A 112,225-nucleotide genomic window follows, 5' to 3' on the forward strand; every position below is an offset into this window, starting at 1 on the left:
ACCCGGCGGCCAGCGTCGCGGTGGCCGTCGCGCCGGCCGCCGGGGGAGCGGCCCGAACGGCGGCGGCCCGGACGGAGGGGCGGGCGCCTGAGCGCCGGCCTTTGCGGCCGGGGGCGTCGTGCGCGGCAAGGGCGTTGTCCTGCGGGTACGAGTCGGGCTATAATGTTTGACTTGATGAAAACCGCCTGACCGGCGGATCGGCGGCGAGCGCAATCGTCGGGCCGGCAGGCGTTTTCGGCTTGCCCGATGTCCGGGGCGCCGAGTCCGGAGCCGGTAGACGGATCCGGGATCGCGGATCGGTCGGCGTGCTCAAAGAAAAATGGGCTCCAGCAGCCCATTTTTTTTTACCGCGCGAGTTCGTTCCGGGTTGCCGGAGTCCGGGGTTCCAGGGCGGAACGCGCCTGCGGGCGCGGTGTGTGTGTGCGCCGGATGGCGCTGGAGTTGGCGCGAAAAGTGTCGGGTCGTCTTTCCACAGTGCAGGCAATCGTCGAACGGGCCGTGGCCGGAATGGGCTACGAGCCGGTCGATGTCGAGCAGGCGCAGCAGGGGCTGCTGCGCGTGTACATCGACGCGCCTGCCGGGATCACGATCGACGATTGCGAAAAGGTCAGCCGGCAACTGTCGCACCTGCTCACCGTCGAGAACGTCGACTATGCCCGTCTCGAGGTCTCCTCGCCCGGGCTCGACCGGCCGCTGAAGAAGCCCGCCGACTTCGAGCGATTCGCCGGCGAACGGGCCACCATCAGGCTGCGCCTGCCCTTCCAGGGCCGGCGCAACTTCGAGGGCCTGATCACCGTCGAGCCCGAGGGCCGGTTCGGGCTCGAGCTGGTCGAGCCCGAGCCCGCAACCAGGGGCACGGCGGGCAGGCGGGGCGGAAAGGCCGGAGGCAAGGGTGGCAGGAAGTCGAACGCGAAGTCGTCGGGCAAGGTCCCGGCGGATGTGGCCGACCAGGGCGGGAATGTCGCCGAACAGGTAGCGCCGGAGGCGCGCGAGGAAACCGCGCCGCTTCCGGCAAGAAAACTCGTCTTTTCGCTCGACGAGATCGAGCGGGCACGGCTGGTGCCGGATTACAGGTTCTAGGAGAGGCTGAATGAGCCGCGAAGTATTGTTGCTGGTCGACGCGCTGGCGCGCGAGAAGAACGTGGGCCGCGAGGTCGTGTTCGGCGCGCTCGAGAGCGCCCTGGCCTCGGCCACGAAGAAGCGCTTCAAGGAAGACAGCGACGTGCGCGTCTCGATCGACCGGATGACCGGCGACTACGAGGCCTTCCGGCGCTGGCTGGTCGTCCCCGACGGCGAGCTCGAGGATCACGACATCCAGATCATCCTGACCGAAGCGCGCAAACAGGTGTCCGACGCGCAGGTGGGCGACTACATCGAGGAAGAGCTCGAGCCGGTCGAGCTGGGCCGAATCGGCGCCCAGGCCGCCAAGCAGGTCATCCTGCAGAAGATCCGCGACGCCGAGCGCGAGCAGATCATCGACGACTTCCTGGCGCGGGGCGAGCCGATCCTCTCCGGCACGGTCAAGCGCGTCGATCGCGAAGGCGCGATCATCGAGTCCGGCAAGGTCGAGGCGCGGCTGCCTCGCGACCAGATGATCCCGAAGGAGAACCTGCGGGTCAGCGACCGCGTCCGTGCCTACGTGGACCGCGTCAACCGCGAGGGCCGGGGGCCGCAGCTGTTCCTGTCGCGCACCTCGCCCGAGTTCATCAAGCACCTGTTCGCCAACGAGGTTCCCGAGATCGAGCAGGGCCTGCTCGAGATCAAGGCGGCGGCCCGCGACCCCGGCGTGCGCGCCAAGATCGCGGTGCACTCCAACGACCGTCGCGTCGACCCGATCGGCACCTGCGTGGGCGTTCGCGGCTCGCGCGTGCAGGCGGTCACCGGCGAGCTGGGCGGCGAGCGCGTCGACATCGTGCTGTGGTCCGAGGACCCTGCGCAGTTCGTGATCGGCGCGCTGGCGCCGGCCAACGTGTCCTCCATCGTCGTCGACGAGGACAAGCACAGCATGGACGTGGTCGTCGACGAGGACAACCTCGCGCTGGCGATCGGCACCGGCGGACGCAACGTGCGGCTGGCTTCCGAGCTTACCGGCTGGCAGATCAACATCATGTCGGCCGAGGAGTCGCAGGCGAAGTCCGAGGCCGAGCAGCAGATGATCCGCGAGCTGTTCATGCACAAGCTCGACGTGGACCAGGACGTGGCCGACATCCTGATCGAAGAAGGCTTCACCACGGTCGAGGAAGTCGCCTACGTGCCGATCAACGAAATGCTCGAGATCGAGGCCTTCGACGAGGACACGGTGAACGAGCTGCGCGATCGCGCCCGCAACGTGCTGCTCACCGAGGCGATCGCGACCGAGGAGAAGATCGGCACCACGTCCGAGGACCTGCTGAGCCTCGAGGGCATGGACCGGGACCTCGCCGCCAGGCTGGCGGATGCCGGCGTGCACACGCGCGACGAGCTGGCCGAGCTGGCGGTGGACGAGCTGACCGAAGCGACCGGCATCGACGAAGAGCGCGCGAAGGACCTGATCATGAAGGCCCGGGCGCACTGGTTCGAGGACGAGCAGCAGCAGGCCTGAGCGGGCGCGGCGATTCGAGGCGAAGGTCGAGGTTAATGCGGGCCCGAGGGCGCGCAGACAAGCCAGAGCAGTCTGGAAAGGAAGAGCATGGCGAGTACTAACGTGGCGAAGTTTGCGGCGGAGCTGAAGATGCCGGCCGATGCGTTGCTCGAGCAACTGAAGGCGGCTGGCGTGCACAAGCGTTCGCCCGAGGATGCGCTGACCGAGGCCGACAAGGAACAGCTGCTGGTCGCGCTGCGGCGCGCGCACGGCGCCGACGACGCGCCCAAGCGCAAGATCACGCTCACGCGCAAGCAGACCTCGGAGATCAAGCAGGCCGATGCCACCGGCAAGGCGCGCACGATCCAGGTCGAGGTGCGCAAGAAGCGCGTGTTCGTCAAGCGCGACGCCGCCGATGCCGGCGCCGTCGAGGTCGCGCCGGTCGAGGAGCAGGCGCAGCCGGCCGCGGTCGTCGACGAGCAGCAGCTGCTGCAGCGCGAGGCCGAGGAGCAGCGCCAGCGCGAACTGCTGGAGCGCCAGGCCGCCGAGCTGCGCGAGAAGCAGGAGCGGCTCGAGCGCGAGGCGCAGGTCGCCGAGGCGCGGCGCCGCGAGGAAGAGGCGCGCCGCGAAGCCGAGCGCGCCGCCGCCGCCCAGGCCGAGAAGGGCGCGGGCGCCGAGGGTGCGGCCGCGACCGAAGGCGCCGCCGAGGCCGAAGCCCAGGCGAAGGCTCGCCGGGAGCGCGCCGATGCCGAGGCTCGCGCGGCCGAGGAAGCGGCCCGCAAGGCGGCCGAAGAGGCCGAGCGCGCCCGTCGCGCGGTCGAGGCCGAAGTGGCCGAGATCAATCGCCTGATGGCCGCCCAGCGTCGCCCGTTGCCCAAGGCGGCCGAGCCCGCCCCGGCGCCGCAGGCACCCGCGGCCGCTGCCGCGCCCGCCGGCGCGGCTGGCGCCAAGGCCGGCGTGAGCGGCACGCTGCACCGGCCGGCAGGCGCCCCCGCCAAGCCCGCCGGCGCCGCGCCGGCGCCAGGCGAAGCGCCGAAGAAGCACGTCAAATCCGAGAAACTGTCCTCGACCTGGTCCGACGACGCCGCCAAGCGCCGCGGCCTCAAGACCCGCGGCAGCGGCCCCGAGAGCGGCTGGCGCGGCGGTCGCGCGGGCGGCCGTGGCGGCCGCGATCGCCGTGGCCACGAGGCCCAGCAGAGCCAGCCGATGGTCACCGAGGCCATCGTGCGCGACGTCCACGTGCCCGAGACCATCACCGTCGGCGACCTCGCCCACAAGATGGCGGTCAAGGCCGCCGAGGTCATCAAGGTGTTGATGAAGCTCGGCCAGATGGTCACGATCAACCAGGTCCTGGACCAGGACACCGCGATGATCGTGGTCGAGGAAATGGGACACAAGGCCTTCGCCGCGAAGCTCGACGACCCCGAGGCCTTCCTCGAGGAAAGCGAGGCGCACGCCGACGTGCAGAAGCTGCCGCGTCCGCCGGTGGTCACGGTGATGGGCCACGTCGACCACGGCAAGACCTCGCTGCTCGACTACATCCGCCGCGCCAAGGTCGCGGCCGGCGAGGCGGGCGGCATCACGCAGCACATCGGCGCCTACCACGTGGAAACGCCGCGCGGCGTGGTCACCTTCCTCGACACGCCGGGTCACGAGGCCTTCACGGCCATGCGTGCGCGCGGCGCCAAGGCGACCGACATCGTGATCCTGGTGGTCGCCGCCGACGACGGCGTCATGCCGCAGACGATCGAGGCGATCAACCATGCCAAGGCCGCCGGCGTGCCACTGGTCGTGGCCATGAACAAGATCGACAAGCCCGAGGCGAATCCCGATCGGGTCAAGCAGGAGCTGATCGCCCACGAGGTGGTCCCCGAAGAGTACGGCGGCGAGGTCCCGGTGGTCCCGGTGTCGGCCAAGACGGGCGCGGGCATCGACGATCTGCTCGAGAACGTGCTGCTGCAGGCCGAGGTCCTCGAGCTGACGGCGCCTCGCGAAGGCGCGGCGAAGGGCCTGGTCATCGAGGCCCGCCTCGACAAGGGCCGCGGCCCGGTCGCCTCGGTGCTGGTGCAGTCCGGCATGCTCAAGCGCGGCGACGTGGTGCTCGCCGGCTCGGCCTTCGGCCGGGTCCGCGCGATGCTCGACGAGAACGGCAAGCAGGTCGCCGAGGCCGGCCCGTCGATCCCGGTCGAGATCCAGGGCCTGCAGGAAGTCCCGGCGGCCGGCGAAGAGGTGCTGGTGCTCGGCGACGAGCGCAAGGCGCGCGAGATCGCGCTGTTCCGCCAGGGCAAGTTCCGCGACGTCAAGCTGGCCAAGCAGCAGGCGGCCAAGCTCGAGAACATGTTCGAGCAGATGGCCGAGGGCGAGGTCCAGACCCTGCCGCTGATCGTCAAGGCCGACGTGCAGGGCTCGGCCGAGGCGCTGGCGCAGTCCCTGGTCAAGCTGTCGACCAGCGAGGTCAAGGTGCAGATCGTGCACCAGGCGGTGGGCGGCATCAGCGAGAGCGACGTGAACCTGGCCACCGCCTCGAAGGCGGTCGTCATCGGCTTCAACGTGCGCGCCGACCAGCAGGCCAAGCGGCTGGCCGAGACCAACGGCATCGACATCCGCTACTACAACATCATCTACGACGCGGTCGACGAGGTGAAGGCCGCCATGTCCGGCATGCTCGCCCCCGAGCAGCGGGAGGAAGTCATCGGCCAGGTCGAGATCCGGCAGATCTTCCGCGTGCCCAAGATCGGCAACGTGGCAGGCTGCATGGTCACCGACGGAGTGGTGCGGCGCGGCGCCCGGGTCCGCCTGCTGCGCGAGAACACGGTCATCTGGACCGGCGACCTCGACACGCTCAAGCGCTTCAAGGACGATGTCCGCGAGGTGCGCGAGGGCTTCGAGTGCGGCCTCTCGCTCAGGAACTACGACGACATCCGCGAGGGCGACCAGCTCGAGGTCTTCGAGATCCGGGAGGTCGCGCGCACGCTCTGAGCGTTGCGGGCATCGTCATGAGCAGGCATCAGCCAGGCGGAAGCGGTCGCTCGGTCAGGGTGGCGGAACAGGTCCACCACGAACTGGCCGAGCTCATCCGCGCCGAGGTCAAGGACCCGCGGGTCGGGATGGTCACGCTGACTGGCGTCGAACTCACGCCGGACTACGCGTACGCCACCGTCTACTTCACCGTCCTGCCCGACGATCCGGCCACGGTGGCCAGCACCAGGGCCGGGCTCGAGCGGGCGGCTGGCTTCCTGCGCGGCCAGCTGGGCCGGCGGGTGCGCATCCACACCACCCCGGAGTTGCGCTTCGTGCACGACCAGTCGACGGCCCATGGCATGGAAATGTCGAAGCTGATCGACGAGGCGGTGAGGCGGCAGGCGGACGACTGAAGCAGGCGGGAAGGTGAACCAGGCAAGACGGCCGCCTCGCGAGCGCGTCGACGGCATCCTGCTGCTCGACAAGCCTCGGGGCCTGAGCTCGAACGACGCGCTGATGCGCGCGCGCAGGCTGCTCAACGCCCTGAAGGCAGGGCACGGCGGCACGCTCGATCCGATGGCGAGCGGCCTGCTGCCGCTCATGTTCGGCGAGGCCACCAAGTTCGCCGGCGACGCCCTGGATGCCGACAAGGCCTACCTGGCCGAGCTCACGCTGGGCATCACCACCGATACCGGCGATGCCGAGGGCCAGGTGCGCGAGCGCCGGCCGGCGGCGGTTTCCGAAGCCGCCTTCCGGTCCGCCTGCGCGGCCTTCGTGGGGCCGATCGACCAGGTGCCGCCGATGCACTCGGCGCTCAAGCGCGAGGGCAAGCCGCTCTACGAGTACGCGCGCGCCGGCATCGAGCTCGAGCGCGAGGCCCGGCGCGTGATCGTCCACCGCATCGACGTCGTCGACTGCGCGCTCGACGCCGAGCCGCCGCGCGCCACCGTCCGGGTGGCCTGCAGCAAGGGCACCTACATCCGGGTGCTGGCCGAGGACATCGGCGAGCGGCTCGGCTGCGGCGCGCACCTGAGCATGCTCAGGCGCGAGCGGGTGGGGGCGCTGTCGCTGGACGCGGCCATCGGCCTCGACGCTCTCGAGGCGCTCGAGCTTGCGCAACGGCGGGCTCGGCTGGCGCCGGTCGACGCGCTGCTCGCCGAGCTGCCCAGGGTCGATCTCGATGCCTCGGCCGCCGCGCGATTCCGCAATGGCCAGCGGCTGCCGGCCGCCGCGCTCGGCGAAGCCGCAGCCAGGGCGCTCGACCGGGCCGCGGGCGCCGCGCCCGATGCCGCTCCGGGGCGCGTGCGCGTCTATGCCGACACCCGGCTGCTCGGGCTCGCCTTGTGGCGCAACCGGGTGCTCGCGCCGTTGCGGCTGGTCGCGATCGAGTCGGGCGCCGAGCCCGTCCCGGACCCGGCCGCGTAGTCGCGCCGCAATGCTCGCCGGGCATCCTCCCGGCATCCCCAGACAGCGGTCGACGGGCGCCCGGCGCCCGATCGGCCATCCCGACGCAGGGCCCCGGCATTTGCCGGGCCCGCCGTTCGATTCCAGTACCAGGACCCAGACATGACCCAGGCCATTCGCAACATCGCGATCATCGCGCACGTCGATCACGGCAAGACCTCGCTGGTCGACCAGCTCCTTCGCCAGTCCGGCACCTTCCGCGCCCACCAGCAGGTCACCGAGCGTGTGATGGACAGCAACGACCTCGAGCGCGAGCGCGGCATCACCATCCTCGCCAAGAACTGCGCGGTCGAGTACGAGGGCACCCGGATCAACGTCGTCGACACCCCGGGTCACGCCGACTTCGGGGGCGAGGTCGAGCGGGCGCTGTCGATGGTCGACGGCGTCCTGCTGCTGGTCGACGCGGTCGAGGGACCGATGCCGCAGACCCGATTCGTGACCCGCAAGGCGCTCGCGCTGGGACTCAAGCCCATCGTGGTCGTCAACAAGATCGACCGGCCGGGCGCGCGTCCTGACTGGGTGGTGAGCCAGACCTTCGACCTGTTCGACAAGCTGGGCGCCACCGAGGAGCAGCTCGACTTCCCGGTCGTCTACGCGTCGGCGATCAACGGCGTGGCCGTCGCCGAGCTGAAGGATCTGCCGGAAGGCGACCTGGCGGCCCTCGGCGCCGCCGGCACCCTGACGATGAAGCCGCTGTTCGAGGCGATCCTGCGGCACGTGCCCAAGCGCGAGGACGACACCGAGGGCCCGCTTCAGTTCCAGATCTCGGCGCTCGACTACTCGAGCTACGTCGGGAAGATCGGCATCGGCCGCGTCGCGCGCGGCCGCGTGCGCACCGGCCAGCAGGTCACCGTCCATTACGGCGACCCGGCCGAGACCGGCGTGGCGCCGATCAACGCGAAGATCAACCAGGTGTTGCGCTTCCGCGGCCTGGAACGCGTGGTGGTCGACGAGGCCGAGGCGGGGGACATCGTCGCGATCACCGGCATCGAACAGCTCGACATCGGCTCCACCGTCTGCGATCCGGCGGTGCCCGACGTGCTGCCGGTGCTCAAGGTCGACGAACCCACGATGACGATGGAGTTCCTGGTGAACACCTCGCCGATGGCCGGCCGCGAAGGCAAGTTCGTGACCAGCCGCCAGATCCGCGAGCGCCTCGAGCGCGAGCTCAAGGCCAACGTGGCGCTGCGTGTGGAGTTCACCGCCGACTCGGACACCTTCATCGTGTCGGGCCGCGGCGAGCTGCACCTGACCATCCTGCTCGAGAACATGCGCCGCGAGGGCTACGAGATGGCGGTCTCGCGGCCCAAGCCGAAGATCCGCACGGTGAACGGCGTGCGCGAGGAGCCCTACGAACTGCTCACGATGGATCTCGAGGAATCGCACCAGGGCTCGGTCATGGAACTGCTCGGCCGTCGCAAGGGCGAGCTGCAGAACATGGAGCCGGACGGCAAGGGCCGGGTGCGCCTCGAGTACCGGGTGCCGGCGCGGGGGCTGATCGGCTTCCACAACGAGTTCCTGAACCTGACCCGCGGCACCGGCATCATGAGCCACGTGTTCGACGCCTACGGTGCCTGGGCCGGCGAGATCGAGGACCGCCGCAACGGCGTGCTGATCTCGCAGGACGACGGCGACGCGGTGGCCTACGCGCTGTGGAAGCTGCAGGAGCGCGGCCGCATGTTCGTCAAGCCGGGCGACCCGCTGTACGAGGGCATGATCATCGGCATCCACACCCGGGACAACGACCTGGTGGTCAACCCGGTCAAGGAGAAGAAGCTGACCAACGTGCGCGCCTCGGGCAAGGACGAGGCGATCGTGCTGACGCCGCCGATCCAGCTGACGCTCGAGAAGGCCGTCGAGTTCATCGGCGACGACGAGCTGGTCGAGCTCACGCCCAAGAGCATCCGCCTGCGCAAGCGCTTCCTCAAGGAGCACGAGCGCAAGCGCGCGTCGCGCGAGGCCGACGCCGCCTGAGCGCGCGCCCGGCGCGCCGGGGGAGCCGCATGTCGGGGCCGGCGCTCGCGCGCCGGCGCCCGTGCGATGATCGGCGCATGGATCCATTGCGCCGGCTCGCCGACCGCTTCGCCCGCCTGCTCTCGGGCAGCGGGCCGCTCGCGGCCGGTCGTGGCTTTGCCAGTGGCGTGCTGGCGCTCGCGCTGGCGGGCCTCGCGCTGCTCGCAGTGCTGGCCTTTCATTTCCCCGAGTACCTGACCACGCCCGAGTTGCGGCGGCGCTACCCGGTCGAACTCCTGCGCCAGTTCCTGCTCGCCGCCCTGGTGCTGGCGGGCAGCGTGTCGCTGGTCAATGCGACGCTGGGGCGCACCCGCTGGCTCAACGCGTCGGCTTTCGCGATCGTGGTGCTGGCGGTGGCGCTCGGCGGGCACCGGGTGCCGGTGGGGGACTTCGCCGACGGCACGCCCTACCTGGGCGTCGACTGGTTCGTGCTGGATCTGCTCGGCTCGGCGCTGGTCTTCGTGCTGCTCGAGAAGCTGTCGCCGCTGCGCCCGGGCCAGCCGGTCTTCCGGGCCGACTGGCAGACCGACCTCGGCTACTTCGCCGTCAACCACCTGGCGGTGGGCCTGCTGCTGCTGGTCACGAACGCGCTGGTCCACGCCTTCTTCGGCTGGGCCTCGTACCCGCCGCTGCAGCAGGCGGTGCGTTCGCTGCCCGGCTGGGTCGAGTTGCCGCTGCTGATGCTGGTCGCCGACCTGGCGCAGTACTGGCTGCATCGCGCCTGGCACCGGGTGCCGGCGCTCTGGCGGATCCATGCGGTGCACCACAGCATCGACACGCTGGACTGGCTGGCCGGCTCGCGGATGCACCTGCTCGACATGCTGGCCACCCGGGTCGCGGTGCTGGGCATGGTATTCGTGCTCGGCTTCTCGCGCTGGGCGATCGACCTGTACATCGTCATCGTGGCCTTCCACGCGGTGCTCAATCATGCGAACGTCCGCCTGCCCTGGGGGCCGCTGCGCCATGTCCTGGTCACGCCGGAGTTCCACCACTGGCACCATGCGTCGGACCGGCAGGCGCTGGACCGCAACTTCGCCGCGCATTTTCCCTTCCTCGACCGGCTGTTCGGCACGCTGCATCGCGCGCCGGGCGAGCTGCCGGCGCGCTACGGGGTGCTCGGCGAGACACTGCCGCGGGGCTTCCTGCGGCAGCAGTGGCATCCGTTCCGGCGTCCTACTCCTTGAACCAGACCACCTGCTGGGTCGTGGCCAGCAGCCTGCCGTCGGGGGTCCAGACCCGGGCCTCCTGGTCGAAGAAGCCGCGATGGATGGTGTTGGTGCGCGCCACGCCCTGCAGCGGCGTCGCGCCGATCGCGGCCAGTTCGTCGGCGGCGGCGTGGAAGTAGACGTTCAGCGTGACCGTGCCGATCGGCGTGCGCCGCGGGCGCCGGGCGAAGATCCAGGGGCGGAAGGCGTCGCACAGCGAGGCGAGGCCGGGGAAGTCGAGCGGCCGGGCCGGAACGTCGGTCAGCCAGCCCCGGGACTCGCCGGCTTCCAGGTCGTCGACGGTCCGGCGCTCGTAGCGTTCCGACCAGGGCGCATGGGTCGAGCTGCGCAGGGCGGCGATCGACTCGCGGGCCGGCAGCGCGGGCTGCCGCGCCTCGGTGTGATCCCAGGTGTCGCGCCGGGTGCCGAAGACCGCGGTCGCGGTCGTCGGGACTTCGCCCTCCGGGCCCTGCCGCATCTCGGCGAGCCAGTGCTGCGTCGAGCGGCTGGTGCGGATCTCGCGGGTCGCGATCTCGAACTCGCCGTCGCTCACCGGACCCGCGTAGTTCACCGTGAGCGCGACCGGATCGCCGAGCCGCTCCGGGCGCTGCAGCAGCGCCTGCAGCATCACCGCGGCGGTGATCCCGCCATAGGGGCCGACCATGTTCCGGTAGGCCTCGGTCGTGCGGCCGGCGAAGCGGCCATCGCCGAGGGCGGCCAGGCGGATCGCGACGTCGAAAGGGTGGATCGTGCCAGGAGGGGCGGTCTCGTGCGGGGCGGAATCGGACATCGTCGGCAGGCCGGAGGGCGGATGGAAGAGGGCGTTGCGCCGGAGCGCTTCGATGGTAGCCGACCCTGCCTTTCGTCGCGGCGGCGCGTGCGCGTGTCGCCACGGCCGGGCGCCAACCGTTCGCGCCGTGATAACGTCGCGCTTCGATGAGCGGATCTGCGGACAGTCCACGACGCAACGGCACCGGCCCGGCGCGCGACAAGGCCCCGGCTGGCGGGGCGCGAGGCCGGAATTCTCACCCGACGGTCAACCTCGGCCTGCAGGGCGGTGGCTCGCACGGCGCTTTCACCTGGGGCGTGCTCGACCGGCTGCTCGAGGACGGCCGGCTCGATTTCGAGGGGCTCTCGGGCGCCAGCGCCGGCGCGATGAACGCGGTCGTGATGGCGCAGGGCTGGATGGACGGCGGGCGCGACGGCGCGCGCGAGGCGCTCGAGCGATTCTGGCGCTCGGTGGGCGGCGGCTCGGGAATCTTCGGCACGGAGATGCTCGGCGCCTGGGCCGACCTGCTGATGCGCACCTTCTCGCCCTATCACCTGAACCCGGCCAACCTGAACCCGCTGCGCGGGATTCTCGACACCCAGGTCGACTTCGAGCGACTGCGCGAGGAAAGTCCGTTCCGGCTGTTCGTGTCGGCGACCAACGTGCGGACCAGCCACGTGAGGGTGTTCGCCACGCAGGAGATGTCGGTCGACGTGCTGCTCGCTTCGTCCTGCCTGCCCACCGTGTTCCACGCGGTGACGATCGACGGCGAGGGCTACTGGGACGGCGGCTACCTGGCCGATCCGCCGCTCTTTCCCTTCTTCTACGAGTGCCGGTCGCGCGACCTGCTGGTGATCATGGTCAATCCGCTGGCGCGCGATCGGGTGCCCCGCAATCCGGGCGAGATCCTGGACCGGCTCAACGAGATCACCTTCAACGCCTCGCTGATCTCGGAGATGCGGGCGATCGCCTTCGTCCAGAAGCTGCTTGGCGAGGGCTGGCTCAAGCCCGAGTTCGAGTCGATGCTGCGCAACGTGCTGGTGCACGCGGTGCGCGCGGAGGGGCTCGCGGGCCTGGGCAGCGAGTCCAAGTTCACCACCGCCACGCCCTTCCTGCTCGACCTGCGCGAGCGAGGGCGCGAAGCGGCCGGCGCCTGGCTCGCGGAGAACTTCCAGCACGTCGGCAAGCGCTCGTCGGTGGACGTCCGGCGCACCTTCCTGTCGCCGACTTGATTCGGAAATACAACAGTCGGCGGGCGTGAGGCTTCTCTCGTCGGTCCGGATGTTGGCGGCGCACCGAAGAAGCGTCATGCTCTGCGACTGTGGAGAAACGGCTCGCAAAGCCTCTCGGGGCGGGCGTTTTCGAAGCGAAGCAGGCTTTCACAATCACTGGAGGATCGAGCATGGCGACTGCCAGCAAGGCTGCGAAGAAACCCGCCGCGAAAGCACCGGCGAAGAAGCCGGCCGCCAAAGCGGCTGCCAAGGCCCCCGCGAAGAAGGCGGCGGCCAAGGCACCGGCGAAGAAACCCGCGGCGAAGGCGCCGGCCAAGAAGGCCGCGGCCAAGGCCCCGGCGAAGAAGGCGGCGGCGAAGGCCCCCGCGAAGAAGGCGGCGCGCAAGCCCAATGCCGCCTTCATGAAGGCGATGACGCCCAGCGCCGACCTGGCCGCGATCGTCGGCAGCAAGCCGCTGCCGCGCACCGAGGTCGTCAAGAAGATGTGGGAGTACATCAAGAAGAACAATCTTCAGGACGCCAAGAACAAGCGGGCGATCAACGCCGACGACAAGCTGAAGAAGGTCTTCGGCAAGCCGCAGGTGACGATGTTCGAGATGACCGGCCTGGTCGGCAAGCACCTGTCGTAAGCCGGAAGCCAGCGGCGCGCGGCCCCCGGGCGGCGCGCCGGTGTGCAGAGAAAGGGGCAGCCTCGGCTGCCCCTTTCGCATGTCCGGGTCCCGGCGCAGGCGGTTCAGCCGCGCCAGTAAGCGGCGTTGCCGTAGGTGTTCTTCAGGTGGTCGATCAGCATCCGCACGCGCAGCGGCAGGTGCCGGCGCTGCGGGAAGACCGCGTGGATGGCGTTGTCGGGCGCGGCGAAGGCGTCGAGCACGGTGACCAGCCTGCCGGCCTTGAGGTCCTCGCCCACCTCCCACATCGACCGCCAGGCCAGGCCGCGCCCGGCGACCGCCCAGTCGCGCAGCACCGCGCCGTCGTTGCAGGCCATGGCGCCCTGCACCCGCATCGACACCAACTGGCCGTCGATGACGAACTGCCAGCCGCGCGCCTGGTTGCCGTAGGTGCCGAAGGTCAGGCAGTCGTGCGCGGCCAGATCTTTCGGCGCGGACGGCGTGCCGCGCCGCGCCACGTAGCCGGGACTGGCGACCACGACCCGGCGATTGTCGGCGAGCTTCAGCCCCACCAGGCTGGAGTCGTCGAGCGCGCCGATCCGGATCGCCAGGTCGATCCCCTCGTTGACGATGTCGGTGAGGCGGTCGGTCAGGTCCAGCGAGACGGTGACATCGGGGTGCGAGTCCAGGAAGGCGGGCAGCAGCGGTGCGACGTGCGCGCGGCCGAAGCCGGCCGGCGCGGTCACGCGCAGGTGGCCGCTGGCCTTGACGCCGCCCAGCGACACCGAGGCCTCGGCGTTCTGGAAGTCGTTCAGGATCCGCTGGCTGTCCTCGAGGAAGGCGCTGCCCTCGAAGGTGAGGGTGATCCTGCGCGTGGTGCGCACCAGCAGCTTCACGCCCAGGCGCTCCTCGAGCGCATCGATGCGCCGGCCGATCACCGCCGGCGCGACGCCCTCGGCTTGCGCGGCGGCCGACAGGCTGCCGCGGGTGGCAACGGCCACGAAAGTCTCCAGTTGCTTGAAGCGGTCCATGCCGCGATTATCGCCTCTGGCGCGAGAGCGGCGAGCTCACTACACTCGGTGCGCGACGCGCCACCCACGGACATTCGGAACGGATGAAGGATTCGCAGCTGGCGCAGACTGCCCCCTCGGTCTGGCGACGCCTGTTCCTGCTGCTCGCCTGCGTGGCGGGCGGGCTCGTCGTCGGATTCGCCGGGCTGCGCGCGACCGGGAGCAGCGCCTGGTTCCTGGCGGTGCCGGCGTTCGTTGCGGCCGGCTGGCTTCGGGTGGCCGATCCGGATCAATGCGCGCCCTGCCGCGGGCCGGAGGCGCGGCGTCGATGAAGCCGCTGCTCGCCTTCTACCGGGGCGCCGGCCGCGATCACCGGGGCCGCATGCTCGACGAGATCCTGCGCCACGACGACGACTGGCTCGAGCACACCCATGACTTCGTGCAGTGGCTCTTCCCGCTGCGCGAGCCGAGCGGCGTGAATCCGTTCGCGCCGCTGGTCGACGACGAGATCCGCGACGCCTTCGACGCCGACGCGGCCCTGCGCGCGAGCCTGCTGGCGAGTCTGGACCGGATGCTGGCCTTCTACGGGCTGGTGCGCAGCGCGGACGGCATCGTGAAATCGCCCGACTGGCCCGAGCGCAAGCGCAACTGGTTCCTCGCCAGCACCCACAACGACCTGCGAATCACCCGCATTCTCAAGAGCCTGTCCCTGCTGGGCCTGCGCGAGTGGGCCGAGCGCCTGCTCGGCTGCCTCGAGACGCTGCGGGTGGCCGAACCCGACTGCGGGATCGGCGCAACCGCCTTCGGCTACTGGCGCGACGCGCTGCGCCGTCCTTCCTGAACGACCATGCCCGAGCTCGTCTTCGTCTACGGCACCCTGAAGCAAGGGTTTCCGAATTTCCACCTCAACCGAGGGCGCCGCGTGCCCGGCGAGTTCGTGACGCGCGAGGCCTACCCGCTTTACGTGGTCGGCGACATCCGGGTGCCCTGGCTGGTCGACCGGCCGGGCTCGGGGCACCGGGTGGCCGGCGAGTTGTACCGGGTGGACGCCGACGCGCTCGCGCTGATGGACGCGCTCGAGCAGGTCGACGAACCCGGGTGGTATCGTCGGGCGGCGATCGAGGTCGAAGGGCGCCCGGCGCCCGGCGGGGAAGCCGTGAAGGCCTTCGTCTACTTCGGCTGCGCGGAGCGGCTGGACCGCATCGTCGTGCACGCGGGGCCGATCGCCGAGTACACCGAGGTCCTCGCCCGCAGTTACCGGGATGGCGACTTCCGGGCGGAAGCCGGACTCGACCGCAACCGGCCCCACCGAGACCCCGCCCACCTGAAGCAAAAAGGGAGCAAGGCATGGCGATCCGGATAGTCAGGCTCGGCGCGCCGCGGGCGCCCGGCGAAGGCCTGCGCATCGGCACCGTGCGCAGGCCGCCGCGCGGCGTCCCCAAGGCCGAGTTCGCGTCGCGCGACTTCTACGACGTCTGGTTCCCGAATCTGTCGCCCAGCGCCGAGCTGGTGGCCGAGGCGCTTCACGCGCGAGACGATCGCCAGTGGGCGGCCTTTCGCCGCAAGTTCCGCGCGGAGATGAACCGGCCGGAGCCGAGCCGTGAACTGGACCTGCTCGCGGCCTTGTCCGGTCAGGCGAACTTCGCGATCGGCTGCTACTGCGAGGACGAGGCCCGCTGCCATCGCTCGGTGCTGCGCGAGCTGCTGGCCGAGCGCGGCGCGCGCATCGAGGACGAACCCGGAGGTGGCGTTGCCGGGCAGGACGAATGATCGCGGCAGCGAGGCGACGAAGGCGGCGGCCCGGCCAGGGTGGCCACAAGGTGAAGGAGACGACGTGAAGAGGCAGAAGGCATGGCGAGACGACTGATCAGCTCCGGGTCGACCTTCGAGCAGGAGATCGGCTATTCGCGCGCGGTCGTCGACGGCGACTGGGTGTTCGTGTCGGGCACCACCGGCTTCGACTACGGCACGATGACCATCTCCGGCGACGTGGTCGAACAGGCCGAGCAGTGCCTGAAGAACATCGAGGCGGCATTGCGCGAGGCGGGCGCCGCGATGCGCGACATCGTGCGGGTCGTCTACGTGCTGCCGCACGCGGCCGACTTCCCGGCCTGCTGGCCGGTGCTCAGGGAACGGTTCGGCGACATCCGGCCGGTCGCGATGATGATCTCGGCCGGACTGGCCGATCCGCGGATGAAGATCGAGATCGAGGTCACCGCCCGCCGGCAGGCAGGCGCCTGAGCCCTACATGCCTACGTAGCGCCCCGGCCGGTGGTTGATCGCCAGGGTGAGGTTCAGCGTGAGGGCTCCCACCAGCGAGATCGCCACGATCGCCGGCGGGATCGCCAGCAGCGAGAGGAGCAGCACCGCGGCATCGAGCCCCAGTTGCGTCCAGCCGGCACGCCAGCCCAGGCGCTCCTGCAGGTAGAGCGCCAGCACGTTGAAACCGCCCAGGCTGCCGCGATGCCGGAACAGGATCAGCAGGCCTACGCCGACCAGCAGTCCGCCCACCGGTGCCGCGTAGCCGGGGCTCGCGCTGCCCAGGTCCAGCAGCGGGCGCTGCAACTCGCTGACCGCCGACAGCAGGGTGACCGCCGCGACCGTCTTCAGCGTGAATCGCCAGCCCATCCGGAAGACCGCGAGCAGGAAGAAGGGCAGGTTCACCAGGAGGAAGGCCGGGCCGAATCCGAGCGAGGTCCGGTAGGACAGCAGCAAGGCCAGCCCGGCGGTGCCGCCGGTCATCAGCCCGGCGTTCTCGAACAGGGCCACGCCGAGCGCGACGAGGACCGTGGCGGAAACGAAGGCGATCGCGTCCTCGATCGCCGTGTGGCGCAGCGAGTCGGGAGCCGGACCCAGGCCGGGACCGGCGGCAGGGGTCGGGGGCGGGGCAGGGCGAGGGGCGGGATTCATCGTTCCGGGCGGGGAGCCTTCCGGATTCTGTCACGGCACGCGTGGCGACGGCCCCTGCCTTTCGCGCGGGCGCTTGATCGTGGTCTATGCTCGACGCATGGCCGGAGCACCGCTCCGAAGCGCGAACCCCTTGCGGGACATTCACGATGGACCAACGACCCAAGGCAGTGCCCACGGTGCAGGTATCGAACGAGCGGGTGCAGGTGACCGAATGGCGCTTCGCGCCCGGCGCCGAGACCGGCTGGCATCGGCACGAGATGGATTACGTGGTCGTGCCGATCACCGACGGCCGGCTGCTGCTCGAGACGCGCGACGGCAACCTGGAGGCCGAACTGACGCTCGGTCGAAGCTACGCCCGCTCGGTCGGCGTGGAGCACAACGTGGTCAACGCCAGCCCGCACGAAGTCGCATTCGTCGAGATCGAGGTCCGCTGACGCGGACGGGGCGCGCGAGCGGGCGTCACTCCGCCGCCGGAGCCGACCTGGGCGTGCCCCTGCGCTGCTTCGTCGTTTCGGATCGTCTTCGCGGGCAGGGGGCCGGTCATGCCTCCGATCGCGACGGCGCTCGCGTTTCTGTGGCGCGAATCGCTGGCCGAGCTGCCATTTCTGCACCTTTGCCGGTCTCGATGCGACTCGCCATCTGTACGAGAAGCACCGTCTCTTCCTCGCCGATCAGCGTCGCAGCGCGCAACAGGAGGGGCGAGGTCTCGGAGCCGGGCTTCGAGCGCGATCTACTGGCCTGGTGACGCCTCGTCCGTCTTCGGCGACAATGCCCCGCCATCCTGCCTGACCCACGCGAGATGAAACGCGCCGCGATCGAAAGGGCACGCACCCTTGCCACCTGGAAGCGTCACCTGAGCCTGCACGCGCCGGCCGGACTCGCCTGCCGCTGCGAACAGCAGCCGGGGCGCTTTCGCAAGGGCGAGCGAGCCGGCGGCTGCGGGCGGCCCCGCTGCCGGCTCTGTCACGGCGACAAGCTGGCCGGTCTTCCGCGCCCCGGACTGCGCAGGGCGCTCGCGGCCGCACGGGAAGGTCTTCGCGAGCTTGCCGAATGACCGGCCGCGGCGAGAGCTGGTCCGGGCGCGTCGGCTTCATCCTGGCCACGATCGGCTCCGCGGTCGGCATCGGCAGCGTCTGGAAGTTCCCCTACGAAGTCGGCGCCAACGGCGGCAGCGCCTTCCTGCTGTTCTACCTGATCGGCCTGGTGGCGATCGTCGTGCCGCTGATGCTCGCCGAGTTCGCGATCGGCCGGCGCGGGCGCGGCGATTCCTCGGTCAGCATCGCCCTGGTGGCGCGCCAGGCCGGGGCAGGGCGCGCATGGACCTTGGTCGGGGTGTTCGGCGTGCTCACCGGTTTCCTGATCCTGAGCTTCTACTCGGTGATCGGGGGCTGGACGCTCGGCTACGCGATCCAGATGGCGCACGACGGTCTGCCCGGCGCCGATCCGGCGGCGGTGGCCGGGCGATTCGAGCGCTTCCTGTCCTCGCCCGGCAGGCTGGCCTTCCTGCACGCGCTGTTCATGGGGGCCACCCTCTTCGTGGTGGCGCGCGGCATCAGCGGCGGCATCGAGTGCGCGGCAAAGGTGCTGATGCCGCTGCTCGCCGTCCTGATGCTGGGGTTGGCCGGCTGGGCGATGCTGCAGGGCGACGTCCGCGCCACCATCGAGTTCCTGTTCCGGCTCGACACCTCGTACCTGAACGCCGGCACCGCGCTCGAGGCGCTCGGGCTCGGCTTCTTCTCGATCGGCGTGGGCCTCGGGCTGATGATCACCTACGCGGCGTACAGCGGCGCGGAGATCAGCCTGACCGAGGTGACGGTCGTTTCGGTCGCGGCCGACACGGCGATTTCCTTTCTCGCCGGCTTCGCGGTCTTCCCGATCGTGTTCGCCTACGGGCTGGATCCGGCCAGCGGCCCCGGCCTGGTCTTCGTGACGCTGCCGCTGGCCTTCGCCCAGATGCCCTTCGGCACGCTGGCGGCCTGGACCTTCTTCGTGCTGCTCTTCGTGGCGGCGCTGGCTTCGGCGATCTCGCTGCTCGAGCTGGTGGTGGCGCTGCTGGTGCGGCGCGCCGGCATGCGCCGACCGGCGGCCGCGCTGCTTGCCGCCGGCGCCTGCTACCTGATGGGCTTGGCCACCGTGTTCTCCTTCAATCTGTGGGCGCAGTGGCGTCCGCTGGCGGGCGTGGCGGGTCTCGCCGATGCGAGCTTCTTCGACCTGCTGGACCAGCTGACCTCCAAGCTGATGCTGCCGATCGGCGGGATGCTGATCTCGATCTTCGCCGGCTGGGTGATGCCGCGCGAGCTGCTGGCCGCGGAGCTGGGGCTCGGCCCGCGCGCCGGCGCGGCGCTGGCACTCCTGCTGAGATTCGTCGTGCCCGCGGGAATCGGCGCGGCCACCCTGTTCGCGCTGCGGGGCTGAAACCATGGGCTGGCTCGCGACCAAGTACCTGCTGACCGCCGCGGTTGTCGTCGCGGTGTCCGAGCTGGCGCGACGCAGCGACCGGATCGGGGCGCTGGTGGCTTCGCTGCCGCTGGTCACCCTGCTCGCCCTGGTCTGGCTTCACGTCGAGCGCCAGCCCGACGAGAAACTCGCGAATCACGCCTGGTATACGTTCTGGTACGTGATCCCCACGCTGCCGATGTTCCTCGTCTTCCCGCTGCTGCTGCCACGCATCGGCTTCTGGCCCACACTGCTGGCCTGTGTGGCGCTCACGATCGGCTGCTTCGCCGCCTTCGGCCTGCTGGTCCGCCGTTTCGGGATCGAACTGTTTTGAGGAGACTTTTCTGATGAAGATTCGCGAGCTCGCATCCGGCCTCCTGTTTCCCGAAGGGCCGGTGGCCATGGACGACGGTTCGGTGCTGCTGGTGGAGATCGGGCGCGGCACGCTCACCCGCGTGAGCGCGGGCGGCAAGGTGTCGGTGGCGGCCGATCTGGGCGGAGGCCCCAACGGCGCGGCGATCGGTCCCGACGGCGCGGTCTACGTCTGCAACAACGGCGGCTTCCGTTTCCACACCGAGGCCGACGGCTGCTTCAGGCCGGTCGCGCAGGCCGACGATTACTCCGGCGGCCGGATCGAGCGGGTGAACCTGGCCACCGGCCGCGCCGAGCGGGTGCTCGACGCGGTGGACGGCGTGCCCTTGCGCGGTCCGAACGATCTGGTCTTCGACGCGCAGGGCGGGCTCTGGTTCACCGACCTCGGCAAGGTCCGCGAGCGCGAGATGGACCGCGGCGGGGTCTTCTTCACCCGCCCCGAGGGCAGCGGCGCGGTGGCCGTCGCGCGCCCCGCGATGACGCCCAACGGCATCGCGTTGTCGCCGGACGGCAAGACCGTCTACTACGCCGAGACCGAGGGGGCCCGGCTGTGGGCCTTCGACATCACCGGGCCGGGCCAGGTGCGGCGCGACCCCTGGCCGTCGCCGCACGGCGGCCGCCTGGTCGCGGCGGCGCCTGGCGGGCACTACCAGCGCTTCGATTCGATGGCGGTCGACGCCTTCGGCAACGTCTGCGTGGCCACGCTGCTGCACGGCGGGATCACGGTGATCTCGCCCGACGGCAGCCTGGCCACCCACGTGCCGCTGCCCGACCGCTATACGACCAACCTGTGCTTCGGCGGCAGGGACATGCGCACCGTTTACGTGACCCTGTCCGGCGTCGGCAAGCTGATCGCGATCGACGACTGGCCGGTGCCGGGGTTGCGACTGAACTTCAACGCCTGAGCCGCGCCAGCGGCGACTGTCCATCAGCCGCGGCAAGCGGCCATCCGCCCGAGGAGGTGCCTTCGATGATCAGGGTATCGGTGCTGTATCCGCGCACGGAAGGCGCGGGCTTCGACATGGACTACTACCGCAACAGCCACATGCCGATGGTGCTGCGGCGGGTGGGCGACGCCTGCAAGGGCGCCGCCATCGACGAGGGGCTCGCCGGCGGCATGCCGGGCGAGCCCGCCCCCTTTGTGGCGGTCGCGCACATGATGTTCGACTCGGTCGAGGCCTTCGCCGCGGCCTTCACGCCGCATGCGCGGGAGATCATGGCCGACGTGGCGAACTACACCGCGATCCGGCCGATGGTGCAGATCGCCACGGTTCGCACGCTGACGCCCTGAGCCGGTCGTCGGCGTCCGGTCCGCCGGGTCAGGCCGCCGGGCGCGTGTCGCTGGCCAGCAGGTCGATCAGCTCGGGCACCGCGGCGCCGCCCAGGCCGGCGGCGACCGCGCCTTCCAGCGTCTGGCGGATGCCTTGCGCGGTGGCCATGCTCGCGCCCATCTCGCCGGCCATCGTCGTGTAGTAGCCGATGTCCTTCAGGGCGTTGGAAATGGAGAAGCGGAAGGCCGCGATCTCCTTCGACTCGATGTAGGGCCGCAGGCGCTCCAGCACCACGCCGCCGCCGCCGCCCTTGGCCAGGACCTCCATGAACACGTGCGGATCCACGTCCGCGCGCTGCGCGCAGGCAGCCGCCTCGGCCAGCACCGCCGAGAAGCCCAGCGACACGTAGTTGTGCAGCAGCTTCATCCGGTGGCCTGCGCCGACCGGCCCCGCGTGCACGATGTTCTCGGCGAAGCAGGCCAACAGCGGGCGGATCTCGGCGAACAGCGCCGCCTCGCCGCCCACCAGCACGTTCAGCCGGCCTTCCGCGGCTTCCTTCGGGGTGCGGGTCATCGGCGCGTCGATGAAGCGGCCGCCGGCCTTCGCGACCGCGTCGGCGATCTTCAGCGTGGAGGAGGGGATCGCGGTCGAGCAGTCCACGATGAGGGTGCCCGGCCGCAGCGACGCGAGCAGGCCGCCGGCCTTGAACAGGACGCTCTCGACCTCGGGCGAGCCGGTCACGCACAGGATCACCACGTCGGACTCGGCGGCGAGCGCGGCGATCGCGGGCATGGGCCGCGCGCCCGCCGCGACCAGCGCATCGACCGGCTGGTTGCCCGGATGCTCGAGGAAAGCCAACGGATGGCCGTGCTTCACGATGTTGCTGGCGATGCCGTGGCCCATCATCCCGATGCCGATCATGCCGATCCGCCTGGTGGCTGCGTTCATTTCCGGGTCTCTCCCTTGGCGCTGTCGTGTTGGGCGCGCCGGCGGCCGGCGCCGCGCGCGAAGTCCGCACTTTAACGCCGCTGGAACGGCCGCACCGGCCACGCACCCGCTTCGCGCGATAATCCGGGCTCGTCCCCGCCTGCGTGCCCCGATGCCCGTCGAGACCCTGTCCGCCTTCTTCGCCGCCTCCGTTCTGCTCGGCCTGTCGCCGGGACCGGACAACCTCTTCGTGATGATGCAATCGGCCATGCACGGGCGGGCGGCCGGCCTGCGCGTGGTGCTGGGCCTGTGCACCGGCCTGCTCGTGCACACGGCGGCGGTCGCGGCTGGGCTCGCGGCGGTGTTCGCGGCCTCGGAGATCGCCTTCCAGGCCCTGAAGGCGGCGGGCGCGCTCTACCTGCTCTGGCTCGCCTGGCAGGCCTTCCGCGCTCCGGTCGATGCGCCCGCCGACGGCCGCGCGCCGCGGCTCGCCGGCTGGGCGCTCTACCGGCGCGGCGTGCTGATGAACCTGACCAATCCCAAGGTCTCGATCTTCTTCCTGGCCTTCCTGCCGCAGTTCGCCGATCCGGCGCGCGGGCCGCTGGCCGCGCAGATCGTGCTGCTCGGCGCGGTCTTCATCTTGGCCACGCTGCTCGTGTTCGGCGCCATCGCCTGGTTCGCCGGCTCGCTGGGCGGCTGGTTCGGGCGCTCGCGGGCCGCGCGCCGGGCCTTGAACCTGGCCGCCGGCACCGTGTTCGCCGCGCTCGCGGCCAGGCTTGCCTTCGTGCAGCGCTGAGTCTGGCGTGACCCTCGATCCCCAGCCCGACGGAGGCCCGCTTGTCCGCCGAAGCCCCCCGCATGGCGCCGATCGCCAGCCGGCAGCGCGTCTACGAAGTGCTCACCGGCGAGGACCAGGGGCGCGTGTGCAAGGACATTCCGGATTCGGCCTGTCGCGAGCAGCCGCGCAATTTCCTCACCCATGTGCTGAGCCTTGCGGCCACCAAGACCGCCGACGGGCTGGCCGACCCCAAGCTGGTGCTCGCCTGGCTGCTCGGCGCGACCGGCGCGCCCGCCTTCATGACCGGCCTGCTGGTGCCGATCCGCGAAGCGGGCGCCTTGCTGCCGCAGCTCGTGATCGCCGCGTCGATCCGCTCGCTGCCGGTGCGCAAGTGGGTCTGGGCGATCGGAAGCATCGTGCAGGGCGCGGCGGCGATCGGCGTGGGCCTGGCCGCCTTGCTGCTCCAGGGCGCCGCGGCCGGCTGGACGATCCTGGGCCTCCTGCTGATGCTGGCGCTGGCGCGAAGCGGCTGCTCGATCGCGCACAAGGACGTGCTGGGCAAGACGGTGTCGAAGTCCACGCGGGGCACGGTGACCGGCACGGCGGGCACCGCCTCCGCGATCGTGCTGCTGGGCTTCGGGATGCTGCTGGGCACCGGGCTGCTCGAGCGCTCGGTCGGCGTGATCGCGATCGCGCTGGGCGTGGCCGGCCTGCTCTGGATCGGTGCGGGGCTGCTGTTCGCTTCGCTGGCCGAAGCGCCGGGCGCGACCGAGGGGGGCGGCAACCCGCTCGCGGTGGCCGTCGCGCAGTTCGGGCTGCTGCGCCGCGATCCGCAACTCGCGCGATTCGTCGCGGTCCGCGGCCTGCTGCTCGCCACGACTTTGGCGCCGCCCTTCCTGGTGGCCATGGAGGGGCGCCGCGCCGGGATGCAGGCGGTGGGGCTGGGCGCCTTCGTGATCGCCTCCGCCCTCGCGGCGATCTCCAGCAGCTACGTGTGGGGCCGCCTGTCCGACGTGTCGAGCCGGCGGGTCATCATCATCGCGGGGCTGATCGGCGCCGCCGCGCTGCTGGCCGCGGCGGCGGTCGGCTCGGGGCTGGGCGAGCCGGTCGGGCTGAGCGTGGCGTCGCCGTTCGCGCTGCCGGTGCTGGTGTTCGCGCTGTCGATCGCCGAGCAGGGCATCCGCCTGGGTCGCACCACCCATGTCGTCGACATGGCCGACCCGGCGCGGCGCGGGGCCTACACGGCGTTGTCGAACACCATCACAGGCCTGCTGACGCTCGGTGCTGGCGCGTTCGGCCTGCTCGCGCACCGGACGGGGGAAGTGCCGCTGCTGCTGCTGTTCGCCGCGCTGGCGATTCTCGCGGTCTGGCTTGCGCACGGTCTCGAGGAAGTCCAGCAGGATTGAACCGGTCGCCCCGGCGGGTTCGACCCCCCGGGCGGATCGGCCTTGCGCGGGTGGACCGGTTTCGCCTGGGTGCCTCGGCCTCGGCTAGGCGGGCCGGTCTCGGCCAGCCGGCACGGGTGCGCCCGGGGCAGCGTGGCCGAGCTGCCCGGCGCGGGTGCGCAGCGACTCGGCCAGCAGCGCGGCGGCTGGCGTGGGGCGCGACCGGCGCCGGGTCACCAGCCCCAGCGTGCCGGCGTCGTCGCCCAGACGGAAGGGGAGCAAGCGAACGAAGCCCGCGCCCGCGTAATGGCGTGCCACGTCGCGCGACAGCGCGGCGAGCATGTCGGTCTCACGGGCAACGGTCACGGCCAGCAGCGTCGAGGCCGATTCCACGACGCGGACCGGCACGTCCAGCCCGGCCGAACGAAAGGCGGCGTCGATCCTGATGCGCAGCGGGCTGGCCGGCGGCGGCAGGATCCAGGCGAGCTCGGCCAGGCGCCGAAGGGTGAGTCGCCGCGCTGCGCCGAGCGGGTGATCGGGGCGGACGACGACATCGATCGGCTCGGGGCCCAGTGGCTCGAAGGCGAGCAGGTCGGTGTCGCTTCCCGAGGGGATCTGCCCGACCACGAAGTCGAGCTCGCCCCGGGCCAGCATGGGCACGAGGGTGGCGCTCGTTTCGGCGAGCACCGAGATCGCGACGCGCGGGTGGCGGCGCAGCAGATCGGCGACCGCGGGCGCGGTCAGGCGGGGAATCGATCCGACCACCGCGCCGATCGCGACCTTCCCTTGCACGCCGAGGGCCGAGAGGGCGAGCGACTCGCGAGCGGCCGAGATCTCGCCCAGCGCGGCCTGGGCGTGGCGGATCATGATCCGGCCGTATTCGGTCGGGCGCAGCCCGCGCGCGCCGCGCTCGAACAGTTCCAGCCCGAGCAGGGCCTCGAGTTGGGCGAGCAGCTTGGTGGTGGCCGGCTGGGTGACGGACAGGGCCTCGGCGGCCCGCCGAAGGCTGCCGTGCTCCTCGAGCGCTTGCAGCAGCAGGAGGTGGCTCATCCGGAGCTGACGGCGCAGCTTCCACTCGGGGGGCAACTGGGGGAGGCTCACCTGGGCATTCCCTTGAGTGATAGGTCTATCAGAACATATCAGTGGAGGTTATACAAAGCCTGTCCTAGGATCCGATTCGTGCCGCCCGCCCGCGACCTGCCGGGCGATGCCGAATCCGATGACCGACAGGAGACCTCGATGAGCCTGAATCCGCTTCGCCGGCAACTGGTCCGCACATCGACTGCGGCCGCCGCCCTGGTCACCCTGTGCGCCTTGGGCGCGGTGGCCGTTCCCGTCGCGTCGGCGCAGGATTGGCCCGCCCGGCCCGTCAGGATCATGGTCGGCGCCTCGGCCGGCGGCGGCACCGACGTGATCGCCCGGCTCTTCGCCGAGAAGCTCTCCGAGTCGACCCGGCAGAGCTTCGTGGTCGAGAACCGGCCCGGCGCGTCCAACACGATCGCCGCCGACCTCACGGCCAAGGCGCCCGCCGACGGCCACACGCTGCTGGTCGCCACGAACACCGGCCAGGCGATCGCGCCGCACCTGCTCAAGCTCGCCTATGACCCCCTGGCCAGCCTGGAGCCGATCGGCCTGATCGTCGTGGTGCCCAACGTGCTGCTGGTCAACCCGGCGGTTCCTGCAAGCGACGTCCGCAACCTGGTCGCGCTGATGAAGGCGTCGCCAGGCGGCTTCCGCTACGCGTCCTCCGGGGTCGGCAGCACGCAGCACCTGGCCGGAGAGGCCTTCGATCTCGCCGCGGGCACGCGCGCCACGCACGTGCCCTACAAGGGCAGCAGCCAGGCGCACGTGGACCTGATCGGCGGGCAGGTGCAGATGATGTTCGACACCACCTCGTCGTCCATGCCGCACATCAAGTCGGGCAAGCTGAGGGCGCTGGCAGTGATGTCGCCGCAGCGCTCGCCCGAGCTGCCCGACGTGCCGACGCTGGCCGAGGCCGGCCTGCCCGGCGTCGAGATGACGACCTGGTACGGAATGTTCGCCACCGGTGGCACGCCGCCGGCCGTGCTCGCGAAGCTGCGCGCCGAGTTCGAGCGTGCCATGGCCCTGCCCGAGGTGGCCGCCAGGCTGCGCTCGCTGGGCGGCGAGCCCGGCACGCTCGACGTCGAAGGCTTCGCGGCCTTCAATCGCGCCGAGTTCGAGCGCTTCGGCAAGCTGATCCGCGACGCGGGCGTGAAGGTGGAGAAATGAACGCTGCCTGGCGCGCCAGGATAGGCGTGCTCACCGGCGATCCGGCCGGCATCGGCCCCGAGTTGCTCGCGAAGCTGCTCGCCGATCCGGCGTCGACCGCATCGGCCGACCTCGTCCTGCTGGGCGATCCCCGGGTGCTGGCGCAGGGCGGCGCCGTGACGGGCGTTACGCTGCCCGAGATCCCGGTTCTCGCGCCGATCGAGATGCCTGGCGAGGGCTGGCAGCCCGGCGCGATGAGCCGCGCCTGCGGCGATTACGTGCTCGCCTGCCTGCGCGCCGCGGCCGACGCGGTGCGCGCCGGGCAGATCGACGGCGTGCTGTTCGCGCCGCTGAACAAGGGCGCGATGCGACTGGCGGGACTCGAGCACGAGGACGAGATGCGGCTGCTGCAGGCGCTGCTCGGCGTGGAGGGCTTCGTCTGCGAGTTCAACGTCACGGGCAGCCTCTGGACCTCGCGGGTGACCTCGCACATGCCCCTGAAGGACGTCGCCGCGTCGATCACCGCCGACGGCGTTCGCGACGCCGTGCGGATCATCGACCGCAGCCTGCGCGACGCTGGCCTGGGGAGGCCCCGTATCGGCATTGCGGCGCTCAACCCGCACGCCGGCGACGGCGGCACCATGGGGCGAGAGGAAATCGACATCATCGGACCCGCGGTCGAGTCGGTGCGGAGCGAGGGCATCGACGCCCGCGGCCCGATGCCGGCCGACACGATCTTCGTGGGCGCGCGCCGCGGCGACTACGACGCGGTGGTATCGATGTACCACGACCAGGGCCAGATCGCGATGAAGCTGATGGGCTTCGAGTCCGGCGTGACCGTGCTCGGCGGCCTGCCGGTGCCGTTCACGACCTGCGCGAGCGGGACGGCCTTCGACATCGTCGGCAAGGGGGTCGCCAACGCGGAGGGCCTGAGGCAGGCGCTCGCAATCAACGTGCGGATGGCGAGCGCGAAGCGGGCGGCGCCGGCGCGCGGCTGAGCGGGGCTCGGCGCGCCGCCGTGGCGGGCGAGGCGACCTCGGTTACCATCGCAATCGAATCGCGGGCCTCGGGCCCGCGATCCTTTTTGCATGGCGCCCCGCGTCGACCCCGAATCCCGCCCGTGAGCCCCTTCGCATCCGTGAATCACCCGAGAAGCTTCTGGCGCGACCTGTCGATGCCGGCGATCGTGGCCGGCTTCGTCACCGTGCTGGTCGGCTTCACCAGCTCGGCGGTGATCGTGTTCGAGGCGGCGCGCGCGCTGGGCGCCAACGAGGCGCAGATCGCCTCGTGGATGTGGGCGCTGGGCCTCGGGATGGGGCTGACCTGCATCGTGCCGTCGCTGCGCTGGCGGGTGCCGGTGGTCACGGCCTGGTCCACGCCGGGCGCCGCGATGCTGATCACCGGCGCGGCCGGTGTGCCGCTGGATCAGGCGATCGGCGCCTTCATCGTGTCGGCGGTACTGATCGCAGTGAGCGGATTCTCGGGCTGGTTCGAGCGGGCGATGAACCGGATCCCGATCGCCCTGGCCTCGGCGATGCTGGCCGGCGTCCTGCTTCGCTTCGGGATCGAGGCCTTCGCGTCGATGCAGACCCGTTTCGGGCTGGTGTTCGCGATGTTCGCGGCCTGGCTGCTGGGCCGCAGGCTCTGGCCGCGCTACGCGGTGGTGCTCGCGCTGGCGGTCGGCGTGGCGATCGCGGCGCTGGGCGGCGACCTGCGCACCGGCGCGCTGCGCCTGGAAATGGCGGCGCCGGTCTGGACCACGCCTTCGCTGTCGCTGGCGGCGATCGTCGGCATCGCGCTGCCGCTCTATGTCGTCACGATGGCCTCGCAGAACATGCCGGGCGTGGCGGTGATCCGCGCGTCGGGCTACACGGTGCCGATCTCGCCGGTGATCGGCTGGACTGGCGTGGCCACGTTGCTGCTGGCGCCCTTCGGCGGCTACGCGCTGAACCTGGCGGCGATCACCGCCGCGATCTGCATGGGGCCGGAAGCCCACGAGGATCGCTCGCGCCGCTACGTGGCCTCGGTCGCAGCCGGCTGCTTCTACCTGCTGATCGGGCTGTTCGGCGCCACCGTGACCGCGGTGTTCGCCGCTTTCCCCAGGGAACTGATCATGGCCATCGCCGGCCTGGCGCTGCTCGGGACGATCGGCAACGGGCTGGCCGCGGCGGTCGCCGACGAGCGCCAGCGCGAGCCGGCCCTCGTCACCTTCCTGGTCACCGCCTCGGGCCTCACGCTGGCCGGGATCGGCTCGGCCTTCTGGGGGCTGGTGGCCGGCCTGCTCACGCTGCTGGTGCTGACGCTGCGCAGGCGCGGCGCGTGAGCGCCGCAGAGCCCGACTTCAACAGGATTCCGCCATGACCGCCACGCAACACGTCAATCCTGCGCCCGCCCTGCTGGCGCCCGAACTGCTGCCGGCCGAGTCGCCCGAGGCGCTCGGCCTGTCGTCGCGCGCGCTGGCCCGCGCGGGCGACGCGCTGCGCGCCGAGATCGCGCGCGGGCGCCTGCCTGGCGCGGTCGCGCTGATCGCCCGTCATGGTCGCGTCGGCTGGTTCGAGGCCTTCGGGCGGCTCGGGCCCGACGCCGACACGCCGATGACGCGCGACGCGATCTTCCGCATCTACTCGATGACCAAGCCGCTCGTGTCGCTGGCGGCGATGATGCTGGTGGAGGAGGGCAGGCTGATGCTCGACGACCCGCTCGAGCGCCACCTGCCCGAGTTCGCCGCGCAGATGGTGGGCCGCCCCGACGCGGCGGCGCCCGACGGCCTGCGGCGCGAGCCGCTGCCGCGGCCGATCACGCTGCAGGATCTGCTGCGCCACACCTCGGGGATGACCTACGAGTTCCTGGGCGACGATGCGGTGCACCGGGCCTATCAGCAGGCGAAGCTGAGCGACCCGCGCCGCACGAATGCGCAGCTCTGCGCCGTGCTGGCAGGCCTGCCGCTGCTGCACGCACCGGGCGAGCGCTGGGGGTATGGCCGCTCCACCGACGTGCTGGGGCGAGTGATCGAGGTCGTCTCGGGCGTCCCGCTCGGCGAATTCCTGCGCGAGCGGATCCTGGGCCCGCTGGGGATGGTGGACACTGCCTTCCACGTCGCGCCCGGCCAGCATCACCGGATCGCCGAGCCGTACCCGGTGGACCCGGACACCGGCGAAGCGGTTCGCCTGCTCGACCCGCGGAGCCGGCCCGCGCTCGAGATGGGCGGCGGCGGACTGATGTCCACCGCGGCCGACTACCTGCGCTTCCTGCAGATGATGCTCGACGGCGGACGGTCCGGCGATCGCCGCCTGGTGAGCCGCAAGACGGTCGAGCTGATGACCGCTGACCACCTTGGCGGCATCGCGGCCGACTCGCCGCTGCTCCCGGCCGGCCACGGCTTCGGGCTCGGCTTCGCGGTGCGCAAGCAGGCGGGGCTGGCGACGGCGCCTGGTTCGGTCGGCCAGTATTTCTGGGGCGGCATCGCGGCCACGACCTTCTGGGTGGACCCGAAGGAAGGCATGGCCGCGATCCTTCTCGCGCAGGCGCCCGGTCGCCGGGACTATCTCCGGCAACTGTTCCGGGCGCTGGCCTACGCGGCGATCGACGATTAGGAGTCGGCGCGAAAGCCGATCGACTTGACGATGGGGCCCCATCGGTCGTGGTCGGCGCGCAGCATCGCACCGAGCTCCTCGGGCGTCGAGGAAGCGGCCTCGAGCCCCATCACGGCCAGGCCATCGATGACCGGCTTGGTGGCCAGCGCCGCGCGCAGCGCCGTGTTCGTGCGATCGACGATGTTCTTCGGTGTCTTGCCGGGCGCGAAGAAGCCGAACCACTCCCGGAACTGCAGGTCGGTGAGACCCTGCTCGGCATAGGTCGGCACCTCGGGCGCGAAGCGCGAGCGATTGGGCGCGGACGTGGCGAGCAGGCGGCACTTGCCGGCCGCGACGTGCTGCGTGAACTCGCCGACCGGGCCCGAGACCGCCGCGATCTGGCCGCCGATCATGTCGAGGATCGCCGGCTGCGTGCCGCGGAAGGCCACATGACGCAGGTCGATGCCGCCAGCGCGACCGACCAGCACGCCGAGGAAATGCGGCACCGAGCCCGAAGCCGGCGAGCCGAAGTTCGCCTTGGCAGGATTCGCCTTGCACCAGGCGAAGAAGTCCTGCATCGACCTGACCGAGTCGGGCACCATCGGGCCGACCGCGAAGCCGAACTCGAAGGTGCAGGCCAGGCTGATCGGGGTGACGTCGGTGAACGGGTCGTAGGGCAGCTTGCTGTAGATGTGCGGATAGATCATCAGCATCGACGCGGGCGTCTGCACGATGGTCGAGCCGTCGGCAGGCGCGCTGCGCATCAGGTCGATCGCGATCTGACCGCCCGCGCCGGCCTTGTTCTCGACCACGGCCGAACGTGCATGGCTGCCGTTCAGGGCCTCGGCGACGCGCCGGCACAGCGTGTCGGAGGTGCCGCCGGGGGTGAAGCCGGTGACGATGCGCAGCGTGTCGACCGCGTATTGTTGCGACAGCGCGATCGAGGGCAGGGCGGCGAGTGCGGAGCCGGCCGCGGCGGTCTCCAGGAAACGGCGGCGATCGAAACGGGACATTCGGGTTCTCCTCGTGGGTCTTCGTGGGGTTGCGTGAGCAATCGGGCGCCCGCGATCTGCGCGCGGGTCGCCGGGGCAAGCTTGCGGTCGGCCTCGGGGGCGGAGGCCGACCGCAATCCGGGTCGTCAGAGCGCCGAGAGCCTTTCGAGCGCGAGCTTCAGCGTCTCTTCCTTCTTGGCGAAGCAGAAGCGCACCACGCCGTTCTCGACCGGTTGCTCGTAGAAGGCCGACAGCGGGATCGCCGCCACGCCGATCTCGGTGGTCAGCCACTTGGCGAAGTCGGCCTCGGGCATGTCGGAGATCGCGCTGTAGTCGACCAGCTGGAAGAAGGTGCCCTCGGACGGCAGCAGGCGGAAGCGGGTGTTCGCCAGGCCCTCGCGGAACAGGTCGCGCTTGCGCTGGTAGAAGGCCGGCAGCTGAAGGTAGCGCGAAGGCTCGCGCATGTACTCGGCCAGGCCGTGCTGCACCGGCGTGCTGACGGTGAACACGTTGAACTGGTGGACTTTTCGGAACTCGGCGGTCAGCGGGGCCGGGGCCGCGCAGTAGGCGACCTTCCAGCCGGTCACGTGGAAGGTCTTGCCGAAGGACGAGATCACGAAGCTGCGCGAGGCCAGCGCCGGATAGCGGCAAGCCGACTGGTGCGGCTCGCCGTCGTAGACCATGTGCTCGTAGACCTCGTCGGAGATCACGAACAGGTTCGCGTCGACCGCGATGGATTCCAGCTCGCGCATGTCGGCGTCGCGCAGGATCATGCCGCTCGGGTTGTGCGGCGAATTGACCATGATCGCGCGGGTGCGCGGCGTGACCGCCGCGCGCACCCTGTCCCAGGGCACCCGGTACTCGGTGCTCATCGGCACCGCCACCACCTTGCCGCCGATCAGCTCGATGTTGGGGATGTAGCTGTCGTAGACCGGCTCGAGCACGATCACCTCGTCGCCCGGCCGCACGATGGCCAGCAGCGCGGTGAAGATGGCCTGGGTGGCGCCGGCCGTGATCGTGATCTCGTCGTTCCAGTCGTAGCGGGCGCCATAGATCGCCGCGATCTTGTCGGCGACTACCTGGCGCAGCGCGGGGATGCCGGCCATCGGCGGGTACTGGTTGAGGCCCTTGCGCATCGCGTCGGCCACCGCGTCGACCAGCAGCGGGTCGCAGTCGAAATCGGGGAAACCCTGACCGAGGTTGACGGCGCCGCGCTCGGTGGCCAGCGCCGACATCACGGTGAAGATCGTCGTGCCCACCTTGGGCATCCTGGTTTCGATCGACGGGGGCGTGAAGGTCTGCGGTGCGTTCATGATGGTCCTGCTCGGGAGACGCGGGATTATAGGTGGTCGGCGTCGAGCCCTCGCGGCGACGCCCCGCCCGGCGCCCGGGCGAGCGCATCCTGCCAGGAGGGGTCCTCGGGCCGAACGATCGCGAGCCCGTGCCAGCGCCGGGCCCGGCGGGCCAGTTTCAGCAGCGCCTTGTCGCGGGTGACCAGGAAGCCTGCGCCCGCCGCGAGCGCGAGCTCGACGAACTTGCGGTCGTCCGGGTCGCGGCACAGCGGCACTTGCGGTGGCAACGGGCCGGCCTGGCCCGGGCCGACCAGGGTGGCGTGCCGGTCGAAGCGGCTCGCGATCGCGGTCCGCGCCGCCTGGTCCAGCCCGAATCGGGGGCGGGCGATCACCGCCAGCCACTCGGCGCGGGTGGATTCGGTGGCCAGCAGCGCGATCGCGCCCGCCTCGGCTGCACGGCCGAGCTCGCGGGCCGACGGGTCGTCGAAGACCAGCCAGTCCAGCCAGGCATTCGTGTCGAGCACCGCTTTCATGACATCATCCGGCCGCCCGACGACACCCTCGACGCCCGATGCTGATCGTTCTGTCCCCTGCCAAGACCCTCGACTACGACACCCCTGCCACCACGAGCCGGCGCACCCTGCCGGCCTTCCTCGACGACTCGCGCGTGCTCGTCGAGCGGATGCGCGAGTTCGATCCGCCGGCGCTGGCCGAGCTGATGTCGGTCAGCGACACGCTGGCCGCGCTGAACGTGGCGCGCTTCGCGCAGTGGGAGCTGCCGCTCGAGCCGGGCAGGGCGAAGCAGGCGGTGCTGGCTTTCGCCGGCGACGTCTACGACGGGCTGGACGCGAAGTCGCTGGACCGCAAGGCGCTCGACTGGACGCAGAAGCACGTGCGGATCCTGTCGGGCCTGTACGGCCTGTTGCGGCCGTTCGACCTGATGCTGCCCTACCGGCTCGAGATGGGCACGCGCGTGACGAATCCGCGAGGGCGCGACCTGTATGCCTTCTGGGGCGAGCGGCTGGCGCAGGTGCTGTCCCGCGAGCTCGATCGGCATGCGCAACCGGTGCTGGTGAACCTGGCCTCGGACGAGTACTTCAAGGCGGTGGCCCGGAAGGCGCTGCGGCATCCAGTGGTGCAGCCCGTGTTCCAGGAGCGGCGGGGCGGCGCCTGGAAGATCGTCAGCTTCTCGGCCAAGCGGGCGCGCGGCGCGATGACGCGCTTCGCGATCGACGAGCGGGTCGACGATCCCGAGGGCCTGAAGGCCTTCGACCGCGACGGCTATCGTTTCGACGCGGAGGCTTCCGACGAGACGCGCTGGTATTTCCGCCGCGAGGCGGCCTGAGGGCAGGCTCACCGGACGATCGTCGGCTCGGGCTCGAGCTCGACGCCGAAACGCTCGCGCACCGAATCGCGGATGCGCTCGGCCAGCGCCAGCAGCTGCGCGCCGGTGGCGGCGCCGTGATTGACCAGCACCAGCGCGTGCCGGTCGTGGACGCCGGCGTCGCCTTCGCGGAATCCCTTCCAGCCGCAGCGATCGATCAGCCAGCCGGCCGACAGCTTGACGCCCGGCGACCGATCGTCGTCCGCCGGGTAGCGCGGCATGTCGGGGTGGCGCCGCGCCAACGCGTCGGCCTGCGCTGCATCGACGACCGGGTTCCGGAAGAAGCTGCCGGCGTTGCCCAGCACGACCGGGTCGGGCAGCTTGCGCCGGCGAATCGCGATCACCGCCGCGGCCACCGCGCCGGCGTCCCGGGCCCCGGCCAGCTCGGCTCGCAACTCGCCGTAGTCCAACCGGGGTTCGAAGCGGCGCGAGAGCCGGAAGCGAACCGAGAGAACGATCCAGTGCGCCCCTTCCGGGTGCTTGAAGATGCTGTCGCGGTAGCCGAATCGGCAGTCGCCGGCGAGCAGGCGCCGGCGCTCGCCGCTGCGTCGGTCCACCGCCTCGAGCGAGTCGAAGCGTTCGCGCATCTCCACGCCGTAGGCGCCGATGTTCTGGATCGGGCTCGCGCCCACGGTGCCGGGAATCAGGGACAGGTTCTCCAGGCCGCTGAGCCCCTGGTCGAGGCTCCAGCAGACGAAGTCGTGCCAGTTCTCGCCGGCGGCGGCCTCGACGATCGCGGCGTGGCCTTCGTCGAACACGATCCTTCGGCCGCGCAGCGCGATCCGCAGCACGGTGCCCTCGAAGTCGGCGGCCAGGAGCAGGTTGCTGCCTCCGCCCAGGACCAGCGCGCGCGGCGCCCTTGCGATCAGCGCCAGCGCCGCGTCGAGGTCGGCGGGGTCGTCGAGGGTGATCAGACGGGCCGCCCGGGCGGCTACGCCGAAGCTGTTCAGCGCCTTCAGCGACGCCGGCTCGTCGATTCGGAGGGCCATCTGCCGCGCGTCAGCTCGGCAGGTAGGCGAGCCGGACGTAGATCGGGGCAAAGGCCTCGGCCTGCGTGATCTCGATCAGCGATTCGCGCGCCAGCTCCAGCAGCGCGATGAAGGTGACGACCACGACGGCCTGGCCCCGCTCCAGGTCGAAGAGCTCCTCGAACTCGGCGAACCGCCGGTCCTGCAGCTTGCGCAGCACCACGGTCATGTACTCGCGCACCGACAGCTCCTCGCGACTGATCCGGTGATGCTGGACCAGCCGCGCCCGGCGCAGGATGTCGGCCCAGGCGCTCTTCAGGTCCGGCACGGTGACCTCGGGCAGGCGCGCCTCGACCGTGTGGTCGATCCAGACCTGGGCAGGCAGGAAGTCGCGGCCGAGTTGCGGGATCCGGTCCAGTTCCTGCGCGGCGAGCTTGATGCGCTCGTACTCGATCAGGCGGCGCGCCAGTTCGGCGCGCGGATCATCGACCTCTTCGCCGCTGTCGGCCTTGCGCACCGGCAGCAGCATCCGCGACTTGATGTCGATCAGCATCGCGGCCATCAGCAGGTATTCGGCCGCGAGCTCGAGGTTGTGGCTGCGCAGCTCCTCGACGTAGGCGAGGTACTGGCGCGTGACCTCGGCCATCGGGATGTCGAGGATGTTGAAGTTCTGCTTGCGGATCAGGTAGAGCAGGACGTCCAGCGGCCCTTCGAAGGCCTCGAGGAAGATCTCGAGCGCGTCGGGCGGGATGTACAGATCCTGCGGCAGCTTGACCATCGGCTCGCCGTAAAGCCGGGCGACGACCTTGAGCTCGAGCTGCTCGGGGCCGTCGTCGGTGGCGGGGGATTCGATCACGGGGCCGGGAGGCTCAGGTTTCCGGCTGGTAGACGTAGGGCTTCTGCGGCACCCGGGCCTCGCGCGCCTGGCGGGCGACCTCCGGATCCTGCGGGCGGTCCCACAGCAGCGCGCGTCCCTTGCGCTGCGATTCCTCGAGCGCAGGATTGCGTTCCTTCAGCTCGCGCAGGAAGCGGGTGGTGTCGGATTCGTACATGGCAGCCTGGCCTCCGGCTCTGCGGATTGTCGTAGCTCGCCATTTTAGTCGATCGCAGCCGATCGCCCGCCGCAGCCGCTTCGGGCGATACTTCGGCCAGCCGGCCAACCGGCCAACCGGCCAACCGGCCCCGGCCGCCGGGCTGCGCGCAGGCATCGACGACGGAGCAGAGAACGATGAGGAAGTGGCTGATGATCGGCTGGCTGTGCACGATGATGGGCGCGCTGGGCGCCTGCGACTGGATCGCTTCCAAGGAGCTGAAACCCGGTGAATCCACCGTCGACGACGTCCGGCGCCTGATGGGCGCGCCCGACACGATCCGCGAGCAGACAGACGGCGGCAAGCTCTACGAGTATCCGCGCGGGCCGCAGGGTGCCCAGACCTGGATGGTGCGCATCGACGCCAATGGCCGCTACCAGGGCATGAGCGATGCGCTGGCCGAGGCCAACCTGGCGAAGGTCAAGCCCGGAATGACCCGCGACGAGGTGCGGCTGCTGCTGGGTCGGCCCGGCGAGACCGGCCGGATGGCCGGCGCACAGGGGCCGGTCATGACCTGGCGGGTGCAGGCCGGGCACGGCGTGACCGAGATGTTCCACGTCGAGCTCGGGCCCGACGACCGGGTGGTGAAGGTGGACCGCTCGCCGGATCCTCAGACGGTCAACACGCGCTGAGCGCGGAAGTCATCGCGCGCTGAGCGCGGCCAGGGCCTCGTCGAGCGCCTCGAACACCGCATCGGGGCCGAGCTCTTCCAGGAAGCCCGAGCGCCGCAGCAGCGACAGCGGCTGCGGGTTCGGCTCGGCGATCACCAGCCGCCCGCCGCGCCGCACGAGCATCCGGTGCAGGCTCTCGAGCGCGTCCAGCCCGGTGGTGTCCAGGTTGATCACCTTGTCCATCTCGAGCACCACCACCTCGTGCGGGCGGGCCGGGTCGAGCAGTTGCTCGAGCTTGGTCACCGAGCCGAAGAACAGCGAGCCGAACACCCGGTAGGCGACGATGCTGCGGCCGTCGGGCGTGTGCGCGTAGTCGGCCGGCAGCGCGATCTCCTCCACACGGGTCAGCGACGAGATCCGGAAAATGAACATCAGGCTGGCCAGCACGAGGCCGATCTCGACCGCCACCGTGACGTCGAAGATCACGGTCAGCAGGAAGGTGGCCAGCAGCACCGTGCGGTAGTTGTTCGAGAACTGGCGCAACCGGGCGAACTCCTTCCAGTCGCCCATGTTCCAGGCCACGAACAGCAGGATCGCCGCCAGCGAGCCCAGCGGAATGCTGGCCGCCAGAGGCGCCAGCGCCAGCACGATCAGCAGCAGGGTGCCGGCGTGGACGATGCCGGCGATCGGCGTGCGGCCGCCGGAGCGGATGTTGGTCACCGTGCGCGCCACCGTGCCGGTGGCTGCGATGCCGCCGAAGAAGGGCGCCACGAAGTTCGCCACGCCCTGCGCCATCAGCTCCTGGTTGGGATCGTGGCGGTCGCCGGTGATGCTGTCGGCGACCCGCGCGCAGAGCAGCGATTCGATGGCGCCCAGCAGCGCGATCGACAGCGTGGGCATGACCAGGTTCTGGGCGGAGGGCCAGTCGAATGCCGGCAGCTGGAAGCTCGGCAGCCCCTGTGGAATGCCGCCGAAACGCGAGCCGATCGTTTCGACCTGAAGGCCGCCGAGCGCCACGGCCACGGTTCCGAGCGCCAGGACCACGATCGTTCCGGGCACCCGGGCCATCCAGCGTTTCCAGCCCCGTTCGCTGGGCTTGTAGGACTTGGGCCAGAGCACGACGATCAGCAGCGATGCCGCGCCCAGCGCGAGCGCGGTCCAGTTGACCGTGTCGAGCGCCCTCCAGATCGCGCCGACCTGCGAGAAGGAGTTGGCCGGCATCTTGGCGATGTCCAGCCCCAGGAAGTCCTTGACCTGCTGCAGGGCGATGATGACCGCGATGCCGTTCGTGAAGCCGATCACGATCGACACCGGAATGAAGCGGATCAGGTTGCCCAGCCGCAGCGCGCCCATCGCGAACAGCAGGATGCCGGCCATGAAGGTCGAGATCAGCAGGTTCGCCACGCCATAGCGCTCGACGATCGCGTACAGCACCACGACGAAGGCGCCGGCCGGCCCGCCGATCTGCACCCTCGAACCGCCCAGGAGCGAGATCAGGAAGCCCGCGATGATCGCGGTGAAGATTCCCTGCTCGGGCTTGACGCCGCTTGCGATGCCGAAGGCCATGGCCAGCGGCAGGGCGACCACGCCCACCGTGATGCCCGCCGACACATCGGCACGCAGGTCGTCGCGCGTGTAGCCGCGAAGGCTGTCGACGATCCTGGGCCGGAACCGGAGGGCAGGGAGGCTCACTTCACTTTCATGCCCGGTTGCGCGCCTTCGTGGACATCCAGCAGGAACAGCCCCGGGCCTTTCGCCGGATCGTCCCAGCCTGCCGACAACACCATGCCCTCGGACAGGCCGAATTTCATCCTGCGTGGCGCCAGGTTGGCGACCACGACCGTGTAGCGGCCGACCAGTTGCTCGGGCGCATAGGCCGATCGGATGCCCGAGAAGACGTTTCGGGTGCGCTCCTCGCCGACGTCGAGCGTGAGGCGAAGCAGCTTGTCGGAGCCCTCGACGGCTTCGCAGGCGACGATCTTCGCGATCCGCATGTCGACCTTGCCGAAGTCGTCGATCGAGATCGTGCCCTCCGGCACGCTCGCTGCGGCGGCCTTCTTCGCGCCGGCGGAGTCGTTCGCTGCCGCGGCCTTGTCGGCTGCGGCCTTCCCGCCCTTGGCCTTGTCGTTGCCCGCCGGCGCGGCCTCGGGCAGGTCGAACAGCGCATCGAGCTGCTTCGGATCGACCCGGGTCATCAGGTGCTGGTAGGGCTCGATGGCGTGGCCTTCGGGCAGGGGCTTGCCGATCGCCGACCAGTCGGCGGCGGGCAGGCGCAGCATGGTTGCGACCCGCCGTGCCGTGGCCGGCAGGATGGGCGCGAGCAGCAGCGCCAGGTCGGCGAAGGCGCGCAGCGCGGTGGCGCACACCGTGTGCAGCTCGGCGGCGCGGGCCGGATCCTTGGCCAGCTCCCAGGGCTTGCGCGCGTCGACGTACTCGTTGACCCGGTCGGCGTAGGCCATGACCTCGCGGATCGCCTTGCCGTAGTCGCGACCGTCGTACAGCGCTGCGACCGCGTCGGCGCCGGCCCAGCCGGCGGAAAAGGCCGCATGCGCGTCGGCGTCGACCGGCCCGAGCCGGCCGTCGAAGCGCTTGGTGACGAAGCCGGCGCAACGGCTCGCGATGTTGATCAGCTTGCCGACCAGGTCGGCATTGACCCGCGCGACGAAGTCGTCGGGATTGAAGTCGACGTCTTCGACCCGGCTGTTCAGCTTGGCCGCGAGGTAGTAGCGCAGCCACTCGGGATTCATGCCGAGCTCGAGATAACGCAGCGGCGAGATGCCGGTGCCGCGGCTCTTGCTCATCTTCTCGCCGCTCACGGTGATGAAGCCATGCACGTTGACCCGGTCCGGCGCCTTGCGGCCGGCGAAGTGCAGCATGGCCGGCCAGAAGAGCACGTGGAAGTAGATGATGTCCTTGCCGATGAAGTGGACCTGCTCGAGCGAGGGATCGGCCATCAGCGCGTCGAAGTCGGCGCCGGTCTTCGCGCACCAAGCCTTCAGCGACGCCAGGTAGCCGATCGGCGCGTCGAGCCAGACGTAGAAGTACTTGCCGGGCGCATCGGGGATCTCGATGCCGAAGTAGGGTGCATCGCGCGAGATGTCCCAGTCGGCGAGCTTGCCGCCGCCGACCGTCGCGCCGCGGGGCTCGTCGGGCGCGGCGCCTTCGCCCAGCCACTCCTGGGCCTTGGCGAGGACCTCGGGCTGCAGTCGCGGCTGGCCATGCCGGTCGTTCGAGCGGGTCCACTGCTGAAGGAAGGCCACGCAGCGGGGATCGGACAGCCGGAAGAAGTAGTGGTCGGACGAGCGCAGCTCGGGCGTGGCGCCGGTCAGCGCCGAGAACGGGTTCTTCAGGTCGGTGGGCGTGTAGACGGCGCCGCAGGCCTCGCAGGAATCGCCGTACTGCTCCTTCGCGCCGCACTTCGGGCACTCGCCCTTGATGTAGCGGTCGGGCAGGAACATGCCCTTGACCGGGTCGAAGAACTGCTCGACCGAGCGCACGTCGATCAGGCCCTGGTCGCGCAGGCCGCGGTAGATGGACTGGGACAGCTCGGTGTTCTCGGGCGAGTCGGTGCTGTGCCAGTGGTCGAAGGCGATGTGGAAGCCGTCGAGATACTGGCGGCGCCCGGCGGCGATGCCGGCCACGAATTCCTGGGGGGTCTTTCCGGCTTTCTCGGCGGCGATCATGATCGGCGCGCCGTGGGCGTCGTCGGCGCAGACGAAACGCACCGTGGCGCCGCGCATCCGCTGGAACCTCACCCAGATGTCGGCCTGGATGTACTCCATGATGTGGCCGATGTGGAAAGCGCCGTTGGCGTACGGCAGGGCGGTGGTGACGAACAGGTTGCGCGGGTTCATCCGCGAAATCTTAGCAAACGGGACCGAAGGCCCGGCGCCCGCGACGCAGGTTTCATCCAGATCAAGTTTTCGGTTCGCCGGACTGCATCGATCAGGCCGGGGCCGCCATCCGCCGGGGCTAGCCTGCCCTTTTCCAATCGTGCTGGAGGAGGCAAGCGAATGACCACCCTGCGCAAGCCGGACCTCGTCTGCCCGGCGGGCAGCCTGACCGCCCTGAAGGCTGCGGTCGACAATGGCGCGGACGCGGTGTACTGCGGGTTTCGCGATTCGACCAACGCCCGAAACTTCAAGGGGCTGAACTTCGACCGGCCCACGCTCACCGAGGGTCTGCGCTACGCTCGCGCCCGCGACGCCGAGGTCCTGGTCGCGATCAACACCTACGCGCAGGCCGGTCGGATTCCGGAATGGCACGCGGCGGTCGACGCCGCCGCCGAGCTGGGCGTGGATGGGCTGATCGTGGCCGACATCGGGCTGCTCGCCTACGCCCGCGAGCGGCATCCCGGTCTGCGGCTGCACCTGTCGGTGCAGGGCTCGGCCACCAATCACGAGGCGATCGAGTTCTGCCGGCGGGAGTTCGGCATCCAGCGGGCAGTCCTGCCCCGTGTCCTGACCCTGGCGCAGGTGGAGCAGCTGATCCGGCACACCGAGGTCGAGATCGAGGTCTTCGGCTTCGGCAGTCTGTGCGTGATGAACGAGGGTCGATGCTGGCTGTCCTCGCACGCCACCGGCGAGTCGCCGAACACCCACGGCGTGTGCTCGCCCGCGCCCTACGTGCGCTGGGAGGACGGCCCCGACGGCATGTCGGCGCGCCTGAACGGCATCCTGATCGACCGCTACGGGGCCGACGAGAAGGCCGGCTACCCGACGCTGTGCAAGGGCCGCTTCGAAGTGCAGGGCCGTATCGACTACGCGCTCGAGGAACCGACCAGCCTGAACGTGCTGTCGGTGCTCGACGAGCTGCTGCGCATTGGCGTGGCGGCGATCAAGGTCGAGGGCCGCCAGCGCAGCCCGGCCTACGTGGCCCAGGTCACCCGCACGCTGCGCGCGGCGATCGACGCCGCGGCCGCCGATGCGCGCTACCAGGCGAAGCCGCAGTGGCAGGCGGAACTCTCGAAACTGTCCGAGGGCCAGCAGGTGACCCTCGGCGCCTACAGCCGGCCCTGGAGGTGAGCGCGATGCAGGAAACGATGAACCCGCCGGCGCCGGCCGCCCCGGGCGCGCGGCCCGCCGTCAGGCTTTCGCTGGGGCCGCTGCTGTACTACTGGTCCCGCCAGGAGGTGCTCGACTTCTACGCGTCGATCGCCGACTCGCCGGTCGAGATCGTCTACCTGGGCGAGGTCGTCTGCTCGCGTCGGCACCAGATGCGGCTCGACGACTGGATCGGCCTGGCGCGCGACCTGCGCGAAGCTGGCAAGGAAGTCGTGCTGTCGAGCCAGGCCCTGCTCGAGGGCGAGGCCGACCTGCGCCGGCTGCACAACCTGATCGAGCACGGCGACTTCCCGGTCGAGGCCAACGACCTCGGCGCGGTCGCGCTGGTCGCCCGGCGCGTGCCCTTCGTGGCCGGCCCGCACCTGAACGTCTACAACGAGGATGCGCTGCGCTGCTACGCCGGCCTCGGCGCCGTGCGCTGGGTGCCACCGCTCGAGATGTCCGGCAAGGTGATCGCCGCATTGCACGCGAGCCGCCCCGAAGGGATGCAGACTGAACTGTTCGCCTTCGGCCGGATGCCGCTGGCGCTGTCCGCGCGCTGCTTCACCGCGCGCCACTACGGCCTCAGGAAGGACAGCTGCGAGTACCGCTGCCTCGACCACCCGGACGGCATCACGCTGTCCACCCGCGAGGGGCAGGAGTTCCTCGCGATCAACGGCATCCAGACGCAGTCCGCGCAGCGCTTCATGCTTCTCGACGAGATGCCGGCAATCGCGGCTGAGCGGCTCGACGCCGTGCGCATCAGCCCGCAGTCGCGGCATACGCCTGCCGTCGTGGCGGCCTTCGACGCCGCTCGCCGTGGCGAGACCGTGACGGCGGACCCGGCCTGGAGCCCGGAGGGCTTCTGCAATGGCTACTGGCATGGCCGGGCCGGCATCGAGCTGGCCAGGAGGGCGGCATGATCGAGATTCCCGCCTTCTCGCTGCCTTCGCCCTTCGCGTCGCTGGGGCGGCGGCTGCCGCAGTGGCCGCACGGTCTGGCGTTGTCCATCGCACTGAACCAGGCCTTGCGCAAGGGGCTGCTCGCACTCGACGAGATCGACGCGCTCGAGGGGCTGCCGGTGCGGATCCGCGTGATCGACGCCGGCGCGTCGGCCGATGTGGTGCTGCGCGGCGGTCGCTTCCGGGCGGCGCCGGCGCGCGGCGAGGCCGCGCTCACCTTGTCGGCGACCGTATCGGCCTTCCTTCAGATGCTCACGCGACAGGAAGATCCCGACACGCTCTTCTTCCATCGCCGGCTTGCGATCGAGGGCGACACCGAGCTGGGCCTGCTGGTCAAGAACCTGCTCGACCGGATCGAGTTGCCGGCCGCGCTGCTCGGTCGTCAAAGCCCATGAGCGGTTCATGTGAATCGGCGGGCCTGCCGGCAGCCTTGCGCCGAAGGGGCTAAACTCCGCGCGATTCCAGAGGAGTTCCAGTCCATGTCGCTCACCGATGCCGACGTCCGCGCGGCGCTGTCCCAGATCGTCGATCCCAACACCGGCAAGGACCTGGTGGCCGGCAAGTCCGCGCGGAACGTCCGCGTGGACGGCACGGACATCAGCGTCGACGTGGAGCTCGGCTATCCGGCGAAGAGCCAGATCGACCCGATCCGCCGCGAAGTCATCGCGAAGCTGCGTGCGCTGCCCGGTGCGGCCAACGTCAGTGCCAACGTCTACCAGAAGATCGCGGCGCACGCGGTGCAGCGCGGCGTGAAGACGCTGCCCAGCGTGAAGAACATCATCGCGATCGCCTCGGGCAAGGGGGGCGTGGGCAAGAGCACGACCGCGGTCAACCTGGCCCTGGCGCTGGCGGCCGAGGGCGCCAGCGTGGGCATGCTCGACGCCGACATCTACGGCCCGTCGCAGCCGACGATGCTGGGTATCACCGGCCGGCCCGAGTCGCGCGACGGCAAGAGCCTGGAGCCGATGGTGGGCCACGGCATCCAGGCCAGCTCGATCGGTTTCATGATCGATCCCGACACGCCGATGGTGTGGCGAGGCCCGATGGTCACCCAGGCGCTCGAGCAGTTGCTGCGCGACACGAACTGGCGTGACCTGGATTACCTGATCATCGACATGCCGCCGGGCACCGGCGACATCCACCTGACACTCGCGCAGAAGATCCCGGTCACCGGCGCGGTCATCGTGACCACGCCGCAGGACATTGCGCTGCTCGACGCGCGCAAGGGGCTGAAGATGTTCGAGAAGGTCGGGATCCCGATCCTGGGCATCGTCGAGAACATGGCGATCCACGTCTGCTCGAACTGCGGACACGCCGAGCACATCTTCGGTCAGGGCGGCGGCGAGCGGATGGCAAAGGAGTACGACGTCGAGTACCTGGGCGGGCTGCCGCTGGACATCCGGATCCGCGAGCAGGCCGATTCCGGGCGCCCGACCGTGGTGGCCGACCCCGACGGCGAGGTCGCGGCGATCTATCGCCAGATCGCCCGGCGCATCGCGGTCCGGATCGCCGACAAGGCGCGCGACATGAGCCTCAAGTTCCCGTCGATCGTGGTGCAGAACACCTGATCGGCTTGCCGCACGGACGGCCCGCCGCGCAGCAGGGCCGACTTGCACCGCAGCAAAGTTCCGCTTTCCCGCGAACCGCGATCTTTGCCTGCGTTGCGTCCCGCTTTTGTCAGAATTCTCCCGGTTCCGGCGATGTTCAAGTGGCCGCGACCGGCGTAGGATTTCTTCGTAAGGGCCCGCACCCGCGCGGGCCCGCCGAAGCGATAGAGAGCGACTTCATCGGTTGTCTCCGCCTCGCCGGACGAAGGAAGGCTCCCCGCCGACCGACGTCCGGTTTTTTTTGCCCTCCTGCACCACTGGAAGCGGACCCAGCCCCGTCGCAGCGGCGACCGCTGGACGAGACCATGGTCGATCTGTTCGAATGGCTTCATCACCACAGGCCCTCGAACGCTGCCATGCGCGAGCTGCTCGCCTCCGCGCGGATGCGCGATCGATGAGGTACTCCTACCCCGTACTGCTGGCCGGTCTCGCGCTCGCGCTGCTCGTTGCCGGCCTGATCGCGCTCGGAAGCGGCAGCTTCCCCTTGCCCCTGGTCGACGTGCTGCGTCTGCTCGCCGCGCAGCTCGGCGCGCCGCCGCCCGATCTTCCGGCAAGCGCCGAAACCGTGCTCTGGCAGATCCGCGGCCCCAGGGTGCTGGCCGCGCTCGCCGTGGGGGCGGCGCTTGCCGCGTCGGGTACCGCGCTGCAGTCGGTCTTCCGCAACCCGCTTGCCGCACCCGACCTGCTCGGCGTCTCGGCTGGCTCGGCGGTCGGCGCGGTGCTGGGCATCTTCCTGGGCTGGGCGATCTGGGCGATCCAGGCCGCCGCCTTCGTCGGCGGGCTGGCCGCGGTGGCGGTCGTCTACGCGATCGGCACCGCGCTGCCGCTGCGCGATCGCACGCTGAGCCTGGTGCTGGTGGGCATCGCTGTGGGCAGCATGCTCGGCTCCGTGGTGGCCCTGGTGAAGACGCTCGCCGATCCCTACACGCAGTTGCCGGCGATCACCTTCTGGCTGCTGGGCAGCTTCGCCTCGATCGGGCAGGCGGACCTCGCCGGCCTGGCGCTGTGCGCGATCGCGGGCCTGATTCCGCTGCTGCTGATGCGCTGGCGGGCCGACGCGCTGATGCTCTCCGACGACGAGGTTCGTGCGCTGGGGGTCGGGTTGCCGCTCCTGCGCCTGTCGCTGGTGGTGGGCGCGACCTTGCTGACCGCGGCGACGGTGGCGGCGGCCGGGATCATCGGCTGGATCGGCCTGGTGGTGCCCCACGCCGCGCGCCTGCTCGTGGGCGCGTCGTTCCCGCGGCTGCTGCCGGTGGCGATGTTGCTGGGCGCGCTGCTGATGCTGGTGATCGACACCGTGGGCCGCAGCATCGGCCAGGCGGAGCTGCCGCCCGGCGTGCTCACCGCCCTGATCGGCGCGCCGGTGCTTTTCGTCCTGATGCTTCGCCGCCGCGATGACTGAACTGCTGCGAGCCACCGGGCTGCGCTTCGGCTACCGCGGGCGTGCGCTGGCCAGGCCGGTCGATTTCGCGTTGCGCGCCGGCGAGGTGCTGGTCGTGCTGGGACCGAACGGCTCGGGCAAGAGCACCTTGTTCCGCACGCTTGCGGGGGCGGTCCCGCCGATCGAAGGCGAGGTGCGCTGGAGCGTCCGGCCGCTCGGCGCGATGTCCCCGCGCGAGCTGGCCGGCGAGCTGGCGTGGGTCCCGCAGCAGCCGGCCACCGCCTTCGATCTCGACGTCCACCGCTACGTGATGCTCGGACGGCTCGGCCGCCTGCCGCTGGGGGCGGGCCCTGGCGCCGAGGACCGCCAGGCAGTCGACCGCGCGCTGGCCCGCATGGGGTTGGAGCGCTTTCGTGATCGGCCCTTGTCCAGGATGTCGGGCGGCGAGCGGCAGCTGGCCGCGATCGCCCGGGCGCTGGCCCAGCAGGCGCGCACGCTGATCCTCGACGAGCCCGCCGGCAGCCTGGACTTCGGCAACCAGGGCAGGGTGCTCGACATGTTGTCGGCGCTGGCTGCCGAGGGCCTGGGCATCGTCTATTCGACCCACGACCCGAACCACGCCCTGCGCTGCGGCACGCAGGCGCTGCTGTACCTGCCTGCCGGCGAGCTGGCTTTCGGCACGGTCGGCGACATGGTCCGCGCCGACCGTCTCTCCGATGCCTACGGGGTGAAGATCGAGGCCGCGCGCACCGCCGACGGCCGCACCGTGTACACCCTGGCCGGGCCTCAGCCGGCCGCGGGCGAGCGACTGTCTGCCTGAACGGCCTTCTTCTGGGTCGGCGCGACGCCGTTCTTCACCGACACGATTTCGGCGAGGATGGCCACCGCGATCTCGGCCGGCGTGTGGCTGCCGATGTGCAGGCCGATCGGCCCGTGCAGCCGCGCGATCTCGTCCGCGCTCAGGTCGAACATCGCGAGCCGCTCGCGCCGCGCCTCGTTGTTGCGCCGGGAACCCAGGGCGCCGATGTAGAAGGCCGGCGACTTGAGCGCCTCGAGCAGCGCCATGTCGTCGAGCTTCGGGTCGTGGGTGAGCGCCACGATCGCGGTGTTGGCATCCGGTTTGAACTCGACCACCACGTCGTCGGGCATGCCGGGCAGCCAGCAGACGTCGGGAATGGCCAGCGTGGTGTAGTACTCCTCGCGCGGATCGCAGACGTAGACCTGGAAGTCGAGCGCCTTGGCCATCTCGGCCAGCACCCGCGACAGCTGGCCGGCGCCGATCATCAGCAGCCGGTAGCGCGGCCCGAACACCTGGCGCGCCTTCCTGCCGTCGAAGCTGAAGGCCTCGCCGCGCACCGCGGGCTCGAGCGCGGCCTGCCCGGTGTCGAGATCGAGCGTGCGCGCGACGAGCTCCTGCCGCCCGGTGCGCTCGAGGACCTGGCCGATCCAGCCGGCATCGAGGAGCGGTTCCTGCAGCAGGCGCAGCGTGCCGCCGCAGGGCAGGCCGAAGCGCGCGGCCTCTTCCTTGCTCACGCCGTAGACGACCAGCGACGGCCGGTCGACCCGCTCGCCGGTGCGCACGCGGTGGATCAGGTCGTCTTCCACGCAGCCACCGGACACCGAGCCGACCACCAGGCCGTCGTCGCGCAGCGCCAGCAGGGCACCGGGCGGGCGCGGCGCCGAGCCCCAGGTCTCGATGACGGTGACCAGCCACACACCGCGACCGGCGGCGCGCCAGTCGCGCGCGTGTTCGAGGACTTCGCGATCCAGGCTGTCCATGTCGATCTCCTCAGGCGAACAGGTAGGCGAGCACGACGATGACCAGCGCCGCGACGATCGCCCAGACCAGCCACGGCTTGCCAGCGGCGCCGGCCGGCGCCGCTGCCGGTGCCGCGGACTGGGCGGCGGGCGCCTCCGCCTCGGGCGGCGCCAGCCGCTCGGTGAACGCCGAGAAGAAGTCCTCGGCGATCTTGGCGGCGGCGCTGTCGATCAGCCGCGAGCCGACCTGTGCAAGCTTACCCCCGACCTGGGCCTTTGCGGTGTAGGCGAGCAGGGTGCCGGCGCCGTCTGGGCTGAGCTTGACGTCGGCCGTGCCCTTGCCGAAGCCGGCCACGCCGCCCTGGCCTTCGAAGGCGATCGTGTACGAGTCCATCGGCACGATGTTCTGCAGTTCGAGCTTGCCCTTGAACCGGGCGTTCACCGGGCCGATGCGCACCGCCATCGTCGACTGGAACTGGTTGTCGCCGGTGCGCTCGAGCGACTCGCAGCCGGCGATGCACTGCTTGAGCACCTCCGGGTCGTTGAGCGCCGCCCAGGTGGCCTCGACCGAGGCCGGAATGAGTCGTTCTCCCTGAAGGTTCATGTCGGATGTCCTTTGATCGGGTTTCGTTTGGCGGGATCGGCCAGCGCCCGCGCGAGGTCCGAGAGGCTTTCCAGATTGTGCACCGGCAGCATCCGGTCGACGTGCGGCAGGATCGCCCTCACGCCGGCAGCGCGCGGCTCGAAGCCTTCGTAGCGCAGCAGCGGGTTCAGCCAGACCACTTCGCGGGCGAAGCGAGCCAGCCGCGCGGCCTCGTCGCCCAGGGCGCCGTGCTCGTCGCGATCGAGCCCGTCGGTGACCAGCAGCAGCGCCGCGTTGCCGGTCAGCAACCGGCGGGCCCACTGTCGATTGAATGCTGCCAGATTCGTCGCGATCCGGGTGCCCCCGTGCCAGTCCTGCACCAGGGCGTCGGCGCGCTCGATCGCCACGTCGGGGTCGCGGTGGCGCAGGCAGCGGGTGATGTCGGTGAGCCGCGTGCCGAACACCAGCGTGTGGACGCGGTGGTGATGCTGGGTCAGGCCGTAGGCATAGTGCAGGAAGGCCCGCGCATAGCGGTCCATCGAGCCGGAGATGTCGATCAGGATGACCAGCGGCGGCGGCACCAGGCGGGGCGCCGAGCGGGGCAGGGCGATCGTGTCGGGCGTGCGCACCGCGCGGCGCAGGGCGCGGCGCAGGTCCAGGCGCCCGCGCGGCGACGGCGCGCGCCGGCGCGTGCGCACCGGGCGAACCGGCAGCGGCACCGTTTCGGCCAGCCGGCGAGCGATCGCGAACTCGCTGGCCGACATCGATTCGAAGTCGGCGCGCTGCAGCCGCTCGCGATCGGAGAAGCTGACCAGCGCGTCGATCGTCTGCTTGTCCTCGGGCGACGGCCCCTGCGGCGGCGGCGCCTGCGGGGCCTTGGGCGACAGCGCCTCCTCGACCCGGCGCGGGCGCTGCGGCGGCTTGTTGGCGCCGGGGCGGCCGGTGACGCGCGGCAGCAGCAGGTACATCAGCTTCTCGAGCAGCTTCGGATCGCGCCAGAAGGCGTCGAAAGCCGCGTCGAACACGGGCTGCTGCTCGTGCCGGGCCAGCATCACCGCGCTGAGCGCGGCGTGGATGTCGTCGCGGCGATCGAGCCCGACGAGCTCGACCGCCTCGATCGCGGCCAGGATGCGGTCGGGCCCCACCGGCACCCCGGCTGCGCGCAGGACCCGGGCGAAGTGGACGATGTTGTCGGCGACGCGCCCGCCGGCGACCCCGCCGTTCACGACGCCAGTCGATCCAGGATGCCCTCGGCGCGAAGCTCGTCGAGGATCGCCGCCGACGCGCCGCCTTCGAGGCGGGCGACGTCTTCCTGGTACTTGAGCAGCACGCCGAGCGTGTCCGACACCGACTGCGGGTCGAGCGACATGCGATCGAGCGCCACCAGCGCGTTGGCCCAGTCGATCGTCTCTGCCACGCCGGGCGCCTTGAAGAGATCCAGCCTGCGGGCCCGCTGCACGAAGGCGACGACCTGCGTGCCGAGCCGCTCGCCGGCGCCGGCGGCCTTGCGCCGGATGATTTCGAGCTCGCGCGCCGCATCCGGGTAGTCGACCCAGGCGTACAGGCAGCGGCGCTTCAGCGCGTCGTGGATCTCGCGGGTGCGGTTGGAGGTCAGGATGACGATCGGCGGATGCGTGGCGCGGATCGTGCCGATCTCGGGCACGGTGAGCTGCGACTCGGCGAGCACTTCGAGCAGGAAGGCCTCGAAGGGCTCGTCGGCCCGGTCGAGTTCGTCGATGAGCAGCACCGGCGACTTCGGCTGCGTGAGCGCCTGCAGCAGCGGGCGCTCGAGCAGCATCTCGCGGGAATACAGGCCTGCCAGCAGGCGTTCCCGGCCCTTCTGACCCTCGGGGCCCGCCTGGTGGGCGGCCTCGGCGATCCGGATCTCGAGCATCTGCCGGGCCACGTTCCACTCGTAGGCCGCCGACGCGACATCGAGCCCCTCGTAGCACTGCAGGCGGATCAGCGGCGTGGCGAGCGCCCGGGCCAGCACCTTGGCGAGCTCGGTCTTGCCGACGCCTGCCTCTCCTTCGAGCAGCAGCGGCCGCCCGAGCTCGAGCGCGAGGAAGACCGCGGTGGCCAGTTGCCGGCTGGCCAGGTAGTCCTGGCCAGCCAGCATCTCGATGCACTGGTCGACGCTGGCGGGTGCCTGCACCGCGATCAGCCCGCCAGCGCCTTCTCGACGGCCCGGCGTGCCATCACCGTGACCATCGCCGCCCGGTATTCGGCCGAGCCGTGCAGGTCGCTGTTGCATCCGGCCGGGTCGATCCTGGCGCCGGCGATCGCCTCGGGTCGGAAGTCGCGCGCGAGCGCCTGCTCCATCTCGGGCACGCGGAACACGTGCGAACGCACGCCTGTGACCGCCACGCGCACGCCGCCGGCGCCCTGGCTGACCATCACGCCGACCATCGCGAAGCGCGACGCGGGCTGCTTGAACTTCACGTAGGCCGCGCGTTGCGGGACCGTGAAGCTCACCGAGACGATCAGCTCGCCGGGCTCGAGCGCCGTGGTGAACAGGTCGGTGAAGAAGTCGTCGCCCGCGATCGAGCGGCGATCGGTCTTGACCGTGGCGCCCAGCCCGAGCACGGCGGCCGGGTAGCAGGCCGCCGGGTCGGCATTGGCGATCGAGCCGCCGATCGTGCCCATGTTGCGCACCATCTGGTCGCCGATGCCGCCGGCGAGATCCGCCAGCGCCGGGATCGCCTCGCGCACGACCTGCGAGCGCGCGACCTCGGCGTGGCGGGACATGGCGCCGATGACGACCGACGAGCCGCTGCGCTCGATGCCGGTCAGGCCCTTGATGCCCGACAGGTCCACGAGCGTGCTGGCCGAGGCGAGCCGCAGCTTCATCGACTGCACGAGGCTCTGGCCGCCGGCCAGGTAGCGGGCGTCTCCGCCGCCCGCGGCGACGGCCTGTCCGACGTCTGCCGGACGCTGGTATTCGAAATCGTACATGTGCTGTCTCCTGGTCCGGGTTGCTCAGGCCATCTTGTTGGCAATGCGCCAGACGCGTTCGGCGGTGGCCGGCATCGGCACGCTGTCCACGCCCAGTGCGTCGGTGAGCGCGTTGATGAAGGCCGGCGGCGAGCCGATCGCGCCTGCCTCGCCGCAGCCCTTGACGCCCAGCGGGTTGTGCGTGCAGGGCGTGACGTGCGTGTCGATCGTGAAGCTCGGCAGGTCGTCGGCCCGAGGCATCGCGTAGTCCATGTACGAGCCGGTGAGCAACTGACCCGATTCGGCATCGTAGGCGCAGCCTTCGAGCATCGCCTGGCCCAGGCCCTGGGCCAGGCCGCCATGCACCTGGCCCTCGACGATCATCGGGTTGACCACGTTGCCGAAGTCGTCGACCGCGACGAACTGGATGACCTTCGTGCGCCCGGTCTCCGGATCGACCTCGACCTCGCACACGTAGGAGCCGGCCGGATACGTGAAGTTGGTCGGATCGTAGAAGGCGTTCTCGTTCAGGCCGGGCTCGAGCTTGTCGAGCGGGTAGTTGTGCGGGACGTAGGCGGTCAGCGCGACCTGGGCGAACGGTACCTTGCGGTCGGTGCCGGCCACCTTGAACTCGCCGTTCTCGAATTCGATGTCGCTGTCCGAGGCCTCGAGCAGGTGGGCCGCGATCTTGCGCCCCTTGGCGATGACCTTGTCGACCGCCTTGACGATCGCGGTGCCGCCGACCGACAGCGAACGGCTGCCATAGGTGCCCATGCCGAAGGGCACGCGGCCGGTGTCGCCGTGGACGATCTCGACGTTCTCGACCGGGATGCCGAGCTTGCCGGCCACCACCTGCGCGAAGGTGGTCTCGTGACCCTGGCCGTGGCTGTGCGAGCCGGTGAAGACCGTGACCGTGCCGGTCGGGTGCACGCGGACCTCGCCCGCCTCGAACAGGCCGGCACGGGCGCCAAGCGCGCCGGCGATGTTCGACGGCGCCAGGCCGCAGGCCTCGATGTAGCAGGAGTAGCCGAGGCCGCGCAGCTTGCCGCGCTTGGCCGCCTCGGCCTTGCGGGCCGGGAATCCGGCGACGTCGGCGAGCTTCATCGCCTTGTCGAGCGTGGCCGCGTAGTCGCCGGTGTCGTAGGTGAGCCCCACCGGCGTGGCGTAGGGGAACTGGGTGATGAAGTTGCGCCGGCGGATCTCGGTCGGGTCGATCTTCATCTCGCGGGCGCACTGCTCGACCAACCGCTCCACGACGTAGGTGGCTTCGGGCCGCCCGGCGCCGCGGTAGGCGTCGACCGGGGCGGTGTTGGTGAACACCGCCTTGACCTCGGCGTAGATCGCAGGCGTCCGGTACTGGCCGGCCAGCAGCGTGGCATAGAGGATGGTGGGCACCGAGGACGCGAAGGTGGACAGGTAGGCGCCCAGGTTGGCGATCGTCTTGACCCGCATGCCCATGAACTGGCCCTGCGCGTCCATCGCCATTTCGGCGGTGGTCACGTGGTCGCGCCCGTGCGCGTCGGTCAGGAAGGACTCGGAGCGCTCGGCGGTCCACTTGATCGGTCGGCCCACGCGCTTGGAGGCCCAGACCAGCGCGGTTTCCTCGGCGTACAGGAAGATCTTCGAGCCGAAGCCGCCGCCGACGTCGGGGGCGATCACCCGCACCTTCGACTCCGGCAGGCCCAGAACGAAGGCGCTCATCAGCAGGCGCTCGACGTGCGGGTTCTGGTTGGCCACGTACAGCGTGTAGCTGTCGTCGTGGCGGGTGTAGACCGCGTTGGCCGCGCGCGGCTCCATCGCGTTCGGGATCAGCCGGTTGTTGACCAGGTCGATCCGCGTGACGTGGGCGGCCTTGGCGAAGGCGGCGTCGACGGCGGCCTTGTCGCCGTGGCCCCAGTCGTAGCAGACGTTGTCCGGCACGTCGTCGTGGACCGCGGCCGGCGCGCCGTCGGCGCCGGCCGGATCGACCACCGCGGCCAGCGGCTCGTAGTCGACCTCGATCATTTCGGCCGCGTCCTTGGCCTGCAGGGCCGTCTCGGCCACCACCAGCGCGACCTGGTCGCCGACGTGGCGGACCTTGTCCTGGGCCAGCACCGGGTGAGGGGGCTCCTTCATCGGGCTGCCGTCCTTGCTGTGGATCAGCCAGCCGCAGGGCAGGCCGCCGACCTTGGCCTCGGCCAGGTCGGCGCCGGTGAAGATCGCCACGACGCCGGGCGCCTCCCTGGCGTGCGACAGGTCGATCGACTTGATCCGCGCGTGCGCATGGGGCGAGCGCAGGAACACGCCGTAGGTCTGGCCGGGCATCACCACGTCGTCGGTGTACTGCCCGGTACCGGTCAGGAAACGCTGGTCTTCGCGCCGCAGCAGGGACTTGCCGATCGGCGAACTGGACATGTCGGTCATGGTCGTTCTCCTGGCGTCAGGCTTGCCCGGCGGCCTGCTCGACCGCGCGCACGATGTTGTGATAGCCGGTGCAACGGCAGATGTTGCCCTCGAGCCCCTCGCGGATCTGATCCTCGGTGGGCCTGGGATTGTCCTTCAGCAACTGGACTGCGGACATCACCATGCCGGGCGTGCAGAAGCCGCACTGCAGGGCGTGGCACTCGTGGAAGGCCTTCTGCATCGGATGCGAGCCGTCGGCCGATAGGCCCTCGATCGTCGTGATGTCCGCGCCCTGGGCCTGGACGGCCAGCATCGAGCATGCCTTGACCGCGCGGCCGTTCATGTGGATGGTGCAGGCGCCGCACTGCGCCGTGTCGCAGCCGACGTGCGTGCCGGTGAGCTGCAGGTTCTCGCGGATGAACTGCACGAGCAGGGTGCGGGCGTCGATCCTGGCCGACACCTGCTTGCCGTTCACCGTCATCGTTACGGTCTGTTCCATCTGGGTCTCCTCTTCGGATCGTTTTCTCGCCGGCGCGGCCGGCGCAATGCCGGATGAATCATCGCATCTTCGCGCGGGCGCCGAAAGATTTGCCCCCGGCCGACCCGGTAGAATTCCGGTCATGACAATCAAGGCCGACAAGTGGATCCGCCGGATGGCGGCGCAGCACAAGATGATCGAACCCTTCGAGCCGGGCCAGGTGCGCCAGGTCGAGGGACGCAAGATCGTCTCCTATGGCACCTCGAGCTACGGCTACGACGTGCGCTGCGCCGACGAATTCAAGATCTTCACCAACATCAATTCCACGATCGTCGACCCCAAGGCATTCGACGAGAAGTCCTTCGTCGATTTCAAGGGGCCGGTCTGCATCATTCCGCCCAATTCCTTCGCGCTGGCCCGCACGGTGGAGTACTTCCGGATCCCCCGCAGCGTGCTGACCGTGTGCCTGGGCAAGTCCACCTACGCCCGCTGCGGGATCATCGTCAACGTGACGCCGCTCGAGCCGGAATGGGAGGGGCATGTCACGCTGGAGTTTTCCAACACCACCCCGCTGCCCGCCAAGATCTACGCCGGCGAGGGCTGCGCGCAGATGCTGTTCCTCGAGTCGGACGAGGTCTGCGAAACCTCGTACGCCGACCGCGGAGGGAAATACCAGGGGCAGACCGGGGTGACGCTGCCGCGCACCTGAGTCCCGGCGGGTCCTTGGCCGCCGGCGGCGTCTTGCGCGGGGCCTTGTTGCGACACGTTCGCAAAGCCGATATATTGCAGTGCATGGCGACCGTCTCGGCTCCCTTCCTCTCGATGCTTTTCCCGGTTTCCGGCAATCGGAAGCCCGGCAGCCTGCGCGCGCCAGCCGCGCTCGGCCTGCTACTGCGCCTAGCGCGCTGACACCCCCCTTTCCCCCATCCCCCGAGCAGTACCCTGTCTCCCGTCCACGAGGCGGGCGGCGCAGCATAGGAGCATCTTCCATGGCCGACAAACTCATCATTTTCGATACGACCTTGCGCGACGGCGAGCAGAGTCCCGGCGCCTCGATGACCAAGGAAGAGAAGCTGCGCATCGCCAAGCAACTGGAGAAGCTGCGCGTCGACGTGATCGAGGCCGGCTTTGCCGCGTCGTCGAACGGCGACTTCGAGGCGGTCCGGGCGATCGCCGACGCGATCACGGAGTCCACCGTCTGCTCGCTGGCCCGGGCCAACGACCGCGACATCGCACGGGCGGCCGAGGCGCTCAAGGGGGCGAAGTCGGCGCGCATCCACACCTTCATCGCCACCTCGGCGCTCCACATGGAGAAGAAGCTGCGGATGACGCCCGAGCAGGTCCACGAACAGATCCGCCAGGCGGTGCGCTACGCGCGCAACTTCACCGACAACGTCGAGTTCTCGCCCGAAGACGGCAGCCGCTCCGACATGGACTTCCTGTGCCGCGTGCTCGAGACGGCCATCGACGAGGGCGCGCGCACGATCAACATCGCCGACACCGTCGGCTACGGCGTGCCCGAGCTGTTCGGCAATCTGGTGCTCACCCTGCGCAACCGGATCCCGAACTCGGACAAGGCGGTCTGGTCGGTTCACTGCCACAACGACCTGGGCATGGCGGTCGCCAACTCGCTGGCCGGCGTGATGATCGGCGGCGCGCGCCAGGTGGAGTGCACGGTCAACGGGCTGGGCGAGCGGGCCGGCAACACCTCGCTCGAAGAGGTGGTCATGGCCGTCAGGACCCGCCGCGACTACTTCGACCTCGAGGTGGGCGTCGACACCACGCAGATCGTGCCCGCCTCCAAGCTGGTTTCCAGCATCACCGGCTTCCCGGTCCAGCCGAACAAGGCGGTGGTGGGGGCGAACGCCTTTGCGCATGCCTCCGGCATCCACCAGGACGGCGTGCTGAAGAACCGGGACACCTACGAGATCATGCGCGCCGAAGACGTGGGCTGGAGCGCGAACAAGATCGTGCTGGGCAAGCTGTCGGGCCGCAACGCGTTCAAGCAGCGGCTGAAGGAGCTCGGCATCGAGCTCGAGAGCGAGCAGGAAGTCAACGAGGCCTTCCAGCGTTTCAAGGACCTGGCCGACCGCAAGGCCGAAATCTTCGACGAGGACATCCACGCGCTGGTGTCCGAGCAGGCAGCCCACCACGAGGCCGACGAGCGCTACCAGCTGGTGTCGATGGCGCAGTCGTCGGAGACCGGCGAGCGGCCGCACGCGCGGATCACGATGACCGTCGACGGCGGCGAGACCACCTCCGAGGCCGAGGGCAACGGCCCGGTCGACGCGACCTTCAAGGCGATCGAGTCGAAGGTGGCCAGCGGCGCCGAGCTGATGCTCTACTCGGTCAACGCGATCACCACCGGCACCGAGTCGCAGGGCGAGGTCACCGTTCGGCTGGCCAAGGCGGGCCGGATCGTCAACGGCGTGGGCGCCGATCCCGACATCATCGTGGCTTCGGCCAAGGCCTACCTGAGCGCCCTGAACCGCCTGCAGTCGAGCAACGTGCGGGTGGATCCGCAGCGCGGTGGAGTCTGAAGCGGTGCGTGTACCGGAGTCGCGGCGCCCGTCACCCTGGGACCGTCGCCGGCCGCTGAAGGCGGCCGCGCTCTTCGTCGCGGTGCTCGGACTGGGCGTCGGCGCCGGGCAAGCCGGGCGCGCGCTCGCCCAGACGCCGGCGACGCCCATCGCCGCGCCGGCTGGCGAGCCCATCCGTCTTGGCCTGATCGAAGGCTTCTCGGGGCCCTTCGCCAATGCCGGCGACGCCGTCTGGCGCAACATCCTGTTCGCGGTCGAGCGGGTCAATTCGCGCGGCGGCGTGCGGGTCGGCGGGGCGTCGCGGCCGCTCGAACTGGTCCGTCTGGACAGCAAGGGCCAGGCCGAGGAGGCGCTGGTCATGCTGCGCCGGGCGGCCGACCTGGGCATGCCTTTCGTGCTGCAGGGGAACAGCTCCACGGTCGCGGGGGCGCTGGCCGAGGCGCTCGAGCGGCACAACGATCGCGAGCCCGGCAACCGCATGCTGTTCCTGAACTACTCGGCGGTCGATCCGGTGCTCACCGACGAGCGTTGCAGCTTCTGGCATTTCCGCTTCGACGCGCACGCGGGGATGCGGATGCGTGCATTGGCCGACGCGCTCGCCGCCAACCCCCGGGTCAAGCGCGTCTACCTGCTGAACCAGGACTACAGTTTCGGCCGCCAGGTGGCGAAGCTGGCCCGCGAGATGATCGGCGCCCGGCGGCCCGACATCGCGTTCGTGGGCGACGAACTGCACCCGCTTGGGCGGATCAAGGATTTCGTGCCCTACGCGGCCAAGATCCGTGCCGCCGGCGCGGACGCGGTGCTCACCGGAAACTGGGGCAACGACCTGACCCTGCTGGTGCGCGCGGCCCGGGAAGTCGGTCTGGACGCCGACTTCTACACCTTCTACGGAAACGGGCTCGGCGCCCCGGCGGCGATCGGGGAGGCCGGCGTGGACCGGGTGCGCGCGGTGGCCGAATGGCACCCGAATGCCGGGATCGCGCCTGCGCAGCGGATCTACGAGGCTTTCCGCGCGGCGTTGCGCGACCCGCGAGACGACTACTTCAACATGCGTCACGTGGTCATGATCGAGATGCTGGCGGCGGCGATCGAGGCGGCCGGATCGACCGAGGCGGCCGCGGTGGCCAGGGCGCTCGAGGGGCGTACCCATCGGGGCGAGCCCTACGAGGCCACGATGCGGGCCGATGATCACCAGATCCTGACACCGTTGACGGTATCGGTCATGCGTCGGGCCGGCCCCACGGCAGGGAAGGGCGCGCCGACCTTCGACCTGGAGGCCAGCGGCTTCGGTTTCGCGACCGAGCGGCGCTTCGAGGCTGCCGATACCGCAATGCCGCATCGGTGCGCGATGCGCCGGTACTGAGGCGAAAACTGCTATACTCTCAAGGCTTTACCCAAGCAGCACCCAGGCACGGCGTCGCATCCCGGCTTCGCCGCAAGTGATTCATCGATTCAATCAGGGGAAATTCATGGCTGTCGCCAACATCGACAAGGCGAAGATCGTCGCCGACTACCAGCGCAGCACCTCCGACACCGGTTCGCCCGAGGTCCAGGTCGCTCTGCTCACCGCCCGCATCGTCGAGCTGACCGATCACTTCAAGGCGCACGCGAAAGACCACCACTCGCGTCGCGGCCTGCTTCGCATGGTCAGCCGTCGTCGCAAGCTGCTCGACTATCTCAAGCGCACCAACGCCGACAGCTACAAGGCACTAATCGGCCGACTCGGGCTGCGCGGCTGAACCAGGCGCCAGGAAACCCGCAAGGAATCTTGCGGGTTTTTTGTTTGTGGGGTTGCCGAAGAGGCGAACCGCGCCGCCGGCTGATCGCGCGGGCAATGCTCAAAAGGAACGCAAGTGTTCGATATCGCAAGAAAGACATTCAAGTGGGGTGACAACACCGTCACCCTGGAAACGGGCGAGATCGCCCGCCAGGCAAGCGGCGCCGTCCTGGTCACGATGGACGACACCGTCGTGCTGGTCGCCGTCTCGGTCGCCAAGAGCGCCAAGCCGGGACAGGACTTCTTCCCGCTCACCGTCGACTACGTCGAGAAGTTCTACGCAGCCGGCCGGATCCCGGGCGGCTTCTTCAAGCGCGAGGGCCGTCCCACCGAGCGCGAGATCCTGATCGATCGTCTGATCGACCGGCCGATTCGCCCGCTGTTCCCCGAGGGCTTCTACAACGAGGTCCAGGTCATCGCCCAGGTCCTGTCGAGCAACCCGGAAGTCGACAGCGACATCCCGGCCATGATCGGCACCTCGGCGGCCCTGGCGATCTCCGGCGTGCCCTTCGCCGGCCCGATCGGCGCCTGCCGCGTCGGCTACGTCGACGGACAGTACGTGCTGAACCCCAGCGCGACCCAGATGGAATCGTCCAAGCTCGACCTAGTCGTGGCCGGCACCGATGCCGCCGTGCTGATGGTCGAGTCCGAGGCGAACGAGCTTCCCGAAGACGTCATGGTCGGCGCGATCGCCTTCGGTCACGAGCAGATGCAGGTCGCGATCGACGCGATCAACGAGCTGGTCGAGATCGGCGGCAAGCCCGAGATGGAATGGACCCCGCCGGCCAGGAACGAGGCGCTGATCGCCCGCGTGACCGAGCTGGCCGAAGCCGGCTTTGCCGAGGCCTATTCCACCCGCAACAAGCAGCAGCGAGTGGCCCGCATCCGTGAAGTCGAACAGACCACCGTCGAGAGAATCCTCGCGGAAGCCGAGGCCGCAGGCCAGCCGGCGCCCGACAAGAACGAGATCGGCAACGTGCTGTTCGACCTGCAGGCCAAGCTGGTCCGCCACCAGATCCTGTCGGGCCAGCCGCGCATCGACGGCCGCGACACCCGCACCATCCGCCCGATCTCGATCCGCACCGGCCTGCTGCCGCGCGCCCATGGTTCGGCGCTGTTCACCCGCGGCGAGACCCAGGCGGTGGTCGTGGCCACGCTGGGCACCTCGCGCGACGAGCAGATCATCGACGCGATCAACGGCGAGTACCGCGATCGCTTCATGTTCAACTACAACATGCCGCCCTTCGCCACCGGCGAAACCGGCCGTTTCGGCACGCCCAAGCGGCGCGAAGTCGGCCACGGCAACCTGGCCAAGCGGGCGATTCGTCCGCTGCTGCCCACGGTCGAGGAATTCGCCTACTCGCTGCGCGTGGTCTCCGAGATCACCGAGTCGAACGGTTCGTCGTCGATGGCCTCGGTCTGCGGCGGCTGCCTGGCGCTCATGGATGCCGGCGTGCCGGTCAAGGCGCACGTGGCCGGCGTGGCCATGGGCCTGATCAAGGAAGGCAACCGCTTCGCGGTGCTGTCCGACATCCTGGGCGACGAGGATCACCTCGGCGACATGGACTTCAAGGTGGCCGGAACCGCGCAGGGCATCACCGCGCTGCAGATGGACATCAAGATCCAGGGCATCACCAAGGAGATCATGCAGGTCGCGATGGCGCAGGCCCGCGAAGGCCGCATGCACATCCTTGGCTTGATGCAGCAGGCGATCGGCGGTGCGCGCGAGGAGCTGTCGGACTTCGCGCCGCGCATGTACACGATGAAGATCAATCCCGAGCGGATCCGCGACGTGATCGGCAAGGGCGGCGCCACCATCCGCCAGATCACCGAGACCACCGGCACCCAGGTCGACATCAAGGACGACGGCTCGATCACGATCGCGGCCGTCGACAGCGCCGCCGCCAAGCGCGCGCAGAAGATGATCGAGGATCTGACGGCCGAGGTCGAGATCGGCGCGATCTACGAAGGCACGGTGCTGAAGATCCTCGACTTCGGCGCCATCGTCCAGGTGCTGCCGGGCCGCGACGGGCTGCTGCACGTTTCCCAGATCGCCAACGAGCGTGTCAACCAGGTTTCCGACTATGTGAAGGAAGGCCAGGTCGTGCGCGTGAAAGTGATCGAGGCCGACGACAAGGGGCGCCTGCGCCTGTCGATGAAGGCCGCCGCGGCCGACGACGCCGCGCAGCAGCCGGCGGGCTGATCCGGGGTCGGCGCGTCCTGGCGAGGCGCCGGCTCCCTTTGGTTGCTCCGCGCACCCGGGCCGGCGCGAGGCCGCTGCCTCGCCGGGCAGGGTGCTGCCTCCCCGCTGCGCGGGGCTTGCTTCGCCCACCTCGGGCTTCCGCATCCGCCCAGTAAGGGGCTTCGCCCCGACGAGCAGGGGCCGCGGAATTCCTTGCGGTGGCGCTCAGCCGATCAGCTGCCAGTGTTCGCCTTCGAGCTCTGCCAGGCCGTCGTCGCGAAGCTTGAGCAGGTGGGCACTCAGCGACCGCTTGGCCACCGGCCGGATCACGGGATCCACGTCGTCGTAGGCGGTCATCACCAGTTCGTCGACCGTGACCGGCTTTCCAGCCGCGCTCAGCGCGTCGATGACCTTGGCTTCGCGCCCCATTCGATGCGCGATCAGCCGTGCGACCTCCCGCCTGCCTCGCGAGATCACGTGCCCGTGCGCCGGCAGGATGAAGTCGAAGGGTTCGGTGGCCAACCGGTGCAGCTGCGCAACGTAGTCGCGCATGTCGCCGTCGGGCGGCGTGATCACGGTGGTCGAGCCGCTCAGGATGTGGTCGCCCGAGAAGAGCAGGCCGTCTTCTTCGAGCAGCAGGCAGATGTGGTTGGACACGTGCCCCGGCGTGTGCAAGACCCGCAGCGTGGAGTCGCCGACCCGCAGGCACTCGCCGTCTTCCAGCGTGCGCTCGGGCACGAAGGCCCATTGCGGATCGAAGTCCGGCCCCGTCGGGCGGCCGAGGATGGGCGCGCCGGTCAGGGCCTTCAGCGGCGCCGCACCCGGCGCGTGGTCGGGATGCGCGTGAGTGCAGACGATGGCTTTCAGGCCGCCGCCCACGATGGCCGCGATCCGCTCGATGTGGGCGGGCTCGTCGGGCCCGGGGTCGATGACCAGGTAGTCGCCCGGCTCGCCGATGATGTAGGTGTTCGTGCCGGGGCCGGTCATGCGCCCGGGATTCGGGGCGGTGAGCCGCTGCACGTGGCGCAGGAGCGGCACCGCGCGCTCGTGCTGCCAGTCGAGCGCGTGGACGATCTGACCGTCGGGGCTCACCAGTTCGAGCTCGCCGAAGGGCAGTTCGTCCTCGCTGAAGCGGGTCACATCCCCCCGCAGCAGGCCCGCGCGCGGGCACGAGAGCCAGTTGCCGGGATTCTCCTCGCAGTGACGCAGCAGGGCTTCGACGCTCTCGTACCGGGTCAGCGCGCGCAGCGTGCGGATCGTGGGAAAGATCATGTCGAATCCGCCGCGCTCGTGTCGCTCGAGCGCGTTTCGTGGCAACACCCAGGTCGGCTCGAACTGCTCGCCCTCGTCGGCGACCGGGTGTTGCCCCTCGGGCATTCGCGCCACGAAGAACTGCGTGTCGAAGCGCTTGGGCATGTCGCGGTCGGTGACCCAGCGGCTGAGCCAGTACACCTCGTCGATCGCGAGCGCCAGGCCCTCGGCGGCCACGCGATCGTAGAAGCCGCCGTCGTCGTGGCGGGACATCCGGGCCGCGACCTCGGCCAGGTCGACGCCAGTGCGCGCGGGGCGCGCGAGGAGCACGCCGAGTTCCTCGAAGGCCTCGCGCACCGCGGCGGTGGCGAAGTCGAGCAGGTCGGGCGACTGGTCGATGCGCGAGGCGATGACTGCCCGTGCAGCCGGCGAGCCATCGAGCGGATCGACGACACCGCCGGGGAACACGAAGGCGCCCGGCGCGAAGCTCGCCTTCGCGGAACGACGGGTCATCAGCACTTCGGGACCCTGCGGGCCGTCGCGCATCAGCAGGATGGTGGCAGCCGGGCGTGTGGCGACCGGGTCGCGCCAGTCGCGCAGGAACTTCTCGCGGCGAACGCGGCTCTCGGGCGTCATGCTCCTGCTCCTTGCGCGGGCGCCTCGCCCGGCAGCCCGGCGAGGCGGGCCGGGGGAGAGAAGCGCTCGCCGTAGCGCTCGGCGAGTTTGAGCGATCGAGCGGCGAATAGTGATGCGCCGACGCGGTCGGCATAGGCGATCGCGCCACCCGAGGCCTCGGGAAATCCGACGCCGAGGATGGACGACAGGTTGGCGTCGGCCGCCGAGGCGACCACACCTTCCTCGAGGCAGCGCATCGACTCGAGCGCAAGGCGATAGAGCAGGCGATCCCGGACGTCCTCGGCGGGAATGGAGACGCGGCGCCGCTCGAAGACCTTGAGTCCGGACCAGAGCTCGGGCGGTTCGCCTTCCGCGTAGTCGTAGAAGCCTCGCCCGGCCTGGCGCCCCATCCGGTTGAAGCCGTGGGCCATCTTCTCGAGGACGTAGATCGCCTCCTCGGTCATTCCGTGCGGCTGCACAGTGGGCGCGGAATCGTGAACGTGATCGTGCGCGTGGCCGTGCCCGGGGCAGTGCGCATGCCGATGCGCGTGGTCGTGCTCACACGCGTGGTCCTCGCCGTGCCCATGTGCGTGATCGTGTGCATGCGAGTGATCGTGCCCATGTCCATGCCCATGCTGATGTCCATGCTCATGTCCATGATCGGTTTGCGTGCCGTGCAGAAGCCGATCGGCTTCCGCGAGTGACATCGCGTCCATCATGGCGAGCGGGCCCGTCTCCATGCCGGCTTCGATCGCGCTGGATTCGATCAGCGATGCGGGAACACCTTCGCCGAGCAGCGCGAGTCCCTCGTTCGCATAACAGCGTGCAAGTCGCCTCGCATGGCAACCCGCCGTGTCGGCCACCAGGATGGTTCGGACTCTGGCCTGCGCAAGGAGATTGCGCAGCGTTTCGATGTGCGCGGGCGCGCCGCCGCCGACGACCTCCGCCAGGCGCAGCGGCCCGGTTCCTGCGCAGATCGAGAGACCGATCAGCCGTCCGGGTTCGTGAAGCGCCCTGGCGAGCGGCGCAACGGGGTCGTTGCCCGCGATCGCGACCATCGGGACAGACCGGGGCAGGTCGTGTTCGAGGCGGTGAAGGGACTCGGCGCGCCGAGATGCCGGGCAGCCCGATGCTTCGACGAGAATGTCCGCGTCGGCGCGAGCCTCGGCCTTCGATTCGGAGGGGATGCGTTGCACCGTTGCGCCCGCGTCGACCAGGCGATCGAGGAGGCGCGCGGCGACGGGATCGTCCCCGATCGCGACGATCGTCGCAGAGCCGCGGGAAGGCGCGGCCGGTTGCCCAGACGAGGCTGCGCGAGGAGTGTTCATCGTTGGTATCCGGATACGGCGCGGTAGCGCCATGCAATCCGGAATCATAACGCCGCCGGAACGCCCCCCGGCGTGCCCGGCCGTCTTCAGACCGAAAGGATGCTGCGCCGACCGGTGATGCCGTTGCGGCGCCTCGCGGGCGGCGCGTGGTGGCCCAAGACCTCGATCACCTGGGTGTCCTGAACCAGGCTCATCCCGTGCTCGGCATGCAGAAGGCGCTCGCGGTCGACGGGCCGGCACAAACCGAAGCCCTGCGCGTAATCGACGTTCAGGTCCATGAGCGTGCGCACGATCTCGGCGTTCTCGGCCCATTCGGCCACGCAGGCCATGCCGATCTCGTGGGACAGGTCGACGATGGCGCGCGTGATTGCGTGGTTCGCGGGGTTCAGGTTCACATCCCGAATGAAGCTGCCGTCGATCTTCACGAAATCCCCGGGCAATTCCTTCAGGTAGCTGAATGACGTGTAGCCGGCACCGAAGTCGTCGAGCGCCACCCGGGCGCCGAAGGATTTCACCCTGTCGACGAAGCGGCGCGTCGTTTTCAGGTCGTACAGCGCCACGCTCTCGGTGATCTCGAAGCAGACGCGTTGCGTGGCGTCGGGATGATTGCGAATGAGCGCGATCGTGTCCTGCAGGAACTTCTCGTCGTTCAGCGACGCGCCACTGAGGTTGATCGTGCAAAAGCCCAACCGCTCGCGATGGTCCGGATTCTCGTCGAGCCACTCGAGAGTGGAGCGCAGCACCCAGCGATCGATCTGGCTCATCAGGCCGTTGCGCTCGGCGGCGGCGATGAACCGGCCGGGCGGCACCACCGCACCGGCACCATCGCGCATGCGCACCAGCACCTCGTAGGAGAGGCTGGCATACGGGGTCCGCAACGACACGATGGGCTGCAGCTGCGTGAAGAAGTTCTCCACCGGCAGTCGCTCGCGCATGTTCGCCACGAGCTTGATCTCGTCGAGGTAGGTCGTGAGCTCCGAGCTGCGCGAGCCCAGGGCGACCACCGTGGAGCCACCCGCCTTCTTCGCCTCGGCGCAGGCGCGGTCCGAGGCGGTGAGCGCGTCGCGCGGGGTCATCTCGGGCGCAAGCTGGATGACGCCGATGCTCGCCGCGACACTGAATGCCTTGTCCTGATGCTGGTACGGCCGCTCGCTCAGCGCACGCCGGAGCTCCTCGCAAAGCGCTCGGGCGGTCTCCAGGGACATGTCGTTGATGACCACGACGAACTCGTCGCCGCCCACCCGCGCGGCAATGTGCGGCGGGCGGATCACGCTACGCGTGCGCGTCGACATCTGCCGAAGGATCTGGTCTCCCGCCACGTGACCGAACAGGTCGTTAACGAGCTTGAAGCGGTCGAGATCGACGTAAGCGAAGCAGATGCTGCGCTCCCTGGACGCCGCGATCGCACGCTCGAGATGCCCATTGAAGCCGCGACGATTGAGCAGGCCAGTGAGCGAGTCGTGATCTGCAAGGAACTGCAGCCGCCCTTCGGCTTCCTTACGGGCGGTCACATCCTCGATCCAGGTCTCGATACGGCCCTGCTTGCGCAGAGCCCGCATGTGCAGCCAGCGACGCCCACCTTCCCGGGACGAGATCGCGATCTCGGTATCGGTGAGCCGGCTCTCGTCGGCCTGACGGATGAGTGACTCGAGCGCGTGCTGGTTAGCTACCTCGGCCCAGCTCTTGGGCTCCCGGTACTGAGAGGGCGGTGGTAGGTCGAACATGACCCCGAAGGCGGGGTTGTACTCCAGGATCGTTCCGTCGTCCCGCATGGAGAACAAACCGACCGGCATGGTGTTGTAGTTCTCGCGGAAGCGTTGGAGGGCGCTCACTGCTCTGTTCTGCGCTGTGACTCGTGCGGCTCTCTCCTCATTCATTCGCGCAGCGAGGGCAATCGCCATCACTAATGCCGACGCTAGCGCGCTGACCTGGCTGTTAAGCAGTTTCGGAGCCTCATCGGTCACGCCACTCGCATATGCAATTTCGCCAATTAGGCCTGCTGCCGTAATTCCCCAGCCGATTGCGTACCAGTAGGCGATTACATTTGGATGCGTCCGAATGATTTGAGCAACTGAAACGGTGATTAGAATTATCGATGCAAATCCGAAAACCCAAATTACATTCAAAGACTGAGAGGGAAAGAAATGAGAAACTAGAGTCGTAACTATTACTACTGATAGAAGAACGGACCATACATATCGGCGCAGGCCAAGTTTTGTTAGCTCTGTGCGAAAGAGTGCCTCAAATAGTCCGAGAGACAGGACGAAATGTGCAACTAAAGAGAGCCGCAGAACCAAACGCTGCGCGCTATTCCCAAGTTCGAGCCCTATCCAATTTAAGTCCCATCCCCCGTTTTGAGCTGCCACACGAAGGCTAGTGATTAGCCAGGCACCGAAAAGAAGAAATACCATGTCCCGATTGAATGCGGCAATTAGCAGGCTAAACATTGCCAACATCAACAGCGATCCCAGTAGTAGCCCACCTTGTCGCTCAAATCGAAACTGGCCTGCATTCAGAGTCGCCTCGTCTTGGACCAGACGTACCGAGGGGCGATTGAAGGAGTCAGTTGAGAAACGCCCCAGAACCTTGAGAGAGATCCCAGTGTATTTTGGAATCGCGATGGAGACTCCATCGCGAATTGGATTCCACGGCAATTCCGCGACTAAGTCCCACTCGCCGTCCGTCTTGCTCGCGAAAAGCCAGAACTCTCCGCGCTGTAGCCTCAGTGACTCGAGCTTGAGCTGATTGCGGGTCGAAACATCCGCTGGCTCCAAGTCAATCATGAGCCAGTGAGTGCCACCAGTCAGCTTTCCTGCACGAAGTCGAGGGGTGCCACCGCCCTTCGTTGCAGTGAGTTCGTTGAGTGCCTCGCCCGGACCAAGTCCTGGTTGTTCCTCAAGCGCGGTTATGACTTCGAGTTGGAGATCGCGATCCGCGGGCGATTCGGCGCTTACGGTGAAATAAGCGGCCAAGCCGGCCGCAACCACGACCATAATCGCAATGGCAGCCGGTACGTAGGCTAAAGTCGTCGCTAACGCCGAGTGATAAACGGAGCGTCTGAAGGTGGCAAGGGGGTTGAGCAAGGCAGCCGATCCGTCAGGGTGATCTCTGCAGACAGTATAGGCAGCGGTACATGTCACTCGTTGAGAGCCGACGAGTGGAATACTTGGACACCCGGACGGTTATGAGATGGTGCGGGAGGCGTTGCAGACCGTGACTGGCGTCCTACACGACGGGTATGTCGAGTGTCGCCGGCACTTCGGGAATGCGACCCTCGCGCGTTCTCTTCGACCGTGGCATCGCCCACATTCCTCGAACAGATGAGAATATCTCGATGTCCGGGTGGAAGTCCTCGATCATAAATTTATAGAGCGGGTGCTGGGCGTCCCGCCATGTTCGTTCCCCGGCGGGAACATCAAAGACGAAAAGCCGAAGATGCTTCTTTCCTTGACTCGGAAAGCTCAGTAAGGTTGGATGGTCAAATACTTCTCGGAATCCAAGTTTCATGAATTCGCGGTCAACGGGTGTGCGCGCCGCGACAAGCATGTAGTCAATTTGGGTGGCAAGACAAAAGCGATAAAGAGCTTTAAACAAAGCACGTTTCACCAGAGTTCCAGTGGGCCCTGCCTTGACTCCAAGGCGGCCAACTTGGGCAATTGTCTTGTCGCGAAGGAAGTCGGGCAGTCGAACTACAGCTTCGAGTTCAGTCCGAAAATTAAGGTTTGTCTCGATGCGTATTGAGCCCTCGGGCTCGCCGGTGCTCTTTGATTCCGCGAGAAGAACCACGTTCCCACGGGTGCGATCAGCTTCTTCCGGTTGCAGCAATCGGGCGCCGAACTGCGGGGCATGGCGAAGGAAGGCTTGAGCGCGAACTTGAACCGCTTTTAGGAGATGTTCCTCGGTCCGAGCCAGTCGCACAGTGAACGGCAGGTTGATGCCGCGCGCATGGACTGGGATGCCCCGCGAGGAGTGGAGGTCTTCATCGCTGATAGTGAGAACCTGAGATCCGAGAGCCCTCGAACCAGCAACATCGTGGGGGAGAGTCTCCAGTACGTTCACGTCGACATTCATTCTTCTGAGGCTCTCCGGTTGCGCAAAAGTACTTCCCAAGGTCCAGCAGCCTTGGGAGCATCCCCTCAACTAAGACTTTCGGATGATTGCAGATGTGTGTGTTGTATGTCACTAAGGCATCTGGGGCACCTTGCCGGTAACTTGGCCTGGACTTCGGCTTGTTGCAGAAAAACTACATTCGAGCCGATCGCCGGCGGTTGCCAAGGGGTAAGAGACCCTTGTCAGCTCACATGTCTCGTGAGCCCGCTTGGAGTCGTCGTCAATTCTAGTGCGCTCAATGCAGGGGAATCGCTTGTATCCACGAAAGTTTCCCGACGCCGACCAGGAGTCCGCCTTTCTTCAGGAATTTCGACGAAGTGGCGCACGTTTTGCACTTGCCGCGTCACTCGCGGGCGCTCTAATGGCGTTCTCTTTTGTGGTCCTAATGATTGGCGATGAGGCTCGAGATATCAACCAGCATTCCAGGCAACTAGTTCGATTGGGCATTGGTGGGTTATTGTCAACGTCATGCCTAGTCCTTTGGCTTCTGCCGAGATTCTCAGTTCGCAACTATCTATTTGTGGTTGGGGTGCCAGCCACTTTGGCCTGCTTCACGGTTGCGCTTCTAGGATATCTGCCAACCGACGCAGAATTTCCCCGGTCGGGGCGTCTCACTGTCGCGATGTGCTTGACTTGTTTTCTCGTCTACGGATTCACCAGACTCCCGGTTGTACTAATGTTCACAATTTGCTCTGTATCGTCTGCGATCGCGATTGCAGCGGCGATCTCGAATGGCGATGACTATGGTCGGGCTCTGGTTATTTATCTGGCTGCCGCAAACGTCTCGGGGTGCTTGTTGAGCGCGCAGATAGAAAATAGGGAGCGGGAGAGCTTCAATAGGGAAATTGCGCTTGTTGAAGCGAGAGAGAAGCTCGCAGCCAGCGCTCAAGCTAGTAGTGATGCAAGCGCCGCGAAATCGCTCTTGATGGCGGCAGTAAATCATGATCTAAGGCAGCCAGCTGCAAGTGCAACCCTTTACCTTGAACGGCTTACTGCGCATATCGAGGAATGCGCTCCGAGTTGCATGCCCCTGCTGGGAAAAGTCAGAGAGTGCGTTGGAGCTATTACCGATAACCTTTCACGCTTGTCGGTTGTTGCGGATCTAAATGACAAGGAGCGAGTCCTAGTCCCGACACAGGTCGATTTGTGCGCTATTCTAGACCGGCTCGTAGGAGTTTATTCTGGACCTGCGCTTGAGCGAAAAATCAGGTTCGAAGTGGCTTTGCCGCGCCGTGGGAATTTGACACTGATGACGGATGGCGCGCGCTTGGGAGATGTCCTTGCCAATTTAGTTAGCAATGCACTGAAGTTTACGTCAGAGGATGGTCGTGGTTGGGTCGCCGTTCGCGCGATTCGATTCGGCTCTCGGATTCGAATTACTGTTCGAGACAATGGGATCGGGATCGCCAAGCATCATCATCATCGTGTATTTGACGAGTATTTCCAAATCGATAACGCGGAACGTGACCGTGATCGCGGCTATGGTCTCGGCCTTTCGATCGTCCGGGACACGATCGCGCGGCTCCCGGGGCACTCTATTTTCCTAAGATCCGCGTTAGGAGAAGGAACGCGGTTCGATGTATGGGTGCCGCTCGCACCCACAATTGAACGTGCCGTTGGAGAGTCGGCTTGGTCCGGTTTGCACAGTTCGGCTTGTAATTGCGAGGAGACGCTAGCGCGAGGATGCGGCCATGAATTGGAGGAGAAGGAAAGAAACCTTCGAGGCGTGTACGTTTTGCTCGTAGAGGATGATCCGTTGGTAAGGTCGGCACTCATTGAAACGCTAAAAGGATGGGGGATGCTCGTTGATGCGGCGGCGTCCCCTGAAGCCGCGCTAGCACTTGCCAGGCGCGCGGAGCGTTTGTTTGACTTAGTGGTTTCAGACTTCGGGTTTGACGCCGCGCTGGACGGATTGGATTTGATTCGAGAGGTTCGGGGAGAGCAGGGGCGCGTGACCCCGGCAATAATTTTCTCTGGACAGATCCCATCCATTGATGAAAAGAGGCTGAGCGAACTGCAGGTTCGCGCCGTTTCAAAGCCAATACATGCAGAGAGATTGCGGGCGGAATTGGATGCGTGCCTGACGTCCGTGTGAGGCGTTAAGTGCGAACTTCGAGATCGCGCTTGAGAACTCCATCCCGCCCCTTCAACCCACCAGATAAGCCGCAGAGCCGGTGGCGATCAGTGTGCCCGCCTCGTTCTCCAGCGTCATCTGCGCGGACCCGATCCGGCCGCCGAGTCGGGTCACACGCCCGGTGGCAAGAAAGTGCTGGCCGATCCCGGGGCGAAGGAAGTCGGTTCGCAGGTCGATCGTGCCGAACCGGCCGAAGCGGGTCATGACCTGCGCCGCCGATTCATCCCTGTGCTTGTCGGCGATCGCGCACATCAGCGCGAGACCGCCCGTTGCGTCGAGTACGGATGCGATGACGCCGCCGTGGAGGCGGCCAGTGGGGTAGTGCCCGATCAGTTCGGCCCGCATGTCGAACCGGATCGTCGAGCCGTCGGGGTCGAGCGTGCCGACCTTCATGCCGAGCAGCTGGTTGAAGGCGATCATCCGCTCGAACAACTCGCGGTACGTGTCGTCGAGTCGTGCTTGTTCTTCCGCGGAGCGCGGAGGGCGCTGGGTGGTCATCGCTGCTCGGGGGGTCTCGTTGTCCGTCGCGATGATGGCACAGCCGGCCCACGGGGCTCGCGCCGCGAGCGGAACAGCCGGCTCGTGCTGCGCCCGGAATATTTCGCCGCTCTCCGGCGTTTGCCCTCCAAGGCCGTCTCCTGCGGCCTGCTCCATGGGAGGAATGACGATGCTCAGGTTGACAGCTGCCCTTGCAACGACGGCCCTGATGACGGCGTGCGCCGGTTGGGGAACAATGAGCAACGCACCGGCAAGGGTCTCGGACGGCGTGCTCGTGGGCGAGAACGGGATGACCCTGTACACCTTCGACCGGGACCAGGCGGGTTCCGGGCGGAGCGTGTGTAATGGGCAGTGCGCGGTGAATTGGCCTCCGCTCAAGGCGGCCGGCGGGAAGTCGGCCGGCGACTGGACCGTGATCGCCCGCGACGACGGTTCCGCGCAGTGGGCCTACAAGGGCAAGCCCCTGTACTTCTGGGTTCGCGACCAGAAGCCGGGGGATCGCACGGGGGAAGGGTTCAACGGTGTCTGGCGTGTCGCTCGCCCATGAAGAGCTGGTTGCGCTGATTCCGCGCCTGCGCCGTTACGCGCGGGTGCTGTGCCCCGACCCGGCCGCTGCCGACGATCTGGTGCAGGACACGCTGGAGCGTGCCTGCGCAAGGATCTCGCAGTGGCGGCCGGGCTCGGACCTCAGGGCCTGGACGTTCGCGATCATGCATAACGTGTTCGTGAGCGAGACCCGCCGCCCTCGGTATCGCTTCGAGAGCCCGCTCGGCGGGGATCACGATGGCGCTGCCGATTCATGCGCATCGAACGGCGATCCCGCTCTCGACTGGGGTACGACGAGGGACCTGGAACGGGCTCTGCGCTTGCTTCCCGAGGCGCAGTTGCAGGTCCTGCTGCTGGTCGCCTTCGAGGACATGTCCTACGAACAGGTCGCGCAAGCGGTCGGCGTGCCGGTAGGCACGGTGATGTCGCGGCTGTTCAGGGGGCGAGCCCGGTTACGCGAGCTGCTCGAGCCGACGGCGGTCCGGCCCGCGGCAGCCAAGGTGACCGTCTTGAAGTGAGTGGAACTGGTGACGAATCGACCTGACAGGGACGACATTCTGGCGTGGGTGGACGAGCGCGCGACTGGCGAACAGTCCAGCCGGGTGGAGAGCTGGCTTGCGCAGGATGCCGAGGCGCGCGACGAGGCGCTCGCCTGGCGCTCGCAGTCGAGGGCGCTCGCCGGGCTCGGAAAGCAGGTCCTCGAGGAGCCCGTGCCGCAGTGTCTGCTCGATGCGGCGCGGGGTGCTCCCGCGGCCATGAGCGCCGACGGTCGAGAGGCCGGCGGTCGAGAGGCCGACGGTCAAGCGTTCGGTGGTCCAAAGTTAGCCAGGCCCAAGTTCGCCAGTCCAAGGTTCGGCGGTGCCAGGTTCTGGCTGGCTGCGGCGTCGCTCGCCGCGCTCGCCTGGTCGGCCGGCTGGCTGTCGCATGCGTGGCTCGCGCCGCCCGCTTCCCTGACGCTGGCAACGGGTCCGGATGTCGGCTTGCCGGCCGATCGAGGCGCGCCGCCCGGGTTCGTTCGCGACGCGGTGGCCGCGCACGCGGTCTTCGTTCCGGAGGTCCGGCATCCGGTCGAAGTGGCCGCGGCGCAGCAGGAGCACCTGGTTCAATGGTTGTCCAAGCGCCTCGGGGCGCGCCTGACCGTTCCTTCGCTCGATGCCGCCGGCTGGTCGCTGGTGGGCGGGCGCCTGCTCCCGGGAGAGGACGGCGCGCGCGCACAGTTCATGTACGAGGACGCCACCGGCGCGCGGATCACGCTCTACCTTGCGGACGCCGGGTCGGCGTCGCGCGACACCGCGTTTCGATTCGAGACCGAGGGCGGAGTCTCGGCCTTTTACTGGGTGGACGGGCGATTCGGCTATGCGCTCGCGGGGCAGCTCGAGCGCGCGGCGATGCTCGCCCTGGCCGAGGAGGTCTACAGGCAGGTGGCGGGCGGGTTGCCCGAGGCCAGGCCGAACTGACCGGCGCGACGCGCGGTCCGCCTGGTCGAACGGCCCCGCTCAGCGATCGAGGGTTCCTGGCAGCCAGAGGGAGAGGATCGGGAACGCGCACAGCAGCACGAGCCGCACGACGTCGATCGCGATGAAGGGCATCGTGCCGGCGTAGATCCGCCCGAGCGGCACGTCGCGCGCGATCGAGTTGATGACGAACACGTTCATCCCGACCGGCGGGCAGATCATGCCGAAGGTCACAGCCATCACGATGATGACGCCGAACCAGATCGGGTCGAAGCCCAGGTGCATCATCGCCGGGTACACGATCGGCACGGTGAGCAGGATCATCGCCAGCTCGTCCATGACCGCGCCCAGGATCAGGTAGCCGACCATGACCAGCGCCAGCACGCCGTAGGCGCCGATCGGCAGGTTGACCAGCAGGTCCACCGCCTTCTGCGTGAACTGGGTGATGGTCAGGAAGTAGCCGAACAGGTAGGCGCCCACCACGATGAGCATGATGGCGGAGGACACGCGCAGCGCGTCGACCAGAGCGGCCCGTATCTGGGGGCCCCGCAGGCGGCCGCGCAGGATCCCGATCAGCAGCGTGCCGGTGGCGCCCATGCCGGCGGCCTCCTGCACGGTGAAGAAGCCGCCGTAGATGCCGCCGAGCACGAAGGCGAACAGCAGGATCACGGCCCACAGTTGCCGGAGCGTGGCGAAGCGCTCGCCCCAGCTGTGAAGCGCGCCGCGCGGCATGGATTCCGGGCTGCGCCAGCCGATGATCTGGATGACGATGAAATAGCCCAGCACCGCGAGCAGCCCGGGCACCACGCCGGCCGCGAAGAGCTTCGACAAGTCGGTCTCGGTCATGATCCCGTACAGCACGAAGATCACCGAGGGCGGAATCATGATGCCGATGGTGCCCCCGGCGGCGATCACCCCGGCCGACAGGCCCGGCGCGTAGCCGGCCTTGCGCATCTCGGGCAGCGCCACCTGTGTCATCGTGGCCGCGGTGGCCACCGAGGAGCCGTTGATGGCCGAGAAGCCCGCGCAGGCAGCGACCGCCGCCAGGCCCAGCCCGCCGCGCCGATGGCCCAGCCAGGCGAGCCCGGCGTTGAACAGTTCCCGGCTCATGCCCGCGTGCGAGGCGAAGGCGCCCATCAGCACGAACATCGGGATCACGCTCAGGTTGTAGTCGGTGAGCACCGAGAGCGGCACGTTCGACAGCAGGTTCAACGCGGTCTTCGCGCTGGTGAGCGAGGCGAAGCCGGCCACGCCCACGATGCCCATGGCGATGCCGATCGGCACGCGCAGCGCCATCAGCGCGAACATGCCGACGAAGCCGAACAGGGCGACCAGGTCACGATCCATGGCCGGCCTCCGTGCCCGAGGCGGACGCGCGCAGCTCCGACGCGAGGTGTTCATCGTCTTCGGGCGGCCGGCGCCGGGCCAGCGCAAGCAGGCGCGCCGCGGCCAGGATGGCTGCCACCGTGGCGCCGACTGCGCCCACCGCATAGAACCAGGTCAGCGGCAGCCTGAGGTCGGAGGTCGTCTGCCCGCCGGTGCTGCCGACCTTCACCCAGATCATCCAGGCCATCGGTGCGAGGAAGGCGAGCGCGATCGTCGTGGCGACGATGTCCATCAGCCGCCTGCCGGGCGGGCGCAGGTGCTCCCAGACGATGTCCACGCAGATGTGCGAGCCGCGCCAGGTGGCCAGCGCGATCCCCCAGAACAGCGCGATGCCCTGCAACTGCTTGGTGCCGTCGAACCAGTCGGGGATCTGGATGCTGAGCAGGTCGCGCAGCACCACGTTGCCCGCGGTGAGCAGCGCGATCAGCAACAGGAAGAACGCGGCCGTGCTCTCGGTCGCCGACAGGAATCGCTTCATGGAGATGCGGGACAGGGACGAGTGGGTGCGGCGGAAGGGCGCGGTGTCGGCGCCGCCTCCGCCGGTCAGTCGGCGCCTAAGCGATCACTCGTTCAGCGCGCCTTGCTTCTTGAGCTCCGCGCGCAGGGCCTCCAGCGCAGCCTTGCCGTCGTGGCCCGCCTTGCCGGCTGCCTCGATCCAGCTCGTATACAGCGGCTGCGCCGCGTCGCGCCAGGCCTTGTGCTGCGCGGGCGTGAGCTTGTGGATCGTGTGGCCGCCCTTGGCTTCGAGCTTCTGCTGGCCCGAGTCCTCGTCGTCGCCCCAGGCGGCGCCGACCTTGCCGGCCCACTCGTTGTTGCAGTGGTCGTCGATGACCTTCTTCTGGGCCGGGCCAAGCTTGTCGTACCAGCTCTTGTTCATGACCCAGTTGAAGGTCGATGCGTACAGGCGCTGATCGTTGTGGTGCTTGACCACCTTGTCGATACCGAAGGTGATGATCGAGTGCCAGGGGAAGGTGATCGCGTCGGCGACACCCTTCTCGAGCGCGTCGCGCGACTCGGGAGCCGAGACCTGCACGTTGGTCGCGCCCAGCAAGGTCATGAAGGCCTGGATGGTGCCGTTGGACGGGCGGATCTTCATGCCCTTGACCTCGGCCGGATCGAGGATCGGCTTCTTGGAGTGCATGGTGCCGATGTGCACGTGCGACAGGCACATGCGGACGTCCTTCATCTCCGCTTCTTCGTACTTCGCGTACCAGGCGTCGAGCGCGGCGGAACCGCCGCCGGGCTTGCTCATCAGGAAGGGCAGCTCGCCGGCCGAGATCATCGGGAAGCGGCCGGCCTGGTAGCCGGGATTGATCCAGGTCATGTCGGCGATCCCGTCGCGCGCCATGTCGTAGTGGTCGGGCGCCTTGCCGAGTTGCTGCGCGGGGAAGAACACGACCTTGATCGACCCCTTGGAGGCGGCTTCGACCGATTTCGCCCAAGGCTCGAAGCCGGTCTTGGCGAGCGGATGGGTGGGCGGCAGCCAGTGCGCGAAGCGCAACTCGACGGGTTTGTCCTGGGCCATCGCGTGGGTCGTCCCGGCGGCCAGGATGACGGCCGCGGCGATGCGTGCGATGCGGAAGCTTCGGTTCATGGGCTTGTCTCCTCGTGGTGTTCGGATGATCTCGGGCGCCTCTCAGGGTGCCGTGCCGGGATTCTCTCCGATTTCCCGCTTGCCGTCGCCTGGACCCGAGCGCGGCTTGCGCATCCAGACGATCGGCTTGGATCTGGGGGGCAGCGGCTCGATGCCGGCGCGCGCAAGCGTGTCTTCGAGCCGGCGTCCCTCGGGATCGGCCAGCGCTGCGCTGACCGCATCGCGAATCTGTCCGACGCGATCGCGGACGTCGCGGCCGGCGGCCGGCTCGGCCATTGCCGGGCTCACCAGCGTCGCGAAGATGCGGTCGTAGCTTGCCCGGCCGCGGGCCCAGGTGTCACCGTAGCCTTTGAGCAGGCGCGGCAGGCCGGCGATCTGCAGCGCCAGCTCGGGCGCATCGGGCAGGGCCTTTCCCAAGGCGTCGAGCCAGCGCCCCATGGCCTCGCGCTCTTCGTGGAAGCGCAGCGAGCGGCGGCGCAGCGGGCGCAGCGCGGCCAGCAGGCGCAGCGCCAGATAGCCCCGCACGTGCGAGGTCGACATGTGCAGGCCGCGGCCGAGCAGCGGCAAACCGCCACCGCGCGAGGCCCGGGCGCGCAGCCGCTTGCCGAGCGCGCGCGGCAGGATCTGCGCGATTTCCTCGGAACCCGGTTTCAGGTAGTCGACGATGCGCACGATGTCGTCGTCGCCGGCCTGCGCTTCGGCCCGGATCCGAGCGAATCGCTCGGGCCGGGTCTTCAGGTCCGCGACCCGGATCGCGTCCTCGTAGCTCATCCACAGTGCAAGCTGGCGCGCCGCCTCGGCGAGGCTGTCGCGGGCGGCCGCGGACTCGGCCGGCGCCGCGGCCGCGAGGGCCACGAGTCGGTCCACGTACTCGCGCGCCCAGGGGGCATCCTGCCAGTCGATCAGCCGGGCGACGCCGTGGGCCGCGAAGGCATGCATCGACTCGGGCAGCGTGGCGATCAGCGGCGCCCAGACCTCGGGAGCCGCCCGTGCAGCGGCGGGCGTCTCGGCGAGCGCCGACTCGATCGTGGCGCCGGCCGCCGCGTCGAAGGCGGCGCCGAAGCCGGCCAGGCTCGCGTCGACGCCCAGTCCGCCGCGCCGGATCGCCTCCTCGCAGACCGCCCGCGACCAGGGCAGCAGGCCCGAGCCGGCAAGCGCGCCGAACATCACCGCGCTGATGACCGTGCCGTGCCGCGTGGCGATGCCTTCCATGTCCAGGCTCAGGTAGCGGCGGGCGAACTGCGCGGCGGCCTCGTGGATGCGCGCGTCGTGGAACCGGCCGTCGCCCATCTGCATCTTCTCGGCCGTGGTGTAGACCCGGTGGCGGGCGGCGATCAGGGTGGTGCGAGCGGGGCTCACGAAACCGCGCTCGATCATCCGCGCCGATTCGAGCAGCTCGCTGGCCAGCACGACGTCGACCCGGCCGGGCATCGGGTTCAGCGCGAACACCGGCTGCGAACCGGGCGCAGCCGGGGCGCGCAGGGTCTCGATGTAGTAGCTGGTGGCCCCGGTGCGCTGGGCCACGCCCGGCACCGAGGTCGCCTGCACCGGCAGCCCCTGGGCCAGCGCGCAGCCCACGATCCAGTCGGCCAGCACGCCGCCGCCTTCGCCGCCCAGGGCCGCGATCAGGATGCAGAAGGGCGCATCGCCCGCTGCGGGCACGGAACTCGACACGCTTGCGCTCATGTCCGGATCAGCCTGCCTGTCCGGACGCGGCGCGCGACGCCGCCGGTCGCGCCGCCGGCTGGAACCACGCGATCACGCGCCTGCGCAGGCGGTCCATGAAGCGGTCCCAGCCGCTCGGGTTGCTGACGATCTCGGCGCGCCAGAAGGAGGGGCACAGCGTGGCCGCGTGGGCGACTTCGCCGCACAGCCCGCAGCCCACGCAGCCGTTGGTGACATGGGCCACCGGGTCCACCTTCAGCGGATCGGAAGAGGGTTTCACGGTGAGCGTGGGACAGCCCGAGAGCCGGATGCACGAGTGGTCGCCGGTGCAGGTGTCTTCGTCCACGCCGAAACGGGTTCGCACCACGCGCTTGCCTTCCTTCAGCATCTTCGCGCGCAGCGGCTTGATGCGGCGCTGGCGCTCGAGCTGGCACTCGCCCTCGGCGACCACGACCTTCAGCCCGTCGAAGTCGGAGGTGAGCGCCTCGCGCAGCGTGTCGCGCACCTCGGCCACCCTGTAGTTGTGCACCGTGCGCAGCCACTTCACGCCCATGCCCTTGAGCGTGTTCTCGATGGTCACCTCGGTGCCGGTGGCGCTCGCCCCCTCGGCGACCCGGCGCGACTCGGATGCGGGCGTGGAGATCACTTCCTGCGTGCCGGTGGCCGAGGTGTAGCCGTTCTTCATGATGACCAGCACCCCGTCGCCCTGGTTGAGCAGCGCCGAGGACACGCCGGAGAGCAGGCCGTTGTGCCAGAAGCCGCCGTCGCCCATGATCGCGAGCGGCCGGCGGGCGGAGAAGTTGCGCACGCCGGCGCTGCTGGCCAGGCTCATGCCGTAGCCGAGGATCGAGTTGCCGAAGGAGAAGGGCTCGAAGGTGGCGAAGGAGTGGCAGCCGATGTCCGACGAGATGTGCATCGGCCCGATCTCGCGCTGCACCAGCTTGAGCGCGGCGAAGACCGGCCGCTCGGGGCAGCCGGTGCAGAAGTTGGGCGGGCGGGCAGGTATCGGACCGCCGAAGGCAGCGCCGGCGCGACTGCGCAGGTCGTCGATCTCGCTTACCAGCTCCTGACCGGAAGTGAGGCGCACGTCGGGCGCGTGCAGCGCGAGGAACTTCAGCAGCCCTCGCAGGATCAGCTCGGCGGTGTATTCGCCGGCCATCGCCAGCATGTCCTTGCCATGCAGCTTCGTCTGAAGGTCGGCGCGGCGAAGGATCGTGCTGAGCTCCTGCTCGATGAAGTCGGGCTGGCCCTCTTCGAGCAGCAGCACGCCGCGCCGTCCGGCGCAGAAGGCGGTGAGCTGCTCGGGGACCAGCGGGTACACCACGTTCAGGTTCAGGATCGGGATCGGCGAGCGGCCCCACGCGTCGGCCAGGCCGAGCTGCTGCAGGGCGCGGATCAGGTTGTTGTAGAGCCCGCCCTGCACCACGATGCCGATGTCGCCGCGCTCGCCGGGGAAGAGCTCGTTCAGGCCCGCGTCGACCACGAACTTGCGCGCCGCCGGCATCCGCACCTCGTACTTGAGCTTCTCGTGGCCATAGGTGACCGGCGGGTGCGCGAGCTTGGCGTAGTCGAAGGGCGCCGGATCCTGCTGCAGGTCGCGCGTGGACACCTTGGGCCGGCGGTTGTCGCTGGCCACGAAGCTGCCGCGTACGTGGCAGGCGCGGATCCGCAGTTCCATCATCACCGGCGTGTTCGACCGCTCGGAGAGCTCGAAGGCCTGCTCGACGCAGCGGACGATGGCAGGCAGGTCGGGGCGCGGGTCCATCAGCCACATGCCGGACTTCATGGCGTAGGCATGCGTGCGCTCCTGGATCACGCTGGCGCCTTCGCCGTAGTCTTCGCCGACCACGATCAGCGCGCCGCCGGTCACGCCGGGCGAGGCCAGGTTGGACAGTGCGTCCGAGGCCACGTTGGTGCCCACGATGGACTTCCAGGTGACCGCGCCGCGCACCGGATACATGATCGAGGCGCCGAGCATCGCGGCAGCCGAGGCCTCGTTGGTGCAGGCCTCGACGTGCACGCCGAGAGCGTCCATTTCGTCGCGCGCCTGGACCATCACGTCGAGGAGGTGCGAGACCGGCGCTCCCTGGTAGCCGCCCACGTAGCTGACGCCGGACTGCAGCAGGGCCTTGGTGACCGCGAGGATGCCCTCGCCGTGGAAGACCTCGCCTTCGCCGAGGCCCAGCAGTCGGATTTCTTCCCGGAACGAACGTTCCACGGTCTCCTCCCCGGCGGGCCGCGTCAGACTTCGTCGGCCAGGCCCAGCACGGCGTCGTCGGGCCAGTCGTCGATGTCGCCGAAGATCGCGCCCAGCGCGGCGTCTTCGGCATCGTCCCAGGCCTTGGCCGCGTTGCGGTCGAAGGACTCGCGATTCGAGCGCTTCATCACGGCCGCATAGGCTTGGTCGACGGTGATGCCGCGCGACTCGATCAGGGCCTTGGCGGCTGCGCACCCTTTTTGGATTTCCTCGCGGGTGACGTCGTCGCCGACGTCGTGAAGCCACAACTCGCTCATCGAAGTTTCCTGTAAGTGTTCGGGCCGAGTTTAGCGCGATCCCGGCACCCTGGCCGCCCCATAGAATCGCAGGGATGAACACGGCCAGGGATTCGCGCGCGCCCGGAGATCGACGCATCGCCGGGGGCTCGTGCGCGCCCGGCGCCCCCGTGCTGCTGGCCGCTTACGCAGTCCTGGTGCTCGCGCCGGCGGCGGCGACCGTCGTGGACCGGGACATCTTCGGCGGCCTGGCCGGCTGGCTGGGCGGCGCGACCGGCGTCGCCGCGCTGGCGATGCTCCTGCTGCAATTCCTGTCGTCGGGGCGATTCGGCTGGCTCACCGACCGTCCGGGCATCGACCGGACGATGCGCTTTCACCAACTGGCCGGCCGGGCGCTCGCGCTGTTCGCCATGGCGCACGTAGCGCTGGCGGTCGCGAGCGCCGGTCCTGCCACGCTGGCGGGGTGGCTGGGCGCGGCGGCGATGGTGCTCTCGAGTTCGTTCTTCGCGACCGGCGTGGCGGCCTTCGTGCTGCTGCTGGCCCTGGTGGTGCTCGGCGTCCGTCGCAAGCGTCTGTCCTGGCGCTACGAGCGCTGGCGCGCGAGCCACCTGGGCGGCGCCGTGCTGGCGGCGGCTCTGGGACTGCACCATTCGCTGACGGTGGGCGTGACCAGCAGCCGGCCGCTGCTGGCGGCGTTCTGGACGATCCTGGGGGCCGCCGCTCTGGCGGCGGTGTCCTGGGTTCACCTGGTCAAGCCGCTGCGCATGAAGCGCCGGCCCCTGCGCGTGGCGCGCAATGCGCAGTTGGCGGAGGGCATCCGGGAGATCGTGCTCGAGCCCGCCGGCGGCGAGCGCGTCGACTGGCGGGCGGGTCAGTTTGCCTGGGTCCTGATCGGGCAGCCGCGCGTTCCGCTGCTCGACCACCCGTTCTCGATCGCGTCCTCGCCTCGGGCAGGTAGCGGGCTGCGATTCCTGATCAAGGCGCGCGGCGATTTCACGACGGCGCTGGCCGACGTGCGGGTCGGCGCGCCCGCCTGGATCGATGGCCCGTTCGGTCACTTCACGCTGCCGGGGCAGACGGCGGACGGCGCCGCGGCCGCGCGGTCCATTGCGCTTTTCGCGGGCGGGATCGGCATCGCGCCCATCCTCGGCTTGCTGGACGAGCTGGCCGCGCAGGGCGATCGGCCACCGGTGAGCCTGGTCTATGGGGTGGCCGATGCGGTCGAGCTGGTCGATGCGGACAGGCTGGCGGCCCTGCGCCAGCGTATCGACCTTCGCCTGCAGGTCTGCGTCGATGCAGGCGAACCGCCGCCGGGCCTCGCAGAGTTCACGCGGCGGGGGCGGCCCGACGGGGCGGCGATCGCGCAGGCGCTTCGCGGCGAGCCCGGCCAGGCGCGCTGCTACGTCTGCGGACCGCCGGCGATGATGCGCGCGGTGGCGCGGCAGCTTCGCGAGCTCGGGGTGCCCGCGGGCAACATCGTCAGCGAGCGCTTCGAGTACGACTGAGCAGCCACTCGGCAAGCGCCTTGCGGGTCGGCTCGTCGGGCGGGAAGTGTCCGGCCAGGAACTGCGCGAGCCAGGCTTCCCGGCCCTCGGGTGGACGTTTTTCGATCGATGTCGCGACCTTGTCCGCCGTATGGCATCGCGCACAGCGAGTGGCGAAGACTTTCTCGGCGTCGATCGCGTCTTGCGCCGCGGAGGCGGGGAGCGGCTGCACGGCGGCAGCCGCGCCGGCGGCGAACAAGGCGGCGAGGGCGGTGCGTTTCATGACAGCGCGTTTCATCGTGGCGCTCAACCGCCCGAGCGGGGCAGGCTGCCGCGGCGTTCGGCCGCGCGAAGGAAGTCGAAGTCCACGCCGGCGTCGGCCTGCAGGACCGACTCCAGGAAGAGCTTGCGGTAGCCGCGATCCGCTGAAGGCGGCGAGACCGGAAGCTCGGCCCGGCGGCGGGCGAGCTCCTCGTCGGAGACCCGCAGGCTCAGTTCGCGGTTCGCCACGCTGAGCCGGATGCGGTCGCCGCTGCGCACCAGGGCGAGCGGCCCGCCCGCGGCGGCCTCGGGCGTCACGTGCAGCACGATCGTGCCGGCCGCGGTGCCGCTCATCCGGCCGTCTGAGATGCGCACCATGTCCTTCACGCCCGCGCGGGCGAGCTTCTTCGGGATGGGCAGGTAGCCGGCCTCGGGCATGCCCGGCGCGCCGGCGGGGCCGATGTTCTTGAGCACCAGGAAATCGTCGGCGTTCACGTCGAGGTCGGGCGCGTCGATGCGGGCGGCCAGGTCCTCCATGTTCTCGAAGACCACGGCCCGGCCCTCGCGCTCCATCAGCCCCGGCGAGGCGGCCGACTGCTTGATGATGGCGCCCCCCGGCGCAAGGTTGCCCTCGAGCACCGCGATGCCGCCCTGCGGGTAGATGGGGTCCGACAGCGGGCGCACCACGTCCTGCGCGAAGCCCGGGCCGGCGCGATCGATCTCCTCGCCCAGCGTGCGGCCGGTGACGGTCGGCGCGTCGAGGTGCAGCAGCGGGCGCAGCTCGCGCAGCAGCGTGGCCATGCCGCCGGCCTTGTGGAAATCCTCCATGTAGTGCCGCCCCGAGGGCTTCAGGTCGACCAGCACCGGCGTCTCGCGGCTCATCCGGTCGAGCGCCTTCAGGTCCACGTCGAAACCCATCCGCCCGGCGATCGCGGTCAGGTGGACGATGCCGTTGGTGGAGCCGCCGATCGCCAGCAAGACCCTCATCGCGTTCTCGAAGGCCTCGGCGGTGAGGACCCGGTCGATGGTGAGCCGGCGGCGCGCGATCTGAACGGCCAGCGTGCCGGTGCGCTCGGCCACCCGGATCCGGTCGGCGGTCACCGCCGGCGCCGAGGCCCCGCCCGGCGCCATCATGCCCAGCGCCTCGGCGATGCAGGCCATCGTGCTCGCCGTTCCCATGACCGAGCAGGTGCCCACGCTGGCCACCAGCTGGTCGTTGACCTCCGCGATGTCCGCCTCGTCGATTTCCTCGGCGCGATAGCGGCCCCAGAACCGGCGGCAGTCGGTGCAGGCGCCGACCCGCTCGGCGCGGTGCGAGCCGGTCAGCATCGAGCCGGTGACCAGCTGGATCGCCGGAATGCCGGCCGACGCGGCGCCCATCAGCTGGGCAGGCACGGTCTTGTCGCAGCCGCCGATCAGCACGACCGCGTCCATCGGCTGCGCGCGGATCATCTCCTCGGTGTCCATCGACATGAGGTTGCGCAGGTACATGCTGGTGGGCGCCGAGAAGCTCTCGTGGACCGAGATGGTCGGGAAGTCCATCGGAAGCCCGCCCGAGAGCATGACGCCGCGCTTCACCGCCTCGATCAGCTGCGGCGCGTTGCCGTGGCAAGGGTTGTAGGCGCTGCCGGTGTTCACGATGCCGATCACCGGCCGCTCCAGCGCGGCGTCGGTGTAGCCCGCCCCCTTGATGAAGGCCTTGCGAAGGAAGAGCGAGAATCCGCTGTCGCCGTACTGGGTCAGGCCCTTCTTCAGGCCCTGCGGGCCGCTCGGGACGGACTCGCCCGGGTCGTCGCCAGGGGCGCTGCCAGGGGCGCTGCCAGGTTCGTTGCGCGATTCGTGGGATCCCATCGGTCTGCTCCGGGGGGCCAGCCGGCCTCCGCTGCGTGTAAGGTATCGGCAGGCCAGGCCCACCGAACGAGGCACAATTGTCGGCAGTTCTTACGACGTCGGGCTAGAATCGAGACATCGTTCACGTAAGCCTTTGATCGAACAGAGTATTGTATTCAGCAGGCAGGATTCTTGCATGGTGTTCTGTATTGCTTTGCACAGGTCGATCCGAGGCTCGAGGCGTTCGCCGCGGTTGCGATCGCCGGCTCCAGGAGGGCCAGGACCATGACGGCCAGAAACGACAACGACAAGACGATGCCCACGGGGGCGGACCGCCCGGCTGGCGACGCCACCGCCAAGGGCGTCGCGCCTGCCCGCCGCAGGCTGGTATTGCGCGGCGCCGCGGCAGCCGTGCCGACCATCCTCACCCTGCACAGCGGGTCCGCGGCGGCCGCGCGCTCGAGCTTCCTGATCAGCAAGGCCGACGGCACGCCGGTCAACGAGCAGGGCAAGCACATGTGCATGGACCTGAGCGGCAGCCAGGAGGTCGCGCCCAACGTCTACGACCTGGGCGACAACCCGGCGCCGCAGATCACCACGATCGACTCCCGCGCCGAGTACTACAAGGACGCCAACGGCAGCCAGCGGGCCTACGCCCAGGAGGTCTGCGAAACCGGCGACGTCTTCTACAAGAAGACCGCCGGCGATGCCGGGCAGGCCCTCGCCGAGGGCGCCAAACCGGGCACCTCGGGCATGGTGCGCCAGAGCAAGGCGGTTGAAAGCGACTGGATTCCAGCGAACTCCAACGAGGCCTTCCAGCAGGTCCAGGTGCAGGGCCGCGGCATGCTGGTCTCGGCCACTGCCCTGCGCTCCTTCGCCAATCACATCGTCGTCAGGGACATTTGACGCCTGCGACCTCGCCGGTTCCGGACCCAGTCCCGGACGGCGCCCCGGTGGACCAAGGACGCTGGATCGCATCGCCGGCTGCCGAGTTCGCCTGGGCGGACTGGAGCGACGGCCACGTCCTCTATCACCGGACCTCCGGCAAGACCCACTTCCTGAACGAGGCCGGCGCCACGTTGCTGCGTGAGATGCTGGCGAATCCCGGCGAGGCCTTCGAGGCCGATCCGGCGCTGAACGGACTGTTGCTGCGCTTCGAGACGCTGGGTCTGGTCCAGCGCGTGCGCGGGCGGTGAGTGCTGCGGCCATGCGGGTCGGCGACCTGTCGCCGCGCGAGTTCGAGCGCCTCCTGGCAGGCGGTGGCGCGGGCCTCCGCATCGGTCCGTTCGACGGGCTGTTCCGCGTGCAGGTGCCGGGCATCGCAGGGCCTCTCCAGACGCTGTATGCCGACCACCCCTTGCTGGATCGCGGGCGAGTCTTCAGCTTCCACCTGATGCTGCGCGAGGCGCCCCGGCTGCTGCCCTGGCGGGCGCGCAAGGTGCGCTTCACGGTCGACGGCCGGCAGCCGCACGACGACATGCCTTTCGAACACGCGCTGGCGGTGCTCGAGTGGGGCGTGAACCTGATCGTGGCGCTGCGTTTCCACCGCTATCTGATGCTGCACGCCGCGGTGCTCGCGCGCGGCGATCGCGCCCTGCTGATGCCGGCGGCGCCCGGTCACGGCAAGACAACGCTGTGCGCGGCGCTGGCAGTGCGCGGCTGGCGCCTGTTCTCGGACGAGTTCGGGCTGGTGCTGCCCGAGACTGGCCGCATCGTGCCGATGCCGCGTCCGATGCCGCTCAAGAACGCGTCGATCGAGGTGCTCGGCGCGTTCGCCCCCGAGGCAGTCTTCGGACCCACGATACCCGGCACGATCAAGGGCACGGTCAGGCACCTGAAGCCGCCGGCCGACAGCGTGGCGGCACAGGGGCAGGGCGCACGCCCGGCCTGGGTCGTGTTCCCTCGATGGGAAGCCGGGGCGCCGCTTGACCTGGCAGAGATCCCGAAGGCCGAGGCCTTCATGTTGATGGCCGCCAACGCGTTCAACTACGAGATGCTGGGCGAGCCGGCCTTCGACGCGCTGCGCGAGATCGTCGGGCAGGCACGCTGCTTCAGGCTGCGCTATTCGCGGCTCGAGGAGGCGATCGCCGCGCTCGGGAGGCTGGCGGACGAGGCCGAGGCGGCGGCCGGCGACGAGCGGTGATGCGATGAGCGCCGACCCGATGAGCGCCGACCGATCCGATGCCTCGCCCGACGGCGTGCGCCAGCGGGTCCTCGCGGCGCTGCGCGATCCCGTGTCGCTTGCCATGCTGTCGCCCCGTGACCTGGACTTGTCCATCCGGCTGCTGCGGCGCGCGCGCCTGCTCGGCCGCATCGCCTTCCGGCTGCGAGAACAGGGGCTGATGGACTCGCTGCCCCATCCGTTGCCCGATCACCTGCGCAGCGCGCTCGTCTCGGCCGAGGCCCGAGAAAGGGCCGCGCGCTGGGAGCTCGACCGGATCGCCTGGGCGATCGGCGACTCCCAGATCCTGCCGATCGCGCTGAAAGGCTGCGCCTACCTTCTGCTCGGCACGCCCAACGCGGCAGGCCGCAGCTTTGCCGACGTGGACCTGATGGTGGACCCGGCGCAACTCGGCCTGGTCGAGCGGCGGCTCGCCGAGCGCGGCTGGGCGGCCGGCAAGCTGAGCGCCTACGACGAGCACTATTACCGCCATTGGGCGCACGAGCTGCCGCCGATGATCCACGCCGAGCGCGAGGTCGAGGTGGATCTGCACCACGGCATCGTGATGCCCACCGGCCGGCTGCGGCCCGATCCGCGCCTGCTGCTCGAATCGGCCCGGCAGGTGCCGGACCAGCGCTATCGCGTGCTGGCGCCGATCGACATGGTGCTGCATTCGGCCACCCACCTCTTCTACGGCGGCGAGATGGAAGACGCGCTGCGCGAGCTGGTGGACATCGCCGACCTGCTGGGGCATCTCGGCGAGCACGAGTCGGGCTTCTGGCGAGACTTCTGGCCTCGGGCAGAGCGCCTGGGGCTCACGCGGCCGGCCTTCTACGCGCTGCGCTACGCGACGCGCTGGTTGGCAGCGCCGGTGCCGCAGGCGGTGCTGGCCGCCTCGCAGGCCGCGGCGCCGCCGGCGGTCGTGCTGGCATTGATGGACCGGCTGGTGCCGCTGGCCTTGTTCCCGGTGCATCCGGATGCGCCTGCGGGCAGCGCGGCCCTCGCGCGCTTCGCCTTGTTCGTGAGATCGCACTGGGTGCGCATGCCCCCGGCAATGCTCGCGAAGCACCTGGCCTTCAAGTTCTGGCTGCGCCATCTGAAGCGGGATCCGCTCGCACATTGAGCGATGCGTTACGCTCGGCTCCTTGACAGAGGAGAGAGCGGTGGCAGACGAGCGATTCGACAAGGGCCTGCAGATCCGGCGCGAGGTGCTGGGTCCCGAGCATGTGGACCGCCAGTTCGAGGCGGCCCGCAAGGACCCGTTCATGTGGCCCGCCCAGCAGCTGGTGACCGAGAACGCCTGGGGCACCGTCTGGGCCCGGCCCGAGCTGGCGCGCCGCGACCGCAGCCTGGTCACGCTGGCCATGCTGGCGGTGCTCAACCGTCCGCACGAACTGCGCGTGCACCTGCGCGGGGCGGTGCGCAACGGCCTGACGGCCGAGGAGATCCGCGAGGTCTTCCTGCACGGCAGCGTCTACGCGGGCTTTCCCGCGGCGCTCGATGGTTTGCGGGTGGTGGCGGAAGTGCTGCGCGAGATGGGGTTGATCGGTGAAGAAAAGGGAGGCCGCGATGAGTCCCCCAGGCACGACGAGACTGCGCCTCGAACCTGAGCGAACGACGCTGGCGATCGGCACGGCGCCCGAGGTCGTCATTGCGGTGGGCGCCGGCGACATCGCCGCGCGGATCTTCCGGCACGACCCGCCGACGTCGTTCGAATTGGAGCAGGCGATCGACGCCGTCGAGGACGCGTTGGCGGCAAGCGGTCTGGCTCACGCGGCGCGCGGCGAACTGCTGATCGACGCCGCCTTGTTGCTGGGAATCCTGGGCCTGCAGGCCGAAGGCGATCGGCTGGCACGAGACGACGTGGAGGCGGTCTTCGAGCGGCTGGCCTCGGCCTCGCTCGGTCGGACGGGCATGCTCGCAGGCGTTCCGGCAGGTCGGGACGCTGCCGCGGCCTTGCTGATTCTGCGTGAATGCATGCACCACCTGGGATTCGAAGGGGTGCGGCGCGTGCGGGGCGGGTGAAGCGCGACGGCGTCACCCTCTGGTTCGCCCTCGGGCATCCGGCCACGCCGTGGCCGGTGAAGGCGATCGCCGCGGTCGTCGTGGCCTACGCGTTGAGCCCGATCGACCTGATTCCCGACTTCGTCCCGGTGCTGGTTTATGTCGACGACGTCCTGCTCGTGTCCAGCGTCTGGGCCTTCCTCGCGTGGCCGTGCCGGCGCTGACGGACAGGCTGGTGCCCTCGGCCCCGTTCCCGATGCACCCGGATGCGCCCGCGCACGGGGCGGCCTTGGCGCGCTTCGCACTCTTCGCGCGTTCGCACTGAGCGATGCGTCCCGCTCCGCCGCCGTGCTTGGCTGAGCGGGGGCGAGTCCGGGTCAGCGTCCGGACATCCGAGCCCGACGCGCGGGGCGGCCGTGCCCACTGCGCCGCTCGATGGCCGGCGCATCGTGGACGGCTTCGGCGAGCGCCGCTGCCTCGAAAGGCGCAGTCGGGAGGGCTGGGGTGGCGCCCGCCGGCCCGCTGGTCATCGTGGCCTCGAATCGTTCCCGCGATACGCCCGGCGAGAACAGGAAGCCTTGCACCTTGTCGCAGCCCATCTGCTCGAGCAAGGTCAGTTGGTCCTCGGTCTCCACGCCTTCGGCGGTCACGCTCAACCCCAGGCTGTGACCGAGCTCGATCGTGGAGCGCACGATGGCGCTGTCGTGCGCGTTGCTCGTCATGCCCGCCACGAAGGACTTGTCGATCTTCAGCTCGGTGACCGACAGGCGCTTCAGGTAAGTCAACGACGAGAAGCCGCTGCCGTAGTCGTCCACTGCAACCTGCACGCCGAGCTTGCGCACCGCTTGCAGGGTGTCGGCGGCCCGGTCCGGGTCCTCGATCAGCGCGCTTTCGGTGACCTCCAGGCACAGCAGCCTGGGGGGCAGCGACTCGAGCGTCAGCAGGCTGGCGATCCGCTGCGGCAGTTGCTGATCGATGAGATCGCGAGCCGAGATGTTGATCGACAACTCGACCTCGCGACCCTGGCGGCGCCACACGGCCGCCTGCCGGATCGCCCGTTGCAGCAGCCACTGCGTCATCTCGCGGATGAACCCGGTCTTCTCGGCGAACGGGATGAAGTCGTCGGGCGTGACAAGGCCACGGGTCGGATGTTCCCAACGCATCAGCACCTCGGCCGCTACGACCGGAGCCTCGCGCAGCGAGATCTTCGGTTGATACAGCAACCGCAACTCGGGCCTGTCGAGCGCATTGCGAAGTTCGGACAGCAGTGACAGGTGATGCTCTCGGCTGGTGTCGAATCCCGGGTCGTAGACCGATGAAGGAACGCCCTGGCGCTTTGCCGCGTACATCGCCACGTCGGCGTGCCGCATCAGTTCGCTTGGCGTTCGTCCATGCTCCGGGAAGTGCGCGATGCCGATGCTCGCGCTCACGTCGACCGTCTGGCCGGCCAGGGTGATCGGCGACTCGAGGCCGCGCGAGATCCTCGCGACGATGTCGTCGGCCCGACCCTCGGCCGAACGGACGACAATCGCGAATTCGTCGCCCCCCAGTCGCGCGATCGTGGGTGCGCCCGGCAATGCGTCCCGAAGGCGGTCCGCGACTTGGGCGAGCACCTGGTCGCCGCACTCGTGCCCCAGCGTGTCGTTGACCCACTTGAAGCGGTCGAGATCCATCAGCAGCACCGCGAAGTGCGCATCGCCGGCGTCACGGCTCGCCGAGGCGTCGGCAACGGTTCGCTCGAGCGTGGCAGCGAAACACGCGCGATTGGCCAGGCCGGTCAGCGTGTCGGAGTAAGCGAGCCGGGACACCTCCTGCTCGCGCGCCGTCATGCCCTGTCGCATGTGCTCCAGGCTCGCGGCAAGTTCGCCGATCTCGTCGCGGCGCGACAGGGTGAAGCTGGCCTTCCCGTCGCCGCTCCGCACGCGATGGGCAGCGGCGGCGAGCTCGCGGATCGGGCGCGTGATCGACGCCGAGATCAGCGCGCTGCCGATCATGAAGACGAGCATGCCGCCGCCGGTCACCAGTGCGAAGGCGGTCTGCAGTGGCTCGACCGATCGCTCGAGTTCGCCGATCGGCTGGCGCAGCACGATCGCCGACTTCGAATCACCCGGTGGCAGCTCGATCTGCTGAAGGCCGTGCGTGCGCGGCCGGAGCAGCTGCAAGACGTCGCCGAGGCCCGGTGCCAAGGCCGCGGTGACGGCCTCGGTCACCGCTTCGAGGTCGTCGCCGCCAGTGGTCCAGGCAATGCGCCAGTCCTGGCGCTCCCGCGTGGCGACGCTCACCTCGATGCCGTGCGCCCAGCCCAGCGACGCGGCCAGGCGCTCGTCGAGCGCGAGGCCGACCGCAATCCGGTGGCCAGGGGAGTTCCCGGGCGCGCGGGCGACGGCAATCAGGTGCGGGACCCCCGCTGCATCCGCAAACGTGCCGACCACCGGCCGATCTCTCGCAGACAGGGCGAGCGATCCCGGGAAGGCCTTGTTCGCGATCGCTCCGCGGGTGACGGTGAGCGCTAGGTTGCCGTCGGCGGATACGAACCCGACGAGATCGGCGTGGGCACGCGCGCCCTCGGTCTGGAGCAAGGCCTGGACCCGTCGCGCATTTCCGGTGCGCGCGGCCTCGCGCAGCGCCGGACTGGCAGCCAGCGCGCCCGCTGCCCGCACGAGCGAAGCCTGTCGGGCGCTCAGCGCCGCTTCCACGCTGTCGCGCACCGTTTCCAGTTGGCGGTCCGTTCGCTCGAACCCCGCCTGCGAACCGAGGTGCCGAATCACCATGAACGCGCCGACCTGCACCACGACCAGCAGTGCGAGCAGGCACAGGGTGATTCGCAGGCGGATGCCGCGCGGCAGCAGTCTCATCGCGCTCCTGAGAAGAAAAAGCGGGTTCGCGAGGCCGGTAGATCCGGACAGGCGACAGGGGTGAAGTCTTGGCGGTGCCCCTGAACGATGGTGTGTCGGATGTCTCGCATGCGCCGAAACGGCGACGCATGGCCGGCAGCCCCGGACGGGCGGCGAGGCGATCGCGCCGGGCGTTGTTGTGAGCGCAGCGTCGGCGCCGCCTTTGCGTGGCTCGGCTGGCGCTGGTGGGCAGGGTGGGAGTCGATTGGCCGGCAGGGCCGAGTTGCCACGGAAATGCCGCGCTGTCAGTAAGCGCTATCGTGGAAACCTCTTGAAATTCTGGCGCCCCCGGCACGAATCGAACGTGCGACCCTCCCCTTAGGAGGGGGATGCTCTATCCACTGAGCTACGGAGGCGTTGTGGCAGGCGCAGGTCGCCATTCTACCGAAGTCGACCTACCTGGCCCGACGAGAGTCGGGAGGAGTGGACGCCGCTTCGGAAGGCGCCGGACCCAGCGCATCGGTCAGCTGTAACCAAGCGCGGTTCGCGAAAGGCTATCCTCGGACGCTCTGGAGCCGAGATGTCCACCGATCGCGAAATCGAACTCAAGTTCCTCGTTCCCCCCTCGTCGCGCAAGGCGCTGGCCGCCGAGATGGCGAGCGCGTCGGCGAGCCTGGAGCGGCGCACGCTGGCCGCGATGTACCTCGACACGCCCGATCGGCGGCTGGCCAGCGAGGGCATCGCCTGGCGCCTGCGCCGCGAGGGCCGGCGCTGGGTGCAGACGCTGAAGGCGGCCGGGGCGAATGCGCTCGAGCGCTTCGAGCACGAGGTGCTGCGCCCGGACGCGAGCCCGGATGCTTCACTTCACGCGGACACGTCGGTGGGCGACCGCTTGCTGAAGATCCTGCGCAAGGCGGAGGCGACCGGCGAGTTCGCCGGTGTGCGGTATCGCACCGAGGTGCGTCGCACCCTGCGCAGGGTGCGGACCCGCGGGGCGGTCGTGGAGGTCGCCTTCGACGAAGGCCGGATCCTCGCGGGTCCCAGGCCGGGTCCGGAGGCCGCCGCGGGTGGTCCTCCCGAAGCCCCGTTGCGGCTCTGCGAGATCGAGTTCGAGCTGGTGTCCGGCTCGCCGCTGGCGATGCTCGCGCTCGCCGAGCGCTGGCGAAAGCGCTTCGGCCTGATCTTCGACCCGCGCACGAAGGCCGAGCGCGGCGACCGTCTTGCCGATGGCCTGCGGTTTCCGGCAGTCCGCAAGGGGCGATCGCCTGCCTATCCCCGCGACGCGTCGGTGCTGGACGCCTTCTGCGCGGTGCTCGACGAATGCCTGGACCAGATCGGACGCAATGCGATCGGCCTGGTCGACGGCGATCCGGAACTGCGCGTCGAGCACGTTCACCAGATGCGGGTCGGCATCCGGCGTCTGCGTTCGGGGCTGCGCAGTTTTCGCGGCTGGGTGTCCGCGCCGCCGCCGCCCCTCGTCGACGGCCTGCGCGCGCTCTTCGACACCCTGGGGCTGTCGCGCGACGCCGACGTGCTCGGTGCCGGCGTGGCGGCTGCGCTGGCGCAGGCCGGTGCGCCGCCACTCGAGGCCGGGGTCGTCGCCAAGCCGGCGCCCGACCCACGCGAGGCGGTCGCCTCGGCCGCGGTGCAGCAGATCATGCTCGCCTGGTTGAGCTGGCGCGTGGGGTTGGTCGAGGAAGCGCTTCCCTGCGATGCGGCTCCGAACGCCGCCACAGCGGACAGCAAGCCGTTCCCGCTCCAGGCCGAACGCCGCCTGCGCCGCTGGCACCGCGCGATCGCCGACGCTGCCAAGGCCTTCGATTCGCTCGACGACACTGCCCTGCACGCGCTGCGCAAGCGGATCAAGCGCCAGCGCTATGCCGCCGAGTTCTTCGCGCCGGTATTGAAGGCCGGCGCGCTCGGGCGCTATCTGAAGCGCCTTGCAGTGGTGCAGGACCGGATGGGCGAGCTGAACGACCTGGTCGTAGCGCGCGAGCGTTACCGGGCGATGGTGGCCGACGCTCCGGCGGCGTGGTTCGCGCTGGGCTGGCTGGCCGCGCGCATCGCGGAGTTCAAGGGTCTCGCGCGTCCCGAGCTCGAACGGCTGGCGGGCACTCAGCCTGCGGCGCGCTCCCAGTCCTCGATCCGGTAGCCGAGCCCGCCGGCCGACCGGTGGGTCTGGCTGGACTTCAGCCTCCACTCGGGCGGGCCGAGCGGCTCGAAGCGTGCGTCGCCCTCGGGGTCGAGGTCGATCTCGGTGACGATCGCGCGGTCGGCGATCACGCGGGCCTCGGCATAGAGCTGCGCGCCGCCCACCACGAAGACCTCGTCGATGGCGATCGCGGGATCGGGACCCGGCGTGGCGGCCAGCGCGATCGCCTCGGCCAGCGAGCCGGCGCGTTCGCAGCCGGGATGCGTCCAGTGGGGATCGCGGGTGACCACGATCGTTCGCCGGCCCGGCAGTGCGCGGCCGATCGACTCGAAGGTGCGCCGGCCCATGACGATCGCATGGCCGGTGGTGGTGGCCTTGAAGTGCTTCAGGTCCTCGGGCAGGTGCCAGGGCAGCGTGTTGTCGCGGCCGATGACCCCGTTGCGGGCCCGCGCGACGACGATCGTGACCCGCATCAGACCGCCACCGGCGCCTTGATGTGCGGATGCGCCTGGTAGCCGTGCACCGCGAAGTCCTCGAAGCGGTAGTCGAAGATCGAGTCGGGCTTGCGCAGGATCTCGAGCCTGGGCAGCGGGTAGGGCTCGCGCGAGAGCTGCTCGCGCGCCTGCTCCAGGTGGTTCGAGTACAGATGGCAGTCGCCGCCGGTCCAGACGAAGTCGCCGACCTCGAGTTCGCACTGCTGCGCCACCATGTGCGTGAGCAGCGCGTACGACGCGATGTTGAAGGGCACGCCCAGGAAGATGTCGGCGCTGCGCTGGTACATCTGGCAGGACAGGCGGCCGCCGGCCACGTAGAACTGGAAGAAGGCGTGGCAGGGCGCGAGCGCCATCTTCGGCAGGTCGGCCACGTTCCAGGCCGACACGATCAGGCGGCGCGAGTCCGGGTCCTTGCGGATGCGCTCGATCACGTCGGCGATCTGGTCGATCTCGCCGCCTTCGGGCGTGCGCCAGTGGCGCCACTGGTAGCCGTAGATCGGGCCGAGCTCGCCGTTCTCGTCGGCCCATTCGTCCCAGATGCTCACGCCGTTCTCGCGCAGCCAGCGGGTGTTGGTCTCGCCTTTCAGGAACCAGATCAGCTCATTGACGATCGAGCGAAGGTGCAGCTTCTTGGTGGTGACCAGCGGGAAGCCTTCCGTGAGGTCGAAGCGCATCTGCCAGCCGAAGACCGAGCGGGTGCCGGTGCCGGTGCGATCGGGTTTCTCGGCGCCGCGCTCGAGCGCGTGGCGCATCAGGTCGAGGTACTGTCTCATCGGGTGATGCCGTCGAAGGCGGCGCGGACCATCTGCGCGACGATCTGGTCGTCGGTCAGCGCGCCGCCGGCCTTCAGGAAGTCCAGCGTGGGGTCGCAGGCGCGGGCGTAGAAGTGGTAAAGGACGAACTCGTCGGCGAAGTCGCCGGACAGCGCGCCGTCGGATCGCGCCTGGCGCACCAGGTCGCCGAGCATCTCGGACAGCGCCATCAGCTCGTCGACGTACTCGCGGTTGGCCAGCAGCGCGTCGCGCAGCGTGGCGCTGGTGGAGGGCAGGTGGGGCACGCCGCCGTCCAGCCGCTCGCGCAGCGTCCACTCGAGCATGGCGCGCAGCCGATCGGCGGCCGGCGCCTCGGCGGGCAGCGCGTCGAGCGCCTCGCGCGTGCGGCGCAGCAGCCGGATCATCACCGCCGCCGCCAGCGCTTCCTTGGAGGCGAAGTGCTTGTAGAGGCTGCCCTTGGCGATGCCGACCTCGGCGGCGATGTCGTCCATGGCCATGGGCTCGTAGCCCTTCTCCGCCAGCAGGCGGTTGGTGGCGTCGAGGATGGCCTGCTCGCGGCGCTCGAACTGGGCCTGTCGGAAGGACTTGGCGGGTCGCTCCGGTTCGCGGGCGCTGCGGGTCGGGATGCTGAAGAGGGTCACTGCGTCGGGTGGTTGCGGGAGGCGGCTACTGTCGCACGCCGACGGATGCCGGCTGCGTGGGGTCCTGCGCGCCGGTGGGACTTTCGGCACCGTTGGATTGTCCGACAGGATTGCCGTCGGCAGGCTGCTGCAACTCGGCGGGCGGCTGCGCCGGCGGGGGTTCGGTACCCGCGGACGGAGCCGGCAGCGGCGGCGCGGCCGGCGGCAACGCGGGCGCTGCGGCAGGCGGAACCGGCCGCGGTGCGACAGGCGGCAGGCGGGGCAGGGCAGGCGCGACCGACGCGGGCGCCGCGACGCTCGCCGCGCCGGCGGCTGCCGGACCGGCGCTGAGCAGGGCCGGGTCGGGCCGCTCGGGCGTGGGCAATTCCACCCGGCCGCCGGCCTGCTCGACGATGACTGCGTCGGGGCGCACTTCGACCAGCATGGCGTGCTCGTCGATCTTGTCGCCCACCATGAAGGCCTTGGGCGGCTTGCCGTCGATGGACAGGATCGCGCTGCCCCGCTGCGAAGAGGCCGCGACGCCGATCACCTTGATGTTGGAGGCCGCGGCTGCCGCGCGCCGGGATTGCACCGCCGAAGGCGGCATGCCGAACAGGCGCGACGCCGCGGCAAGGTCGGGTGCCTTCTGCCAGTCGACGAGGGAACCGGCCGGCGCGATCGCCATGCGCGGCGCGAAGAGCTGCAGCCCCCAATAGGTGGCGATGCCGCACAGCGCCGCGAACAGCACGGTGGCGGCCAGGTGAGGCGCCCAGCGGCCCGTTGCCGCCGGCGATTTCAAGCGCATGTGCGACCCGTGCCGTTTCGTAAAAACCCGCTGCTATCATAGCCCGGTTCACCTACGGACATTCAGGAGTGACGATGCACCGTCCATCGGCCGACAGCAGCATTCCGGCCAATCCGGCAGCCTGGGCGCAGGGCCCGAGCCGGTCACGCCGCGCGAGCGGCTTCACCCTCATCGAGATCATGGTCGTCATCGTGATCCTCGGCGTGCTGGCGGCCATCGCCGTGCCGCGGATCATGAGCAAGCCCGACGAGGCCCGCGTGAAGGCGGCCCAGACCGAGATCGCCCAGCTGCTGCAGGCGCTGGATCTCTACCGCCTCGACAACCAGCGCTACCCCACCACCGAGCAGGGCCTGCTCGCGCTCGCCCAGCGCCCGGCGACCGAGCCGGTCCCGCCCAACTGGAAGGCCTACCTGAAGCAGGCGCCGGTCGATCCCTGGGGCCGCCCTTATCAATACCTGAATCCCGGCGTGAAGGGCGAGATCGATGTCTTCAGCCTGGGCGCCGACGGCCAGCCCGGCGGCGAGGGCGTCGACGCCGATATCGGGAACTGGGCGCTGAACCGCTGAGCATGCGTGGGTAGCAGCCAGCGCGGATTCACTCTCCTCGAGCTGCTCGTCGCGATCGTCATCGCCGGCGTGCTGATCGGGGTGGCCACGCTTTCGATCGGCGGCTTCGACCGCGGCCTGCGCTTCGAGGCCGACCGCCTGGCGCAGCTCCTGTCGCTGGCCCGCGAAGAAGCGCTGGTGCGCGGGGCCCCGATTCGCCTGGAGGCCGACGAGGAGCGTTACCGCTTCGCGATCTGGCGCGACCGGCGCTGGCAGCCCATCCTCGACGACCGCGACCTGCGCGAGCGTCTGTGGGAGCGGCCGACCCGCGTCTCGGTCGAGCGGCCCGACACCCGCAAGGTCGTGGAATTCGGCCGCGACCAGGTCGACACGCCCTTCGCGCTGCACCTGGAGCGGGAGGGGGACCGGGTGTCGATCCTGTCGAACGGGCTCGGCGTCTTCGAGCTGCGCCAGGAGACCGGCAAGTGAGAGGCAGCTGAGGTGCAGATGAGGGCGAAGTCGCGCGGCTTCACGCTGGTCGAGGTGCTGGTGGCGATGACCATCGCCGCGATCGCGCTGATGACCGCGATGCGCGCGACCGGCTCCCTGGCGGTCAACAGCGCGGAGCTGCGGTCGCGCTCGCTGGCCCAGTGGAGCGCCGAGAACCGCCTGTCGCAGATCCGGATCGCCGCGGAGTGGCCGGCCCTGGGCCGCCGCGAGTTCGACTGCAGCCAGGCCGGCGTCGAGCTGGTCTGCGTCGAGCAGGTCTTCCAGACGCCGAACCCGCAGTTCCGGCGGGTCGAGGTCGGCGTCTACGCGCGCGGCTCCGACCATCGCCTGTCGCGACTGGTCGGCTTCTCGACGAGGTAGCGGCATGAGGTTTCGCCGGAGCCGCGGCTTCACCCTACTCGAGCTGCTGGTTGCGGTCGCGCTGCTGGCGGTGCTGGCGCTGCTCAGCTGGCGAGGCATGGGCTCGGTGATCGCCGGGCGCGACAGCATCGTCGAGCGCTCCGACGAGCTGCGGGCCCTCACCGTGGTCATGTCGCAGATGGAAGAAGACCTGCGGCGGTCCTGGGCGGTGCGGCTGCTCGGCCTGTCGGTGCCGCCGGTGGGCTTCAGCACGGGCAACGACCGGGAGCCGCCTTCGCTGACCATTCTGCGCGAGGCGCCGGGCGACGACACCACGCAGATCCAGCGGGTGGTCTGGCGCCTGCGCGACGGCACGATCGAGCGAGGGTTCAGCGCCTGGACCGTGCCCATCCCGGGCGTCACCAACCCGGTGCCGGACATTCCCTTCACCTGGCAGCCGGTGGTGCGCGGGATCGAGGCGCTCGAGCTGCGGGGCTGGCTGGACGGCCGCGGCTGGCTGCCCGCCGGGGTGCTGGCCGCGAGCCAGGCGTCGGAGATGGCCGCCGAGGCGGCGCGGGCCGAGCAGCTCGCCCGCGCGGCGCAGATGGGCCAGCCGGCGCAGCCGGGACAGCCGGGCCAGACCCTGCCGCCGGGGCAGGCCCCGCAGGCGGGCGCCGCCACGCCGGCCTCGAACGGCGTGCTCGTGACCGGCGTGGAAATGGTGCTGGTGCGTCGCGGTGAGCGCATCGTGCGCGTATTCGCGGTGGCCGACTGATGCGTGCCCGACCGCGTGCCGCTCGGCGCGGCGTGGCCGTCGCCCAAGCCGCCCAGCACGGCGTGGCGATCATCAGCGTGCTGCTGGTCGTCACGCTCGCCACGCTGATCGTGAGCAGCCTGTTCTGGCGCGAGATGGTCACCGTGCGATCGGTCGAGAACCGCCTGTCGCTCGCGCAGGTACGCTGGATCGAGAGCGCGGTGCTGGACTGGGCCGAGGTCGTGCTGCGGGTGGATCGCAACAGCACTGGCGCGGTCGACCACCTGGGCGAGATCTGGGCGCTGCCGGTGGCCGAGACCCGGCTCGACGAGACCGTGATGGGCGGCGCGCGGGTGTCCGATGCCGAGCGCAACGCGATGATCGCGGGCCAGATGTTCGACGCGCAGTCGCGCCTGAACCTGAACAACCTGGTGATCGCCGGCCAGCCCTCGGCGCCGCACCGCCAGGCCCTCGAGCGGCTGCTGGGCCTGCTGGGGCGGCCGGAGAGCCTGGCCACGCTGCTGCAGCAGCGCATCATGCAGGCCTATCCGCCGGTGGTGGAGGGCAGGCGGCTGCCGGCGAGCGCGCTGCCCCTGCTGAAGGTGTCGGACCTGCGCTCGGTGCCCGGCTTCGATGAAGCCACGGTCCAGGCGCTTGCGCCGTTCGTGACCATCCTGCCGAAGTCTGTCCGGCTCGCGCGGGCAGTGGTCAACACCGAGAACACCAAGGTCAATGTGAACACTGCCCCGGCCGAGGTGCTGGCCGCGGTCATCGCCGACATCGACCTGCAGGCCGCTCGTCAGTTCGTGGAAGGCGTCAGGCAGCGGACCTTCTTCGCCAGCCTGGACGTGGCCCGCTCGATGTTCGGCGGTTCGCCGGTCCTGGCGCCGAACCTGCTGTCCGTCGGATCGGACTTCTTCATCGTCAGCGGGATGGTACGCTTCGGCCGGGTCGAGGCGCAGAGCGAGTCCCTGTTGTATCGCGGGAGCGTGCGCGTGGAACGGGTATGGCAGCACAGGTTCTGAGAAGAGGTCAGGCGATCGTCTGGGTCCCGCCGCGCGCGAGCGGGGAGCGGGCGTTCGCGACCGAGCCTTCGCTGCTCGCGATGCTGCCGATCGCGGCCACCGAGAAGCTGGTCAGCGGCCCGGGCCACACGATGGTCACCGTGCAGGGCACGGGCAGTGCGGCGCGCTACGCGCGGATCAGCCTGGACGCGCTGCCGCCCCTCAAGTCGGTCACCCTGGTCTTCGATGCGCGCGACGTCACGCTGCTGCGCGCCAAGGTGCCGCCGCTCTCGGGCGTGCGGCTTCGCCAGGCCCTGCCCAACATCGTCGAGGACCTGTTGCTGCAGGATGCCCAGCAGTGCGCGCTCGCGGTGGGTCCGAAGACGGGCGAGGGCGAGCGGCTGGTCGCGGTCATCGATCGCGGCTGGCTCGAGCTGGTGGTCGGCGCCTTCGAGCGCAAGGGCACCAAGGTCACCGCGGCCTGGCCGGCCCAGCTCGCCCTGCCGGTGGGCGCCTCGGGCGCCGCGCTGGCCTGCCTGAACGAGGGCCTCGCCCTGCGGCTGGCGCCCAGCGAGGGCATCGGCTGGAACGCCGGCGACAGCCAGCAGGCCAGGGCCGAGGCGATCGTGTCGCTGCTGCAGGCCGCCTGGACCGGCGAGGCCGGCGGCGAGCCGTCCTTCGCCGAACGCGAGCTGCCGGAAGTGTCCGGCGGCGCGCCGCGCAACCTGCCGGTCTACATCGAGGGGCCCGCCTGGCAACCTTCGGTGATGATCGCCGCCGCCAAGGCGGGCTTCTCGGCCGAGATCCGGTCGCTGCCGCTTCCGATCGCGGCGCCGGTCGACCTGCTGAGCGGGCGACGGGGCAGCAAGGCGGGCCGCTGGGTCGCCGAGATCGACTGGCGGGCCTGGCGGCTGCCGGGCGCGCTGGCCGCCGCGACCGTGGCGATCGCCCTGTCGGGACTGAACCTGCACTGGGCCATGCTGACCCAGGAGCGCGACGAGCTGCGCAGCGCGATCGAGCGGCGCTATCGGCAGACCTTCCCGGATGCGCAGGTCGTCGTCGATCCGGTGCTGCAGATGGAGCGACAGGTGGCCGGCATGCGCACCCGGGCCGGCCAGAGCGGACCCGAGGACTTCGTGCCGCTGCTCGCGCGATTCTCGCAGGCGCTGGGCAGCCAGGCCAACGACGCGCTCTCCGGCGTCGACTATCGCGACGGCCGCCTGCGCGTGCGCTTCCAGCCCGGGCAGTTCGAATCCCGCGCGGTGCGCGACACCCTGATCCAGGCCTGCCAGCGCCTCGGCCTGCAACTGCGCTTCGATGCCGAGCGCGAGCCGACCGCCACGGTCGCGCTGCTTCGCTGAGGATCGCGCGCGATGCTGGACACGCTGATGCAACGCTGGCAGGCAATGGCCCTGCGCGAGCGACGCCTGGTGCTCGCGGCAGCCCTGGTGGTGATCGCGGCGATCGTCTACCTGTTGCTGATCGAGCCGGCCTGGCAGGGCCGCGAGCGACTGCAGCGCGAGTTGCCGGCGCTGCGCTCGCAGCTCGCCCGCATCGACCAGCTGGCCGACGAGGCGCGCCAGCTCGGTACGGCCCAGGCGGGCGCCGACACGCCCCAGGCGGTCCGGGCCCGGCTGGAACAGTCCATCGACGGCGCCGGCCTGCGGCCAGCGCTGGCCCAGCTGCAGCAGACCGGGAACCTGTTCGACGTGCGTTTCCGGGGCGTGCAGCACGCCGCCTGGCTGGCCTGGATCGACGTCGCGGTGCGCGACACCCGCCTGCGGATCGTCGACGTGTCGGTCACGCGCGAAGCCTCGCCCGGCATGGTGACCGCGCGCGCCTCGCTGGAGCTTCCCCGTCGCGAGGGGCGCTGAGCGATGCTGCGATGGATCCTCTTCGGGCTCGCCGGCCTGGTCGTCGCGGCGGTGGTCGCGGTCGCGACCGCGCCGGCCCGCTTCGTCGACCTCGCCCTCGACCGGGCCACCCTGGGCCGGGTGCGCCTCGCCGAGGCCGAGGGGACGGTCTGGCAAGGCAGCGGGCGGCTGGTCTTCGCCGACCTGGGCGGCGAGGACGCGCAGCGGCTGTCCACGCCCGGCGTGGCGATCCCGGGCCGCGTGGGCTGGGCCGTGCGGCCCTGGCCCTTGTTCGCCGGTCTGGTCGACGCGGCGATCTCGGTCGACGGCATGCCGCAGCCGGTGCGCCTGCAGGGCAGCTTCGCCGAGATGCGGGTCGGGCCGGGCGCCCTGTCGCTGCCCTCGGTCGAATTGAGCCGGCTGGGTTCGCCCTGGAACAGCATTCGCCCCTCCGGCGCGCTTGCGGTGCGCTGGGAGCCGCTCACGATTCGCGGCGGCCAGATGCACGGGCGCGCGACCGTCGAACTGCGCGAGGCGGCCTCGGCGATGACGCCGGTCCGACCGCTCGGCAGCTACCGGGTGGAGATCGACGGCCAGGGCTCGCGGGCCGACGTCGGATTGCAGACACTGTCCGGGCCGCTCAAGCTGACCGGCAAGGGCACCTGGGACGCGCGCGCGGGCCTGCGCTTCGAGGCCGACGCCAGCGCGGAGCCGAACGAGGCGGAAAGGCTACAGTCCTTCCTGGGTCTGGTCGGAAGGCGCGAAGGCGGGCGCACCATCATTAGAATAGGGGCATGACCTTGTACCAGGCTTGCGGGCGCCGGCTCGCCTCGATGCGAAACGCCGCTGCCGCGGCGTGCGGCGCCTTGTTGCTGCTGGCGGCCGCTGCGCAGCCTGTGTTCGCGCAGCCCTCGCGGCAAGGCAAGGAACGGCCCGCCAGCCCGACGGCCGCCACGCCGGCGGCGGCGGACTCCGCCGGCAGCGATGCCGTCACGCTCAACTTCAAGGATGCCGACATCGACTCGGTGGTCGGCGCCTTCGGGCACCTGCTCGACCGCACCTTCATCATCGACCCGCGCGTGCGCGGCAAGATGACCCTCGAAACGCCGCGCCCGGTCAGCCGCGACCAGGCCTATCGGCTGCTGCAATCGCAGCTGCGCTCGCAGGGCTTCGCGGTGGTCGAGGCGGGCGGCCTCACCAAGGTCGTGCCGGAGGCCGACGCCAAGCTGCAGTCCAGCCCGGTCACCGCCGGACGCACGCCCGGCGCGAGCGGCGACCAGATCGTCACGCAGATCTTCAGGCTGACCCACGAGTCGGCCTCCAACCTGGTGCCGGTGCTGCGGCCGCTGATCTCGCCGAACAACACCATCGTCGCCTATCCGAACAACAACTCGCTGGTCGTCACCGACTACGCGGCCAACCTGCAGCGCATCGCCCGGATCGTCGCCACCCTCGACAGCCCGTCGACCAGCGGGGTCGAAGTGGTGCCGATCGAGCACGCGGTGGCGGCCGACATCGCGGTGGCCGTGTCCCGGATGCTCGACGACAGCGCGCGAGCCAGTGCCGGCGCCCAGGTCGATGCCGGCCAGCGCGTCATGGTGATGGCCGACCCGCGGATCAACGCGGTGCTGATCCGCACCGGCAGCGCGGCCAAGATGACGCTGGCGCGCTCGCTGATCGCACGCCTCGACCAGCCGAGCGCGCAGCCTGGCAACATCCACGTCGTGTTCCTGCGCAACGCCGAGGCGGTCAAGCTCGCGCAGACGCTGCAGGGGGTGCTGGCGGGCGGCTCGGGCAGGCAGGGCAGCACCGGCGCCCCGGGCTTCGGCGCCGATGGCGCATCGGGCCTGCTCGGCGCGAGCGGCGCCAATCCTGCCGGTTCGATCGCCGGCGCGCAGGCCGGCGCCGCGGGGCAGGGCGCCGCCGCGACCACGCCGCTGCAGCAATCCACCACGCAGCCGGTCACGGTGCAGGCGGGCGGAGCGACCATCGCCGCGGACCCGACCACCAACTCGCTGATCATCACCGCGCCCGAGCCGGTCTACCGCAACCTGCGCTCGGTCATCGACAAGCTCGACACCCGCCGCGCCCAGGTCTTCATCGAGTCGCTGATCGTCGAGATCAGCGCCGAGCGCGCGGCCGAGCTCGGCATCCAGTGGCAGTTCCTGAGCGCGCCCGAGGGCACCACCCGCGTGATCGGCGGCACCAACCTGCCCACGCGCGGCACCGGCGGCAACATCCTCGACGCCACCGCCAACATCGGATCGGTCGGCACCGGCCTGAACGTGGGCGTGGTGCGCGGCACCACCACGATTCCCGGCATCGGCACCGTGCTGAACCTGGGCTTCCTGGCGCGCGCGCTGGAGACCAACGCCAACGCCAACATCCTGGCCACGCCGAACCTGCTGACGCTGGACAACGAAGAGGCGCGGATCATCATCGGCCAGAACGTGCCCTTCGTCACCGGCCAGTTCACCGCCACCGGCACCGGCGGCGCCTCGGTGAACCCCTTCCAGACGATCGAGCGGCGCGACGTCGGCACCACGCTGCGCGTCAAGCCCCAGGTTTCCGAGTCGGGCACCGTGCGCCTGCAGATCTTCCAGGAGGTCTCCAGCGTGCAGAGCGTCACGCTGGCTGCAGGCATCATCACGAACCGCCGGGCGATCGAGTCCAACGTGCTGGTCGACGACGGCCAGATCGTGGTCCTGGGCGGCCTGATCGAGGAGCGGGTCGAGGGCGGCGAGGACAAGGTGCCCGGGCTCGGCGACGTCCCGGTGGTGGGCCAGCTCTTCCGCTACGACAATCGCCGGCGGGTGAAGACCAATCTGCTGGTCTTCCTGCGCCCGGTGGTGGTGCGTGACGGCGAGGCCGCCTACGGCGTGACCGCCGACCGCTACGAGTACATGCGCCTGCTGCGCGGCGACTCGGGCCTGCCCGAGCACTGGCTGCTGCCCGACTTCAAGCCCTCGGAGCTGCCGCCGATGCCGCAGCCGCCGTCGCGCCGGCCGCCGCCGGGCATCGCGCCGGCGCCGGCCAGCCTGGCCCCCGAGATCGACGAGGCGGTGCAGCGCGAGCCGGCGCCGATCCAGCGCTCGGTGCCCACCACGATCAATCCGCCGCGCGGCACCAACGAGGTGGTGGTGCCGCTCAATGGCCGCGTCACCCCGATCGTGCCCCCGGAGGCGGGCGCGGGGGCCTCGCAGCCGCCTGCGCCCGCAGGCACCGAGGCGCCGCTGCCCGCGACCGACTGACGCCTGGCGCAGCGCCCCCCATGTCCACGATCTCGCCCTCGCGCTACGTGCCCTACGGATTCGCGCGCGCACACCAGTTGCTGGTGGCCGGCATGGTGGGCGACACCATCGAGGTCTGGATCGGCGATCGCACCCCGCGCCACGCGCTGGCCGAGCTGGCACGGCTGGTGCCGATGCGGCTGGTCGCGGTGCGCAAGACCGACGAGGAGCTCGGCGCCGCCATCTCTCGCGCCTACTCGCAGAACCAGGGCGGTTCGGCGGCCGCGGTGGTCGACGAGCTCGAGAGCGACATGGACCTCTCGCGGCTGATGCAGGACCTGCCCAAGATCGAGGACCTGCTCGAGACCGAGGACGACGCGCCGATCATCCGGATGATCAACGTGCTGCTCACCCAGGCCGCGCGCGACGGCGCCTCGGACATCCACATCGAGCCCTTCGAGACGCATTCGCTGGTGCGCTTCCGGGTCGACGGCACGTTGCGCGACGTGGTGCGTCCCAAGCGCGAGCTGCACGCCGCGCTGATCTCGCGGATCAAGATCATGGCGCAGCTCGACATCGCCGAGAAGCGCCTGCCCCAGGACGGCCGGATCACCCTGCGCATCGGCGGCCGGCCGATGGACGTGCGGGTGTCCACGCTGCCCACCGGCCACGGCGAGCGTGCCGTGCTGCGCCTGCTCGACAAGGAAGCCGGCAGGCTCGACCTCGCCCGGCTGGGCATGGCGCCCGACACGCTGGCGACCTTCGATCGCCTGACCCGCCAGCCGCACGGCATCCTGCTGGTGACCGGACCGACCGGCTCGGGCAAGACCACCACGCTCTACGCGGCCCTCGGCCGGCTCGACACGACCACGACCAACATCCTGACCGTCGAGGACCCGATCGAGTACGACCTGCCCGGCATCGGCCAGACCCAGGTGAACGCCCGGATCGACATGACCTTCGCCAAGGCGCTGCGTTCGATCCTGCGTCAGGACCCGGACGTGGTCATGATCGGCGAGATCCGCGACCTGGAGACCGCGCAGATCGCGGTCCAGGCCTCGCTCACCGGTCACCTGGTGCTCGCCACCCTGCACACCAACGATTCGGTGTCCGCGGTGACCCGCCTGATCGACATGGGCATCGAGCCCTTCCTGCTGTCGTCCTCGCTGATCGGCGTGGTGGCGCAGCGCCTGGTGCGCAAGCTGTGTCCCGAGTGCCGCGAGCCCGATCCGGTCGCCGGGGGCTGGCGCGCGGTGGGCTGCGTGGCCTGCAACCGCACCGGCTACCAGGGCCGCACCGGCATCCACGAGCTCTTCGTCGTCGACGACCGGATCCGCGCGCTGATTCACCAGGGCGCCTCCGAGGCCACGCTGCGCGAGGCGGCCGAGGCCGACGGCATGCGCTCGATGCGCGAGGACGGCGGCCGCTGGGTCGAGTCCGGTGTCACCTCGGCCGACGAGGTGATCCGGGTCACGCGCGACTAGCGCACCGGGCCCGCAGCGTGCCGGCATTCCGTTTCGAGGCCGCCGACGCGGCGGGGCAGATCAAGCGCGGCGTCCTCGATGCCGACTCGGCGCGCCACGCGCGCGCCACCCTGCGCGAGCGGGGCATGACGCCGCTCGAGGTCGCGCCGGTCCAGGAAGCCGGGGCGACGCGGGCCGTCCCGGTGTTCTCGGCGCGGCTGCGCGCAGCGGACCTGGCGCTGGTCACGCGCCAGCTGGCCAGCCTGTTGTCGGCGCGCCTGCCGATCGAGCAGGCGCTCAACGCGGTGGTCGAGCAGGCCGAGAAGCCCGCGGTGCGCGAGCGCTTCGCCGCGGTGCGCAGCGAGGTGGTGTCGGGCCAGACGCTGTCGCAGGCGCTGTCGCGCTTTCCCCGCGATTTCCCGGACGTCTACCGCGCGCTGGTCTCGGCCGGCGAGCAATCGGGCGACCTGTCCCTGGTGATGAGCCGGCTGGCCGACTACGTGGAGTCGCGCACCGCGCTATCGCAGCGGATCATGCTCGCCTTCACCTATCCGGCGATCGTGACCGTGGTGGCCACCCTGGTGATCATCGCCCTGCTGACCTACGTGGTGCCGCAGGTGGTCGGCGTGTTCTCGCAGACCCGGCAGGAGCTGCCCTGGCTCACCGTGGGCCTGATCGCGGTATCCGACTTCGCGCGGCAGTGGGGCATCTGGGCGCTGATCGCGCTGGGCCTTGCGCTGCTCGGCTTCCGGCTGGCCCTGCGCTCGCCTTCGTTCCGGCTGGCCTGGCATGCGCGCCTGCTGTCGATGCCGGTCGCGGGCCGCCTCATCCTCGGACTGAACACCGCGCGCTTCACGTCGACGCTGGGCATCCTGACCAGCAGCGGGGTGCCGCTCATCAAGGCGCTCGACGCCGGCGCGCGCACGCTGGGCAACGACGCGCTGCGGTTGGTGGTCGACGACGCGATCGACCGGGTGCGCGAGGGCGCGGCGCTGTCGCGCTCGCTGGCCGCGGGCGGCCGCTTCCCCCCGGTCATGATCCACATGATCGCCAGCGGCGAGGCCACCGGCGAGCTTCCCGAGATGCTCGAGCGCACCGCCTACCAGCTGTCCCAGGAAACCGAGCGCCGCACGCTCACGCTGACCAGCCTGCTCGAGCCGATGCTGATCCTGCTGATGGGAGCGGTGGTGCTGGTGATCGTGCTGGCGGTGCTGCTGCCCATCATCGAGATCAATCAGCTGGTTCGTTGAGCGAACGCCAGGTCAGGCGCCGCCGGTGCGCCCGGCGATCATCGCCTCGATGCAATGGGCGAAGTCGGCCAGGTCGAGCGGCTTGGTCAGGAAGGCGCCCGCGCCGGCTGCGAGCGCGCGTTCCCGGGTGGCGCCGGTGGCATCGGCCGACACCACGAGCACCGGAATCCCGGCCAGGGCAGGGTCGGCCTTCAGCTCGGCGAGCAGCTCGAGCCCGTGACGGTCGGGCAGGTTGAGATCCAGCACCAGCAGGTCGGGCGGCCGCGCGCGCAGCGCGGCCAGGCCCTCGGCTGCGGTCGCGCAGGTTTCGAGCGAGTAGGCCTCGCGCAAGGCGAGGGCGTCGCGGAACAGCGCCGCATTGATCGAGTTGTCCTCGATGCACAGGATGCGGTGGGCCCCCTCGCTGCCGTTCCTGGCGGCGGCCTGAGCGGTGCTCGGGTTCATGGACGCCTGCGCGGCGATCCGAGCCGGCGCGGCCGGCATGACCAGCGTGAAGGTGCTGCCGCGCTGCGGCTCGCTGTGCACCTCGAGCCTGCCGCCCATCGATTCGGCGAGCTGTCGCGAGATCACGAGCCCGATGCCGGTGCCCGGCGAGTTCTTCTCGCGCCCGAGCCGGTCGAAGGGCACGAACAGCCGCTCGAGCTCGTCGGCAGACAAGCCCGGGCCCGTGTCGACGACCGAGACGGCGACCTCTCCATTGCCGTTGCCGACGCCATCGCCTTGCCGGGCGATCTTCAGACTCACCGACCCGCCGTCGCGGTTGTACTTCACCGCGTTGCCCAGCAGGTTGAGCAGGATCTGGCGCAAGCGGGTCGAATCGGCGAGCACGGTCGCGGGCAGGGCGCCTGCCGGGACGAAGGTCGCGGGCTCGATCACGATCCGCCGCTGCGTCGCCTCGACCGCGAGCAGCGAGCGGCACTCGTCGAGCAAGTGGCCGACGTCGACGGGAGCGATCGCCAGCTTCATCGCGCCCGCCTCGATGCGTGCCAGGTCGAGCACCTCGTCGATCATGTCGAGCAGGTGCCAGCCGGCCTTCTCGATCAGTCGCACCCGTTCGAGCTGCGTGCCCGACAGCGGGGCCGAGGGATCGGTCGCGAGCAGTTGCGCGAAGCCCAGCACCGAGTTCAGCGGCGTGCGCAGCTCGTGGCTCATTCTCGAGAGGAATTCGCCCTTGGCGCGATTGGCCGACTCGGCCGCCTCGCGCTCCCGGATCTCGCGCGCGAGCTCGCGGGTGCGCGTCTCGACTTCCTGCTGGAATCGGCGTTGCCGGTCGAACTGCATCAGCAGGAACACGCCCAGCATCGTCACGCCCAGCAGGCCCAGCACCGAGAGCGTCCAGCTGCCCCAGTCGCGGGCCGACACGATATAGGCCGGGTTGGCGGCGATGCGAAGCTGCCAGTGCCGGCCCGCGAAGCTGCGATCGATGACCCGGCTCAGCGGGCCGGCGACCGGACGCGCCGGACAGTCCGGCGCGCCGGCCAGCCGTTGCGCCAGTCCTTGCGTCGACACGTCCAGCAGGCACAGCTCGATCAGGCCCGAAGCGGCCACCGGCAGGCGCTCGAAGGTGTCGCGCAGGCGCAGCGAGACGAACACGATGCCGAGCGTCGCGTCGGGGGCCGGTGTGGCCGGCGCAGCCTTCGGATCCGCCAGCGCCCGGTAGACCACGACCCCGAGGTCGTTCGGCGCGAGCTGCACCAGGTGGAAGGGGGCGCTGGCCTGGGCGGTTCCGGTCCGGCGTGCGCGCAGGATCGTCTCCCGGGTCACCTCCGACGCCAGCTGGTTCAGGCCGAGCACGCTGGCGTTGGACCGGGCCGGCGACACGTAGGTGATCGCGAAGTACTCGCCGGCTGGCGCGGGGGGCACGACCGAGCCGTTGGGCAGGCGGTCGAACACCCGGTAGTCGGGCTCCTCTTCGTCGCGCATCGCGCGCTCGTGCGCTTCGATTCCGCCCTCGCGAATGCGCTGCGACCAGCCGATCGCCTGGATCGTGGGCACCGCGAAGATCCAGGGGTCGGCGAATCGCGCGAACTCCTGCCGGGTGACCTGCTCCGAGGCGGTGAACAGGCCGTTCAGCGCCTCGAGCGCCAGCAACACGCTGTCGAATCGGTCGAACACCGAGTTGGCGGTGAACAGGACCTCGCGGTCGAAGGCGGACTGCAGTTGCAGGCGGTCGCGTCGGCCGATCTCTGCGATCGCCAGGCCGAGCATCACGATCGCCACCACCATCGGCAGCACGAAGTTCGCGATCGGCCTGATGCGGTCCGAGCTCCGTCGGGACAGCATGACCGCGAGCACCGGGCCGACCAGGGCCGAGCCGAAGGTGTCGCCGATCCACCAGGTCAGCCAGTTGAAGGCCAGGTCGTTCGCGCCGATCGCGCCGACCAGGTACAGGGTCAGCACGCCGGTGGTCGGGCTGATCACGCTGCCGGCCGGGCCCGCCAGGAGGATGCGGCGAAGCGCCGGCCTGTCCGAGCCCGGCGTGCTGGGGAAGCGCCCGTAGCGGCGGACCAGCCAGACGGCGAACCAGGCCTGGATCGTTGCGCCGGCGGCCATTGCCGCGGGCGCGAAGATCGCGCCGGCGCCATACACCGCTTGGGCTCCGACCCAGTCGAGAAAGAGCAGGCAGCCGACGAACACCGCCGGCAGCATCCGCCAGCCGTGGAACAGGACGACCGCAGCGGCGATGCCCGCCGGCGCGAACATCGGGCTGGCGAAGCCGGTGGGCAGCGTCAGCTCGTTCGACAGCACGCCCGCGCTCGCGTAGGCGAGGGCGAGCGCGGCGCTCGCCGCCAGCCAGCGCACCAGCGGCGGAATGCGATGCACGTTCACAGCCGCAGCGCCCCGGCGTAGCCGGTCAGTTCCAGATACCCGGCGCCAATCTGCCGGCCGCCTTCCAGGACCCGCACCGCGCCCTCCCAGTACACGGTGCCGGTGCTGGCCGATGCGTCGATCTCCTGGTCGTCCAGCAGCGGATCGAGTTCGAGCACACGGTCGCCGACAGCCAGCCGCATCGCCACCGGCCAGCTCGCGCCGGTGCGCGGCGAGCGCCATTCCCGCAAGGGCGTGAAGCGCGGCTCCGGCGTCGATCCGGGGGCTGGCGCCGGGTTCGGGGCAGCCACCCGCTCCGGGGCGATCCAGTTCGCGTCGGACCAGAGCACGCGGCCGTCGCGACGGCGGATCCGGAAGGCCATCAGCGCGCTGCCGTCGTCGAGGTTCAGGCCGACCCAGTCCCAGCCGGCGGCCTGCGGATCGAGGATCTCCGACGACCATTCGTGGTCCAGCCAGGCATGGCCTCGCACCGGTCGGGTCGGCCGGCCGTCGGGGCCGCCGATCGCGCCCGTCACCGTGAGTTGCGGACGGCTGTAGTACCAGCTCGCCTGCGTCGGCAGGGGGCCCTTGCGCGAGAAGCCCGCGTCGCCCTGCGGCACCGGCGGCCCGGGCGGCGCGAAGTCCAGCGCCAGCTCGAGCGCCGCGTCGTCGATCCTGGCCACGATCCGGTCGTCGGACTCGCGGTGCAGGCGCCAGCTGCCGATCGACACGTCGAGGTCGCGCACCGAGAAGTCCGCCAGCCCGAAGCCGGGGCGCGCCGACCGCTCGGCATGCGTCAGCCGGCCCCGCCGCGCCGAGGCGATCGCCGCGTGGGCGAAGAGAAGCTGGGTCGGGGCGAAGCGGCTCGGGTTGGACGCGTCGTGACGGGTGCGGCTGCGGAAGAAGGTGATCTGCACCCCCAGCGGCGCCTCGTCGGCATCGGTCAGCCAGCCGGTCAGGTACCACCACTCGGTGCGGTAGGCCGGATGCGCGCCGTGGTCGCGCGGAAAGCCCAGTGGCCGGCCAGGGACGACCGGGGGCCAGGCGCCGGCGGGCGCGTCGTCCTGCGCAAGGGCCTTGCCGATCAGGCCGGCGGCGCTGCCGGCGCTGGCGGCGATCAGCAGGCTGCGGCGAAGCGGGCGCACCGCGCTCACCAGTCCTCCCGCACCGCCCGGATCGGCGAGGCGCTGCTGGCCTGGCGGGCGGCGAGCGCCGCCACGGCGACCGCCAGCACGATCATCGCGCAGGCGCCGGCGGCGAGCTGCGTGACAGGCCAATCGATGTCCATCGTCCAGTGGAAGGATTGCGGATTCACCCAGTGCACCAGCACCAGCGCGATCGCGACGCCCAGCGCGATGCCCCAGCATACGGCAGCCGCGACCAGGATGCCCGCCTCGAGCGCGAACTGCGCCACGATGGCCGACGGACGGACGCCCAGGTGTCGCAGCATCCCGAACTCGCGGCGCCGGGCGATGGCCTCGGTCGACCAGGCCGCCGCCACACCGAACAGGGCCACGACGATCGCCACCGCCTCCAGCGCCCAGGTGGCGGCGAAGCTGCGATCGAAGATCGTGAGCGAAAGCGCGCGCAGCTCGGCCGCGCCGCGCAGCTGCAGGGCCGGGCCGTCGGCCATCGCCTGGCGGATCCGCTCCGCGACCGCCGCATCGCTCGCGCCCGGCGCGAGCCAGACCGACAGGTCGGTCACGCGCGCCTCGCCGGCCAGGGCCTGCCAGGCCTGCAGGTCGATCGCGATCGCGCCGTGCTGTCGCGCGTAGTCTCGCCAGACGCCGGCGACGAAGAAGCGGGGCTGGGCCGCGCCGGGTTCGCGCGTGCCAGGATCGCTCGCGGCGGATTCGGCCGACAGCCGCGCACCGCCCGGCCCGGCTGCAGGGGGCAGCGGCAGGGCGATCAGGCTGCCCGGCCGCCACCCGTACAGGTCGACGACCGCCTCGCTGACCCAGATCGGCGTCGCGCCCGCCGGGGCCTGCAGGGACTGGCCGGTCAGCGGCAGGCGGCGCTGGGGGTCGTTCGCATCGATCGGCCGCGCCAGCAGCGCGACCGGCGGCCGCCCCGGATCCAGCACCAGCCGCGCCGCGTGCAGGAACTCGGCGCGCGCCACGCCCGGGATCGCGGCGATCCGGGCCTGGGCGGCCGGGTCGATCCCGTCCAGCGGCCCGGGGTTGTCGATCCGGCCGTACAGGTCCGCGGGCAGCACGTTGTGCAGCCAGGCGTCGACCGAGGTCCGGAAGCTCGCGACCATGATCGCCATCGCGCTGGCCAGCGCGACCGACGCCACGATGCCGCCGAGCGCGGCACCCGAGGCGCCTGGCGACGCGGCCACGCGCTGCGCGGCGAGCCAGGCGGCCGGTCCGGCCCGGGCGCTGGCGTCGCGCTCAAGTGGGCCGCGCGCCAGGGCCAGGGCGCGCGGCAGCAGCGCGATGCCGGCCACCAGCCAGAGCGCGATCGTCGCGTAGGCGGGGATCGGCAACTCGCGGACCGGCGGCGCCGCGAGCAGCAGGGCGCCCCCGGCGAACAGCGCGATCGGCAGGGCGGCCGGCCAGCGACCGGCCGGCAGTTCGTCGCCGCCACCCTCGCGCAGGGCGCGCGCGGGCGGCTGCCGGACGATGCGGCGCGCCGCTGCGAGGCTGCCGGCCAGGGCAGTCGCCACGCCCGCCAGGCCGAAGCCGGCCAGCGCGCCTGCGTCGACCGCCAGCGCCGGACTGCTGCCGGCGAAATAGCCGCCGCCCAGGTCGCCGCCCACCGCGGCCAGCAGCAGGCGCGCGCCGGCCACCCCGCCGGCCAGGCCGAGCAGGGTGCCGGCCAGGCCGGGCAGCAGGCCCAGCCCCAGCACCTGCCGCATCAGCAGGCCCCGGCCGGCGCCCAGCACCGCGAGCAGGGCCAATCGGGAGCGCTCGCGCGCGACCGCCAGCGCGATCGCCGAGTGCACGATGAAGCCGCCGGTGAACAGCGCGACCAGCGCCAGCACGGTCAGGTTGACCCGGTAGGCGCGCGACAGGTTGGACATGCGCTGGCGCGACGCGTCCGGCGTGGTGACGACCGCGTCGGCGGGCAAGCCGAGGGCCTGCGGCTCGCTCAGCATCGCGGGGGTGATTCCGGCGGCCAGCCGAAGCTCGATCCGGCTCAGCCGGCCCAGCCAGCCGAGCCGCCACTGCATCGTGCCGATGTCCATCACCGCCAGCGCCACGCCCGCCGGCGCGCGCTCCAGCGTGCCGGCGATGCGAAGCTCGATCGGGCCCGAAGGGGTGTCGAGCGCGAGCCTGTCGCCGGCCTGGCGGCCGCTCAGTTCCAGGGCGCGGCGCGACAGGAAGATCGCATCGTCGGCGAACAGGTCGGTGCCGGCGCCACCCTCGCTCACGCTGGGCAGCAGCGCGGGCGTCACGCGGGCCGCCCGCATGGGGTCGATGCCCACCACCCGAAGCCGCAGGCCTTCGTCGGCGCCCGAAACCGCGAAGCTCGCCTCGATCACCGGGCTGGCTGCGGCGATCTCGGGCGCGGCGGCGATGCGCGGCCAGAGGGTCTCGTCCAGGTTGCCGGTGCGCGACTCGATGCGCGCCTGCGCGTCGCCGTTCACGGTGGCGAGGGCGGCGTCGAACTCGTCGAGCGCGGAGCGGTTGACCAGGTGGATCGCCAGCGCCAGGGCGACCCCGATCGCGATCGAGGCTGCGGCTGCGGCGAGCCGTCCGGGCTGCGCGCGCAGTTGCGCGCGCCAGAGCCAGGCCTGCAGGCCGGTGCTCATCGGAAGTCGCCCGTGGCGCTCATCGGGGTTCGCGCCTGGCGCTCAGGCTTCATGCAGCCCGCCGGCGTCGAGGCGCCAGCGGCGGTCGGCGATCGCGGCGGCCTGCTCCGAGTGCGTCACCATCAGCAGCGTGGCACCGCTCGCGCGCACGCGTTCGGCGATCAGCGCGAGAACGGTGCCCGCGGTGGCGGGATCCAGATTGCCCGTGGGTTCGTCGGCCAGGACCAGCGCGGGGCGATGCACGAGGGCGCGAGCCAGCGCCACCCGCTGCTGCTCGCCGCCCGAGAGCTCGCGCGGCATGGCCGCGGCCCGGCTTGCCAGCCCGACGTCGGCCAGCAAGCGGCGGGCCTCGTCGAGCGCCTGCGCGGGCTTCGCGCCGTTCAGGAGCAGCGGCACCGCCACGTTGCGCTCGGCGCTCAGGTAGGGCAGCAGGTGGAAGGCCTGGAACACGAAGCCGATCCGCTGTCGCCGCAGCGCCGCGGCCGCGTCGGCGGACAGGCTGCACACGTCGATGTCGCCGACCAGGATGCGCCCGGCGTCGACCGGCTCGAGGC

Annotated in this window: 102 protein-coding genes, 1 tRNA gene and 2 pseudogenes (1 of these 105 cut by a window edge); 62 read left to right on the forward strand and 43 right to left on the reverse strand. The window is 70.0% G+C overall.

Features of this window, described 5'->3' with window-relative positions:
- Positions 1-429: 429 nt before the first annotated feature.
- The 7 genes and pseudogenes from rimP to FHP08_RS15595 form a co-directional block, all read left to right on the forward strand.
- Positions 430-825, forward strand: a pseudogene (gene rimP, locus FHP08_RS18835) (ribosome maturation factor RimP); the annotation flags it as partial.
- Between the two features lie 265 nt (positions 826-1,090).
- On the forward strand, positions 1,091-2,581 hold the full coding sequence (nusA, locus tag FHP08_RS15570) for a transcription termination factor NusA (RefSeq protein ID WP_147705419.1): 1,491 nt from the start codon (positions 1,091-1,093) through the stop codon (positions 2,579-2,581).
- An 87-nt stretch (positions 2,582-2,668) separates the two neighbouring features.
- On the forward strand, positions 2,669-5,539 hold the full coding sequence (gene infB / locus FHP08_RS15575) for a translation initiation factor IF-2 (protein WP_147705420.1): 2,871 nt from the start codon (positions 2,669-2,671) through the stop codon (positions 5,537-5,539).
- Positions 5,540-5,556: 17 nt separating this feature from the next.
- A complete protein-coding gene (gene rbfA, locus FHP08_RS15580) occupies positions 5,557-5,934 on the forward strand; it encodes a 30S ribosome-binding factor RbfA (RefSeq protein ID WP_147705421.1) in 378 nt (125 codons plus the stop codon).
- A 13-nt stretch (positions 5,935-5,947) separates the two neighbouring features.
- Positions 5,948-6,946, forward strand: a complete 999-nt coding sequence (truB, locus tag FHP08_RS15585; protein WP_147705422.1) for a tRNA pseudouridine(55) synthase TruB — start codon at positions 5,948-5,950, stop codon at positions 6,944-6,946.
- Between the two features lie 141 nt (positions 6,947-7,087).
- Positions 7,088-8,959, forward strand: coding sequence for a translational GTPase TypA (typA, locus tag FHP08_RS15590; protein ID WP_147705423.1), 1,872 nt, complete (start codon positions 7,088-7,090; stop codon positions 8,957-8,959).
- Positions 8,960-9,036: 77 nt separating this feature from the next.
- Complete coding sequence (locus FHP08_RS15595) at positions 9,037-10,182, forward strand: sterol desaturase family protein (protein ID WP_147705424.1); 1,146 nt, start codon at positions 9,037-9,039, stop codon at positions 10,180-10,182.
- Here FHP08_RS15595 and FHP08_RS15600 read toward each other — a convergent pair.
- A complete protein-coding gene (locus tag FHP08_RS15600; RefSeq protein ID WP_147705425.1) occupies positions 10,172-10,993 on the reverse strand; it encodes an acyl-CoA thioesterase in 822 nt (273 codons plus the stop codon). The two genes, FHP08_RS15595 and FHP08_RS15600, sit on opposite strands and share 11 nt — an antisense overlap.
- Positions 10,994-11,139: 146 nt before the next feature.
- Here FHP08_RS15600 and FHP08_RS15605 point away from each other — a divergent pair, with 146 nt between their 5' ends.
- Both FHP08_RS15605 and FHP08_RS15610 read left to right on the forward strand, forming a co-directional pair.
- Positions 11,140-12,204, forward strand: coding sequence for a patatin-like phospholipase family protein (locus FHP08_RS15605; RefSeq protein ID WP_147705426.1), 1,065 nt, complete (start codon positions 11,140-11,142; stop codon positions 12,202-12,204).
- Positions 12,205-12,374: 170 nt separating this feature from the next.
- On the forward strand, positions 12,375-12,833 hold the full coding sequence (locus FHP08_RS15610; RefSeq protein WP_147705427.1) for an SWIB/MDM2 domain-containing protein: 459 nt from the start codon (positions 12,375-12,377) through the stop codon (positions 12,831-12,833).
- 104 nt (positions 12,834-12,937) lie between these two features.
- On the opposite strand, the gene FHP08_RS15615 is transcribed toward FHP08_RS15610, so the two are convergent.
- The gene (locus tag FHP08_RS15615; RefSeq protein ID WP_147705428.1) at positions 12,938-13,843 is read right to left on the reverse strand and encodes a LysR family transcriptional regulator; all 906 of its coding nucleotides are present in this window, start codon (positions 13,841-13,843) and stop codon (positions 12,938-12,940) included.
- An 83-nt stretch (positions 13,844-13,926) separates the two neighbouring features.
- Between FHP08_RS15615 and FHP08_RS18485 the strand changes: the two genes are divergently transcribed.
- The 5 genes from FHP08_RS18485 (at position 13,927) to FHP08_RS15635 (ending at position 16,063) form a co-directional block, all read left to right on the forward strand.
- Positions 13,927-14,154: a hypothetical protein gene (locus tag FHP08_RS18485; protein WP_187272330.1), complete on the forward strand. Its 228-nt coding sequence runs from the start codon at positions 13,927-13,929 to the stop codon at positions 14,152-14,154.
- Positions 14,151-14,663, forward strand: coding sequence for an opioid growth factor receptor-related protein (locus FHP08_RS18490; protein ID WP_187272331.1), 513 nt, complete (start codon positions 14,151-14,153; stop codon positions 14,661-14,663). Before FHP08_RS18485 ends, FHP08_RS18490 begins: the two co-directional genes overlap by 4 nt.
- A 6-nt stretch (positions 14,664-14,669) precedes the next feature.
- Positions 14,670-15,185, forward strand: coding sequence for a gamma-glutamylcyclotransferase family protein (locus FHP08_RS15625; protein WP_147705430.1), 516 nt, complete (start codon positions 14,670-14,672; stop codon positions 15,183-15,185).
- Positions 15,170-15,592: a DUF488 domain-containing protein gene (locus FHP08_RS15630; protein ID WP_147705431.1), complete on the forward strand. Its 423-nt coding sequence runs from the start codon at positions 15,170-15,172 to the stop codon at positions 15,590-15,592. Before FHP08_RS15625 ends, FHP08_RS15630 begins: the two co-directional genes overlap by 16 nt.
- Before the next feature lie 81 nt (positions 15,593-15,673).
- Positions 15,674-16,063: a RidA family protein gene (locus FHP08_RS15635; RefSeq protein ID WP_147705432.1), complete on the forward strand. Its 390-nt coding sequence runs from the start codon at positions 15,674-15,676 to the stop codon at positions 16,061-16,063.
- A gap of 3 nt (positions 16,064-16,066) precedes the next feature.
- Here the strand turns inward: FHP08_RS15635 and FHP08_RS15640 are convergent, their stop codons facing one another.
- Positions 16,067-16,732: a YitT family protein gene (locus FHP08_RS15640; RefSeq protein ID WP_147705433.1), complete on the reverse strand. Its 666-nt coding sequence runs from the start codon at positions 16,730-16,732 to the stop codon at positions 16,067-16,069.
- 146 nt (positions 16,733-16,878) lie between these two features.
- On the opposite strand from FHP08_RS15640, the gene FHP08_RS15645 reads away from it, so the two are divergent.
- The 5 genes from FHP08_RS15645 to FHP08_RS15670 all read left to right on the forward strand — a co-directional run bounded on the left by FHP08_RS15645 (position 16,879) and on the right by FHP08_RS15670 (position 20,831).
- Entirely contained in the window at positions 16,879-17,166 is a 288-nt protein-coding gene (locus tag FHP08_RS15645; RefSeq protein ID WP_147705434.1) for a cupin domain-containing protein, read from the forward strand.
- A gap of 616 nt (positions 17,167-17,782) precedes the next feature.
- The gene (locus tag FHP08_RS15655; protein WP_147705436.1) at positions 17,783-19,147 is read left to right on the forward strand and encodes a sodium-dependent transporter; all 1,365 of its coding nucleotides are present in this window, start codon (positions 17,783-17,785) and stop codon (positions 19,145-19,147) included.
- Positions 19,148-19,151: 4 nt separating this feature from the next.
- Positions 19,152-19,502: a DUF3147 family protein gene (locus FHP08_RS15660; protein WP_147705437.1), complete on the forward strand. Its 351-nt coding sequence runs from the start codon at positions 19,152-19,154 to the stop codon at positions 19,500-19,502.
- A 13-nt stretch (positions 19,503-19,515) separates the two neighbouring features.
- Positions 19,516-20,445, forward strand: coding sequence for an SMP-30/gluconolactonase/LRE family protein (locus tag FHP08_RS15665; protein WP_147705438.1), 930 nt, complete (start codon positions 19,516-19,518; stop codon positions 20,443-20,445).
- A gap of 65 nt (positions 20,446-20,510) precedes the next feature.
- Positions 20,511-20,831: an EthD family reductase gene (locus FHP08_RS15670; protein ID WP_147705439.1), complete on the forward strand. Its 321-nt coding sequence runs from the start codon at positions 20,511-20,513 to the stop codon at positions 20,829-20,831.
- A gap of 28 nt (positions 20,832-20,859) precedes the next feature.
- Here the strand turns inward: FHP08_RS15670 and FHP08_RS15675 are convergent, their stop codons facing one another.
- Positions 20,860-21,759: an NAD(P)-dependent oxidoreductase gene (locus tag FHP08_RS15675; RefSeq protein ID WP_222707912.1), complete on the reverse strand. Its 900-nt coding sequence runs from the start codon at positions 21,757-21,759 to the stop codon at positions 20,860-20,862.
- Between the two features lie 151 nt (positions 21,760-21,910).
- On the opposite strand from FHP08_RS15675, the gene FHP08_RS15680 reads away from it, so the two are divergent.
- Positions 21,911-22,534: a LysE family translocator gene (locus tag FHP08_RS15680; RefSeq protein WP_147705440.1), complete on the forward strand. Its 624-nt coding sequence runs from the start codon at positions 21,911-21,913 to the stop codon at positions 22,532-22,534.
- Positions 22,535-22,575: 41 nt separating this feature from the next.
- Positions 22,576-23,922, forward strand: coding sequence for a hypothetical protein (locus FHP08_RS15685; protein ID WP_222707913.1), 1,347 nt, complete (start codon positions 22,576-22,578; stop codon positions 23,920-23,922).
- Positions 23,923-24,006: 84 nt separating this feature from the next.
- Here FHP08_RS15685 and FHP08_RS15690 read toward each other — a convergent pair whose 3' ends face one another.
- Complete coding sequence (locus FHP08_RS15690) at positions 24,007-25,002, reverse strand: LysR family transcriptional regulator (protein ID WP_147705441.1); 996 nt, start codon at positions 25,000-25,002, stop codon at positions 24,007-24,009.
- Positions 25,003-25,140: 138 nt separating this feature from the next.
- On the opposite strand from FHP08_RS15690, the gene FHP08_RS15695 reads away from it, so the two are divergent.
- From FHP08_RS15695 to FHP08_RS15710, 4 genes are all read left to right on the forward strand, one after another.
- A complete protein-coding gene (locus FHP08_RS15695) occupies positions 25,141-26,151 on the forward strand; it encodes a Bug family tripartite tricarboxylate transporter substrate binding protein (RefSeq protein ID WP_147705442.1) in 1,011 nt (336 codons plus the stop codon).
- On the forward strand, positions 26,148-27,128 hold the full coding sequence (locus tag FHP08_RS15700; RefSeq protein WP_147705443.1) for a 4-hydroxythreonine-4-phosphate dehydrogenase PdxA: 981 nt from the start codon (positions 26,148-26,150) through the stop codon (positions 27,126-27,128). Before FHP08_RS15695 ends, FHP08_RS15700 begins: the two co-directional genes overlap by 4 nt.
- Before the next feature lie 176 nt (positions 27,129-27,304).
- Complete coding sequence (locus FHP08_RS15705) at positions 27,305-28,453, forward strand: benzoate/H(+) symporter BenE family transporter (RefSeq protein WP_147705610.1); 1,149 nt, start codon at positions 27,305-27,307, stop codon at positions 28,451-28,453.
- Between the two features lie 34 nt (positions 28,454-28,487).
- Positions 28,488-29,723, forward strand: a complete 1,236-nt coding sequence (locus FHP08_RS15710; RefSeq protein ID WP_147705444.1) for a serine hydrolase domain-containing protein — start codon at positions 28,488-28,490, stop codon at positions 29,721-29,723.
- On the opposite strand, the gene FHP08_RS15715 is transcribed toward FHP08_RS15710, so the two are convergent.
- The 3 genes from FHP08_RS15715 to FHP08_RS15725 all read right to left on the reverse strand — a co-directional run bounded on the left by FHP08_RS15715 (position 29,720) and on the right by FHP08_RS15725 (position 32,519).
- Positions 29,720-30,715: a Bug family tripartite tricarboxylate transporter substrate binding protein gene (locus FHP08_RS15715; protein ID WP_147705445.1), complete on the reverse strand. Its 996-nt coding sequence runs from the start codon at positions 30,713-30,715 to the stop codon at positions 29,720-29,722. The genes FHP08_RS15710 and FHP08_RS15715 overlap by 4 nt on opposite strands.
- Positions 30,716-30,840: 125 nt before the next feature.
- Positions 30,841-32,007: a pyridoxal phosphate-dependent aminotransferase gene (locus tag FHP08_RS15720; protein ID WP_147705446.1), complete on the reverse strand. Its 1,167-nt coding sequence runs from the start codon at positions 32,005-32,007 to the stop codon at positions 30,841-30,843.
- Positions 32,008-32,033: 26 nt separating this feature from the next.
- Entirely contained in the window at positions 32,034-32,519 is a 486-nt protein-coding gene (locus tag FHP08_RS15725) for a putative toxin-antitoxin system toxin component, PIN family (protein WP_147705447.1), read from the reverse strand.
- Between the two features lie 38 nt (positions 32,520-32,557).
- On the opposite strand from FHP08_RS15725, the gene yaaA reads away from it, so the two are divergent.
- Positions 32,558-33,331, forward strand: a complete 774-nt coding sequence (gene yaaA, locus FHP08_RS15730; RefSeq protein WP_147705448.1) for a peroxide stress protein YaaA — start codon at positions 32,558-32,560, stop codon at positions 33,329-33,331.
- Positions 33,332-33,339: 8 nt separating this feature from the next.
- Here the strand turns inward: yaaA and murB are convergent, their stop codons facing one another.
- From murB to FHP08_RS15745, 3 genes are read right to left on the reverse strand one after another with little or no spacing between them, the layout of a single operon-like run.
- Complete coding sequence (gene murB / locus FHP08_RS15735) at positions 33,340-34,359, reverse strand: UDP-N-acetylmuramate dehydrogenase (RefSeq protein ID WP_147705449.1); 1,020 nt, start codon at positions 34,357-34,359, stop codon at positions 33,340-33,342.
- 10 nt (positions 34,360-34,369) lie between these two features.
- Entirely contained in the window at positions 34,370-35,194 is an 825-nt protein-coding gene (locus FHP08_RS15740; RefSeq protein WP_225879163.1) for a segregation and condensation protein A, read from the reverse strand.
- A gap of 13 nt (positions 35,195-35,207) precedes the next feature.
- Positions 35,208-35,390 carry a DUF3460 family protein gene (locus FHP08_RS15745; protein WP_147705450.1) on the reverse strand — a complete coding sequence of 61 codons (183 nt, stop codon included), beginning with the start codon at positions 35,388-35,390 and terminating at the stop codon, positions 35,208-35,210.
- A gap of 176 nt (positions 35,391-35,566) precedes the next feature.
- On the opposite strand from FHP08_RS15745, the gene bamE reads away from it, so the two are divergent.
- Positions 35,567-36,061: an outer membrane protein assembly factor BamE domain-containing protein gene (bamE, locus tag FHP08_RS15750; RefSeq protein ID WP_147705451.1), complete on the forward strand. Its 495-nt coding sequence runs from the start codon at positions 35,567-35,569 to the stop codon at positions 36,059-36,061.
- A gap of 9 nt (positions 36,062-36,070) precedes the next feature.
- Here the strand turns inward: bamE and FHP08_RS15755 are convergent, their stop codons facing one another.
- Positions 36,071-37,732 (reverse strand): SulP family inorganic anion transporter, encoded by a 1,662-nt coding sequence (locus FHP08_RS15755; RefSeq protein WP_147705452.1) that lies wholly within the window; start codon positions 37,730-37,732, stop codon positions 36,071-36,073.
- The gene (gene metG / locus FHP08_RS15760) at positions 37,729-39,903 is read right to left on the reverse strand and encodes a methionine--tRNA ligase (RefSeq protein ID WP_147705612.1); all 2,175 of its coding nucleotides are present in this window, start codon (positions 39,901-39,903) and stop codon (positions 37,729-37,731) included. Before metG ends, FHP08_RS15755 begins: the two co-directional genes overlap by 4 nt.
- 150 nt (positions 39,904-40,053) lie before the next feature.
- Here metG and ubiU point away from each other — a divergent pair, with 150 nt between their 5' ends.
- The 6 genes from ubiU to FHP08_RS15790 all read left to right on the forward strand — a co-directional run bounded on the left by ubiU (position 40,054) and on the right by FHP08_RS15790 (position 45,852).
- Complete coding sequence (gene ubiU, locus FHP08_RS15765) at positions 40,054-41,064, forward strand: ubiquinone anaerobic biosynthesis protein UbiU (protein ID WP_147705453.1); 1,011 nt, start codon at positions 40,054-40,056, stop codon at positions 41,062-41,064.
- A gap of 5 nt (positions 41,065-41,069) precedes the next feature.
- Positions 41,070-42,005 carry a U32 family peptidase gene (locus FHP08_RS15770; RefSeq protein WP_225879164.1) on the forward strand — a complete coding sequence of 312 codons (936 nt, stop codon included), beginning with the start codon at positions 41,070-41,072 and terminating at the stop codon, positions 42,003-42,005.
- A complete protein-coding gene (gene ubiT, locus FHP08_RS15775; protein WP_147705454.1) occupies positions 42,002-42,439 on the forward strand; it encodes a ubiquinone anaerobic biosynthesis accessory factor UbiT in 438 nt (145 codons plus the stop codon). The genes FHP08_RS15770 and ubiT overlap by 4 nt, the downstream gene beginning before the upstream one ends.
- An 84-nt stretch (positions 42,440-42,523) precedes the next feature.
- Complete coding sequence (apbC, locus tag FHP08_RS15780; RefSeq protein ID WP_147705455.1) at positions 42,524-43,612, forward strand: iron-sulfur cluster carrier protein ApbC; 1,089 nt, start codon at positions 42,524-42,526, stop codon at positions 43,610-43,612.
- Positions 43,613-44,045: 433 nt separating this feature from the next.
- Positions 44,046-45,053, forward strand: coding sequence for a FecCD family ABC transporter permease (locus FHP08_RS15785; protein WP_222707914.1), 1,008 nt, complete (start codon positions 44,046-44,048; stop codon positions 45,051-45,053).
- On the forward strand, positions 45,046-45,852 hold the full coding sequence (locus FHP08_RS15790; protein ID WP_147705457.1) for an ABC transporter ATP-binding protein: 807 nt from the start codon (positions 45,046-45,048) through the stop codon (positions 45,850-45,852). Before FHP08_RS15785 ends, FHP08_RS15790 begins: the two co-directional genes overlap by 8 nt.
- Here the strand turns inward: FHP08_RS15790 and FHP08_RS15795 are convergent.
- The 7 genes from FHP08_RS15795 to FHP08_RS15825 are packed head-to-tail and all read right to left on the reverse strand — an operon-like array spanning position 45,819 to position 53,188.
- Positions 45,819-46,811 carry an XdhC family protein gene (locus FHP08_RS15795; protein WP_147705458.1) on the reverse strand — a complete coding sequence of 331 codons (993 nt, stop codon included), beginning with the start codon at positions 46,809-46,811 and terminating at the stop codon, positions 45,819-45,821. The two genes, FHP08_RS15790 and FHP08_RS15795, sit on opposite strands and share 34 nt — an antisense overlap.
- 10 nt (positions 46,812-46,821) lie before the next feature.
- A complete protein-coding gene (locus tag FHP08_RS15800) occupies positions 46,822-47,394 on the reverse strand; it encodes a CoxG family protein (RefSeq protein ID WP_147705459.1) in 573 nt (190 codons plus the stop codon).
- Positions 47,391-48,599: a vWA domain-containing protein gene (locus FHP08_RS15805; RefSeq protein WP_147705460.1), complete on the reverse strand. Its 1,209-nt coding sequence runs from the start codon at positions 48,597-48,599 to the stop codon at positions 47,391-47,393. Before FHP08_RS15805 ends, FHP08_RS15800 begins: the two co-directional genes overlap by 4 nt.
- Positions 48,596-49,492, reverse strand: a complete 897-nt coding sequence (locus FHP08_RS15810) for an AAA family ATPase (RefSeq protein ID WP_147705614.1) — start codon at positions 49,490-49,492, stop codon at positions 48,596-48,598. The genes FHP08_RS15805 and FHP08_RS15810 overlap by 4 nt, the downstream gene beginning before the upstream one ends.
- Before the next feature lie 41 nt (positions 49,493-49,533).
- On the reverse strand, positions 49,534-50,328 hold the full coding sequence (locus FHP08_RS15815) for an FAD binding domain-containing protein (RefSeq protein WP_147705461.1): 795 nt from the start codon (positions 50,326-50,328) through the stop codon (positions 49,534-49,536).
- Between the two features lie 24 nt (positions 50,329-50,352).
- Positions 50,353-52,710 carry a xanthine dehydrogenase family protein molybdopterin-binding subunit gene (locus FHP08_RS15820; protein WP_147705462.1) on the reverse strand — a complete coding sequence of 786 codons (2,358 nt, stop codon included), beginning with the start codon at positions 52,708-52,710 and terminating at the stop codon, positions 50,353-50,355.
- Positions 52,711-52,726: 16 nt separating this feature from the next.
- The gene (locus FHP08_RS15825) at positions 52,727-53,188 is read right to left on the reverse strand and encodes a (2Fe-2S)-binding protein (protein WP_147705463.1); all 462 of its coding nucleotides are present in this window, start codon (positions 53,186-53,188) and stop codon (positions 52,727-52,729) included.
- Positions 53,189-53,309: 121 nt separating this feature from the next.
- Between FHP08_RS15825 and dcd the strand changes: the two genes are divergently transcribed.
- The 5 genes from dcd to pnp all read left to right on the forward strand — a co-directional run bounded on the left by dcd (position 53,310) and on the right by pnp (position 59,687).
- Positions 53,310-53,876 carry a dCTP deaminase gene (gene dcd / locus FHP08_RS15830; protein WP_147705464.1) on the forward strand — a complete coding sequence of 189 codons (567 nt, stop codon included), beginning with the start codon at positions 53,310-53,312 and terminating at the stop codon, positions 53,874-53,876.
- A gap of 280 nt (positions 53,877-54,156) precedes the next feature.
- On the forward strand, positions 54,157-55,707 hold the full coding sequence (locus FHP08_RS15835; RefSeq protein WP_147705465.1) for a 2-isopropylmalate synthase: 1,551 nt from the start codon (positions 54,157-54,159) through the stop codon (positions 55,705-55,707).
- Positions 55,708-55,798: 91 nt separating this feature from the next.
- The gene (locus FHP08_RS15840; RefSeq protein ID WP_147705615.1) at positions 55,799-57,070 is read left to right on the forward strand and encodes a branched-chain amino acid ABC transporter substrate-binding protein; all 1,272 of its coding nucleotides are present in this window, start codon (positions 55,799-55,801) and stop codon (positions 57,068-57,070) included.
- Positions 57,071-57,176: 106 nt separating this feature from the next.
- The gene (gene rpsO / locus FHP08_RS15845; RefSeq protein ID WP_147705466.1) at positions 57,177-57,446 is read left to right on the forward strand and encodes a 30S ribosomal protein S15; all 270 of its coding nucleotides are present in this window, start codon (positions 57,177-57,179) and stop codon (positions 57,444-57,446) included.
- Between the two features lie 114 nt (positions 57,447-57,560).
- Positions 57,561-59,687 (forward strand): polyribonucleotide nucleotidyltransferase, encoded by a 2,127-nt coding sequence (gene pnp, locus FHP08_RS15850; protein ID WP_147705467.1) that lies wholly within the window; start codon positions 57,561-57,563, stop codon positions 59,685-59,687.
- Positions 59,688-59,891: 204 nt separating this feature from the next.
- Here pnp and FHP08_RS15855 read toward each other — a convergent pair whose 3' ends face one another.
- The 4 genes from FHP08_RS15855 to FHP08_RS15870 form a co-directional block, all read right to left on the reverse strand.
- A complete protein-coding gene (locus FHP08_RS15855) occupies positions 59,892-61,553 on the reverse strand; it encodes an MBL fold metallo-hydrolase (protein ID WP_147705468.1) in 1,662 nt (553 codons plus the stop codon).
- Positions 61,550-62,893, reverse strand: coding sequence for a hypothetical protein (locus FHP08_RS15860; protein WP_147705469.1), 1,344 nt, complete (start codon positions 62,891-62,893; stop codon positions 61,550-61,552). Before FHP08_RS15860 ends, FHP08_RS15855 begins: the two co-directional genes overlap by 4 nt.
- A gap of 53 nt (positions 62,894-62,946) precedes the next feature.
- Positions 62,947-65,853 (reverse strand): putative bifunctional diguanylate cyclase/phosphodiesterase, encoded by a 2,907-nt coding sequence (locus FHP08_RS15865; RefSeq protein ID WP_323808906.1) that lies wholly within the window; start codon positions 65,851-65,853, stop codon positions 62,947-62,949.
- 232 nt (positions 65,854-66,085) lie between these two features.
- Positions 66,086-66,931: a hypothetical protein gene (locus tag FHP08_RS15870; protein WP_147705471.1), complete on the reverse strand. Its 846-nt coding sequence runs from the start codon at positions 66,929-66,931 to the stop codon at positions 66,086-66,088.
- Positions 66,932-67,766: 835 nt separating this feature from the next.
- Between FHP08_RS15870 and FHP08_RS15875 the strand changes: the two genes are divergently transcribed.
- Complete coding sequence (locus tag FHP08_RS15875) at positions 67,767-69,065, forward strand: hybrid sensor histidine kinase/response regulator (RefSeq protein WP_187272333.1); 1,299 nt, start codon at positions 67,767-67,769, stop codon at positions 69,063-69,065.
- Positions 69,066-69,116: 51 nt separating this feature from the next.
- On the opposite strand, the gene FHP08_RS15880 is transcribed toward FHP08_RS15875, so the two are convergent.
- Positions 69,117-69,602, reverse strand: coding sequence for a thioesterase family protein (locus FHP08_RS15880; protein ID WP_147705473.1), 486 nt, complete (start codon positions 69,600-69,602; stop codon positions 69,117-69,119).
- A 169-nt stretch (positions 69,603-69,771) separates the two neighbouring features.
- On the opposite strand from FHP08_RS15880, the gene FHP08_RS15885 reads away from it, so the two are divergent.
- Genes FHP08_RS15885 through FHP08_RS15895 form a run of 3 tightly spaced genes read left to right on the forward strand, consistent with a single transcriptional unit; the run spans position 69,772 to position 71,605 of the window.
- Positions 69,772-70,149 (forward strand): COG4315 family predicted lipoprotein, encoded by a 378-nt coding sequence (locus tag FHP08_RS15885; RefSeq protein WP_407704043.1) that lies wholly within the window; start codon positions 69,772-69,774, stop codon positions 70,147-70,149.
- Positions 70,133-70,666 carry an RNA polymerase sigma factor gene (locus FHP08_RS15890; RefSeq protein ID WP_147705475.1) on the forward strand — a complete coding sequence of 178 codons (534 nt, stop codon included), beginning with the start codon at positions 70,133-70,135 and terminating at the stop codon, positions 70,664-70,666. Before FHP08_RS15885 ends, FHP08_RS15890 begins: the two co-directional genes overlap by 17 nt.
- Positions 70,667-71,605 carry an anti-sigma factor family protein gene (locus tag FHP08_RS15895; RefSeq protein WP_222707915.1) on the forward strand — a complete coding sequence of 313 codons (939 nt, stop codon included), beginning with the start codon at positions 70,667-70,669 and terminating at the stop codon, positions 71,603-71,605.
- Positions 71,606-71,644: 39 nt separating this feature from the next.
- Here FHP08_RS15895 and FHP08_RS15900 read toward each other — a convergent pair whose 3' ends face one another.
- The 6 genes from FHP08_RS15900 to FHP08_RS15925 form a co-directional block, all read right to left on the reverse strand.
- The gene (locus FHP08_RS15900; protein ID WP_147705476.1) at positions 71,645-72,949 is read right to left on the reverse strand and encodes a TRAP transporter large permease; all 1,305 of its coding nucleotides are present in this window, start codon (positions 72,947-72,949) and stop codon (positions 71,645-71,647) included.
- The gene (locus FHP08_RS15905; protein ID WP_147705477.1) at positions 72,939-73,466 is read right to left on the reverse strand and encodes a TRAP transporter small permease; all 528 of its coding nucleotides are present in this window, start codon (positions 73,464-73,466) and stop codon (positions 72,939-72,941) included. The genes FHP08_RS15900 and FHP08_RS15905 overlap by 11 nt, the downstream gene beginning before the upstream one ends.
- An 84-nt stretch (positions 73,467-73,550) precedes the next feature.
- On the reverse strand, positions 73,551-74,582 hold the full coding sequence (locus tag FHP08_RS15910; RefSeq protein WP_147705478.1) for a TRAP transporter substrate-binding protein: 1,032 nt from the start codon (positions 74,580-74,582) through the stop codon (positions 73,551-73,553).
- 42 nt (positions 74,583-74,624) lie between these two features.
- The gene (locus FHP08_RS15915; protein WP_147705479.1) at positions 74,625-76,268 is read right to left on the reverse strand and encodes an indolepyruvate oxidoreductase subunit beta family protein; all 1,644 of its coding nucleotides are present in this window, start codon (positions 76,266-76,268) and stop codon (positions 74,625-74,627) included.
- 7 nt (positions 76,269-76,275) lie between these two features.
- A complete protein-coding gene (locus tag FHP08_RS15920; protein WP_147705480.1) occupies positions 76,276-78,465 on the reverse strand; it encodes a thiamine pyrophosphate-dependent enzyme in 2,190 nt (729 codons plus the stop codon).
- Between the two features lie 23 nt (positions 78,466-78,488).
- Positions 78,489-78,761 carry a hypothetical protein gene (locus FHP08_RS15925; RefSeq protein ID WP_147705481.1) on the reverse strand — a complete coding sequence of 91 codons (273 nt, stop codon included), beginning with the start codon at positions 78,759-78,761 and terminating at the stop codon, positions 78,489-78,491.
- Between the two features lie 74 nt (positions 78,762-78,835).
- Here FHP08_RS15925 and FHP08_RS15930 point away from each other — a divergent pair, with 74 nt between their 5' ends.
- Positions 78,836-80,245 carry a ferredoxin reductase family protein gene (locus tag FHP08_RS15930; protein WP_147705482.1) on the forward strand — a complete coding sequence of 470 codons (1,410 nt, stop codon included), beginning with the start codon at positions 78,836-78,838 and terminating at the stop codon, positions 80,243-80,245.
- On the opposite strand, the gene FHP08_RS15935 is transcribed toward FHP08_RS15930, so the two are convergent.
- Both FHP08_RS15935 and FHP08_RS15940 read right to left on the reverse strand, forming a co-directional pair.
- Positions 80,220-80,507 carry a hypothetical protein gene (locus FHP08_RS15935; protein WP_147705483.1) on the reverse strand — a complete coding sequence of 96 codons (288 nt, stop codon included), beginning with the start codon at positions 80,505-80,507 and terminating at the stop codon, positions 80,220-80,222. The genes FHP08_RS15930 and FHP08_RS15935 overlap by 26 nt on opposite strands.
- A gap of 23 nt (positions 80,508-80,530) precedes the next feature.
- Positions 80,531-82,336, reverse strand: a complete 1,806-nt coding sequence (locus tag FHP08_RS15940; protein WP_147705484.1) for an IlvD/Edd family dehydratase — start codon at positions 82,334-82,336, stop codon at positions 80,531-80,533.
- A gap of 264 nt (positions 82,337-82,600) precedes the next feature.
- On the opposite strand from FHP08_RS15940, the gene FHP08_RS15945 reads away from it, so the two are divergent.
- The 7 genes and pseudogenes from FHP08_RS15945 to FHP08_RS18795 form a co-directional block, all read left to right on the forward strand.
- Complete coding sequence (locus tag FHP08_RS15945) at positions 82,601-83,221, forward strand: hypothetical protein (protein WP_147705485.1); 621 nt, start codon at positions 82,601-82,603, stop codon at positions 83,219-83,221.
- Between the two features lie 47 nt (positions 83,222-83,268).
- Complete coding sequence (locus tag FHP08_RS15950) at positions 83,269-83,511, forward strand: hypothetical protein (protein ID WP_147705486.1); 243 nt, start codon at positions 83,269-83,271, stop codon at positions 83,509-83,511.
- An 11-nt stretch (positions 83,512-83,522) separates the two neighbouring features.
- Positions 83,523-84,458, forward strand: coding sequence for an HprK-related kinase A (locus FHP08_RS15955; RefSeq protein ID WP_147705487.1), 936 nt, complete (start codon positions 83,523-83,525; stop codon positions 84,456-84,458).
- A 4-nt stretch (positions 84,459-84,462) separates the two neighbouring features.
- On the forward strand, positions 84,463-85,599 hold the full coding sequence (locus FHP08_RS15960; protein ID WP_147705488.1) for a nucleotidyltransferase domain-containing protein: 1,137 nt from the start codon (positions 84,463-84,465) through the stop codon (positions 85,597-85,599).
- 40 nt (positions 85,600-85,639) lie between these two features.
- The gene (locus FHP08_RS15965; RefSeq protein ID WP_147705489.1) at positions 85,640-86,086 is read left to right on the forward strand and encodes a carboxymuconolactone decarboxylase family protein; all 447 of its coding nucleotides are present in this window, start codon (positions 85,640-85,642) and stop codon (positions 86,084-86,086) included.
- A gap of 46 nt (positions 86,087-86,132) precedes the next feature.
- A complete protein-coding gene (locus FHP08_RS15970) occupies positions 86,133-86,501 on the forward strand; it encodes a hypothetical protein (RefSeq protein ID WP_147705490.1) in 369 nt (122 codons plus the stop codon).
- A pseudogene (locus tag FHP08_RS18795) lies at positions 86,450-86,674 on the forward strand (YkvA family protein); the annotation flags it as partial. The gene FHP08_RS15970 and the pseudogene FHP08_RS18795, both read left to right, overlap by 52 nt.
- Before the next feature lie 183 nt (positions 86,675-86,857).
- On the opposite strand, the gene FHP08_RS15980 reads toward FHP08_RS18795, so the two are convergent.
- Both FHP08_RS15980 and FHP08_RS15985 read right to left on the reverse strand, forming a co-directional pair.
- Positions 86,858-89,335 carry a putative bifunctional diguanylate cyclase/phosphodiesterase gene (locus FHP08_RS15980; protein WP_147705492.1) on the reverse strand — a complete coding sequence of 826 codons (2,478 nt, stop codon included), beginning with the start codon at positions 89,333-89,335 and terminating at the stop codon, positions 86,858-86,860.
- Between the two features lie 319 nt (positions 89,336-89,654).
- Positions 89,655-89,730, reverse strand: a tRNA-Arg gene (locus tag FHP08_RS15985).
- 164 nt (positions 89,731-89,894) lie between these two features.
- On the opposite strand from FHP08_RS15985, the gene FHP08_RS15990 reads away from it, so the two are divergent.
- Complete coding sequence (locus FHP08_RS15990) at positions 89,895-91,466, forward strand: CYTH and CHAD domain-containing protein (RefSeq protein WP_147705493.1); 1,572 nt, start codon at positions 89,895-89,897, stop codon at positions 91,464-91,466.
- Here FHP08_RS15990 and FHP08_RS15995 read toward each other — a convergent pair.
- From FHP08_RS15995 to FHP08_RS16010, 4 genes are read right to left on the reverse strand one after another with little or no spacing between them, the layout of a single operon-like run.
- On the reverse strand, positions 91,430-91,942 hold the full coding sequence (locus FHP08_RS15995) for a dihydrofolate reductase (RefSeq protein ID WP_147705617.1): 513 nt from the start codon (positions 91,940-91,942) through the stop codon (positions 91,430-91,432). The genes FHP08_RS15990 and FHP08_RS15995 overlap by 37 nt on opposite strands.
- On the reverse strand, positions 91,939-92,733 hold the full coding sequence (gene thyA / locus FHP08_RS16000; RefSeq protein ID WP_147705494.1) for a thymidylate synthase: 795 nt from the start codon (positions 92,731-92,733) through the stop codon (positions 91,939-91,941). Before thyA ends, FHP08_RS15995 begins: the two co-directional genes overlap by 4 nt.
- A complete protein-coding gene (locus FHP08_RS18760; RefSeq protein ID WP_267285498.1) occupies positions 92,730-93,374 on the reverse strand; it encodes a TetR/AcrR family transcriptional regulator in 645 nt (214 codons plus the stop codon). The genes thyA and FHP08_RS18760 overlap by 4 nt, the downstream gene beginning before the upstream one ends.
- Before the next feature lie 25 nt (positions 93,375-93,399).
- A complete protein-coding gene (locus tag FHP08_RS16010; protein WP_147705495.1) occupies positions 93,400-94,158 on the reverse strand; it encodes a type II secretion system protein N in 759 nt (252 codons plus the stop codon).
- Between the two features lie 74 nt (positions 94,159-94,232).
- Here FHP08_RS16010 and gspG point away from each other — a divergent pair, with 74 nt between their 5' ends.
- From gspG to gspF, 11 genes are read left to right on the forward strand one after another with little or no spacing between them, the layout of a single operon-like run.
- Complete coding sequence (gene gspG, locus FHP08_RS16015; RefSeq protein ID WP_147705496.1) at positions 94,233-94,724, forward strand: type II secretion system major pseudopilin GspG; 492 nt, start codon at positions 94,233-94,235, stop codon at positions 94,722-94,724.
- Between the two features lie 6 nt (positions 94,725-94,730).
- Positions 94,731-95,192 (forward strand): GspH/FimT family pseudopilin, encoded by a 462-nt coding sequence (locus FHP08_RS16020; protein ID WP_147705497.1) that lies wholly within the window; start codon positions 94,731-94,733, stop codon positions 95,190-95,192.
- A gap of 18 nt (positions 95,193-95,210) precedes the next feature.
- Positions 95,211-95,573 (forward strand): type II secretion system minor pseudopilin GspI, encoded by a 363-nt coding sequence (gene gspI / locus FHP08_RS16025; protein ID WP_147705498.1) that lies wholly within the window; start codon positions 95,211-95,213, stop codon positions 95,571-95,573.
- Positions 95,574-95,577: 4 nt separating this feature from the next.
- On the forward strand, positions 95,578-96,327 hold the full coding sequence (locus FHP08_RS16030) for a prepilin-type N-terminal cleavage/methylation domain-containing protein (RefSeq protein ID WP_147705499.1): 750 nt from the start codon (positions 95,578-95,580) through the stop codon (positions 96,325-96,327).
- On the forward strand, positions 96,327-97,331 hold the full coding sequence (gene gspK, locus FHP08_RS16035) for a type II secretion system minor pseudopilin GspK (protein WP_147705500.1): 1,005 nt from the start codon (positions 96,327-96,329) through the stop codon (positions 97,329-97,331). Before FHP08_RS16030 ends, gspK begins: the two co-directional genes overlap by 1 nt.
- On the forward strand, positions 97,313-98,671 hold the full coding sequence (gene gspL, locus FHP08_RS16040) for a type II secretion system protein GspL (protein WP_147705501.1): 1,359 nt from the start codon (positions 97,313-97,315) through the stop codon (positions 98,669-98,671). Before gspK ends, gspL begins: the two co-directional genes overlap by 19 nt.
- A 12-nt stretch (positions 98,672-98,683) precedes the next feature.
- A complete protein-coding gene (gene gspM / locus FHP08_RS16045; RefSeq protein ID WP_147705502.1) occupies positions 98,684-99,184 on the forward strand; it encodes a type II secretion system protein GspM in 501 nt (166 codons plus the stop codon).
- A gap of 3 nt (positions 99,185-99,187) precedes the next feature.
- Entirely contained in the window at positions 99,188-99,961 is a 774-nt protein-coding gene (gspN, locus tag FHP08_RS16050) for a type II secretion system protein N (RefSeq protein ID WP_147705503.1), read from the forward strand.
- On the forward strand, positions 99,958-102,414 hold the full coding sequence (gene gspD / locus FHP08_RS16055) for a type II secretion system secretin GspD (protein ID WP_225879166.1): 2,457 nt from the start codon (positions 99,958-99,960) through the stop codon (positions 102,412-102,414). Before gspN ends, gspD begins: the two co-directional genes overlap by 4 nt.
- Before the next feature lie 20 nt (positions 102,415-102,434).
- Positions 102,435-103,877, forward strand: coding sequence for a type II secretion system ATPase GspE (gene gspE / locus FHP08_RS16060; protein WP_147705504.1), 1,443 nt, complete (start codon positions 102,435-102,437; stop codon positions 103,875-103,877).
- A gap of 17 nt (positions 103,878-103,894) precedes the next feature.
- Positions 103,895-105,106, forward strand: a complete 1,212-nt coding sequence (gspF, locus tag FHP08_RS16065; protein WP_147705505.1) for a type II secretion system inner membrane protein GspF — start codon at positions 103,895-103,897, stop codon at positions 105,104-105,106.
- A 12-nt stretch (positions 105,107-105,118) separates the two neighbouring features.
- Here gspF and FHP08_RS16070 read toward each other — a convergent pair whose 3' ends face one another.
- The 4 genes in view from FHP08_RS16070 to FHP08_RS16085 are tightly spaced (at most 42 nt apart) and all read right to left on the reverse strand, a layout consistent with a single transcriptional unit that may run on beyond the window.
- Positions 105,119-107,929, reverse strand: a complete 2,811-nt coding sequence (locus tag FHP08_RS16070) for a CHASE domain-containing protein (RefSeq protein WP_187272334.1) — start codon at positions 107,927-107,929, stop codon at positions 105,119-105,121.
- A gap of 2 nt (positions 107,930-107,931) precedes the next feature.
- Positions 107,932-109,068 carry a lipocalin-like domain-containing protein gene (locus FHP08_RS16075; RefSeq protein WP_225879167.1) on the reverse strand — a complete coding sequence of 379 codons (1,137 nt, stop codon included), beginning with the start codon at positions 109,066-109,068 and terminating at the stop codon, positions 107,932-107,934.
- Positions 109,065-111,671: an FtsX-like permease family protein gene (locus FHP08_RS16080; protein ID WP_147705507.1), complete on the reverse strand. Its 2,607-nt coding sequence runs from the start codon at positions 111,669-111,671 to the stop codon at positions 109,065-109,067. The genes FHP08_RS16075 and FHP08_RS16080 overlap by 4 nt, the downstream gene beginning before the upstream one ends.
- Before the next feature lie 42 nt (positions 111,672-111,713).
- A protein-coding gene (locus FHP08_RS16085; RefSeq protein WP_147705508.1) for an ABC transporter ATP-binding protein crosses the window boundary here: on the reverse strand, positions 111,714-112,225 show its 3' portion. The gene runs 184 nt beyond the window's last position; only the last 512 of its 696 coding nucleotides appear in the window; its start codon lies off the right edge, out of view — the gene reads right to left on this strand; it ends in the stop codon at positions 111,714-111,716.

The sequence above is a fragment of the Zeimonas arvi genome (assembly GCF_008039575.1).
In the GTDB taxonomy this organism is placed as follows: domain Bacteria; phylum Pseudomonadota; class Gammaproteobacteria; order Burkholderiales; family Burkholderiaceae_E; genus Zeimonas; species Zeimonas arvi.

What these genes read in the sequence shown, in the direction of transcription:
- nusA (WP_147705419.1), top strand. Translation starts at nt 1,091, where the DNA reads ATGAGCCGCGAAGTATTGTTGCTGGTCGACGCGCTGGCGCGCGAGAAG.
- infB (WP_147705420.1), top strand. Translation starts at nt 2,669, where the DNA reads ATGGCGAGTACTAACGTGGCGAAGTTTGCGGCGGAGCTGAAGATGCCG.
- rbfA (WP_147705421.1), top strand. Translation starts at nt 5,557, where the DNA reads ATGAGCAGGCATCAGCCAGGCGGAAGCGGTCGCTCGGTCAGGGTGGCG.
- typA (WP_147705423.1), top strand. Translation starts at nt 7,088, where the DNA reads ATGACCCAGGCCATTCGCAACATCGCGATCATCGCGCACGTCGATCAC.
- FHP08_RS15595 (WP_147705424.1), top strand. Translation starts at nt 9,037, where the DNA reads ATGGATCCATTGCGCCGGCTCGCCGACCGCTTCGCCCGCCTGCTCTCG.
- FHP08_RS15600 (WP_147705425.1), bottom strand. Translation starts at nt 10,993, where the DNA reads ATGTCCGATTCCGCCCCGCACGAGACCGCCCCTCCTGGCACGATCCAC.
- FHP08_RS15605 (WP_147705426.1), top strand. Translation starts at nt 11,140, where the DNA reads ATGAGCGGATCTGCGGACAGTCCACGACGCAACGGCACCGGCCCGGCG.
- FHP08_RS15610 (WP_147705427.1), top strand. Translation starts at nt 12,375, where the DNA reads ATGGCGACTGCCAGCAAGGCTGCGAAGAAACCCGCCGCGAAAGCACCG.
- FHP08_RS15615 (WP_147705428.1), bottom strand. Translation starts at nt 13,843, where the DNA reads ATGGACCGCTTCAAGCAACTGGAGACTTTCGTGGCCGTTGCCACCCGC.
- FHP08_RS18485 (WP_187272330.1), top strand. Translation starts at nt 13,927, where the DNA reads ATGAAGGATTCGCAGCTGGCGCAGACTGCCCCCTCGGTCTGGCGACGC.
- FHP08_RS18490 (WP_187272331.1), top strand. Translation starts at nt 14,151, where the DNA reads ATGAAGCCGCTGCTCGCCTTCTACCGGGGCGCCGGCCGCGATCACCGG.
- FHP08_RS15625 (WP_147705430.1), top strand. Translation starts at nt 14,670, where the DNA reads ATGCCCGAGCTCGTCTTCGTCTACGGCACCCTGAAGCAAGGGTTTCCG.
- FHP08_RS15630 (WP_147705431.1), top strand. Translation starts at nt 15,170, where the DNA reads ATGGCGATCCGGATAGTCAGGCTCGGCGCGCCGCGGGCGCCCGGCGAA.
- FHP08_RS15635 (WP_147705432.1), top strand. Translation starts at nt 15,674, where the DNA reads ATGGCGAGACGACTGATCAGCTCCGGGTCGACCTTCGAGCAGGAGATC.
- FHP08_RS15640 (WP_147705433.1), bottom strand. Translation starts at nt 16,732, where the DNA reads ATGAATCCCGCCCCTCGCCCTGCCCCGCCCCCGACCCCTGCCGCCGGT.
- FHP08_RS15645 (WP_147705434.1), top strand. Translation starts at nt 16,879, where the DNA reads ATGGACCAACGACCCAAGGCAGTGCCCACGGTGCAGGTATCGAACGAG.
- FHP08_RS15655 (WP_147705436.1), top strand. Translation starts at nt 17,783, where the DNA reads ATGACCGGCCGCGGCGAGAGCTGGTCCGGGCGCGTCGGCTTCATCCTG.
- FHP08_RS15660 (WP_147705437.1), top strand. Translation starts at nt 19,152, where the DNA reads ATGGGCTGGCTCGCGACCAAGTACCTGCTGACCGCCGCGGTTGTCGTC.
- FHP08_RS15665 (WP_147705438.1), top strand. Translation starts at nt 19,516, where the DNA reads ATGAAGATTCGCGAGCTCGCATCCGGCCTCCTGTTTCCCGAAGGGCCG.
- FHP08_RS15670 (WP_147705439.1), top strand. Translation starts at nt 20,511, where the DNA reads ATGATCAGGGTATCGGTGCTGTATCCGCGCACGGAAGGCGCGGGCTTC.
- FHP08_RS15675 (WP_222707912.1), bottom strand. Translation starts at nt 21,759, where the DNA reads ATGAACGCAGCCACCAGGCGGATCGGCATGATCGGCATCGGGATGATG.
- FHP08_RS15680 (WP_147705440.1), top strand. Translation starts at nt 21,911, where the DNA reads ATGCCCGTCGAGACCCTGTCCGCCTTCTTCGCCGCCTCCGTTCTGCTC.
- FHP08_RS15695 (WP_147705442.1), top strand. Translation starts at nt 25,141, where the DNA reads ATGAGCCTGAATCCGCTTCGCCGGCAACTGGTCCGCACATCGACTGCG.
- FHP08_RS15700 (WP_147705443.1), top strand. Translation starts at nt 26,148, where the DNA reads ATGAACGCTGCCTGGCGCGCCAGGATAGGCGTGCTCACCGGCGATCCG.
- FHP08_RS15705 (WP_147705610.1), top strand. Translation starts at nt 27,305, where the DNA reads ATGCCGGCGATCGTGGCCGGCTTCGTCACCGTGCTGGTCGGCTTCACC.
- FHP08_RS15710 (WP_147705444.1), top strand. Translation starts at nt 28,488, where the DNA reads ATGACCGCCACGCAACACGTCAATCCTGCGCCCGCCCTGCTGGCGCCC.
- FHP08_RS15715 (WP_147705445.1), bottom strand. Translation starts at nt 30,715, where the DNA reads ATGTCCCGTTTCGATCGCCGCCGTTTCCTGGAGACCGCCGCGGCCGGC.
- FHP08_RS15720 (WP_147705446.1), bottom strand. Translation starts at nt 32,007, where the DNA reads ATGAACGCACCGCAGACCTTCACGCCCCCGTCGATCGAAACCAGGATG.
- FHP08_RS15725 (WP_147705447.1), bottom strand. Translation starts at nt 32,519, where the DNA reads ATGAAAGCGGTGCTCGACACGAATGCCTGGCTGGACTGGCTGGTCTTC.
- yaaA (WP_147705448.1), top strand. Translation starts at nt 32,558, where the DNA reads ATGCTGATCGTTCTGTCCCCTGCCAAGACCCTCGACTACGACACCCCT.
- murB (WP_147705449.1), bottom strand. Translation starts at nt 34,359, where the DNA reads ATGGCCCTCCGAATCGACGAGCCGGCGTCGCTGAAGGCGCTGAACAGC.
- FHP08_RS15745 (WP_147705450.1), bottom strand. Translation starts at nt 35,390, where the DNA reads ATGTACGAATCCGACACCACCCGCTTCCTGCGCGAGCTGAAGGAACGC.
- bamE (WP_147705451.1), top strand. Translation starts at nt 35,567, where the DNA reads ATGAGGAAGTGGCTGATGATCGGCTGGCTGTGCACGATGATGGGCGCG.
- ubiU (WP_147705453.1), top strand. Translation starts at nt 40,054, where the DNA reads ATGACCACCCTGCGCAAGCCGGACCTCGTCTGCCCGGCGGGCAGCCTG.
- FHP08_RS15770 (WP_225879164.1), top strand. Translation starts at nt 41,070, where the DNA reads ATGCAGGAAACGATGAACCCGCCGGCGCCGGCCGCCCCGGGCGCGCGG.
- ubiT (WP_147705454.1), top strand. Translation starts at nt 42,002, where the DNA reads ATGATCGAGATTCCCGCCTTCTCGCTGCCTTCGCCCTTCGCGTCGCTG.
- apbC (WP_147705455.1), top strand. Translation starts at nt 42,524, where the DNA reads ATGTCGCTCACCGATGCCGACGTCCGCGCGGCGCTGTCCCAGATCGTC.
- FHP08_RS15785 (WP_222707914.1), top strand. Translation starts at nt 44,046, where the DNA reads ATGAGGTACTCCTACCCCGTACTGCTGGCCGGTCTCGCGCTCGCGCTG.
- FHP08_RS15790 (WP_147705457.1), top strand. Translation starts at nt 45,046, where the DNA reads ATGACTGAACTGCTGCGAGCCACCGGGCTGCGCTTCGGCTACCGCGGG.
- FHP08_RS15795 (WP_147705458.1), bottom strand. Translation starts at nt 46,811, where the DNA reads ATGGACAGCCTGGATCGCGAAGTCCTCGAACACGCGCGCGACTGGCGC.
- FHP08_RS15800 (WP_147705459.1), bottom strand. Translation starts at nt 47,394, where the DNA reads ATGAACCTTCAGGGAGAACGACTCATTCCGGCCTCGGTCGAGGCCACC.
- FHP08_RS15810 (WP_147705614.1), bottom strand. Translation starts at nt 49,492, where the DNA reads ATGCTGGCTGGCCAGGACTACCTGGCCAGCCGGCAACTGGCCACCGCG.
- FHP08_RS15815 (WP_147705461.1), bottom strand. Translation starts at nt 50,328, where the DNA reads ATGTACGATTTCGAATACCAGCGTCCGGCAGACGTCGGACAGGCCGTC.
- FHP08_RS15820 (WP_147705462.1), bottom strand. Translation starts at nt 52,710, where the DNA reads ATGACCGACATGTCCAGTTCGCCGATCGGCAAGTCCCTGCTGCGGCGC.
- FHP08_RS15825 (WP_147705463.1), bottom strand. Translation starts at nt 53,188, where the DNA reads ATGGAACAGACCGTAACGATGACGGTGAACGGCAAGCAGGTGTCGGCC.
- dcd (WP_147705464.1), top strand. Translation starts at nt 53,310, where the DNA reads ATGACAATCAAGGCCGACAAGTGGATCCGCCGGATGGCGGCGCAGCAC.
- FHP08_RS15835 (WP_147705465.1), top strand. Translation starts at nt 54,157, where the DNA reads ATGGCCGACAAACTCATCATTTTCGATACGACCTTGCGCGACGGCGAG.
- rpsO (WP_147705466.1), top strand. Translation starts at nt 57,177, where the DNA reads ATGGCTGTCGCCAACATCGACAAGGCGAAGATCGTCGCCGACTACCAG.
- FHP08_RS15855 (WP_147705468.1), bottom strand. Translation starts at nt 61,553, where the DNA reads ATGACGCCCGAGAGCCGCGTTCGCCGCGAGAAGTTCCTGCGCGACTGG.
- FHP08_RS15860 (WP_147705469.1), bottom strand. Translation starts at nt 62,893, where the DNA reads ATGGCGCTACCGCGCCGTATCCGGATACCAACGATGAACACTCCTCGC.
- FHP08_RS15865 (WP_323808906.1), bottom strand. Translation starts at nt 65,853, where the DNA reads ATGGTCGTGGTTGCGGCCGGCTTGGCCGCTTATTTCACCGTAAGCGCC.
- FHP08_RS15870 (WP_147705471.1), bottom strand. Translation starts at nt 66,931, where the DNA reads ATGAATGTCGACGTGAACGTACTGGAGACTCTCCCCCACGATGTTGCT.
- FHP08_RS15880 (WP_147705473.1), bottom strand. Translation starts at nt 69,602, where the DNA reads ATGACCACCCAGCGCCCTCCGCGCTCCGCGGAAGAACAAGCACGACTC.
- FHP08_RS15885 (WP_407704043.1), top strand. Translation starts at nt 69,772, where the DNA reads ATGCTCAGGTTGACAGCTGCCCTTGCAACGACGGCCCTGATGACGGCG.
- FHP08_RS15900 (WP_147705476.1), bottom strand. Translation starts at nt 72,949, where the DNA reads ATGGATCGTGACCTGGTCGCCCTGTTCGGCTTCGTCGGCATGTTCGCG.
- FHP08_RS15905 (WP_147705477.1), bottom strand. Translation starts at nt 73,466, where the DNA reads ATGAAGCGATTCCTGTCGGCGACCGAGAGCACGGCCGCGTTCTTCCTG.
- FHP08_RS15910 (WP_147705478.1), bottom strand. Translation starts at nt 74,582, where the DNA reads ATGAACCGAAGCTTCCGCATCGCACGCATCGCCGCGGCCGTCATCCTG.
- FHP08_RS15915 (WP_147705479.1), bottom strand. Translation starts at nt 76,268, where the DNA reads ATGAGCGCAAGCGTGTCGAGTTCCGTGCCCGCAGCGGGCGATGCGCCC.
- FHP08_RS15925 (WP_147705481.1), bottom strand. Translation starts at nt 78,761, where the DNA reads ATGAGCGAGTTGTGGCTTCACGACGTCGGCGACGACGTCACCCGCGAG.
- FHP08_RS15930 (WP_147705482.1), top strand. Translation starts at nt 78,836, where the DNA reads ATGAACACGGCCAGGGATTCGCGCGCGCCCGGAGATCGACGCATCGCC.
- FHP08_RS15935 (WP_147705483.1), bottom strand. Translation starts at nt 80,507, where the DNA reads ATGAAACGCACCGCCCTCGCCGCCTTGTTCGCCGCCGGCGCGGCTGCC.
- FHP08_RS15940 (WP_147705484.1), bottom strand. Translation starts at nt 82,336, where the DNA reads ATGGGATCCCACGAATCGCGCAACGAACCTGGCAGCGCCCCTGGCAGC.
- FHP08_RS15945 (WP_147705485.1), top strand. Translation starts at nt 82,601, where the DNA reads ATGACGGCCAGAAACGACAACGACAAGACGATGCCCACGGGGGCGGAC.
- FHP08_RS15955 (WP_147705487.1), top strand. Translation starts at nt 83,523, where the DNA reads ATGCGGGTCGGCGACCTGTCGCCGCGCGAGTTCGAGCGCCTCCTGGCA.
- FHP08_RS15960 (WP_147705488.1), top strand. Translation starts at nt 84,463, where the DNA reads ATGAGCGCCGACCCGATGAGCGCCGACCGATCCGATGCCTCGCCCGAC.
- FHP08_RS15980 (WP_147705492.1), bottom strand. Translation starts at nt 89,335, where the DNA reads ATGAGACTGCTGCCGCGCGGCATCCGCCTGCGAATCACCCTGTGCCTG.
- FHP08_RS15990 (WP_147705493.1), top strand. Translation starts at nt 89,895, where the DNA reads ATGTCCACCGATCGCGAAATCGAACTCAAGTTCCTCGTTCCCCCCTCG.
- thyA (WP_147705494.1), bottom strand. Translation starts at nt 92,733, where the DNA reads ATGAGACAGTACCTCGACCTGATGCGCCACGCGCTCGAGCGCGGCGCC.
- FHP08_RS16010 (WP_147705495.1), bottom strand. Translation starts at nt 94,158, where the DNA reads ATGCGCTTGAAATCGCCGGCGGCAACGGGCCGCTGGGCGCCTCACCTG.
- gspG (WP_147705496.1), top strand. Translation starts at nt 94,233, where the DNA reads ATGCACCGTCCATCGGCCGACAGCAGCATTCCGGCCAATCCGGCAGCC.
- gspI (WP_147705498.1), top strand. Translation starts at nt 95,211, where the DNA reads ATGAGGGCGAAGTCGCGCGGCTTCACGCTGGTCGAGGTGCTGGTGGCG.
- FHP08_RS16030 (WP_147705499.1), top strand. Translation starts at nt 95,578, where the DNA reads ATGAGGTTTCGCCGGAGCCGCGGCTTCACCCTACTCGAGCTGCTGGTT.
- gspK (WP_147705500.1), top strand. Translation starts at nt 96,327, where the DNA reads ATGCGTGCCCGACCGCGTGCCGCTCGGCGCGGCGTGGCCGTCGCCCAA.
- gspL (WP_147705501.1), top strand. Translation starts at nt 97,313, where the DNA reads ATGGCAGCACAGGTTCTGAGAAGAGGTCAGGCGATCGTCTGGGTCCCG.
- gspM (WP_147705502.1), top strand. Translation starts at nt 98,684, where the DNA reads ATGCTGGACACGCTGATGCAACGCTGGCAGGCAATGGCCCTGCGCGAG.
- gspN (WP_147705503.1), top strand. Translation starts at nt 99,188, where the DNA reads ATGCTGCGATGGATCCTCTTCGGGCTCGCCGGCCTGGTCGTCGCGGCG.
- gspD (WP_225879166.1), top strand. Translation starts at nt 99,958, where the DNA reads ATGACCTTGTACCAGGCTTGCGGGCGCCGGCTCGCCTCGATGCGAAAC.
- gspE (WP_147705504.1), top strand. Translation starts at nt 102,435, where the DNA reads ATGTCCACGATCTCGCCCTCGCGCTACGTGCCCTACGGATTCGCGCGC.
- FHP08_RS16080 (WP_147705507.1), bottom strand. Translation starts at nt 111,671, where the DNA reads ATGAGCACCGGCCTGCAGGCCTGGCTCTGGCGCGCGCAACTGCGCGCG.